Below are 115,343 nucleotides of genomic sequence, written 5' to 3' on the forward strand. Positions count from 1 at the left end.
GCGCGCCGCGGGTGCCGACCCCGACATGCGCTGCGTGGTCCTGGCCGCCGAGGGCCGGGGGTTCAACGCGGGGGTGGACATCAAGGAGATGCAGCGCGCCGAGGGGCACCAGGCGCTCATCGGCGCCAATCACGGCTGCCACGCGGCGTTCGCGGCCGTCTACGACTGCCCGGTTCCGGTCGTCGCCGCGGTGCACGGCTTCTGTCTCGGCGGCGGCATCGGCCTGGCGGGCAACGCGGACGCGATCGTGGCGGCCGAGGACGCGACGTTCGGGCTGCCGGAGCTGGACCGGGGAGCGCTGGGCGCGGCCACCCATCTGGCCCGTCTCGTCCCCCAGCATCTGATGCGCGCGCTGTACTACACCTCGCGCACCGCGACCGCCGAGGAGTTGCACCGGCACGGCTCGGTGTGGCGGGTGGTGCCGCGCGCCGGCTTACGGGACGCGGCCCTGGAACTGGCCCGGGAGATCGCCGCCAAGGACGGTGCGCTGCTGCGGCTCGCCAAGGCGGCCATCAACGGCATCGACCCGGTCGACGTCCACCGCAGCTACCGCTTCGAGCAGGGCTTCACCTTCGAGGCGAATCTCGCGGGACTCTCCGACAGCCACCGGGACGCGTTCGTCTCGGGCGGGTCCGGAAGCGCGGGCGGTGAGGGGCGGTGAGCGACAAGCGGATGAGCGCCGAGGAGGCGGTCGGCCGGATCGAGAGCGGCATGACCGTCGGCATCGGCGGCTGGGGCTCCCGGCGCAAGCCGATGGCGCTGGTGCGCGCGCTGCTGCGCTCGGACGTCCGGGACCTGACCGTGGTCTCGTACGGCGGGCCCGACGTCGGGTTGCTGGCCGCCGCCGGGAAGATCCGCAAGCTGGTCACGGCGTTCGCCACGCTCGATTCGATACCGCTGGAGCCGCACTTCCGGGCGGCGCGCGAGCGCGCGGACTTCGAGCTGGTGGAGCTGGACGAGGCGATGTTCCTGTGGGGGCTGACCGCGGCCGTGCACCGGCTTCCCTTCCTGCCGATACGGGCGGGCCTCGGGTCGGACGTGATGACGGTCAACCCCGGGTTGCGGACGGTGGTCTCGCCGTACGAGGACGGCGAGGAGCTGGTGGCGGTGCCCGCGCTGCGGCTGGACGTGGCGCTCGTCCACCTCAACCGGGCCGACGCGCAGGGCAACGGCCAGTATCTGGGCCCCGATCCGTACTTCGACGATCTGTTCTGCGAGGCGGCGGAGCAGGCGTATCTCTCCTGCGAACGCGTCGTCGCCGCCTCGGAGTTCCTGGCGGCGGCCGGTCCGCAGTCCCTGCTGGTGGGGCGCCATGCGGTGACCGGTGTGATCGAGACCCCGCATGGCGCGCACTTCACGTCCTGCGCCCCCGACTACGGACGGGACGAGGCGTTCCAGCGCGCGTACGCGAAGGCCGCCGCCGACCCGGCGGCCTGGCAGGCGTTCGCCCGGCGGTTCCTGACGGGGGACGAGGACACGTACCAGGCCGCGGTCGCGGCGTACGCGAAGGAGGGCGTGGGGCTATGACCGTCACCCGGGCCGAGTACTGCGTGCTGGCCTGCGCCGAGGCGTGGCGGGGCGACGGGGAGGTGCTGGCCGCCCCGATGGGCCTCGTACCGCGGCTCGGCGCCCGGCTGGCGCGGCTCACCTTCGCACCCGACCTGCTGCTCACCGACGGCGAGGCGCTACTGGTCGGCGCCGACGACGAGACCGTGGAGGGCTGGCTGCCGTACCGCCGCCACCTCGGGCTGGTCATGGGCGGCAAGCGCCACGTGATGATGGGCGCGAGCCAGCTCGACGCCCATGGCAACCAGAACATCTCCTGCGTCGGCGACTGGAAGCGGCCCCGGCGGCAGCTGCTGGGAGTGCGCGGAGCGCCCGTCAACACCCTCAACAATCCGACGAGCTACTGGGTGCCCCGGCACTCCCCGCGCGTCTTCGTCGAACGCGTCGACATGGTGTGCGGCGTCGGCTACGACCGGGCCGCCGCCGTCGGTCCCGCCGCCACCCGCTTCCACCGCATCCCCCGCGTGGTGACCGACCTGGCGGTGCTCGACTTCGACACACCGGACCGCACCATGCGGGTGCGCTCCCTGCACCCGGGGGTGTCCGCCGAGCGGGTGCGGGAGGCGACCGGCTTCCCGCTCGCCATCGCCGACGGCGTTCCCGCCACCCGGGAGCCGACCGCCGAGGAGCTGCGGCTGATCCGGGAGGTCATCGATCCGGCGGGGCTGCGCGAGTGGGAGGTACGGCCCTGATGGACGCGGCGCGGACGGACACGGCGCCGATGGACACCGCGCTGACCCGGCTCGTCGGCGTCCGGTATCCGATCGTCCAGACGGGCATGGGGTGGGTGGCGGGCCCCCGGCTGGTCTCGGCGGCCGCCGACGCCGGGGCGCTGGGCATCCTCGCCTCCGCCACGATGTCCCCGGAGCGGCTGCGGTCGGCCGTGCGGGAGGTCGCGTCCCGCACCGAGGCACCGTTCGGCGTCAATCTGCGGGCCGACGCGGGGGACGCCGCGGAACGGGTGGGGATCATCATCGAGGAGGGCGTACGGGTGGCGTCCTTCGCGCTGGCGCCGAAGCGGGAGCTGATCTCCCGGCTGAAGGACGCGGGCGTGGTGGTCATCCCGTCCGTGGGCGCCCGGCGGCACGCCGAGAAGGTGGCGGCCTGGGGCGCGGACGCGGTGGTGGTGCAGGGCGGCGAGGGCGGCGGGCACACCGGCGAGGTGGCCACCACGGTGCTGCTCCCCCAGGTCGTGGACGCGGTGGACATCCCGGTGGTGGCCGCGGGCGGCTTCCACGACGGGCGCGGCCTGGTGGCGGCCCTCGCGTACGGGGCGGCCGGGATCGCCATGGGCACCCGCTTCCTGCTGACCTCCGACAGCACCGTCCCGGCCGCGGTGAAGGCCCGCTACCTGGCGGCGGCGGCCTCGGACGTCACGGTCACCACCGCGGTGGACGGGCTCCCCCACCGGATGCTCCGCAGCGAGCTGGTCGCCTCCCTCGAGCACTCCGGGCGCACCGCCGCCCTGGTGCGCGCCGTGCGCCACGCCGCGGCCTTCCGGCGGCTGTCCGGGCTGAGCTGGACGCGCATGGTGCGCGACGGCCGGGCGATGCGGCGCGCCAAGGGGCTCTCCTGGAGCCAGGTGCTGCTGGCCGCCAACACCCCGATGCTGCTGAAGGCGTCGATGGTGGACGGGCGCACCGACGCCGGCGTGATGGCCTCCGGGCAGGTGGCGGGGGTGATCGACGATCTGCCGTCGTGCACGGAGCTGGTGCAGCGGATCATGGCCGAGGCCGCCGCGGCCCTGGACCGGATGCCCGGCGGCCGTACAGTGGGGTGAAAGCGGCCAGACCAGGACACACTGGAGGAGGTCATGGCCGACCCCAAGAGCTTTCTCACCACCCCACGCCGCCTTCCCGCCCGCCGCCCGGTGGAGGAGCGGGTGCGCGACTGGGACGAGGTGTACGTACCCGGCGGACTGCTGCCGATCATCACCGCGCAGGCCGATCGCTGCATGGACTGCGGGGTCCCGTTCTGCCATGACGGCTGTCCGCTGGGGAATCTCATCCCGGACTGGAACGATCTGGTGTCCCGTGACGACTGGCGGCGGGCGAGCGAGCGGCTGCACGCGACCAACAACTTTCCGGAGTTCACCGGCCGGCTGTGCCCGGCGCCCTGCGAGAGCGCGTGCGTACTGGCGATCAACCAGCCCGCGGTGACCATCAAGAACGTCGAGGTCGCCATCGCCGACCGGGCCTGGGAGAGCGGCTACGCGGTCCCGAAGCCCCCGGAGCGGCTGTCGGGGCGGACGGTGGCCGTGATCGGCTCGGGTCCCGCGGGGCTGGCCGCCGCCCAGCAGCTCACCCGCGCGGGGCACACGGTGGCGGTGTACGAGCGGGACGACCGGGTGGGCGGGCTGCTGCGGTACGGCATCCCCTCGTTCAAGATGGAGAAGCATCACCTGGACCGGCGGCTGTGGCAGATGCGCGCGGAGGGCACCAAGTTCCGTACCGGCGTCGGCGTGGGCACCGACGTGGACGCCGCCGAGCTGAGGGCGCGCTACGACGCGCTGGTGATAGCGGTGGGCGCGCGGGCCTGGCGCGAACTGCCGGTGCCGGGCCGGGAGCTGGCCGGAATCCACCAGGCGATGGAGTACCTGCCGCTGGCCAACCGGGTCCAGGAGGGCGACTACGACCGGCCGCCGATCACCGCCGAGGGCAAGCACGTGGTCATCGTCGGCGGCGGGGACACCGGCGCCGACTGCCTGGGCACGGTGCTGCGGCAGGGCGCCGCCTCGGTGACCCAGCTGGACATCCACCCCCGGCCCGGTGACGAGCGTACGGAGGGCGAGCCCTGGCCCACGTACCCCAAGATCTACCGGATGTCCGCCGCGCACGAGGAGGCGCGGGAACTGACGGCCTCCCCGGAGGCGGACGTGGACGCCCGGGTGTTCTCGGCCGCCACCGTCCGCTTCGAGGGGGACGCACCGGGCCCGGGGCGGCCGCACGGCAGGGTCCGGGCGCTGCGCCTCGTCGGGGCCGTTCCCGACGGGGCCGAGGCACCCGGGGACGGGCGCGGCGAGCGGGTGCTACGGGCCGATCTGGTGCTGCTCGCGCTCGGCTTCCGCGGCCCGGAGCGGGACGGCGGACTGTTCGGCCAACTCGGTCTGGAGCTGGACGCGCACGGCAACATCGCCCGCGACGCCGATTTCGGAACCGGCCGGGAGGGCGTCTTCGTGGCGGGCGACGCGGGACGCGGGCAGTCGCTGATCGTGTGGGCGATCGCCGAGGGCCGCTCGGCGGCGGCCGCCGTGGACCGCTTTCTGGCCGGTGACACCGCCCTCCCGGCCCCGGTCAGGCCGACGGACCGGCCCATGACGGCCTGAGCCGGAGCCCGGGCCGGGTTCGAGCGAGCGTCCGGCCGCCCGTGAGTACCGTGGGATCATGAACTCGCAATCACCGCTCCTCCCCCTCGCCGACGGTGTGCACCTGTGGACTCCCACGCCCGGCGCCGGATGGGGTCTCGCCAACTGTGGGCTGATCGTGTCCCCCGACGGTGCGGCCGCCTGGATCGACACCCCCTACGACCGGCGCATGGCCCAGGACTTCCTGGAGCGCAGCCGGTCGCTGCTGCCCGAGGGAGGCCGGATCGGGCGCGTGATCGTCACCCATGCGAACGGTGACCATCTGTGGGGCGCGGAGGTCGTGCGCGGCGCCGACGTCGTGGCCACCCGCGAGGCGCTCGGCCACATCGCGTACGAACCGGCCCCGCAGCAGCTGCACGCCATGGTGCGCGGCAGCGACCCGGCGACGCCGCTCGGGTGGTATCTCCAGAGCCACTTCGGACGGTTCGACTGGGCCGACACCGAGGTCGTCGAGCCCACGACGACCTTCACGGGCGAGCTGGACCTGCGGATCGGGCAGGTACCGGTGCAGCTGACGGCGCTGCCCGACGCGCACACCACGGGCGATCTCATCGCGTATCTGCCGCGGCAGAAGGTGGCGTTCACCGGCGATGTCATCTTCGCTTCCAGCCCGCGGGACCCCGGCGACCACGCGGTGCACTGGGCCGGCCCGCTGGACAACGTGATCGCCGCCTGTGAGCGGGTGCTGGACACCGGGGCGCAGACCATCGTCCCCGGCCATGGGCCGGTGCTGGACCGGGAGGGCGTCCGCGGCCACATCGGCTATCTGGAACACATCCGGGACCGGGCGCGGCAGTTGCACGCGGCCGGGGTCCCCGCCCTGGAGGCGGCACGCAAGATCATCGTCGAGAACGCCTTTCCGCTGCCGGGGTTGCCCGAGCGCATGGTGATCACTGTGGGCACCGAGTACCGGCATCTGAACGGCGAGGAGGACCGGCCGGACATCGTCGCCATGATCGCCGATGTCGCCCAGGTGGCCTGGGACCTGCGGCAGGGCTGACCGTCCGGCCGGTGACACTTCCCCGCGGCGTTGTCGTACCCGGCGGATAACGTCTTCGGTGTGGGCGGCGACAGGCCGCCCACGGCGAGGGGTTACGCTCCCGTGCGGGTCGGAGCGGAGGGAAGGCAGTGGCACAGGTAGCGGGGGAAAGCCGGCACGCGCCGGGCCGGGGGGTGATCGACCTGGCCGACCGCCGGGCGCTGCTGGCCTGCCGGCCCGACGATCCGGCGGTGGCCGAGGAGGGCCGCAGGCTCAAGGAGGCGGCGCTGCTGGACTTCGGGGTCAAGGACAGCGTGGTGTCCTCATGGCTGTACGCCAAGTGCCACCACCAGATCCCCACCACGGCGGTGGACACGGCGGCGGTGGTGGCCACGGGGGACGGCACCTGTCTGCTGCTCTACAACCCGGAGTTCTTCGTCGCGATCGGGCCGAGCGGGGTGCGCTTCGTCCTGTTCCACGAGGCGCGGCATCTGATCCACCGCCATCTGTACGTGGACGAGGAGCTGCGCGCCGACCCGGTCTTCGACCTGGCGGCCGAAGTCGCGATCAACCATGTGGCGCTGCTCCGGCTGGCGCAGGGCGGGCTGCCGGCCCGGGAGGTGCCGGACGGGGCGGGCGGCATCCGCCGGGAGCCGGTGGGCGTCGATCCGCACGAGGTGCACCGGCGGTATGTGGCCGATCTGCGCGAGCAGGGCTTCGAGCCGCTGTCGTACCGGGACTTCACCGAGACCGACCTGAGGATCTACGGGGAGCTGAAGCGGATGCGCACCCCTCCCGTGCCGCCGGTCCTGTGCGTCCACATGAGCCCCGGCGGGGGCGGCGAGGGGGATGGGGCCGAGCGTCGGCTGCCGATGGACGAGGAGGCGGTGGCCTCGGCCGTCGAGGAGACGCTTGCCGAGGTGATGCGCGGCGCGCTGCGCGGCGAAGGGCTCGCCCGGGACGAGCTGCTGGCCCTCGCGGACCGCACCACCGGCGGGGGCAAGCGGCTGGAGAAGATGTGGGGGCGGATGGGGCTGGGCGCGCTGCGCGGGGAAACGCAGCGGACCCGGCGGGTGGAGTGGTGGCGGCGCTGGCTGTCAGACGTCCTCGCCTCCAAGCTGCGCGAGGGCGAGCGGCTGATCTACCCGAAGAAGCAGGGGGCGGTGCTGCTGGCGCTCGGGCACGACCCGGTGCTGGCGCGGCGAGGCGCGGAGCGCACCAAGGTCGTGGTCATCGCGCTGGACACCTCGGGGTCGATGCCCCAGCCGGTGATCGACTGGATCACCTCGCTGGTGGGCCGCTCCGAGGGGGTCGAGAGCCACTGGCTGAGTTTCGACGGCGCGCTGATGCCGTTCGTCCCCGGCGAGCGGGTGCGCGGCGGCGGGGGCACCGATTTCCAGCAGGTCGTGGATTACGTGGAGGGGCGGCGGGCGGTGGACGGGCGGCGGTTCGAGGAGCGCGCCGACGCGGTGATCATGGTCACCGACGGCCACGCCCCCAGGGTGACCCCGGACCGGCCCGACCGGTGGATCTGGCTGATCACGGACGGCGGTGACGACTGGCCGGAGCGGCACGACCCGCCGATGGCCTGCCACCGGGTGGTCGCCGGCGACGGCTGAGCCGAGGGGCAGAGAACCGAGGAGCCGTCTCCGCCGAGGGGCGGGGTGCGGACACGCATGAAGAACACGGAACAACGGGGGATTCATCACCGTGAGCAGTGTGGACACGACGGCGCCGACCGCGCAGGACGCGGCCGCCCGCCCCGAGCCGCCACGACGGGCCGGGGCCCGGCTGGAGCAGTTCATCAGCGCCATGATCGCGATGCGGCAGACCGGCCAGGTCTTCGGCGAGCACGGAATCGGCAAGACGTCGACGTTTCTGTCCTACATCCCGCGGGCCCATCCGGGCACCCGGGTGGTCCTGGTCCCGGCGGCCAACCTCACCCCCGACGACCTGCTGGTGACCGCGCCGGTGCGGGACGACCGCACCGGGGAGCTGGTGCTCGCCCAGCTGATCATGCGTCAGCTGACCCCCGGTGTGCCCTTCGTGCTGCTCATCGACGACTCGCTGCAGGCCGGGGAGACCATCCAGTCCCAGCTGATGCAGATCGCCTGCAACTGGAAGCTGGGCGAACACGATCTGCGCGCGCTCGGCTGTGTCGGGGTCTTCCTCGCGGACAACGAATCGCTTGCCGAGACCAGCGCCCGGCGCGGCGACCTGGCCGTCCTGGACCGCATGGTCACCCTGCGGATCACGGCCTATGACACCGCCTGGCGGTCCACCCTGGCCGAGCGGTACGGGGACTGGGATCTGACCGGGGTGTTCCAGATCTGGGCCGGGCTCACCCCGTATCTGCGCTCGCTGCTCTCCCCACGCACCCTCCAGCACGTCCTGGACTGCGCCCGCGCCGGGTTTCCGCTGTCCTGGGGGCTGCCGCTGGTGGGCGGGGTGCGGCTGCGGCTGCGCGACCGCAAGGCCGACGGCACGCCCGGAGCGGACCGTACCGCCGAGCTTCTCGACGCCATCGCCAGGGCCCTGGGCGTCCCCAACCCCGCCACCATTCCCGACCCGGTACGGAGCATTCTGCGCACCGCGGTCCGGGAGAACTGGGCGGTGCTGCTCCAAGGGCCGCCCGGCTGCGGCAAGACGGAGATCACCAAGGCTGTCGTCCGCGAGGAGAGCGGAAGCGAGCCGGTGTACTTCTCGCTGCCGGTGACCAACGTGGAGGACCTGTGTGTGCCGATCCCCACGCCGGACGGCACCCTGGACACCCTGTTCAGCCGCACGCTGGTGGGGCCCGACCCCAAGGTGATCATCTGGGACGAGTACAACCGCCCCAAGGACAAGGCCACCTTCGCCAAGCTGATGGAGATCACCCAGGAGTGGTCGCTGGCCGGCCGGCCCGTCCCGGGGCTGCGCGCCCAGGTCGCGCTCCAGAACCCGCCGTACCACCTCGGCCGCAAGCTGCTGGTCAGCAGCAACAACGTGGCCCAGGCCAGCCGTTTCACGGTGAGCTACGAGGTGAGCCCGCAGGACATCCCGGCCAACGAGTGGCTGATCCGCACCTACGGCGAGGTGGCCGAGACGGTTCTGGAGTGGTGGAAGAACGACATCGACGACGAGGGCCGGGACTGGATCACCAAGCGCACCCTGGAGCGGCTGATCAAGCTGCACCAGGCCGGGCAGCCGCTGGAGACGGGGCTGATCTATCTGGGCGAGGGCGAGTACGCCCCGGTGCCGCTGTCCAAGCTGGAGGCGCGGCTCGCCGAGGCCGCCGAGCACCGGGTGATCGGTCTGCGGGAGATAGCGCGCGAGGCGGACCTCTGGGAGGCCCGGCTGGCGGCCGCGTCCGAAACATCGGCCGAGGGGACCAATGACACCGATCTGGTGCACCAGGTGCTCGCCAACGCCGAGGTGTCCCAGCTCGAGCGGAACACCGAGGTGGTCGCCCGGCTGCTGCGCCATATGCCGCCCAAGCTGCGCGCCGCCCACATGGTGGGCCAGTCGCCGGAGCGGCAGCGGTTCTGGATCGGCGCGCTGGCCCGGATGACGGAGCTGTCCGGCACCGGATGAGCCCGATGCCACCGCTTCACCTCCCGCTTCCGCAGCGGGACCGAACGACGAACGGAGCGCACCCCACGTGGTGACCCACGAACGCGACGCCCTGGTGTCCGCCGCCTTCCAGCTGGCCGGCCCCTCCCTCACCTCAGTGCTGATGCCCCGGCTCCGGCAGGAGACCCTGGCCCTGCTCGGGTCCGGGGAGCGACTCCCCGCACATCTGGTGGACGAGGTGTTCGCCTCCGGCGACCGGGAGCTGCTGGAGGCCCTGGCCGGGGCGCGGGCCGGCGCCGAACGGCAGGCCGAACTGCTCCGGCTCGCCGAGCTGGGCGACCCCGGTCTGGCCAAGGCGCTCTACACCGGGCCGCTGCCCGGTTCATGGCGGCAGCAGCTGCGGAGCGCGGTGCTCGGCGCGGCGGTGGCGCATTCCGCCGACCCCGGCTGGCGCGCCCCCGGCGGACTGGTGGAGTTCCTGCTGTCCGCCACGGCGTCGTCGGAGCTGCTCCCGGCGCTGGAAGCGCCCTTCCCCGAGGTGGTGCGGCATGTGATCGAGAAGATCGGCACAACGCTGGACACGCCGCAGCAGCTGAGGGCCTGCCGGGCGACGCTCACCCACGGCGGGGTGGCTGAACTGGCCGCCCTGGCCGAACTGCCCTTTGTGCACTCGGCGGTGGCGGAGGTGGTGCACCGGGCGGAGGCGGCACAGGACCCGGCCGCCATGCTGGAGACGGCCGAACGGCAGGCCGCCGAGGAGGCTTCCCGGGGCGAGGCGGCGGCCGGGGAGACCGAGGGGACCGCACCGGCCCCGACCGGCGATGAGCTGGTTCGTCGCCTCCGCGAGCTCAAACCCGGGTACGGGAGCTTCCCTCTGGGCGGCGTGGACTGGGAACTCCTGCTGGCCGAGCACAAGCGCGAGTCCTTCCCGTGGCTCTCGCTCACCCTACTGGCGTCCCGCGCGGACTGCCCGGACGAGCTGGTGCTGGCCGCGTACCGGAGGTCGGAGCGGCTCCCGGACACCTCCCCACTGCCCTTCCAGTTGCTCACCGAGACCGACTGGAAGGACGGCTACCACCACGACCGACTGGCCCAGCTGCTGCGGCGCGGACTCCGGGAAGGCGCGTACCCGCTGGACCGCGTCCTCGCCGAAGTGCGGCCCGCCTCCCGGGTCCTGGCGTCGCTGCCATACGGCAAGGAGCCGCTGGGCCCGGCGATGGCCACGCTTCTGGAGACGCTGGGCGACGACTTCGCGGCCTGGCGCGCGCTGTATTCGCTGCTCCCCCGGTTCACCGGGTCGAGTGCGGAGCTGTTCGCCGCCTCGGTCGAGCAGAAGGCCAAGCACCGCGGCAAGGGCTGGCCGAGGCCGCTGGAAGCCGAGTATCCGGTGAAGCGTCCGCCGGGGCTCCGCGAGACATTCCTCCGGCTGTTCCGCGAGGCCACCGAGGAGGTGCAGACCGCGCTGGCGCCGCATCTGGACCGGCGTTGCGTCCAGCATCTGCTGGTCTACCACCAGCCGTCGCCCGCCCTGCGCGACGTGTTCGTCAGCCTCCACGGCGCGGCGGTGCTGGCCTCCGCCGCCTCCGACTGGGAGCTGCCCGCGGAGAAGATCGAGGAGCTGCTGATCCATGACGACCCCGAGATCAACACCAAGCTGTACGTCTACACACCGCTCACCGACGAGCAGCGCCGGGGCATCCTCGCGGGCCGCCGGTTCGGCCCCGTACCGGGAACGGAGCCGCTGCCGATCACCGATGAGCTGATCGAGGAGATACGAATCAGCGGGCGGCGGCACTGGCTGCTGCCGGTCTGCGACTCGGGCGATCCGCGGCTGGCCCGCATCCTGCTCGGCAAGATCAAACTGCATACGCTCGCCGGACAGTTGCACCTGCTGGTCCGGGTGTGGGAGCGGCACGGCCCCGAGGAGGTGCGGGGGCTGCTGGAGGAGACCGACTTCCCCGAGCGCCGCGCCCGCAAGCACCCGCTGCCACCGGCCACCCATGAGATCGTCCGGGGCGCGCTGGAGTCGGCCGACGGTCTGGCCGTGATGCGCGCGGAGCTCGCCCGCGCCCGCGGGCCCGAGGGCCAAGTGGCCTTCCTGCGCCCCCAGTCCGGCGAAACCAGCGTCTCCGTCGAACCCGTGCTGGAGCGGCTGGCCGAGGAGACCGGGCCGGGGCTGCCCTGGGCGGAGCTGGCCCGGGAGCACGAGCGCGATCCGCTCCCCGACGGCCTGCTGATGGCGCTGGCCGAAAAGGGCAACTGCCCGGAGGAGTTGCGCGCCGCGGGCCATGTGGCGCAGCTGCGCCTTGAGCACGACGCGCATCCGCACAAGTCCACCGGGCCCCGGCCGAGCCCTCTGGACCTAATGCGCCACCATCCGCTGCCGCTTATGCCCCTCCGTCGGAACAGGTGGCTGGACAAGGCGGCCGCTCTCGGCATGCTGACCCCGCTGGACGTGCTGTACGAGGCGAAGCCCGCCGGGCTTGCGGCCGCCTATCTGGCGTACCGTCACCACGGCGCGCGGCAGGACGCGCCGGACCCGGCGGCGGATGAGGCGGCGCTCGCGGCGAGTCGCAAGGCCCTGGAGCTGGCCACCACCCATCTCGGCGAGGATCCGGAGGCGTGGGCGCTCGCCCTGCGGCTGCTGCCCGACTTCACCGGCACCCTGCCCGAGCTGCTGACCACGGCGGCCGCCATCGTCAGTTGAGCGCCGACGGCAGATCCTGCTCGGCCCAGATGATCTTTCCTTCGCTGGTGTAGCGGGTGCCCCAGCGCTGGACCATCTGGGCGACCAGGAACAGGCCCCGGCCGCCCTCGTCGGTGAGGGCGGCGCGGCGCAGATGCGGGGAGGTGCTGCTGCCGTCGGCGACCTCGCAGATCAGCGTGTGGTTGTGCAGCAGCCGCAGACGGATCGGGCCGTCGGCGTGCCGTATGGCGTTGCCGAGGAGTTCGCTGACCACCAGTTCGGTGGTGAAGACCGCCTCGTCCAGGTTCCAGTCGGCCAGCGTGCGGGCCACGGCGGCCCGCATTCCGGCGACCACGGCGGGGTCCGGGGGCAGGTCCCAGTGGGCGACGTGCCGCTCGTCCAGAGCGGTGGTACGGGCGACGAGCAGGACCACGTCGTCGCCGGGGCGCGGCGGCAGCAGGGCCCGCATCACGGCGTCGCAGGTGCGCCCCGGGTCGGGGTCGGCGGAGGCGAGGGCCTGGCGCAGCAGGTCGAGCCCGGTGTCGATGTCCCGTTCGCGGTCCTGGACGAGCCCGTTGGTGTAGAGGACCAGCCGGCTGCCCGCGGCCAGCGGGATCGCGGAGGCCTCGAAGAGCCGCCCGCCGAGGCCCAGCGGCGGCCCGGCGGGCAGGTCCGGGATGGTCACCGTGCCGCCCGGGTCGACCACGGCGGGTGGCGGGTGGCCGGCCCGCGCCAGGGTGCAGCGCTGCGCGACGGGGTCGTAGACGGCGTACAGACAGCTGGCCCCGACCGCGCCGATGCCGCCGTTTCTGGCGGTCTCCTCCTGGTCGAGCTGGGCCACCACGTCGTCCAGCTGGGCGAGCAGTTCATCGGGCGGCAGGTCGACCACGGAGAAGTTGTGGACCGCGGTGCGCAACCGGCCCATGGTGGCGGCGGCATGCAGTCCGTGGCCGACGACGTCACCCACGACGAGGGCGACCCTGGCGCCCGACAGCGGGATGATGTCGAACCAGTCGCCGCCCACTCCGGCGTGGGCGGGGAGATAGCGGTAGGCGGCTTCCACGGCCTGCTGTTCGGGCCGGCCGCGAGGCAGCAGGCTCTGCTGCAGGGCCAGCGCGGTGGCGTGTTCGCGTGCGTACCGCCGGGCGTTGTCGATGGCGACGGCCGCCTGGCCGACGAGTTCGTCGGCGAAGGACCGGTCCTCGTCGTCGAAGGGGGCGGCACCCTCCAGGCGCCGGAACTCGGCCTGCCCCAGCAGCACACCGCGGGCGCTGAGCGGGACGGCCAGCACGGTGTGGCCGGAGGGCGGGCGGAACCGCTCCTCCCGTACGGCGCTGACCGCGACGCGGCGCATCCGGGACCGCGCGTCGACCGGTTCCTCGCCGCGCAGCACGGACTCCAGCAGGTCGACGGTGGCGATGTCGGCGAAACGCGGGACCGCGACGTCGGCCAGTTCCTCGGCGGTGCGCGTCATGTCGAGAGAGGTGCCCACGCCGACGCTCGCGTCGTACAGGAGTTCCAGGCGCGCCCACGCCGCGTCGGCCTTGTCGGTCAGCGCCTGGAGTTCGGTGGTGTCGCGCAGGGTGGCGACGCTGCCCCAGAGCTGTCCGCGGCCGGAGGTGGGGCGCTGGTTGACGGCCAGCCGCCGGTCCCCGACCTGGATGACCTCGTCGGTGACGGTCCGGCCGGAGGCGAGCAGTGCGGCGGTCTCCGGGTCCAGCCCGGCCTCGGTGAGCTGCCCGCCGCGCACCTCCGGCGGCAGTCCGAGCAGCCGCCGGGCCTCGTCGTTGGCGAGCACCAGCCGGCCCTGGCCGTCGAGGATGAGCACGCCTTCCCGGACGGCGCGCAGCACGGCGTCGTGGTGTTCGTACATTCTGGTGATCTCGGCGGGGTCCAGCCGGTGGGTCTGGCGCCGCAGCCGCCGGCCGACCAGCGCCGCGCCGCCGGCGCCGAGGACGAGGGCCAGCGCCGTGGACCCGTAGAGCATCGGCAGCTGACGGCGCACCGAAGCGGCCACGTCGGGGAGGGCGACCCCGACGTTGACGATGCCGATGACCCGGCCCTCGGTACCGGTGACGGGGACCGCCGCGCGGATCGAGGGCGCGGAGAGGGCGACGGAGGGGACCTGGTCCGTGAAGGGCCGGCCGGCCGTCGCCGGGTAGAGGGGGAAGTCGGCGTGGGTGCCGATGAGCTTCGGGTCGGGGTCGGTGTAGCGGATGCCCCGGCGGCTGGTCACCACGATGTAGCCGACACCGGACTCGCGCCGGAGCCTGGTCGCATAGGGCTGGAGGATCGCGGAGGGATCGCGGCCCTCCAGCGCCCGCCGGACGCCGGGGGCGACCGCGAAGGTCTGGGCGATGGTGAGGGCGCGCCCCCGGGTCTGGGCCTCATGGCCGCCGCGGGCCTGAAGGACCAGCGTGGCCCCCGTGGCGAGCACCAGCAGCGTCACGATCAGCAGCATCAGGGCGCGCACCTGCCCGGCGACGCTGCGCAAGCCCAGGGCAGAACGCACCTTCACAGGGTTTTTATCTCATACATGGGCATACATCACATCTGGCGCCGCTGTGGAGTGGCCGGCGGCAACCGCGGCCATTGGAGGGACGTTGGGCCGCCACCCTCCGACCAAGGGGAACTGTGCACGTTATGCCGGGTATAACCGGCTACTCACCCCACTAAGGAGTTCCCATGCGTATCCGGACGGCCCTCTCCACGCTCGCCCTCACCGCCGCCGCCCTCGCCGTCGGCGCGGCCGGTGCCACCGCGGCTGACGGACCCGACATCAACGTCACCAACGCCAGCAACATGACCTTCCCCGGCGTGTGTGCCGGCAGCCAGTTCTCCTTCGTCAGCGTCCCCGTCAATCTCCTGGGCGGATCGGACTCCAGCTCCTGCCGGACGCCCTGATCCCCACCGTCACAGGTTGACCATGTGTCCCGCGAGGCCGTGCACGGCCTCCTTCACCGCTTCGCTCAGGGTGGGGTGGGCGTGGATGTTGCGGGCCAGCTCGTGGACCGTCAGGTCCCATTGCTGGGCCAGGGTGAGCTCCGGCAGCAGTTCGGTGACCTCGGGGCCGATGAGATGGCCGCCGAGCAGTTCGCCGTGGCGTCCGTCGCTGATGAGCTTGACGAAGCCGCCGGGGTCGCCCAGTCCGTGGGCCTTGCCGTTGGCGGTGAACGGGAAGGTGGCGACCTTGACGTCGAAGCCGCGTTCGCGGGCCTGGGCCTCGGTCCAGCCGAAGCTGGCGATCTGCGGCTGGCAGAAGGTCGCCCGCGGGATCATGACGTAGTCGAGTTCCATCGTTTCCGCGTCGGCGATGGTCTCCGCCGCGACGATGCCCATCGCCTCGGCGGCGTGGGCGAGCATCAGCTTGGCGGTCACGTCGCCGACCGCGAAGATGTGCGGCACGCTGGTGCGGCACCGGCCGTCGACGTCGATGGCGCCCCGGTCGGTCAGCCGGACCCCGGCGCGGTCCAGCCCGTACCCCCGCACCCGCGGCCGGAAGCCGATCGCCTGGAGCACCCGCCCGGCCTGCAGGGTCTGGCGCTGGCCGCCGGTGGTCACCATGACCTTGACGGCGGGGCCCGCGTCGTTGATCGCCTCGACCCGGGTGGAGGTGAGGATGTTGATGCCGAGCCTGCGGTAGCGGCGGGTCAGCTCGGCGGAGACGTCCTCGTCCTCCAGGGGGACGATCCGGTCCAGGAACTCCACGAGCGTCACCTGCACCCCGTAGCTGTGCAGGATGTACGCGAACTCGACGCCGATGGCACCCGCCCCCGCGATCAGGACGCTGCCGGGCAGGTCCGGCGCGAGGATCTGCTCCTCGTAGGTGACCACCCGCTCGCTGAGCGAGGTGCCGGGCAGCAGATTGGCGGTGGCCCCGGCCGCGATGACGCAGTGGTCGAACGAGACGGCCTCCACCCGGCCGTCGGCGAGCGTGACCCGCAGCGTGTGCGGGTCGGTGAAGGTGCCCCGCCCGTCGTACTGCGTGATCTGGTTCTTCTTCATCAGGTAGTGGATGCCTTTGACCCGGCCGTCCGCCACCTTCCGGCTGCGTTCGTACGCCGCCCGGTAGTCCAGGCTCAGTTCGCCGTTCACCCGGATGCCGAAGGTCCCCGCCTCATGGGTGAGCAAATGGGCCAGCTCGGCGTTGCGCAGCAGGGCCTTGGAGGGGATGCATCCCACGTTCAGGCAGACGCCGCCCCAGAACCGCTCCTCGACGACGGCCGTGCGCAAGCCCAACTGCGCGGCGCGGATCGCCGCCACATAGCCGCCCGACCCCGCCCCCAGGACCACGACGTCAAAATGTGCGCTCATGCGTCGCACCTTAGACATTAGAGTCGGGGTATGGCTTCAGACGAGGGGTCCGTTCGGGTCGACAGCTGGATCTGGTCCGTGCGGCTGACCAAGACGCGTTCGCTCGCCGCCTCGGCCTGCCGGGCCGGGCACGTCCGCGTCAACGGGGAACGCGTCAAGCCCGCCCAGGCGGTGCGGGTGGGTGACGAGGTGCGGCTGCGCCACGCGGGGCGGGACCGGGTCGTGGTGGTGTCGCGGATCGTGCGCAAGCGGGTCGGGGCGCCCGTGGCGGTCGAGTGCTACGTGGACAACAGCCCTCCTCCGCCACCGCGGGAGCAGACCGTGCCCATCGGGCTGCGCGACCGTGGCGCGGGCCGCCCGACCAAGCGTGACCGGCGCGAGATGGAGCGGCTGCGCGGGCTGTGACGCACCCGGGGCCCGGGCGGCCCCGGGCCCCGGTCACTCCACGCCGATCCGTACCGGGCCACCGTGCGCGTCGGCCCTGGCGAGCCAGTCGGCCGACAGATGCAGCGGTCGGCCCGGCGCCACGATGCGCCGGACGCGCTGCCGGTGCAGCGTACGGCCGTCCTGGCGGACCACGAGCACCGGCCGGGTGAGGAACGCGGCGGTGCGCAGGATGAAGCGGCGATGCGGCGGGGGCGGGCCGTTCGGGGCGATCCGGCCGGGCGCCACCCAGCGCAGGGGCGCGTCGGTCCGGACCGGCAGCGCAGCCTGCGGCCACGGCTCACCGGCCAGATGGCGCAGCACGGCACCGGCGGCGAACCGGCCGTCCAGCGCGGCGGTGGCGGCCGTCTCCACGGGGTGCAGCAGATTGCCCACGGCGAAGACCCCGGGCTCGCGGGTGCGGAACCCGGCGTCGGTCTCCGGCCCCCGGGTGCCGGGGGCGAGGGGGATGCCGGCGCCGCGGGCCAGTTCGTGGTCGGGGATCCAGTCGCCGGTGAACACCACGGTGTCGCAGTCGATGGTCGCGGTCCGGCCGTCCCGGTGCGCGATGCCCACGCCCGTCAGCCGGCCGTGGCCGGTCAGCCCGGTCACGGTGGTCTCGGTGAGCAGCGGAACGCTGTGGCGCAGCCGGGCGCCGAGGCGGCTCGCCGGGTGGGCCTGGTGGCGGGGCAGTCCGGTGACCATGGCGGCGACCTCGACCCCGGCGCGGCGGAGGGTGTCGACGGCGGTGTAGCCGACGCGTTCGGCGCCCACGACGACCGCCCGGCGGCCGATGCTCTGGCGGTGCACATGGACGGCTTGCTGCAGCTGCCCGGTGGTGTAGACGCCCGCGGGCCGGGTGCCGGGCACCAGCCGTGCGCTGCGCGGGCGTTCGCGGGCGCCGGTGGCGAGGACCACGGCCCGGGCGGTCACGCGCTCCAGCCCGGTCGGCGCGGTGAGGTCCACGGTGCGGGGTCCGGCCCATCCGGTGGCGGTGACGCCGGTGCGCAGGTCGGCCCCTGCGCTCAGCGCGGCGGCGATGTGGCGGCGGGCGTAGTCCGGGCCGCGGAGAATCCGGCGCAGATCGCGCAGTCCGAATCCGGTGTGGTGGCAGTGGCGGGGGATGCCGCCGGCGTGCTGCTCGCGGTCGATGACCTCGACGGTGTCCACTCCGGCCTCGGCCAGCCGGGTGGCGGCGGCGAGTCCGGCGGGGCCGGCGCCGATGACCAGGACGTCCACGGTGCGATGAGTACGGTCGGCGGTGGTCATCGGCGGGCCTCCGTGGGTCCGGCGGCGGGCGTGGCGCGGGCCTCGTCGAACTGGGCGCGTACGGCGGCTCCGCAGTAGAAGCCCTGGCAGCGGCCGGTCAGCGCCCGGGTGCGGCGCCGCAGTCCGTCGAGCGATCCCGGCGGCACGGTGGCCCGCAGGGCGTCGCGGATCTCGCCGCGGGTGACGCGCTCGCAGTGGCAGACGACGGTGCCGTAGGCGGGGTCGGCGGCGATCAGGTCGGCGCGCTGGTAGGGGCGCGGGAACGCCTCGCCGATGTTCGGCATCCGGGGTGGTTCGAGTTCCCTCGCGGGGCCCGGGTCGAGGCCGCAGCCGGTGAGCAGGTCCCGGACGTGTGCGGCGATGGCCATCGAGGCGGTCAGCCCGGTGGAGCGGATGCCGCCCACGGCCACGTAGCGCTGTTCGGGGTGGTCGCGGATCTGGAAGTCGGCGTGTTCGGTGGCGGCCCGCAGTCCCGCGTAGACCGCGGTGACCTCCTCGTCCATCAGCTCCGGCATGATGCGTGCCCCCTTGTCGCGGAGCAGGGAAAGACCGGCGGCCGAGGAGCCGGTGGCGTGCTTGTCGTCGAGGTCCTCGGCGGTGGGGCCGAGCATGACGTTGCCGTAGACGGTCGGCGCCACCAGCACGCCCTTGCCGCGCGCCGTGGGCACCGGCAGCAGGATGTGGCCGACCATGCCGCGGGCGTACTTTTCGAAGACGATGAGCTGGCCGCGCCGCGGGGTGACGCTGAACTCGGTGTGGCCGAGCCGCCGGTCGATCTCGTCCGCGTGCAGTCCGGCTGCGTTGACCAGATAGCGGGCGCGCAGCGGGCCGCGGCTGGTGGCGATTTCGTGGTGGTCGTGTGTACCGCTCGGGGCGATGGCTCCGGCGGTGCAGTTGAGATGGAGGTCGGCTCCGGCGCGCACCGCCTGCGTGGCGTAGGCGAGGGTGGTGGTCCAGGGGCAGATGATGCTCTCCCCGGGGACTTCGAGGGCGCCGAGGGCACCGGGCCCCAAGTGCGGTTCGCGCGCGTACACCTCGTCCGCGGTGAGGATGCGGGTGTCGTGGCAGTCGTTGCGTACGGCCTTCTCCGCGAGGGCGGGCAGCGCGGCGAACTGTTCGGAGTCCCAGGCGACGAGCAGGGCACCGAGCGGTTCCACCGGGATGCCCACCTCGGCGGCGTACTTGTTCAGGCGCCGGTAGCCCTCGCGCACCAGCCCGGCCTCCAGGGTGCCGGGGGTGGCGTCGAACCCGGTGTGCAGGATCGCGGTGTTGGCCTTGGAGGTGCCGTCGCCGACATCGTCGGACGCCTCCACGAGGGCGATGCGCAGGTGGTGCACGGCGAGTTCGCGGGCGATGGCGGTGCCGACCACCCCGGCGCCGATGATGGCCACGTCGTAGACCTGGCCGGGAAGGTCACCCGTGGTCGTTACGGTCATGCTGGGTTCCTTGGCTCCTGGTGCGGTTGCTCAGTGACTGGTCAGCAGCGCGGCCACGGCCGACCGGAAGCCGGCCCGGCGCTCGGCGGCCTCGTCCGCGCTGATCCGCGGTGTGTGGACGGCGGCCGGTTTCCACTCCGGGACGGCCTTGGCGACCGGCAGGCCGGGGTCGAGGCCCAGCCGGGCGACGGCGCCCACGCCGAGGGCGGTGACATCGGGCAGGGCGGACACTTCGACGGGCAGTTGCAGCAGGTCGGCCTGGGCCTGCATGAGCAGCGCGGAGCGGGTGAGGCCCCCGTCGGCCCGGAGGGTGGTGAGCGGTGCGCCCAGGTCGGCGGCGGCCGCGTCGGCGATCTCCGCCACCTGCGCGGCGATGCCCTCGCACAGGGCGCGCACCAGATGGCCGGGGGTGGTGTCGAGACCGAGGCCGGTCACCGAGCCCCGGAGGTCGCCGCGCCACCACGGGGCGGCGAGTCCGGCGAGCGCCGGTACGAAGGTCACTCCCCCGGTGTCCGGCACGGAGCCGCCCACCGGGTCGAGGTCCTGGGGTCCGCCGATCACGCCCAGGCCGGTGAGCCAGCGCACGGCGGAGGCGGCGGTGTACACCTGACCGTCGAGGCAGTAGCTGGTGTTCCCGCCGAGCCGCCAGGCCACGCAGCTCACCAGGCCGCTGGTGCCGCGGCGGGGGCGGGGTCCGGTCTGGGCGAGCAGGAACGCGCCGGTGCCGTAGGTGCATTTGGCGGCGCCGGGCTCGGTGACGCTCTGGGCCAGCAGGGCGGCCTGCTGGTCGACGAGGAGCCCGGTGAGCGGGATCTCGCCGCCGAAGGCGGTGGTGGTGCCCACCATGGTGTCCGCGTCGACGACCCGGGGCATCTGCTCGGCCGTCAGCCCGTAGAGGTCCAGCGCCTCCGGCGACCACACGACGCGGTCGAGGTCGAGCAGCCCGGTGCGCCCGGCGGTGGCCGCGTCGGTGACGCACGCGCCGGTGAGCTGGTGGATCAGCCAGACGTCACTGGTGGTGACGACGCCCTCGCGGGTCCGGTGGCGGCGCAGCCAGGCCATCTTGGGCGCCGCGAAGTACGGGTCGAGGGGCAGCCCGGTGAGTTCGCGCAGGGTGTCGGCGTGTTCCGCGAGGTCCGCGCACACCGTCTCCGCCCGCCGGTCCTGCCACACCAGGGCGTCGGTCAGCGGGGTGCCGGTCGCGGGGTCCCACACCAGCACCGTCTCGCCCTGATTGGCGAGGCCGACCGCCACGACCGGCTCGCCGGCCCGCGCGAGGGCCTGGCGTCCGGCGTCGACGACCGAGGCGAGGAGTTCGGCGGGATCGACCTCGACCAGCCCGCCAGCGAGGTGGCGCGTGTGCACGGCCACTTCCGCGGAGCCGAGCACACCGCGTTCCGGGCAGAGGACCAACGCCTTGGTGCCCGACGTGCCTTGGTCGACGGCGAGCACCGCTCCGGTCGCGGGGCCGGCCGGTGTGCGGTGGGGGCGCTCTGCAGGCAGCATGTCCGGTTCTTCGGTGGGAGGTCGCTCTGCGTGGGGGGCTTCGGTGGCGCGGTCTTCGGTGGCGGCAGGAGATCTTGGCTGAAAGGGTGGTGCAGCGATGACGCCGCGTCAAGGGCACATGTCCGGTGTCCGCTTGCTGGACACGGCCCGCGGTTCCGCGTCGGATACGGGCCCTGGTCCACTTGAGCCGTCACGGGATGGCTATAGGATCCCGGGCATCCACACGTCATGCCCTTGGAATCCGTCGCGCCCGGTACATCACGCTCCGTCCGAAAGTCATCCGATGCCCGTGGAGGTGTTCCGTCCCGTCTACCACCCGGCGGGTTACGACGGCGGACTGCGCATCGCGCTGCAGGACGTGCGTACGGGCCGTTGGATATCCATGCGCGACCTGCTGGCCGGCACACCGACCTGGACCCAGTGGACCCAACGCACCCAGGTGCCGGCGGCGGTGGCGGCCGGGTCCACGTGGTGGAGGCGTGGCGGGCCGAGGAGCCTCGATGCGTCGCGGCGCTGGTGATGCACACCCGGGTGATGGTGGAACGGACGATGCGTGCCCATCGCGAGGGCCACCAGCGCACCCGTGAGCTGTGGCGGGAGGCGTGGGAGTCCTGCCAGCTGGCCGCGCGCAATTCCCCGGCGGACCCGGTCCCGTGGGTGTGTCTGCTGGCGCTCGCCCAGCTCGACAAGGAGCAGCGGCTGCCGGAGCACCGGGCGGACCCGCCGGGGCCGTTGCTGTTCCCCGGCCCGTGGGGGCTGCTGGCGGAGGCCGACCGGCGCGATCCGTACAACCGCGAGGCGTACCACCGGATGCTGCAGTTCGTGTACGCGCGGCGGGCGGGCAGTTCGCTGGCCGAGGCGGTCAACTTCGTGCAGTGGGTGGTCTCGGGGGCGCCCGTGGGCTCCCCGCTGCATGTGCTGCCGCTGTACGTCCACGTCGAGAGGTACCGCGAGGAACGGGGCTACGAGAAGGCCCTGGACCTGCACTGGGCCACCGAGGACGCGGCGCGGGACGCCGACAAGGCGCTGCGCCTCTGGTCCGACCACGCGGAGCGGGAAACCAGCTCGCTGCTGGACCTCAACCATCTCGCGCACGCCCTGTGGGGCGCCCTGCAATTCACCGAAGCCGCCCGGGTCTTCGACGCGCTGGGGCCGTATTTCACCCCGCTCCCCTGGGCCTATCGCACGTCCGACGCGAATGACCGCGCACAGGCCGAGGAGATGTTCCTGCGCGCCCGGGTCCGCTGTCTCGCGGGCGCCCACGGAAACAGACCCGGCTCCGACGGCTGAGCCGTCCCTTCACCCTACACATTTCCCCCCTCCATTCCTCCACCTCTGCTGACCACCCCCGTTCCCTCCCGGAGGTACGTCCATGTCCACACCTTGGTCCCGTCCCGTTTCCCCACCGCAACGGGACGAAGAACAAAGACTGCGCGAGCTGGGATATCAGCCGGTGCTGGCCCGCCGCATGGGAAGCTTCGGCAATTTCGCCATCAGCTTCTCGGTCATCTCCATTCTGTCCGGCTGCATGACCCTGTACGGGTTCGGGCTGGATACCGGCGGCCCCTCGGTGATGCTGTGGGGCTGGGCCGGTGTCGGTCTGTTCGTGCTGTGCGTGGGCCTGGCGCTGGCGGAGGTCACCAGCGCGTATCCGACCTCGGGCGCCCTTTATTACATGGCCGACCGGCTCGGCGGCCGCGCCTGGGGCTGGTACACCGGCTGGCTCAATCTGCTGGGGCTGCTGGGCGCGATCGCCGGTATCGACTACGGCGCGGCCCAGTTCACCGGAGCGCTCCTCAATGCTCTATGTGACCGCCATCGGCCTGCTGCTCGCCCAGTACACATTTTCCGGTTACGACGCCTCGGCGCATCTCTCCGAGGAGACGTCCAACGCCTCGGTGTCCGCCGCCCGCGGCATCGTGCGCGCCATCTGGGTGTCCTGGGTGGCCGGGTTCGTGCTGCTGGCGGGGCTGACGTTCGCCATCCAGGACTACGCCGGCACGCAGAAGAGCGCCACCGGCGTGCCGCCCGCGCAGATCCTCATCGACGCACTCGGTACCAGTGGCGCCACGACCATGCTGCTCATCGTCATCGCCGCGCAGTTGTTCTGCGGGAACGCGGAGGTGGCGGCGGCCAGCCGGATGGTGTTCGCGTTCAGCCGGGACGGCGCGCTGCCGGGCTCCCGGCTGTGGCACCGGGTCAGCGCCCGCACCCAGACCCCGGTGCTCGCGGTGTGGCTGTCGGTCGGGGTGGCGTGCCTGCTGGCCCTGCCGTCCCTGTACTCGGAGACCGCGTACGGCGCGGTGACGGCCATCAACGTCATCGGCATCACCCCCGCCTATGCGATCCCCGTCTTCCTGCGGCTGCGCGCCGGGGACCGGTTCCAGAAGGGGCCGTGGCATCTGGGCCGCTGGAGCAAGCCGATCGGCTGGGTGGCGGTGGTGTGGGTCGCGCTGGTGACGGTGCTGTTCTGCCTGCCGCAGTCCAGCCCGGTGACGGTCGATTCGATGAACTACGCGTCGATCGCGCTGGCCGCGGTGCTGATCCTGGCCACCGTCTGGTGGTTCGTCGCCCGCCGTTCGTGCAACACGCCATCCGCCTATGGTTCCGCCCGCGAGGAGGCGGAGATCGCCGAGGGCATCGTCTGAGCCGATGCCCCGTGCGAGCCGGGGCACCATGTGAGCCGCGAGGCTGCGGGGCCGGGTGCGCAGAAACGTTTCAGCCTCCCCGGCCCCGCATGCGCGCGCTCACTCCCCGCGCAGCAGCGACGAGACCGGGGGCCGCTCGCGCTTCGCGCCGTACGCGAGGAAGTACGCCGGGGCCCGCTTGAGCCACGGCGCCCTGGTCAGCACCTCCGCCAGCCGCAGCGGCTTCCTGCCGTCGCCGAGTGGCGACCGCCCCGCGAGCAGCGGCGCGATGACCCGCGCGTGGGCGATCCGCTGGAGCGCCTGGGTGGCCGCGGCGGTGGGCCAGCGGCGGCGCTGGACGGCGCGCACGTCGTGCAGGCCCACGGTGCCCTCGCGCAGCGGTCCGGCCAGATGCCGGGCGGCGGCGACGGCGTCCTCGACGGCGAGGTTGATGCCGATGCCGAAGACGGGCGACATGGCGTGCGCCGCGTCGCCGATGCACAGCAGCCCGGGCAGGTGCCAGCGGTGCAACCGGTCCAGCCGTACGTCCAGCAGTTTCACCTCGTCCCAGGAGCGCAGCTCCGGCTCGCGGTCCGCGATCCACGGGGTGGCGTCCGCGAACGCGGCCAGAAACCGGTCCAGACCGCCGGCCCGCCGGGTGGCGTCGGCGCCCTTGGGGATCAGCACGGCGCACTGCCAGTAGTCGCCGCGGTCGATCATGGCGGTCAGGAAGCGGTCGCCGACGTTGCCCACCAGCCCCCTCGGGTCGTCCTCGTGCCGCGGCAGCCGGAACCACCAGGCGTCCATCGGGCAGGGGAATTCCCGCAGTCCCAGCTCCGGCAGCCGGCGGGCCAGCGAACCGCGGCCGTCGCAGGCCACGGTGAGGGTGGCCCGCAGCTCACCGCTGTCGCCCTCGGCGGTGCGGTAGCGCACCCCGGTGATCCGGCCGCGCTCCTGGAGGAACGAGGTGGCCTCGGTGTTCATCCGCAGTCGGAACGACGGCTCCTTCCCTGCCTCGTCCGCCAGCAGGTTCAGCAGATCCCACTGCGGCACCATCGCGACGTAGTTGTACGGGCCCGGCAGCGCGCTCAGATCGCCGACGGTGAACAGCTCGCCGTGCGCGCCGATCGGCAGCTGTACGGAGTGGACATGACGCTGCGGCAGCGCCGCGAACCGCTCGGCCAGGCCCAGTTCCTCCAGCAGTGCCAGGGTGCTGGGGTGCACGGTGTCGCCGCGGAAGTCGCGCAGGAAGTCCCCGTGTTTCTCCAGGACCGTGACGTCCACGCCCGCCCGGGCCAGCAGCAGCCCGAGAACCATCCCGGCGGGACCGCCGCCCACCACGCAACATGTGGTCCGCTCCATCGATGTGCTCCCTTCGGGGTGCTTCCGGGGCCGTGCCGTTCCGTATCGATTCCCTCCGGACGTCCGCTGCCGGGCGCGGCAGTCGGGTGAACGTCACGGCTCCCCGATCGCCGGATGGCGATCAGCTTGAGTCTTCCCGGACTTCCGTCCGTATCCCCCGCTGAATGGCGTGGGGCACAAGGAGGTCTGTATGGCAGCCGAAACCGATCCCGACCGGGCGGGCGGGCGTCACGTGATCGAGCCGACCGCGATCTTCCGTCCGGGGCCGGACTCCGGCGAGGACATGGACGGGCCGGTGGAGGAATGGATGGAGGATCTGCATCTGTTCCGGCCCCCGGGCGAAACGGACGAAGCGCTTCCTCCGGAGGCGCACCGGCTCGCCGAGGACGAAACCCAGGAGATGGACGCCGCCGGCGTCCCGGCGGCCGACTCCTGGGCCGCGGTGGACCCGCCGCCCGAGCCCGCGGCCCCGCCGCCCGCGGCGGTACGGCGCCATCCCCGCACCGCCGTGCTGATCGTCGCCGGGGTCGGCCTGGGCGTCGCCCTCGCCCTCGTCCTGCTCCTCCCCGGCGGTGCGGCCTTCAACGTCGCCTCACCGGGCGGCGGCCCCACCGCCTCGGACGCCGGCCGTCCGCCGACCGCGTCCGCCGCCCCCACCACGGCGGTCCCGGCCCCGCCGGGGAACCAGGCCGGTGTGCTGAGCCAGGGGGACAGCGGTCCACAGGTCTCCGAGCTCCAGACGCGTCTGCTGAAGATTCCCGACGTCTATCAGGGCGGACAGGTCAACGGCCAGTACGATCAGAGCCTCACCGAGGCCGTGGCCCGCTTCCAGCTCTGGTACGGGATCCGCGGCGACGAGGACGGGGTGTACGGCGACGCCACGCGGCGCGACCTGGAGTCACGTACCGGCACCACCACCTGACGGCGCGCCCGGCGGCCAGGTCCTAGCCGCTCGCGCCGAAGACCTGGGTCCAGTACGTGCCGGCGCGGCTGCCCGTGGCGTAGCCGACGCCCATGTGCGTGAAGTCGGACCCCAGGATGTTGGCGCGGTGGCCGGGGCTGTTCATCCAGCCGCGGACCACCTCCGCCGGGCCGCGCTGCCCGCACGCGATGTTCTCGCCGATGCCGCGGTGGGTGGCGCCGGCGGTGGCGGCCCGGTCCCAGGGCCGGCGGCCCTCCGGGCTGGTGTGGTCGTAGAAGTCACGGGCGACCATGTCGTCGCTGTGCGCCTGCGCGGCCGCCGTCAGCCGCGGGTCGGGGGCCAGCGGCGCCAGCCGGGCGGCGGCGCGCTCGGCGTTGGTGAGCGCGATCACCTCGGACGCGAGGCGCCGCAGCCCGTCCGGGGTGAAAGGCTGCGCCCACACCGCCGTCCAGAACATGTCTCCGGCACCGGATGCCCGGCCGATGCCCACATGGGTGACCGCCGGGTCCCGGAACGGGCCGCTGCGCTCCTCACCGGACAGGCAGTAGTCCACGAACGCGTCCGGGGTGCGCGGCCCGGAGACGAGGTGCTCGGTGAGGGTGAGCGGGGCGTAACCGCCGGCCGCGATCCGGTGGAAGAGCGACGTCCCGTCAGGGCTCTCCGGACCGAGCGCGCCGTGGGCGGCCATGGCCGCCGCATGGGCCTCGGCGGCCCGGGTGAGCCGAGGGTCGAGGGTCACGGGCGGTACGCCGTGCCGTGACCTGGCGGCGTTGACGATCCCGAGGACCCCGTCATCGCCGCCGGTGGGCGGGGGCGGGTGATCTGCCGTGCCGTCGTCCGCGACGTCGACGCCGAAGTCACGCGCGACCCCGGCAAGCCCGTCCGCGTACCCCTGGCCGATCGCCCTCACCTTCCACCGGGTGCCGCGCCGGTAGATCTCGGCGAGCAGCAGCACCGTCTCGGCCCCGGGGCGCGGCGGGGCGAACCGGGCCAGCGGAGCGCCGCCGCTGCCGGTGACGCTCATGACGGGTGCGGGCAGCCGACCGAGCGGCGTGCCGGGGTCGGCGGGACTGACGACGACGGTGACCCGGCTGGCGCCGGGGCGGAGCTGCGCGGGCCGCACGGTGACGGTGTCTCCGTCGACTCGGGTGCCGGGGGCGGCGGGCTGGTTGAAGAAGACGAAGTCGCCGTCTCCCGCGACCTTCCCGTCGTCGCCGGTGATCAGCGCGGACAGGTCGAAGGGGCCCGGGACGCGGATGGTCAGCGTGCCGTCCGGCAGCGGGTGGTTGCCGCCGGGCACCAACTCGGCCATGGGTCCCCTCCTCGCGCCGCGCCCACCAGGCCAACGGCCCGCCCCCGGCGGCGGTTCCCCAGGCTTCGGGTGCCTTTTCCCCGACCCGCCCCTCCCCGCAACCGGGGCGCCGCCCCGGACCCCGGTCCTCAATCGCCGGACGGGCTGGAATACGCGCATCCCGCCCTGCCCCCAGCTCCGGTGGACGCCGCGCCCCAATCCGGTGGCGTGACTGCCGGACGCCGACCGGACACGGCGAGCGCCGCGCGAACCGGCCCGCAGGGCCCCGCGCAGCCCACGATCGGGCCGAGCCTGTACGCGCACCGGGCCCGGCCCGCAGTGCCGGACGAGCCGAAACCACAGGCCCTCCGCCCCCGGCCCCGGTCGACCACGGAGATGCTGAACGCGCAGGCGTCCCACCCCCGGTCCCAAGAGCGCCGGGCAGGCCGAAACCACAGGTATCCCGCACCCGGCAGGCGCTGAACGGGCCGAAACCGCACGCGGCCCGTCCCCGGACAGGTCCGGGGGCGGAGTGCGGTGAGGTGTCCAGCCCGGCCTCCAGCCACCCGGCGACATCGGCCTCCAGCGCGTCGGCCTGGTGCCCGAGCCCGTTGCGCCGGGGCCAGGCGCGCTCCTCGTCCGAGACGCGCCGCCGGCCCTGCCTCCGTAGGTGGTCCAGCCGCCGCCTGGGCCCGGGGGCAGGGAGCGGAGCCCCACCACGCGACGGAGCCGCGTATCGACAGGTCCGGGAAGAGGCGAGGGAAAGAGCCTCACCCCATCAAGCCGGCGTGGCGATGTACTTGTATTCGAGGAACTCATCGATCCCGACGCGCCCGCCCTCACGGCCGAGGCCGGACTGTTTGACGCCGCCGAAGGGGGCGGCCGGGTTGGAGACCAGGCCGGTGTTGAGGCCGACCATGCCGACTTCGAGGCGTTCGCTCACCCGCAGCGAGCGGTTGAGGTCCTGGGTGAAGACATAGCCCACCAGGCCCCATTCGGTGCTGTTGGCGGTGGCGACGACCTCGTCCTCGTCCTCGAAGGTGAGGATGGCGGCGACCGGGCCGAAGATCTCGGTCTCCATCAGCCGGCTCGCGGGCGAGACCCCGGTGAGCACGGTCGGCGGGTAGAAGCAGCCGGGGCCCTCGGGGGTGCTGCCGCCGACCAGGACCTCGGCGCCGCGCGCTACGGCGTCGGCGACCAGTTCCTCGACCTTGGTACGGCCCGCCCGGTCGATCAGCGGGCCCACCTCGACGCCGGGGCGGCTGCCGGGGCCGACATCGAGGGCGCCCATGCGCCGGGCGAGGCGGTCGGCGAACTCGGCGGCGACGGAGGAGTGGACGAAGAAGCGGTTGGCGGCGGTGCACGCCTCGCCCATGTTGCGCATCTTGGCGGTCATGGCGCCCTCGACCGCGACGTCGAGATCGGCGTCGCCGAAGACGATGAAGGGCGCGTTGCCGCCGAGTTCCATGGAGGTGCGGACCACCGCGGGCGCGCACTGACCGAGCAGGACGCGGCCGACCTGGGTGGAGCCGGTGAAGGACAGCTTGCGGATGTGGCCGCCGGTCAGCAGCGGCTCCACGACCTCTCCGGCCCGGGAGGTGGTGATGACGTTGAGCACCCCGGCGGGCAGCCCGGCCTCCTCCAGGATGCCCGCGAGGGCGAGCGAGGACAGCGGCGTCTGCGGGGCGGGCTTGAGCACCATGGTGCAGCCGGCGGCGATCGCCGGGCCGATCTTGCGGGTGCCCATGGCCAGGGGGAAGTTCCACGGGGTGACGAGGAGACAGGGGCCGACGGGGCGGCGCATGAGCAGCATGCGGTTCTTGCCGTCGGGCATGGTGGCGTACCCGCCGTCGATGCGGACGGCCTCTTCGGAGAACCAGCGGAAGAACTCGGCGGCGTACGCGGCCTCGCCGCGCGCCTCGGCCAGCGGCTTGCCCATCTCGGCCGTCATCAGGGCGGCGAGGGAGTCGGCGCGCTCCATGATGAGTTCGTAGGCACGGCGCAGGATCTCACTGCGGGCACGGGGCGCGGTGGCGGCCCACTTCTCCTGGGCGTCCAGGGCGGCGTCGAGCGCGCGCTGCCCGTCGGCGGGCCCGGCGTCGGCGACTTCGCACAGCACCTCGCCGGTGGCCGGGTCGTCGACCGGCATGGTCGGGCCGCCGGCCGCGTCGGACCAGGTCCCGGCGATGTACAGCTTCTTGGGCACCGTCGCGAGGACATCGCCCGCTGCGGGGAACGAAGGGGTGGACAGGGCAGACATGGCGGCAATCTCCTTCGGTGGCCGCCGCCCGCGCGAGTAGCGGGCGGCGGCCGGGGTCCCGGGGGTGAGAGGGGCGAAGCGCGTCAGGCGGTGCCGGAGGTTCCGGCGCTCACGGCGGCGGACCAGGCGCGCAGCCCCTCGTCGATCGCCGCTTCGTCGACGACCAGCGCGGGGATCATCCGGACCACATGGTTCCAGGCGCCGCACAGGAGCAGCAACAGCCCCTCGTCCACGGCGGCGCGCTGCACGCGGCCCGCGGTGGCCGGGTCGGGTTCGCCGTCCTCGGTGACGAACTCGCTGGCCAGCATCAGGCCGAGGCCGCGGACGTCGCCGATGGCGGGGGTCTTCGCGGCGATGTCCTCGAGACCGGAGCGCAGCCGGGCGCCCATGGCGTCGGCGTTGGCGACGAGGTTCTCCTCCCGTACGACGTCGAGGGTGGCGGCTGCCGCGGCGCAGGCCACCGCGTTGGCGCCGTAGGTGCCGCCCTGGGAGCCGGGCCAGGCCTTGGCCATCAGTTCCTCGGAGGCGGCGATGCCGGACAGCGGGAAGCCGCTGGCCAGGCCCTTGGCGGTGATCAGGATGTCGGGGCGGATCCCGAAGTGGTCGTGGCCCCAGAACCGCCCGGTGCGGCCGACGCCGGTCTGCACCTCGTCCAGGATGAGCAGGAAGCCATGGCGGTCGGCCCGCTCGCGCAGCCCCTGGAGGAAGCCTTCGGTGGCGGGTACGTATCCGCCCTCGCCCAGGACCGGCTCGACGATGATCGCCGCGGTGTCGTCGGGCGGGGAGATGGTCTGCAGGACGTAGTCCAGTTCCTTCAGGGCGAACCGGGTCGCGGTCTCCTCGTCCCAGCCGTACCGGTAGGCGGTGGGGAACGGGGTCACCACGACGCCGCTCATCAGGGGCGAGAAGCCGGAGCGGAAGCGGGTCCCGGACGTGGTCATGGACGCCGCGGCGACGGTACGGCCGTGGAAGCCGCCGTGACACACCAGGACGTTCGGGCGGCCGGTGGCCTGGCGGGCGAGGCGCAGCGCGGACTCGACGGCCTCGCTGCCGGAGTTGTTGAAGAACAGGCTGTCGAGGCCCTCGGGCAGCACTTCGCCGAGCTTGGCGGTCAGCCGCTGGAGCGGCTTGTGCATGACGGTCGTGTACTGACCGTGGATGAGGGTGCCGACCTGCTCCTGGGCGGCGGCGACGACCCGCGGGTGGCAGTGCCCGGTGCTGGTGACGCCGATGCCCGCGGTGAAGTCCAGATAGCGCCGTCCGTCCTCGCCGTGGAGGTAGGCCCCCTCTCCGCGGACGGCGACCACCGGAGTGGCTTGGCGGAGCTGCGGCGACAGATTGGTCATGATCTCTCCCAACACCCACGGAACGGCGGTGGACCGGACGTCTTCGGGACTTCTTCGGGACTCCTTCGAGCGTGCGGCAGCGGACCGGGTAAAGACAATGATCATTGTGTCGCGGGCAGCTGATCGGGATGGACGTTATGTCAACCGGGACCGGGTGGACAGATTGTCAAGGAGACCCGTGATCGATGGTTGCGCCCGGTCGGCCGGCTTGCCAGAGTGGCCTGCATGAACGGCTCCGCCCCGCTCACCCTCGGCGACGCGCTGCGGCTGCCGGTGCTGGCCGCCGGGCGGCCGGAGGTGGTATCCGGCCATGATCAGCTGTCCCGTCCGGTCCGCTGGGTCCACATCACCGAGCTGCTCGACCCGGCGTCCTTCCTCAAGGGCGGGGAGCTGGTCCTCACCACCGGGATGCCGTTGCCGGAGGACCCGGCGCTGGTGCGCCGGTATGTGGAGGAGCTGGTGGACATCGGCGCCGCGGGCCTGGTCATCGAGCTGGTGCGGCGCTATCACGAGGCGCCGTCGGAGCTGGTGGAGGCCTGCCGGGCCCGGGATTTCCCGCTCGTCCTGCTGTCCCGGAACGTGAATTTCGTGGAGGTCACCCAGATCGTCCACTCGATGATCATCGGCAGCCAGATCGAGACCCTGCGCCGGGCGCAGGACGTCCATGACACCTTCACCGCGCTGACCCTGCGCGGCGCCGAGCCGGACGAGGTGGTGGGGATGGCCGCCGAGCTGAGCGGCCATCCGGTGGTGCTGGAGAACCTGGTCCACCGGGCCGTGATCTGCGGGCCGCCGGGCCAGGGCGTCGAGGGGGTGCTGACCGGCTGGGAGCGGCGGTCGCGCGCCACGCCCTCGCCCGACCGCACCGAGCTGCGCGGCCCGGAGGACTGGCTGGTGACGGCCGTGGAGTACCGGGGCGAGCGCTGGGGGCGGCTGGTCATGCTGCCGGACGCGGCGGGCGCCCCGGCGGTGGGTCCCGAGCATGCGATGGTCCTGGAGCGTACGGCCACCGCCCTGACCATCGCCCGGCTGACCCAGCACACCCGGTGGGAGCGGCGCGCACAGCGCACGCTGCTGCTGGATCTGGTCGAGCAGCGCTGCCGCTCGGCCGGGGAGGCGCGGGCCCGTGCCGAGGCCCTGGGGATGCGGGTCATGGGACGGCGGCTGATCGTCGTACTCGTCACCCTGGCCCGGGGACTGGGCGGCGGGGAGCCCGGGGAGCTGGAGGACCGGCTGACCGAGGAGATGGCCGCGGCCGGTGCCGCGGTGCTGATCGGCGCGGTGCCCGGCGATCATCTGGGGGTGCTGCTGGCGTTCCATCCGGCCACGCCGTGGCGTCCGCTGGCGGAGCGGCTGAGCCGTTCCGTACGGGAATCACATCCGGACGCGGTCGTGAGCGTGGGCTGCGAGGTGTCGGACCTGTCGCAGACCGCGCGCTCCTTCCAGCAGGCGGCGCGGGTCGCGGACGCCGCGGTCCCGGGGACTCCGGACAAGCCGTTCCATGAGCTGAGCGATATCGGGCTACGGCAGTTGCTGTACGCGCTGCGCGACGACATGCGGGTGCAGGAATACGTGGAACGGCAGCTCGGCCGGCTGGTGCAGCACGACGAGCGGCACGGCACCGATCTGGTGACGACCCTGCACGCCTATCTGGACGCGGCGGGCAACAAGACGGTGGCCGCCAAGCGCGCGAGCCTGTCACGGCAGGCGTTCTACCAGCGGCTGCACGCGATCCAGCGGGTGCTCGGCTGCGATCTGGAGTCGGGCGAACAGCGCACCCAACTGCATGTGGCGCTCACCGCGTTCAGCGTGCTGCGGCTCGCCCACGGCTCCGGCCCCTCGTGACGCGGCGGCGGGCCGCACGCCGCGCCGTCACGAGGGGCCGGCGCATCACTTCACGAAATCGTCGACGACCTTCGGCGGCCAGGAGCCCACGTTGAGAACGCCCACGGAATAGGCGCGGGAGACCAGGGCCGCCCGGTTGGGGACCCGGAGCTTACGGAGCAGACGCGTCACGTGGTATTCGACGCCCTGCCGGCTGAGATAAAGCCGGGAGGCCAGCGGAATGGTGGATTGTCCGGCCGCTATGCCCTCCAGAATACGTGCCTCGATTTCGCTGAGGATCTTCTTGTGGCTGGTCACCATGTCCAGCTCCTGGCCGCCCGCCACGGGCCGCAGCACCACCAGCAGCGAGGCCACGTGCGAGCTGCCCTCGCGTACGGCGACGGCGGTGAGCGCGCTGGTGAAGGCGGCGCCCCGGGCTCCGACGACGACCACCTGGGTGGCGAACCGGTGGCGGGTGCCGTCGGCCAGCCGGGAGAGCTGATGACACAGCGCCTGTTGCGCGCTGGGATGCACCAGTTCGATGAAGTCGCGGCCGCAGACGCTGAGGGAGGAGTCGTCGTCGAACTGCCGGAAGAACTCCTGGTTCGCCTGCTGGACCGTCAGGGACGGGTCGAGACAGACGACACACGACCCGGGCTGATCGAACTGGCGCAGAAGATCCGCGTACTCGATCTGGTCACATTCCAGCTCATGGGGGGTTGGCCGAGCCGAATCTGCTAGTGCGGAAACTGCCAAGGGACTGCCATCCCTTCCTGTTCATCAATGACCGGGAACGAATGAGCGGGAATGAATTCCACGGCTATTCAATTCCAATGCCATTACAGAAATAGCTTTACAGAATCGAGACTAGGGAGATCCCCACGTCTGAGTCAACGTCAGCAGGGGTGGTGTCGCCCAATCCTGTGGTACCGCACCCCCGAGGTTCGGTCCGCGCCACAGAGTTTCGGTGGTCGGTTCGGTGGGTTCGCCGACCTGGGAAACTTGCCCGGATCGACCCCCTCACGGCCCGCGTCCGGCCATTCCGCGGGAGCCCAGTCCGAAGCCGGTTGGACACTCGTTGAATTAGCGTCGTTAACGCACGATTTCCACATCCAGGCGGGGCAGGATCTCCATCAGCTGGCGACGGCCGGAGATGCCCAGCTTGCGGTAGGCGTGGGTGAGGTGCTTCTCGACCGCACGGGACGTGACGCCGAGCCGGCCGGCGATCTCCTGGTTGGTGAGGCCGTCGCCGGCCAGGGACACCACGGTGCGTTCGGTACGGGTCAGCGCGGCCTCGGGCCGCGGAGCGGGCGTACCACGGCCGCGCTCGGCCTGCTCGACCAGCCAGGGCGCACCGCAGGCCGCAGCGAGGACCCCGGCCTCTCGCAGCAGGGCCGCCGACTCGGCACCGCCGTCCAGCCGCCGGCCCAGCAGGGCGAGCGAGCGGGCGAGTTCGAGTTCATTGGCCGAGGCGCGCAGCACGTCGGCCGATTCGCGCAGCAGATTGGTGCCCCGCGCGCCGTCGTGCAGCCGGCCCTTGAGCCGCAGGGCGCGGCCCAGCGCGACGGGGGCGCCCCAGACCTCGGCCCGGGCGTGCTCCTCCTCGGCGAGCGCCAGCGCCGCGCGGGAGTCTCCGATGCGGTGCTGGAGGGCGACCGCCCAGGGCCGCCACCGGAAGATGACCGGGTTGTGCCAGCCCGCCGCCTCCAGCTGCCGGCCGCAGGCCATCACGGTGTCGAGCGCGCTGGTCCAGCGCCCGTACCGGGCGTCCTGCGACGCCTTGAGGAGCTGGAGCGAGGCGGTGAGCGCCAGGTTGGCGGACCGGCGCCGCCCGGCCTCGTCCAGCAGCCCTTCGACCAGTACGGGCTCGTCGAGCTCCAGGGCGACACCGGTGAGGGAGACGGTGGCCAGGATCCCGGCCTCCGGCCAGTGGGCGCCGGCCAGCCGCATCGCGCGCTCGGCGGGCTCCCGGGCCTGGGCCACCCGGCCGCGCGCCAGCAGCATCAGCGCCTGCTCGGCGTGGACGAGCGCGTCGACGGCCGTGACGTCCTGTCGCGGGGAGTGCAGCTCGGGAGCGGGCCAGGAGTTGATGCCGCGTACCGAGTCGGCGGCGGCCAGCGCGACCGCCACCAGTGGCAGCGGTGAATGGGCCCGGTCCGCGTTGGCCGGTTCCCGCTCCAGGACGCGGCCCGCCAGCCGGGCGACCTCGGCCGCAGGGCGCCGCGTCGTGAGCATCCCGGCGTTGAGCAGCACGGCCGCCAGCTCGCGCTCGGCGGTCGAGCCCAGCGGCGGCTCTTCGCCCAGAGCCGACAGCCGTTCCACGGCCGCGGCCAGCTCCGCCGGGTCCTCGTACCCGGCGTACCACAGCCGCGCCTCCAGCCGCAGGGCGACATCGCGTGCCGAGCCGTCCAGGGCGGCCGCGGGGCCCAGATCCTCGGCGACCTGGTGGAACAGGTCGAGGACCGCCGGCGGCGCCACGCCCACGACGGTCGGGGAGATCCGCAGGGCGGCGGCGGCCCGGTGCCGTGGTGTGGTCAGCAGGGGTATCGCCTGGGAGATGTGGCGTTCGCACGCGGCCGGGTCGAAGCCGCGCTCCGCGGTGGCCAGGTCGATCAGCAGCCGCCCGCGGCTCTCGCCGGACAGGGAGGCGTCGAGCAGCGCGCGCCGCAGATAGCGGGTGGCCATATCCGGCGCGCCCCGGCGCAGCGCGGCGTCGCCCGCGGCCCGCAGCACCTCGACGGACCAGGGGTGCCGTGAGGCGGTGACGGCCATCAGCTGGGCGGCGACCAGTTCGGCGGAGGAGCCGGTGTGGTAGAGGAGCGCCGCGGCGGTGTCATGCAGCCGCTCGCGCTCGGCGACGGTCATGGAGGACTCGACGGCGTCCTGCACCACGCGGTGGAGGAAGCGCGGCTCCTGATCGGCCGCCAGCAGGCCGAGTTGGCCGAGAGTGCGCAGCGCGGCGGCAAAGCCGATCGGGTCGAGGCCCGCCAGCCGGGCCATGAGGTCGGGGTCGCCCTGGTCGCCGAGGACGGCGATCGCCGCGGCCAGGTCCCGTACCGGCTGCGGCTGGGTGCGCATACCGCCGGCCAGCCACTCGCGCAGCTGGGCTGGGCGCTGCCGGCGGGCCGCCTCGATGTGCCCGGCGGTGGGGCGGTCGCCGCCTGTGGCGAGGGCCACCAGGATCGACCGCAGGAAGAGGGGGTTCCCGGCGGAGATCTCGTGGCAGACGCGGGCGAACTCCTCGTCGCCAGGCTCCCCGAACCGGTCGAGGATCATCTCCTTGACCGCCCCCAGGGACAGCGGCGCGGGGCGCAGCACCCGGTGTGCGGAGTCGGTGATCTCGCGCAGCGTCAGCTGCCGGGCCCCCGGGTCGCCGTCGCGCAGCGCGCAGACGAGTACGGCGCCCAGCCCGTGCAGCCGTCTCACCAGGTAGGCCAGCCAGCGCAGCGAGGGGGCGTCCACCCACTGGAGGTCGTCCACGAGGATCAGCAGCGGGTTGCCGGCGCCGACATCTGCCAGCAGGGACCGCAGTCCGTTCAGCACCGACTCGGTCTGGGCGACGGAGCCGCACTCGTCCAGGGGGAGGGCGTCGTCGGCGAGGACCCTGCGGGCGAAGTCGCCGTGTTCACGCAGCCAGGGTTCGCCACTCTCGGGCGGGGCGGCTGTCAGCAGGCTGTCGAAGAGCTGGCGGACCACGCCGAAGGCGAAGTCCTGCTCCATCGCGGCGGCGTTGGCGCGCAGGACGCGGACGCCCTCCCCTGCCAGCAGGGGCAGCTGTTGCAGCAGCGCGGTCCGGCCGATGCCGAGCGGACCGGTGAGCAGCAGCAGCGACGAGGTGCCCGCGGCGGCGGCGCTCAGCGCCTCCTGGACCTGTGCCGCCTCGGTGTCCCGCTCAAGCAACATCCGTGCCGTATCCCTCCGTCGCCCGCACCAGTGCGTGGAGTTCCGCGCGCCCCGCGATCCGCAGCTTCCGGTACGCGCCGCTGAGCCGCAGCTCCACGGTGCGGCGGGTCACCGACAGCAGCTCGGCGATCTCCCGGTTGCCGTGGCCGAGTCCGGCGAGGGTCGCGGTGCGCCGCTCGGGTTCGGTCAGTGTCCCCCAGGCGGGGTGCGGGCCGAGCCCGGGCGCGGCGGACTGTCCGAGCCGTTCGGCGAGCGAGCGCACCCGTGCGGCTATCCGGCTGACGGGCCGGTGGGTGGCGGTGAACGTGAACAGCTCGGCCACCAGAGGGGCGGCTGCCTGCCGGTCCCCCGCGTCCAGTTCGGTGGTGGCCAGTTCGATCAGCGTCGAGGCGTAGGCGAGCCGGGCGGCGGTGGGGCGCAGCGTGTGCACGGCCTCGCGGAGCCGGTCGGCACGGCCGTCGAGGGCCACTCGCCCGGCGCCCAGCTGGGCCTGGCCGAGGGCGCTGGCCGCGCCCCACCGCCGGGCCAGTGCGATCTCCTCCCGGCTCAGCCGCTGCGCCTCCTCGTGGTCGCCGAGCGCGTGGTACGCCCCGGCGGCCATCGAACGCCAGGGCAGGAGGGCGGGGTTGGCCCGGCCGTGGTGCAGAAACCGCCTGCCGCAGCCGCGGAACAGCTCCAGCGCCTCGGACGGGCTGCCGTCCCGGAAGGCCACCAGTCCTCTGGCGAACAGCAGATGGCCGAAGTTGGCGCCGCGCTGTGCCTCGGCCGGGGCGGGCGCGGCGGCCAGCTCCCTGGCCTGGCCGACGTAGCCGCTGTCCAGGGCGACGGTGATTCGCAGCGCCGTCAGATAGGAGAGGTGGTACGGATGCCAGTGGACGTGGGGCAGTGCGCGCCCGGCGGCGGCGACGTCCCGTTCGGCCGCGTCGAGCCGGCCACGCCGCAGGTTCAGTTCACCCCGGACGGCCAGCACCAGCCCGGCGGCGGCCCGGGCGTGGCGCCGCCGTAGGTCGACGTGCAGGGCGTCCAGCCGCGCCTCGGCCTCGTCCAGGTCGTCGGTCAGGAGCAGGATCCGCCCGGCCGTGAGCCGGGGCAGGATCAGCGCGTCGCTGCCGGGCTCGCCGGTGAAGGCGCGCCGGGCCAGCGCCCTGGCGGTGGGCAGGTCCTCGCCGTGCAGGGCGAGCTGCCGGGCGCGGGCGGCGGCCTGCGCCGGGTCGACGGGGCGGTCGGGCAGCGGGGGGATCTCGGGCAGCAGCAGGTCGGCGTCGTCGTCGCGGCCGGGCTCGGCGAGCCGGAACAGCCCGGCCAGGGCCTCCCGTTCGCCGTCGCGGACCGCGGGCAGCGCGCTCACCACTGCGGACCGCAGGCTCTCCACGGAGCCGCGCGCGAGACCCAGGTCGGCGGCGCGGGCCCGGGCCCCGGCGGGTGTGTCGCCGCCGGGCCGGATGATGTCCGCCAGCCGCCGGTCGCTCGCCTCGGGCGCGCCGAGCACCTCGATGGCGGCCAGCTCCAGGCCCAGCTGGGCGCGCCCCTCGGGGTCCAGCGGCTCCTCCAGGGCGCGGGACAGACAGGCGATGGCGTGAGCGGGACGGGCGGCCCGCAGCGCGGCGGTGCCGGTGCGGCGCAGCACATGGATCACCCAGGGTTCGCCGAGCGGGCGGGCGGCGAGCAGCAGCCGGGCGATGTCCTCGTCGGGTACGGCCGCCCGGTGGGCGAGTTCGGCGGCCCGGGCATGCAGTTCGGCCCGCTCGGCCGCGGTCATCTCCTCCAGGATCCAGGTCCGCACCTCCGGGCAGCACAGCCGCAGCCCGGCGCCGGAGGGCGCGGCGAGACCGCTGGCCTCCAGCGCCGCGACCAGTCCGGGTTCGCTCGCGGCGTGGGGTCCGGCGAGTGCGTACAGCAGGGGCAGGGAGAGGAGTTCGCCGCAGACGGCCAGGGCGCGGACGACGGCGACGGCCGTGTCGGACAGTCCGCTGAGGGCTCGGGCGGCGTATACGCCGCAGATGGCCTCGATGAGCGCGCGCAGCTCCGGGATCCGCCCGGCGACCGGTTCGAGTCCGCGGGCGGTGAACTGGCGCAGCGCCTCGTGCAGGACCATGGGGTTGCCCGCGCTGGTCTCGCACGCCGCCCAGGTGAACGCTTCCTCGCCGGGCCGTCCGCAGACCGCGGCGATCATGGTGGCGGCCTCCGGCAGGGTGAAAGCGGACAGTGCGAGCTGCCGGGTGGGGACCGCGCCGGGATAGGGGGAACCGTCGCACCACGCGGGGTGGCTGACGCCTCTGCCGCTCACCAGCAGCGCGACCGGCTTCCCCGGCAGCCGTCGTACGAGGGCGTCGAACCAGCGCCGTGAGGCCGGGTCCAGCCATTGCACCTCGTCGACGACGAGCAGCGTCGGCCGGTCGTGGGCGCCGCGCAGCAGTTCGGCCAGGCCGGGCAGCCCGCCGTCCCGGCCCGGTTCGGCGAGGGCCGCCAACGTGCGGTCGCTGAGCCCGTCCAGCGTCGTCAGCAACTGCTGCACCACGCCGTACCGCAGTTCGCTCTCGCCCGGGGTGGCCCGGGCGGTCAGGGTGCGCAGCCCGCGTTCCCCGGCGAGCCGGGCGGCCCAGGCCAGCAGTGGGCCCCGGCCGAAGCCGGGCCTGCCGGATACGGTGAGGACCGCCGGGCGGCCCGCCGCCAGATCGGTGATGAACGAGTCCAGCGCCGCCTGCTCTCGTTCCCGCCCCGGGAACGGAAGCCCGTTGAGCTGCATAGGCCGACTATATGTTGAACACATGTCCGGGGTGCGGAGAAGCGCCGGGCGCCGCGCTCAGCGACGGCCACGTGCCGCGGACACCCACGCCGGAGCCTGCGGGTGCGGGACGTTCGGGGAGTGCAGCACCGAGGCCAGCTCGGCCCGCTGACCCAGCCCCAGTTTCCGGTAGACGCTGGTGAGATGCGTCTCGACGGTGCGTACCGTGACGAAGAGCGACTGGGCGATCTCCCGGTTGCCCGCCCCCGCCGCGGCGAGAGTGGCGACCTTGCGCTCGGTGCCGGTGAGCAGGTCCACCGGGGAGGCGGTGATCTCGCGCATCCGGCCGCCCGCGGCGACCAGCCGCCGCCGGGCGCTCTTGGCGAGCGCCAGCGCACCGCAGCTCTGGGCGAGGTCGGCGGAGGTCCGCAGGTGCTCACGGGCGCCGCGGGAGTCCCCGGCGTCCAGCAGGGCGGCGCCGAGCATGAATTCGGCCCGGGCGTGCTCGGCGCGGGCGGGCGAGGCGGACAGGTACGCGACGGATTCGGTGAGCAGGCCGATGCCGGTCTCTCCGCGGGTGGTCATGCCGCGGGCGAGCGCGGCGAGTCCGAGGGCGCGCGGAGTCCCCCACCGGTGGGCGAGTTCGGTGCCGTGGTCGACGACGTCCCGGGCCTCGTCGGCGCGCTTCTCGGCGGCGTACACCCCGGCCGCCTCGGCCCACCAGGGGATGAAGCAGGGGTTGGCGAATCCGGTCTCCTCCAGGGAGGAGCCGCAGTCGAGCAGCAGCCGCAGCGCGGTCCGGCCGTCGCCGAGCGCCCAGCGGGCCCGGGCGCGGGCCATCAGGTACCAGTGGTACTCCATGACGAACCCGTCCAGGTTCGGCCGGGTGACCTGGCCCAGCAGCTCCTCGGCGCGCTCGGGCTCGCCGCGGTCGATCAGGACGGTCGCCAGGGCGATCTGGGGCATCGTCATATGGGGGCCCCACCGCTCGTGGCCGACGATCTCGACGGCCGTCTGGGCATCGGCCAGCGCGTCCGGAATCGCGCCGAGGCCGTGCAGCATCAGGGCCCGGGTGGAGAGGGTGAGGACATACGACCACACCGCGGCCTTCTCCTGGCCGTACCGCAGCGAGCGGTCCAGCGCCTCCATCGCGTCCTCGACCTCGTCGGCCAGGCTCAGGGTGAACGCGGAGAAGAGGAGCGACCAGTTGCCGAGCGCCACTCCCGAAGGGTGCAGGGCGCGGCGGGCCTGACGCACCGTCGTCTCCGCAGAGGTGCCCTCCATCGCGCTGAGCACGGTCATCATGGCCAGCAGCTGCCGTTGCGCGGGGGTGTCCCCGGCCGGTTCGGCCAGCCGCGCGAACCGCTCCCGGACGGTGGTGAGGGTCGGCTTCTCGTCGCATCCGCTGATCAGCAGCGCGGACCGGACGAGGGTGAGCAGTTCGCTGTCGCGGGGTTCGGGGTCGGGCCCCAGCTCGGCCTCCAGCGCGTCCAGCACGCCGCCGAGCGTCCGTACGGCGGCCGGTGACTGCTGCACCGTCAGGCAGGTCATCGCCAGCTGGACGGCGATGGGCGCCTTGGCCCGTACGTCGGTGGTGAGGTCGAGGGCGTCCTTCAGGAGCCGGATCGCCTCCGCCGGGTGGGTCTCGGCGAGCGCCCCGGCCAGCTGGACATGGGCGGACACGCTGCCGGGCTCCGCCTCCAGGACCCGGCGCAGATAGCGGGCGGCGGCCTCGGGCGCGCCGCGGGTCACGGCCTCGGCGGCCGTCTCCCGCAGCACCCAGCGCATCCACGGCTCAGGGGTGCCGGGCACCAGCAGCACCTGGCCCGCGACCTCTTCGGCGGGGCGGCCGATGTCGCTGAGCAGTTGGGCGGCCCGGGCGCGGAGGTCGCCCAGCGCGTCGGCCCCGGCGGTGTCGAGCACGGCCGAGCGCACCACGTCGTGGGCGAAGTCGGGGCGGTCGGGCGCCAGCACCTCGGCGCCGCGCAGCAGCGCCACGGCCTCCTCGACGCGGGCGGCGGGCACCGCGGCGAGGGCGCCGATGTGCTCCGGTCCCTCCTCGCCGAGCACGGCGATGGCGGTGGCGACGTCCCGGACCCAGCCGGGCTGCCGCTCGAACAGGGCGCGCACCGACTGGGCGACCACGTACTGTCCGACCTCGGCGATCTCGCGGATCCCGGTGTCGTCCGGCCGCGCGCCCTTGGCCCGCAGCTCGTGCAGCAGCCGGGTGACGGTGAGGGGGTTGCCTCCGCTGACGGCGGCGGCGCGCTCGGCGAAGGACGGGGCGACGGGGACCGGGAAGATCTGCCGGGCCATCTCGGCCACGTCGGCGTCGGTGAGCGGGCCGAGCCGGATCGCCGAGGTGCGGGGCTGGGCGACGATGTCGGCCAGCGCGGCGGGCGCGACGGGCTCCGCCTCGGTGCGCTGGGCGAGCACCACGAGCAGCGGCAGGTGATCGGCGCGCCGCAGCAGGAAGTCGATCCAGCGCAGCGAGCGCTCGTCGCACCAGTGGGCGTCGTCGAGGACGAGTGCGAGCGGGCCCTGTGCCATGAGGTTCACCGCGAGCCAGTAGAGCCCGTGGAGCACCGGGTAGACGGTCGCGGGCGAGGCCGGATCCTCCGCGCCCGGGCTGGGGGCGAGCGCGGGCAGGGCGCGGCGGGCGCTGCCCTGGAGCAGCGGGGAGTCGTGGGCGTCGTCGGCGGTCAGCCCGAGCGGGCCGAAGAGGGCGCGTACGCCGCCGTAGCCGGAGCCGGCCACGACCTGGCCGCACGTGGCGTGCAGGACGGTCATCTTCCGGCAGGTGTCGCCGTCGAGGAACGCGCGCAGCAGGCTGGTCTTGCCGATTCCGGCGGGCCCGGAGAGCACCACCAGACCGGACCGCCCGGCGCAGGCGGCCTCCGCGTGGCTGGCCAGCACGGTCAGCTCACCGGTGCGGCCCACCAGCATGCTGAGTAAACCGGAATCGTTGGTCCGGTCCAGCACTGTGGCCCCCCTTGCACCCCCGCTGGTGTGGAAACCGCGCAAAAAAGCTACTCGAAGCGATCATCAGATTACACGAACAGCATCACGGCGATCAACGTCGATCGCAGCGGCCCGCGGAGACGCGCAGAGGCCCGGAGGCGGAAGGCGTGGTGAGGGCGTTCACCGTTCCGTCCCCGGGCCATTTCGTATCACTGTGTGGGTACGAGGCGTGGAGTCGTCTATCGCATCTCCCTTCGTCGTACGTCATCCCGCCTGGTCGGGGCAGGCACGGGGCGCCGGGATGACACGCCCGTCGGGAAGCAGTTCACCCGTGTCCGCGAAGATCACCACTCCATTGCAGAGCAGGCTCCACCCCTGTTCGGGGCGGAAGGCCACCAGACGCGCCGAATCGTGATCGGGTGCGTCGGCGGGCGGACACGGGGGCTGATGGAGGCACATGGCGAACCTTCGATCTTCCGCCGATGCTCGGCGGAACTCTTGACGCAACCACCAGGATGGAACGACGGGCCGGACCGTGAGGAGGGGAGATCTCCCCGGATCGCTACCTGAACCGCCCTCCCGGCAACCCGGTCACCCCGAGCGATCGGCGCTCACCCCCGGTGGCGGCGGGAGCGGGCTGCGCGGGCCGCCCCTCGGGCATAGCCTGGACAGTAACCGTTCGGGCCGAGCGGGGGATCCCGCCCGCCCGAGGGGTGCGAGGCATCGATGGGTGCGGTGGCGACGGGCACCCCGACCGGACGGCAGACAGTCAGGCTGCCGGCCGAGGTGACGACTTTCGTGGGGCGTCGGCACGAGGCGGCCGAGGCCAGGCGCATGCTGTCCACGTCCCGGCTGGTCACCCTCACCGGAGTGGGCGGGGTCGGCAAGACGCGGCTGGCCCTGCGGGTCGCCGAGGACGCGTGCCGGGCGTTCGCCGACGGGGTCTGGCTGGTCGAACTGGCCGCCCTGGAGACCCCGGATCTGCTCGCCCAGAGCGTGGCCGAGGCCCTGGAGGTCCGGGACCAGTCCGCCCGGCCGCCGCTGGACGTCCTCGTCGACCATCTGCGCGAGAAGCAGACGCTGATCGTCCTGGACAACTGCGAGCATCTGATCCACGGCTGCGCGCTGCTCGCCGACCGGCTGCTGCGGGCGGCCCCCCGGCTGCGCATCCTGGCCACCAGCCGGCAGGCACTGGGCACCGCCGGCGAGCAGACCCTGGCCGTTCCGGCGCTGGCGCTGCCCGACACCACCGGACCGCGGCTGTCCACCGCGGCGCTGGCCCAGTGCGACGGGGTGCGGCTGTTTGTCGAGCGGGCCGGGGCGATCCTGCCGGGCTTCGCCGTCACCGAGACCAACCGGGACGCCGTGGAGCGGGTGTGCCGGCGGCTGGACGGCATTCCGCTCGGGATCGAGCTGGCGGCCGTACGGCTGCGCGCCCTGTCCGTCCAGCAGCTGCTGGACCGCCTCGACGACCGCTTCCGACTGCTGACCACCGGCTCCCGGTCGGTGCTCCCCCGCCACCAGACGCTGCGGGCGCTGATCGACTGGAGCCACGACCTGTGCACCGAGCGGGAGCGGCTGCTGTGGGCCCGGGTCTCGGTCTTCGCCGGAACCCTGGACCTGGAGGCGGCCGAGGCGGTCTGCTCGGGCGACGGCATCGCCCGCGAGGACGTCCTGGACCTGGTGACCGAGCTGGTGGACAAGTCGGTGCTGCTCCGGGAGGAGCACGGCACCACGGTGCGCTACCGGATGCTGGACACGCTGCGCCAGTACGGCCGGGAACGGCTCGCCGCCGCCGGGGAGGAGCCCGACCGGGTGCGGCGGCACCGCGACTACTACCGGCAGCTGGCGGCCGACGCGCGCGCCGCACTGTTCGGCCCGGCCCAGGTGCAGTGGTTCACCCGGCTCCAGCTGGAGCACAGCAATCTGCGCAGCGCCCTGGAGTCCGCCTTCGCCGAGCCGGAGGAGACCACCTGCGGGCTGGGGACCGCGGCCGACCTCCTCTACCACTGGATCACCAGCTACTACCTGGGCGAGGGCCGGCGCTGGCTGGACCAGGGGCTCGCCGTCTGTCCGGAGCCGACCGAGGTGCGGGCCCGGGCCCTGTGGACCAACAGCTGGCTGGCCATCATCCAGTCCGACACCAAGGCGGCCGCGGCCATGCTGGCGGAGAGCCGGGCAATCGGCGAACGGCTCGGCCTGGCCCCGGTCCTGGCGTACACGGCGCTCTACTCCGGCATGGTCGCCATGTACCGGGGCGATGCCCCGTCCGCGATCGCGCTCTACGAGGAGGCGGTGAGCCGCCACCGGGCCACCGGCGATCCGGTCGGGCTCGCGCTGGCCCTCATCCGGCTCTCCCTGGCCCACTCCTTCATCGGCGACTCACCCCGCGCCGTCGCGCTGGGCGAGGAGTCGCTGGAGGTATGCGACGCCTACGGCGAGGGCTGGCACCGGGCGTACACGATGATGGCGCTCGGCGTCGAGGTCTGGCGGCAGGGCGACACCGCCCGCGCCACCGCCCTGGAGAAGGACAGCCTGACCTTCAATCGCTCGCTCGACGACCCGCTCGGCGTGGGGGTCAACCTGGAGGTGCTGGCCTGGATCGCCGCCACCGACCGGGACCACCGGCGGTCGGCCCGGCTGCTGGGCATCGTACGGACCGTCTGGCAGTCGATCGGCGCCTCGCTGTCCGGCTACGGGCACCTGGTCCGCTACCACGACGAGTGCGAGGCGGACGTGGCCCGGGCGCTGGGCAGACCGGCCTACAACGCGGCCGTCAGGCAGGGCGCCCGGCTCCCTTACGACCAGGCGCTGGTGTACGCCCTTAAGGACGAACTGCCCGCCGGGGAGGCGGCGGTGCCCGAACGGCCGTCGCCGCTGACGCCCCGGGAGAGCGAGATCGCCCAGTTGGTCGCGCAGGGGCTCAGCAACAAGGAGATCGCCGCGGCGCTGGTGATAGCACAGCGCACGGCCGAGGGCCATATTGAGCACATTCTGAGCAAACTTGGTTTCACCTCGCGTGCTCAGGTAGCTGTGTGGGTAGTGCACCAGGACCGGGCCGCCCTCACCGACGGCGAGCGTCCGCCGGACGATCCCGTCTGACGCTCCGACCGCCACCGCCGCTCCGGAAGAAGGGGCGACAGGATGTGCGAGGGGCGGAATTTTATTCGATCAGGACACACCTGTCCCTCGGTTTCGCGTACACCCCACGAAAATCCTCAGGTCCCCCACGTTTTTGGGATCATGCGTCAGGCTCGAGGGACGAGCCGCAAAGGTCGTGATTGCACGACCCACGCGACCGAGGAGGTCCCGCCGTGACTGTTGCCGCAGTCGGCAATTCCGGTGATGCCATGGAACTCTTCCGTGGCACCGCCCACAGCCCGTCTTTCTTCGCGCTCAACCGCGCCGGGATCACGGGTGGCGGACAGGAGCTTGTGGACTTCTGCATCCCCTGCAATCCGTACTTCCCCACCCCCGCCATGTTCGCCGTGATGGCGGTCAGGCTGCGGGAGATCCTCACGTACTACCCGAGTTCCGCGGACACCATCACCGCCGAACTGGCCAATGTGCTGGGCCTGCAGCCGCAGACCATGGCGATGGGCAACGGTTCGACCGAGCTGATCACCTGGATCGACCATCTGCTGGTGAAGGAAAGCCTCGCGGTGCCGATTCCCACCTTCGGCCGGTGGACGGACCAGCCGATGGAGACCGGCAAGCGGGTCGACATGTTCCAGCTCCCGGAGATGAGCGGATTCGCGCTCGACCCGCAGGCCTTCGTCCAATTCGTCCGGTCCCGGGGCTCGCGGGTCGCCGTCATCTGCAATCCCAACAACCCCGACGGCGGGTTACTGTCCCGCCAGGCCGTCATCGGCCTCATGGACGCGCTGTCCGATCTCGATCTGGTGGTGATCGACGAGTCGTTCCTGGAGTTCGCCGACGCCGAGGCGTATCCGAGCGTCGTGGACGAGGCGATCCTGCGGCCCAACGTCATCGTCCTGCGCAGCCTCGGCAAGAGCTTCGGACTGCACGGCGTCCGCTTCGGCTATCTCGTCGCCAATCCGGCGCTCGCCCTGCAGATCCGCTCCCGGCTGCCGAAGTGGAACCTGAACTCCTTCGCCGAGGTCATCGTCTTCATGCTCAAGCGGTACCGGCAGGAGTACGTGCAGAGCCTGCGCATGCTCAGCCGCGACCGGCAGGAGATGACCACCCAGCTGGCCGGGCTGCCCGGGATGACGGTCTTCCCCTCCCAGGGCAACTTCGTCTTCGTCAAGCTGCCGGGTGGTACGGACGGCTCCTGGGTACGGGACCAACTCCTCACCCAGCACGGGGTCCTGGTGCGCGAATGCGGCAACAAGCTGGGCAGCAGCAGCCAGTTCATGCGGTTGGTGGTGCGCTCCCAGCCGGATGTGCAGCGGCTGCTGACCGGGCTGAGCAACGTGCTTTACGGGACGTCCTTCTACGCCCCCCAGATCGGCTACGAGCAGCAGCGCGGCTGGGATCTTCAGGCGCCGCTCTACTCCGGCCCGGCCCAGCAGCTGGACTACCAGTACCAGCAGATGCCACAGCTGTCCGCGGCCCCCGCCGCCCCCGAACCCCAGCCGCCGACCCAGCAGACTCCGCAGCAGATGCAGCAGATCCTGCAAATGCAGCAGATGCAGCAGACACCGCCGCAGCAGCAGCTCTACTCGGCGAACGTCCTGCCCGCGCCGCAGGGCGTGTCCTCGGACGGGTACGGGCAGTCCGACCCGTTCGGGCAGTCCGACCCGTTCGGGCAGGCGGCGTCGTCCGGGCAGTCGCCGTCCCAGCCACCCGCCGAGCTGGCCCCGGCGTACGTCGCCACTCCCCCGGTCCAGACGCCCCTGTACCAGGCACCGGCGCAAGCGCAGATTCCCCAGCAGCCGATGATGCCCGGGCAGCCGATGCAGCAGATGCAGCAGCCCCCTCAGATGGTTCAGCAGCAGATGCAGCAGATGCAGCAGGCGGCGATGCAGCAGCCCCAGATGGGGCAGATGCAGCAGGCCCCCGCGCCGCAGCCCCAGGCGGCGCAGGCCCAGGCCGCGTACATGCAGATGGCCCAGGCAGCCCCCCAGGCACAGAACCCGCAGATGCAGAACACGCAGATGCAGAGCCCGCAGATGCAGATGGCGCAGGCCGAGACCGGCCAGATCCCGGTCGTTCAGCCGCAGGCCCCGGCACAGGGCGCCACCGGCGCATACGCCCAGGTGCCCTCGCCCGCCGAGCAGACGGCGCTCGACCAGATCCCGCTCTACCGGCCCGAGCCGAATTCCGTGCCGGAGCCGGCCCCGGCGGAGCAGACCCAGGTCATCGACTACGACCCCGCCGAGCTGAGGGCCTCCGCCCCGTCCCGGCCCACCCGGCCCGCCGATGCCGACAAGGACCCGGACGGCTCCGGGCCGGCGCTGATGCGCTACCCGCGGCCGGCCGCGTATCTGCAGACGGACGACACCGCGTCATGATCCGGAACACCGGTCCCCGCGCGGCCAGGCCGGGGAGACCCCGGCCACCGCGCAGACGGCGATGTGCAGCAGCAGTGGGTGGGTGTAGGGCACGCCGTCGTCCGGTGAGTGCACCACCCGCGGCCCCTCGGCCGCCCGGCCGGTCAGCGGTCCGGGCGGCACGGCGCCGACCGCGTAGACGGCCGCCGAGGGCCAGTTGACGCCGATGTCCGACTGAGACGGCACGATCCACCACCAGCGGCCGCCGGCGGCCAGGACGCAGCCCACCCGGGGCAGCCGTTCCATGACCGCGGGCCCGTGCCGCTCGGCCACGCCCACCGCGTCGTACTCCCGTCCCCATGACGACGGCCTCAGTAACGGGATCATGAAGCAACTGTCCCGAGCGCAGCGCACACATGGCAACCAACACTCTGAATTGTGCAGAGTTGACAGTGCAGTGTGTCCGGGCCGCACTGGACATGGCAGACTGCGGGCATCAGCCACGGGGGCAGGGGAGGTAGCAAGGTGAGCGAACCGCGGTCGGCCCCGACCGTGGGCCAGGTCGTCCTCGGCAAACGCCTGCAGGAGCTGCGCGAGAAGGCGGGGTTCAAGCGCGAACAGGCCGCGCAGGTGTTACGAGTCGCCCCGGCCACCGTCCGCCGCATGGAGACCGCCGAGGTCGCCCTCAAGGTGCCCTATGTGCGGATGCTGCTGGACTCCTACGGAGTCATCGGCGCGGAGCTGGAAGCGTTCATCGCGCTCACCGAGGAGGCCAACCGACCCGGCTGGTGGCAACGGTTCCACGACATCCTGCCGGACTGGTTCAGCGTGCACGTCAGCCTGGAGGGCGCGGCCGAGATGATCCGGGCGTACGAGCCGCACTTCGTTCCCGGTCTGCTCCAGACCGAGGACTACGCGCGCGCCGTCATGCAGACCGGCGCCATCGGCAGGGCCGGGCCCAAGGAGGCCGAACGGCATGTGGCGCTGCGCATGGAGCGCCAGTCCCTGCTGAGCCGCCCGGAGGCGCCACGGCTGTGGGTCGTGATGGACGAGACCGTGCTGCGCAGATCCGTCGGCGAGCCCGCGGTGATGCGCAGACAGGTGGACCGGCTGCTGGAGAGCACCGAGATGCCGCAGGTGACGCTGCAGATCTCGGAGTTCGCCTCGGGCCACCATCCGGGCACCTACGGGCCCTTCGTCCTCTTCCGCTTCGCTGTTCCCGAACTGCCGGACATGGTCTACGTCGAGTACCTCACCGGCGCCGTCTACCTCGATGAACGCATCGAGGTGGCCTCGCATCTGGAGGCGATGGACCGCATGGCGGCCCAGGCGGCAACCGCACGACGCACAAAGGAAATCCTCCGCGATTTCCGCAAGGAGCTCTGATCTGCATGGATCGCATCTACAACGGCATGCGCGCCACCGACCTCGGCACCGAAGGCTGGCGCAAGCCGTGGAGCGGTGGCAACGGCGGCAACTGCGTCGAGGTCATGAAGCTGGACGACGGCCGGGTCGCGATCCGTCAGTCCAAGGATCCGGATGGTCCGGCGCTCATCTACACCCGCAGCGAGATCACCGCGTTCATCCAGGGCGCCAAGGAGGGCAAGGCCGACTTTCTGGTGTCCTGAGCCCCGGTCGTGCCGAACCGCCCCGCCGCCCGCCGCCGTGAGTGACCGTCACGGTGGCGGGCGGCGGGTTTTCACGGCCTGTTCCACGAGCTTACGAGGGGCCGGAGGCCAGGGCGGACAGCAGCCCGACGGCGAGTGCGGTGCGCGCCGGAACGGCGTCCAGCAGGGTGTGTTCATGGCGGGCATGGGCGCCGGAGCCCAGGGCGCCGAGGCCGTCGAGGACCGGCCGGCCGAGCGCGGAGACGAAGTTGCCGTCGCTCGCCCCGCCGACCGCGGTCTCCTCCAGCTGCCAGCCCAGTTCGGCCGCGATGGCGTGGGCCTGCTTGAACAGCTGCCGCGAGGGCTCGTTCGGAACCATCGGGGGCCGGTTCCATTCCCCGCTGACGGCCAGTCGCACCCGCGGGTCGGAGGGGGCGAGGGCGTCGAACGCGGCGTCGATGCGCGCCATCTCGGCCGGTTCGGTGATCCGGATGTCGATGCCGCAGCGCGCCTGGGCGGCGACCACGTTGCGGCCGGTGCCGCCGCTGATCAGCCCCACGTTCACGGTGGTGCCGCGCTCCGGGGCGCCGAGGGCGGTGAGGTACGGGATGACCTCGGCCAGGGCGTGGATCGCGCTGGCTCCGGCCAGCGGGTCGAGCCCGGCGTGCGACTCGACGCCGTGCGCGGTCACGTCGAACAGTCCGACGCCCTTGCGCGAGGTCTTGAGCGCCCCGTTCTGCGCCGCCTCGAACACGAGGGTGGCCAGGACGCCCTCGCTCAGCCGCTCGATGTGCGGCCGGGAGGCCGGACTGCCGATCTCCTCGTCCCCGTTGAGCAGCAGCCGGACGGTCGGATGCGGCAGCTTCAGCTCGCGCAGCAGCCGCAGCGCCCATACGGCCTGCACCAGGCCGGTCTTCATGTCGAAGACGCCCGGTCCGCTCGCCTTGCCGTCGGTCACCTCGAAGGGCCACTCGGCGAGGGTGCCGGCCGGCCAGACCGTGTCGTAGTGGCACAGCAGCAGCGCGGTGCCGGGCGCGGTGCCGCGGTAGGTGACGGCCAGGACATCGCCGTGCGGGCCGCAGTCCTGGCGCTCCGTCTCCTCCGGCTCGCCGAGCCGTGCCACCAGCCAGCTGTGGATCGCGGCGAGCCCGGCGTTCAGCAGGTGCTTGTCGTCGCTCGGCGTCTCCAGTTCCACCAGCGTCCGCAGGTCTTCGGTCATCTCGGGCAGTGCCCGCTCCGTCGCGGCGGCGATGTCGGAGAGCGTCATCAAGGGTCCTTCCGGGAGGGGGGTCGGTGGCTCAGCGGACGGGTGCGCCGGGGCCGAGCGGAATGCCCAGTGCCCACCAGGCGTAGAACAGCAGAGTCCAGGACACCAGCATGGCCACGGACAGCGGCAGGGTCAGCGAGGCGAGGGTGCCGATTCCCGCGGAGCGCCGGTAGCGCTGGAGGAAGCCGAGCGCCATCACGAAGTAGGCGCTCATCGGGGTGATGGCGTTGGTGCAGGAGTCGGCGATGCGGTAGATCGCCTGGGTGGCCTCCGGCGGGACGTCCAGCAGCATCAGCATGGGGACGAACACCGGGGAGACCAGCGCCCACATGGCCGATCCGCTGGTCATCGCCAGGTTGATGACCGTGCACACCAGCACGATGCCCAGGAACGCGACCGGCCCGGTCACCCCGAGGTCCTTGAGGAGGTCCGCGCCGCGGATGGCGAGCACCTCGCCCACGCCCGTCCACTTGAAGTAGGCGAGGAACTGGGAGATGGCGAAGAACAGCACCAGGATCGGCGCCATCTCCCGCATGCCCTGCGCCATGAAGTCGGGGAGGTCGCGGCTGCCGCGTACGGTGCCCGCGGCACGCCCGTACACCGTGCCCAGGAGCGCGAAGAGCACTCCGAGCACGACGGCGATGCCGGAGAGCACGGGCGACTCGACGATGCTGCCGCCCTCGCCGCGCAGCGGCGACCCGGCGGGGATCATGGCCACCACGATCGCCGCGAGGAAGAGCAGGAAGGCCAGCCCGCTGCGGCGCAGTCCGCGCCGCTCCTCGGGGCGCAGCTCGAGCGCGACCGGGTCGGCGTCGTCCCCCATGGTGGTCGTGTCGGACGGCAGCGCCGCCACCTGCCGGGCCAGCACCTTCTCGGCGACGAGGGTGATGACGGCGGCCAGGACCACGGAGGAGGCGATGGAGAAGAAGTAGTTGGACAGCGGGGTGACGGTGTATCCGGGGTCGACGGTGTGCGCGGCCGCCGTGGTCAGCCCGGAGAGCACGGCGTCCATGGGTGTGATCAGCGGGCTCGCGTCGTATCCGGCGGACACGCCCACGAAGGCCACCACGATGCCGAGGACGGGGCTGCGTCCGACCGCGCGGAAGGCCAGGCCGCCGAGGGGGACGAGCACCACGTATGCGGCGTCGGAGGCGATGTGGGAGACCATCGCGGTGAAGGCCAGTGCGAACGTCATCCAGCGCGCCGGGACCCGGGAGACACCGGCCCGCAGCATCGCCGTGAGCATCCCCGACTTGTCGGCGACGGCGACCCCGAGCATCACCACGAGGATGGTGCCGAGCGGCGGGAAGGTGGCGTAGTTGGTGATCGCGTCCGTGATCATCGAGCGGATGCCCTCGACCGAGATCAGGCTGCGGACGACCACGGTCTTGCCGTCGGCCGGGTTGTCCGCGGACACGTCCGCGGCGGCCAGCCCCCAGCTCACCGCCGCGAGCAGTGCGCTGAGGATGGCGAACAGCCAGAAGGGATGGGGCAGTTTGTTGCCCGCCCGTTCGATGGCGCCCAGCACCCGGAGCAGACCGGACAGCGCCCCGGAGCCCTCCCCGGGCGCCCCGGGCGGCGTCCCCGGTGGTGTGTTGTCGGGCGTGGTCGTGGTGTCGTTCGAGCTCACCGGCCGCACTTCCTTCGTCGGATGACGCAAGCGTGGTCGTCCATTAGAGAAGGCACTGATGGAATGAGGCAAGTAAAAGCCTTGTAACGCCAGGATGTTTCACCGATAGAACACCAATCGCACGATAGATTCGGTCCATGCCGGAGACCTCCCCGCTGGACGATGCCGACCTCGACTTGGTGGCCGCCCTCCAGGTGGCCCCGCGCGCACCGCTCAGCGCGCTCGCCGATGTGCTCGGCAGCTCGGCCAGCACGGTCGGCCGCCGGCTGACCCGACTCGCGGACGAGCGGCTGCTGCGGGTCATCGGGCAGGTGGAGTGGCCGATGCTGGCCGAGGGCAACCCCATGCACATCTGGGTGGCCACCGTTCCCGGGCAGGCGCGGCAGGTGGCCGGCCGACTCGCCGAACTGCCCGAGATCCCGTTCGTGGCGACGACCACGGGACGCACCGATGTCTACTGCTCGCTGCACGCCACGCGCCGCGCCGGGGCACGGGAGCTGCTGATGAACCGGATCCCGTCCGTCCCCGGCATCCGGTCGGCCCACACCGAGCTGGTGCTGCGGGCCTCTGCCAAGTCGGACGCGTGGCGGCTGCGGAGGCTCCGCGACGACCAGCTGTGGGCGCTGCGGGAGGTGGCCGAACCACTGAACGAACCCGCCGAACCCGCCACCGTCGCCGACTTCGGCGCCGAGGAGCTGGGCGCGGTCGAACTGCTGCGCCACGACGGGCGGGCCAGCGCCGCCGAAGTGGCCCGCGCGCTCGGCATCAGCCGCTCCACCGCCTACCGGCTCACCCAGTCGCTGCTGCGGCGCGGTCTCGTACGACCCCGAGTGGAAATCGAGCCCGCACTGCTGGGGTACGCGCTGGAGGTGGTGGTCGAACTGCACGCGGCACCCGGAGCCATCCAGCAGGTGGCCGACGCCCTCGCCCGGCACCCCTCCGCACGCTACGTCTCGATCGTCGCGGGCACCTCGTCGGTGATCCACCACGGGGTGTTCCGGGACGAGGAGGGGCTGGCCGCCTTCCTCACACACGACTTGGCCGCCTTCCCCGGCATCACCGCGTGCGAGGTGTCGGTGATGCTCGACGTGCTGCGCCGCTACTGGATCGGCCGCGAGGACGGACGACTCGGCATCACGGGCTGACGCCCCGGGGACGGGGCAGGGGCCGGGGGCCGAGGGGTCCGACCGGCGTCCGAGGGCACGGCCCGGAGCGGCGTGCGCCCCCGGTCGTTCGTCCAGCGGCGCGGCGCACCGCCGGGTACGCCAGAAGGCCGACGGCGCGCGGCCGGTGACGACCGGCACGCGCCGTAGGCGCGCTGCACATCCTGGGGTACGGACGCCGTCGCGAGGATTCCTCGATGCGGCGGGCGATGCCGTACGGAAATGACGGCACCGGTGTCGCGGAGGCTCCCGGCGATCCGGGGTCAGGAGGCGATTATTCGGAACCGCTCCTGCGAGCGATCTCCCGTGATGAAGTCGATGTGAGGCAATGATATGCGCGTCGGCACGCCTCCGGCTATACAGGAAGCGCGTGATTCTCCGCCAGTTCCCGGCCGCTGTGGGGCAGCCGCCTTTTCGGAGAACTGGCGCGGTACGCGGGCGGCCCTGGAGGCGATGGACGGCGGGCGATTGGGCGGACGGTACGTCACGTCCAAGCTGTTGACCTCCGAGTTGTGCCGGTACAGGACCATCCTCTTGGCACCGGGCCAAAGCGGGGTGAGCGGCGCGGGGTGTTGGCCGGGGTTCTTCGGTCGCCGCGAACCGTATCCCGCGCCGAGGGGCAGCGGTGGCGCCGGGCCGGACCGGGCCGCGGGGGCATGTCGGGACCGGCACCGAGGCCGACGTCCACAGGCCCCTCCCCTGCGGCCGTTCCCCGCGGCCGGCGGCGGCCGGGCCGGGGCTCGGCCGCCGCCGCCGTTCTCCGGCCCGTATTGCCGTCCCCCTCTCCACCGGCCCTTCCCCTATTCCCCTTCTCCCGCCCGCCTCTCCGGCTTCCGGGCTTCCTTCCCGGCTTCGCGCCTTCCCAGCGTCCCCGCTTTCGCCGGGTCCGGCGGGGCCGAGCCGGCACGTCCTGTTCCCCGCCCGGTCCCCGCACTGCCAAGGGACCGATCTTGGCCGGGCGGCGGGAGCAATAGCGCTCCGACAAGATCCGCCCAACGCGGCCCGGACCGGACCGAACGGCCGCTCCCCGGCGCGGAATTCGGCCGCTCCCGCCAAGGTGATCGGCCGCTGGTCCAACAAGAAACCAATCCGCCGGAAAAGCGACTCCCACCGGGGCCGGCGGAAGAATGATTTTCCGTCGCCGCGGTCCGCACACGACGCGCGACGGAAGGTGATCTCGGGCTCGGCGCCCCGGCCGTCCCGTCAGCCCCGGGCCTGTCCGTGCGCCCCCCGGCCCTCCACGCGCCTTCCCTCGCACAGCTGACGGAGCGTCACCCGATCAGGGGGCGGGTTCCGGGAGCGCGCGGCACCCCGTGACCACCCCTGCGCCTTGTGACCGGCCGCCCCGGGCTGCGGTACTCGTACAGCCCGCCGGGCCTTCCGGGGGCGACGTCGAGAGCCGTTGTGGAGAGGAACCAGCCTCATGGCCGTACGAGGAAGTCACCGCCGCCCCGCATCGCCCAGCCGGGTCTCCCCGCTGTGCGCGGTCCTGACCGCGGGCAGCGTCGGCATCGTCCTGCCGTTCCTCAACACCGGCGCCGCCCAGGCGGCCCCGGTCGACACCTGGGACAAGGTCGCCGCCTGCGAGAGCGGCGGCAACTGGCGCATCAACACCGGCAACGGCTACTACGGCGGGCTGCAGTTCTCGCAGCACACCTGGGCCGCGTACGGCGGCACCCGGTACGCCCCGCGGGCCGACCTCGCCACCAAGGGCCAGCAGATCTCCGTGGCCGAGGCGGTGCTCCGCGCCCAGGGCCCGGGCGCCTGGCCGGTCTGCTCGGGCCGCGGCCGGCTGTCCCGGTCCGGTCCGCCCGCCGCCGAGGCGGCGAACCGCGGCGCCGCACGCGGCGCCGAGCCGCCCGCCAAGCACCACCCGAAGCGCACCGTCAAGCCATCCGGTAAACACAGCCCCCGGCGAGCGGCCGGGTCCGGGTCGGGATCTGGTTCGTACGCGGTGCGCAGCGGCGACACGCTGTCCCGCATCGCGACCCGCAGCTCGGTCAGCGGCGGCTGGAAGGCGCTGTACCACGCCAACCGCGGGACCATCGGCGGCAACCCGCATCTGATCCACCCGGGACAGCGGCTCACCCTGCCCTCGGGCAAGGTCCACCGGACCGCCGCCAAGCGCACGGCCGCCACTCCCCGCCACACCGCCCGGAAGGCCACGGCGCAGCGGTCCGCCGCGCACCGGCTCGCGGCGCCGGTCAACGGCCCGATCACCGCGGCGTACGGGGTGCGGGGCCCGCGCTGGGCGAGCGGCCATCACACCGGCGTGGACTACGCCGTGCCCATCGGCACGTCGGTGCACGCGGTGGCCCCGGGCACCGTGGTGGCCGCGGGGTGGGCCGGTGCGTTCGGCTACCAGGTGGTCCTCCGGCACGCCGATGGGCTGTACACGCAGTACGCGCAACTGTCGGCGCTGACGGTACGCACCGGCCAGAGCGTCGGCACGGGGCTCCGGATCGGCCGGTCGGGGAACACCGGCAACGCCACCGGCCCGCATCTGCACTTCGAGGTGCGCACCACCCCGCGCTACGGGTCGGACGTCGACCCGGACGCCCATCTCCGCCCGTACGGCATCGGCGCCTGACGTCCGCCGACGGCCCCCGGCACGCGCGCGGCTCCGGCTGAGCGCCGCTGAAGACCATTTCCGGGGGTGGGGGAAAGGGAGGCCGCCCGAGGCACGGCTCGGGCGGCCTCCCGCCGTCCGCTGCCGGCGGTCAGTACCAGATGGCGATCGGCCGCCCCGTGTCGGATTTCTCCGGCGGAGCGGGCAGGCTCACGGCAGTGCCGAGCGCGATGCGGTGGGCGCTCCAGGCCGCCGCCGCGGCGTCGAGGACGTCGTCGGACGGCACCCGCCCCGCCGGGCCGAGGTCGTCGGGCAGCACGATGCCCCGGCCTTCGAGCAGACGGCGGCGCACGGCCTGGCCGTTCCAGCCCTTCTTGCTCCAGGCGACCGGCGCGCCGCCCCGCATGGCAGCGAAGGAGACCTCGGGATGGACCTCGTGGAGCCGGTGATCTCCACTGTCCCGGCAGGCGTTGGCCTCGCGCAGCTTCGCCGCCAGCCCCCACGACTGACGGCTGAGCCCCGCCCCGGTCAGCTGTCGGCAGCAGGCGTTCGCCGCGTCGTAGCCGGGCTGCTCCCAGACCTCCCGCGGTGGCACCGGGAAGACCCGCGACCGATGCGGCCCCAGCCGTTCGGCGGCCAGCCCCTCGGCGCGGCGCCGCCCGGACTCCAGCAGCCCCAGCGGCATGTCGACCGCGACCACGGCCGCGTCCCCCACCCGGGCCAGCAGATCGCTCAGCCCGCCGGCCGTCTCGGCACCGGCGAACGCGCCGCCGCGCAGAGTCACCGCGACCCAGCCGGAGCGGCAGGCGTCCACCCCGACGACGGCCGGTGCGGCGCCTTCGGCCACGGGCGGAACGGGCACACCTTCGCGAGCGGAGCCCATCAGCCCGTCACCGCCGACCGGTAGGGGCGGAAGAACGTGCGCAGCTCCTCCGCGTACAGCTCGGGCTCCTCGAACGGCGCGAAGTGCCTGCCGCGCGCGGGCTCGGTCACGCGCACCACGTTCGCCGTGCGGTCGAGCCATGCCCGCGGCGGACGGACGATGTCGCCGCGGAAGAGCGAGAACCCGGACGGCACCTCGACGCGGCGGGTGAGCTGCGCGGGCGGGATCGCGGCGTTCGCGCTGTACATGCGCATCGACGAGCCGATCGTCCCGGTGAGCCAGTGCAGGGTGACGTTCGTGAGGATCTCGTCCTTGGTGAAGCTCCGCTCGATGTCGCCGCCGCAGTCGCTCCACGCCCGGAGCTTCTCGACGATCCACGCGGCCGGCCCGGCCGGTGAGTCGGTGAGCCCGAAGGCGGCGGTCTGCGGCTTGGTGCGGTGCATGACGCCGTAGCCGCCCTCGGACGCGCCCCAGGCCGCGACGGAATCGAACCAGGCGCGCTCCTCGCGCGTGAGGTCCGCCGGGTCGCCGGTGAAGACGGGCAGGCCCCCGTCCATGCGGTGGACGGCCACGACGCGGTCGGGGTGGTCGAGCGCGAGGTAGCGGCTCACGTGGCTGCCGATGTCCCCGCCCGCCGCGCCGAACCGCTCGTAGCCGAGGACACCCATCAGTTCGGCCCAGAGACCGGCGACGGCGATGGAGTCGAGCGGCGCGCCGACGGGGCGGTCGGAGTACCCGTAGCCGGGCATGTCGGGCACGACCACGTCGAACGCGTCGGCGGGGTCGGCTCCATGGGCGCCGGGGTCGGTGAGGAGCGGTATGACCTTCGCGTAGCGCCAGAACGAGTCCGGCCAGCCGTGGCCGAGGACCAGCGGCAGGGCAGGCCCGGCCGACGCGGCGGCCGCCCGCGCGTGCACGAAGGGGGCACCTCCCAGCGGTAGCCGGGGGAGGATCCCGAGGCCGCCGAGCCGGACGCGGAAGCGGGGAAGCCGGGCGAGGGCCGCCTCCTGCGTCGGCCAGTCGAATCCTTCGGCCCAGTAGGCGACGAGTTCGCCGAGGTGGGCGAGGTCGGTCCCGAGGGTCCATCCGGCGTCCTCGGGCGCGTCCGGCCAGCGCGTCGCGCGCAACCGCGCCCGGAGGTCCGCGAGCGCCTCGGGGTCGGTCTGCTGGACGAACGGCTCGGGCCGTGACGGCACATCGGACATGACGCTCACCGTACACGCGGCGCGTCGCTGTCTTCGCCCCGCTGAAATTCGGTGGCCGGACACCGCCGTCCCCGTACAGGCTTGCTGGTCATGGAACACCCGTCCCACCAGATCCGCGCACAGCACACCCCTACCACGGTCACCGTCTACCAGGCGTACGCCCCGCACATCGGCCTGCCCGCGGCCCGCGACGGCCGGTTCCCCGCAGCCTGGAAGAGGGACCGGATGACCTGGATCAAACCGTCGTTCCTGTGGATGATGTACCGCTGCGGCTGGGGTCTGAAGGAGGGCCAGGAAACGGTCCTGGCCGTCGAGATCACCCACGAGGGCTTCGCCTGGGCGCTGCGCAACGCCTGCCTGTCCCATTACGTACGCGGCCTCCACCCCGACCAGGCGGCCTGGAAGCGCCAACTGCACCGGTCCCCCACCCGGGTCCAGTGGGACCCGGAACGCGACCTCCACCTGCGGCCGCTCCCGTACCGCTCCCTCCAGCTCGGCCTGGCGGGCGAGGCGGCCCGCCGGTACGCGGACGAGTGGACGGTGTCCATCACCGATGTCACCCCGCTCGCCCGCGAGGTCCACGCCCTCGTCCGGGCGGGCGACCTCGACGCGGCGGCCGAGCGGCTCCCCGAGGAACGCCCCTACCCGGCGGCCGATGGCCTCCTCTCCCACCTTCACGGCGCGTAGCCGACGCATCCGGCGGCAGCCGGGGGGTGAAAGCCGTCGCTACGGGACCCATGCGCCCGTATCCGGCCATGCGCGTGGCCCGAGCGACGGGAAGGACAGGCGATGGGCGTGCGTACCTGGGTCCAGGAATGGCCCGTCTACCGGCAGCTGAGGAACCGACCCGCTCGGCCGCGGAGCCGCCCCCATCTCGGACGACACCCACACCGACCGCACGCTGAAGCACCCGCGCTGTGTCTACCAAATCCTCAAACGCCACTTCGCCCGCTATACGCCCGAACTGGTCGAGGAGACCTGCGGCATTCCGCGCGAGACCTTCCTTGAGGTGTGCCGGGCCCTGGTGGAGAACTCCGGGCGGGACCGCACCTCGGAGTTCGTGTACGCGGTGGGCTGGACCCAGCACACCGTGGGCGCCCAGTACATCCGCACCGCCTGCATCCTCCAGCTGCTCCTGGGCAACATCGGCCGCCCCGGCGGCGGCATCCAGGCGCTGCGCCGCCGCACGCGCACCAGGACGAGGACCTGGACACCTTCACGGAGGCGGTGAAGGCGGACAAGGGCTTCTGGGGCAACATGCGCGCGTACGTCGTCAGCCTGCTCAAGTCGTACTTCGGCGACGCGGCGCGCGCGGACAACGACTACTGCTTCGGCCATCTGCCCCGGCTGACCGGCTCCCACAGCACCTACGACACCGTGCTGGCGCAGCTCGACGCGGTGTGCAAGGGCTACTTCCTGATGGGTGAGAACCCCGCCGTGGGGTCGGCCAACTCCACGATGCGGCGGCTGGGAATGGCCAACCTCGACTGGCTGGTGGTCCGCGACTTCTCCCTCATCGAGTCCGCCACCTGGTGGAAGGACGGCCCGGAGATCGAGACCGGGGAGCTGCGCAGCGAGGACATCGCCACCGAGGTGTTCTTCTTCCCCGCCGCCGCCCACACCGAGAAGGCGGGCTCCTTCACCAACACCAACCGGACACTGCAGTGGCACTTCCCCGCCAAGGAGCCGGACGGCGACGCGCGCAGCGATCTGTGGCTCATGTACCACCTGGGCCGGCGGATCCGGGAGCGGCTGGCGGGGTCCACCGATCCCATGGACCGGGCCATTCTCGACCTGACCTGGGACTACCCCACCGAAGGGCCGCTGGCCGAGCCCGTCGCCGAGGCCGTGCTCGCCGAGATCAACGGCCGTGCCGCGGACGGCACCCCGCTCAGCGCGTACACCCAGCTCAAGGACGACGGATCCACCTCCTGCGGCTGCTGGATCTACTGCGGTGTGTACGCCGACGGCGTCAACCAGGCCGCGCGCCGCAAGCCGCACACCGAACAGGACTGGATCGCCGCCGAATGGGCCTGGTCCTGGCCCGCCAACCGCCGCATCCTCTACAACCGCGCCTCGGCCGACCCCTCCGGCGCGCCATGGAGCGAGCGCAAGGCGCTGGTGTGGTGGGACGAGGGCGAGGGGCGCTGGACCGGCCATGACATCCCGGACTTCATTCCCGACCGGGCGCCGTCGTACCGGCCACCCGAGGACGCGAAGGGTCCGGACGCGCTCAGCGGGGTGGACCCGTTCATCATGCAGGCCGACGGCAAGGGCTGGCTGTACGCACCGGCCGGGCTGGTGGACGGGCCGCTGCCGGTGCACTACGAACCGCAGGATTCGCCCGTGCGCAATCCGCTCCACCCCGAGCAGCAACGCAGCCCGGTCCGGCAGGTGTCCTCCCGGGAGCACAACCGCTTCCATCCCAGCGGCGGTGCCCCCGGCAGCGAGATCTTCCCGTACATCATCACCACGTACCGGCTCACCGAACACTTCACGGCGGGCGGGATGACCCGCTGGACCCCGTACCTCGCCGAGTTGCAGCCGGAGATGTTCTGCGAGGTCTCCCCCGAACTGGCCGCCGAGCTGGGCCTGGAACATTCCGGCTGGGCGACGCTGGTGAGCGCGCGCGGGGTGATCGAGGCCAGAGTGCTGGTCACCGAGCGAATGTCCCCGCTCAGGGTCGGGGGCCGCACGGTGCACCAGATCGGGCTGCCGTACCACTGGGGTCCCAACGGTTACGCGCGCGGCGACGCGGCCAACGAGCTGTCCGCCATCGCGCTCGACCCGAACGTACAGATCCAGGAGGTGAAGGCGCTGACCGCCGACATCCGCCCGGGCCGCCGCCCCCGTGGCCCGGAACTGACCGCCCTGCTGAACACCTATCGGCGGCACGCCGGTATCACGGAGCAGACGGGGATGGATGTGCGGGGATGACGGACGGGCAGGAGCCGAAGGGCTCGCTCATCGGCCGCAATCTGTTGGCCGGAGCCGAAGCGGATCCCGCCGGGGACTCCGGTCACGAGGGGCATCCGCCCCGGATGGGCTTCTTCACCGACACCTCCGTGTGCATCGGCTGCAAGGCGTGCGAGGTGGCGTGCAAGGAGTGGAACGCCATCCCGGAGGACGGTCTTGAGTTCACCGGCATGAGTTACGACAACTCCCAGGGCCTGGACGGATCCACCTGGCGCCATGTGGCCTTCATCGAGCAGAACAAGGACGTGTGCCCCACCGGCTCGCTCTTCCGCACCGAGTTCGGCACCGTGGTGGTCCAGGAGGACATCTGCAACGGCTGCGGCTACTGCGTCCCCACGTGTCCGTTCGGGGTCATCGACCAGCGTCCCGAGGACGGCCGGGTGTTCAAGTGCACCCTGTGTTACGACCGGCTCGGCGCGGGCCAGGAACCGGCCTGCGCCAAGGCGTGCCCCACCGAGTCCATCCAGTTCGGTCCGCTGGACGAGCTGCGGGAGCGCGCCGCCGCCCGGCTGTACGGCCACGATCCCGAGGACGGGGCGGGCGGCGACGGCGCGTTCTTCCTGCTGCTGGACGAGCCGGAGGTGTACGGGCTGCCGCCGGACCCGGTCGTCACCACCCGCGATCTGCCCGCGATGTGGCGGCACGCCGGGGCCGCGGGGCTGACGCTCCTCGGCGGGATGGCCGCGGTGTTCGCGGTGCACGGCCGGAACGGAGGGAAGCGCTGATGGGCGACCGTGAGGGGCGCAAGGGGCGCAAGGGCCGCAAGGGGCGGCGCGGCGAGCAGCTGATGGTCCCGGAGGCCGAGTTCACCTCGTACTACGGCAAGCCGATCCTCAACCCGCCCACCTGGCAGGCCCGGGACATCGCCGGGTACTTCTTCCTCGGCGGCCTCGCGGGCGCCGGGTCGGTGCTCGCGGCGGGCGCCGGGCTGACCGGCCGTCCGGGCATGGCCCGGGCGCTGAAGGTCTCGTCGCTGGTGTCCGTCTCGGGTTCCGCCGCCGCCCTGGTCCACGACCTCGGTCGGCCCGGGCGCTTCGCCCACATGCTGCGGGTGTTCAAGCCGACGTCGCCGATGAGCGTCGGTTCCTGGCTGCTCGCCGCGTACCGGCCGGGCGGCCACGGCGGTGGCCGCCACGCTGGGCCCGGCGGTCGCGTCGTACACGGCGGTGCTGGCCGCCGATACCGCGGTCCCCGGCTGGCACGACGGCTATCGCGAACTGCCGTATGTCTTCGTGGGTTCGGCCGCGGCGGCGGCCGGTGGCATGGCGCTGATCGCCTCGCCGGTCGCGGAGAACGGCCCGGCGCGCGGTGCCGCGCTGTTCGGTACGGCGCTGGAGGCCGCGGCCGTGCGGGCGATGGAGCGGCGGCTCGGGATCGTCGCCGAGACGTACCGCGAGGGGACGGCGGGGCGGCTCATGCGCGCCGCGAAGGGGCTCGGTGCGGCGGGCGCGCTGGGCGGGGCGCTGCTCGGCCGCCGCAACCGCACCGCTGCGGTCCTCAGTGGCACGGCCCTGCTGGCGGCCTCGGCGTGCACCCGCTTCGGTGTGTTCCACGCCGGAATGCGCTCGGCCGAGGACCCGAAGTACACCGTGGTCCCGCAGCGCGAGCGGGTGGCGGCGCGGGAGCGGCGGGAGGCACCGCTGAACTGAGGCACTTGTCCGTGGCGTTGACGCGCCCTGCCCTCCCCCTTATCTTTCGTTCGAAGTTCTGAGCGACGTACGGGATTTCGAACGACACGATTCGGAACGGGAGACGCATGCCCCGCACACGCTGGAGACTCGGCCTCACCATCGGCGCTCTGCTCGCCGGTACCGTCACCGCCGTCCCCACGGCCGCCACCGGCGCTCCCGCGCACCAAGCGGCCAACACCACCGACTACACGCTGTCCGTCGACCGGACCGCCAAGGGCCCGGCGATCGACGACTCGATGTACGGGGTGTTCTACGAGGACATCAACCGCGCGGCCGACGGCGGTCTGTACGCCGAGCTGGTCCAGAACCGGTCCTTCGAGTACGACCCCGCCGACCACTCCTCGTTCACCCCCATGACCGCGTGGGCCGAGACCGCGACCGGCGGCGCCACCGGCGGGGCCAAGGTCGTGGACGACGACGGCCGGCTCAACGAGCGCAACCGGCGTTATCTGCGGCTGACACTCGACGGCACCGGCGGATCGGCGGGCCGGTACGGGGTGACCAACTCCGGTTACACCACCGGGATGGCCATCAAGGCGGGCGAGCGTTACGACTTCTCGGTGTGGGCGCGCACCGACCAGGCGTCCGGAACTCCGCTGACCATCGGCCTCGGCGACGGCTCCGGCAGCGACACCCTCGCGCGACCGCTCCGCGCCACCGTGCGCGGCGACCGCTGGGCCAAGTACACCGGCACCCTCACCGCCACCACCTCCAGCAGCGCCGGGCGGCTCACGGTCGCCGCGGGCGGCGGCGGCACGCTGCGGCTCGATATGGTCTCGCTCTTCCCCCGCGACACCTACAAGCACCGCCCGAACGGCCTGCGCAAGGATCTCGCGGAGAAGATCGCCGCGCTGAAGCCGGGCTTCCTGCGCTTCCCGGGCGGCTGCCTGGTGAACACCGGCAGCCACGAGGCGTACGAGGCGCCCGACTGGCCGCGCAAGCGCTCCTACCAGTGGAAGGACACCGTAGGACCGGTCGAGCAGCGGGCGGTCAACGCCAACGTCTGGGGCTACAACCAGTCCTACGGCATCGGCTACTACGAGTACTTCCAGTTCGCCGAGGACATCGGCGCGATGGCGCTGCCGGTGGTGCCCGCGCTGGTCACCGGCTGCGGCCAGAACAAGGCCACCGACGACCCGGCACTGCTGAAGCGCCACATCCAGGACACCCTGGACCTCATCGAGTTCGCCAACGGGCCGGTGACCTCGACCTGGGGCAAGCTGCGGGCGAAGATGGGCCATCCGAAGCCGTTCGGCCTGACCCATCTGGAGGTCGGGAACGAGGAGAACCTGCCGGACGAGTTCTTCGCGCGGTTCACCGAGTTCCGCAAGGCCATCGAGGCCAAGTACCCCGACATCACGGTGATCAGCAACGCCGGTCCCGACGACAGCGGGCAGACCTTCGACCGCGCCTGGGCGCTGAACCGGGCGGCGGGCGTCGACATGGTCGACGAGCACTACTACAACAGCCCGCAGTGGTTCCTGGAGAACAACCGGCGCTACGACAGCTACGACCGCTCGGGCCCGAAGGTGTTCCTCGGTGAGTACGCCTCGCAGGACAACAAGTGGTACAACGCGCTCACCGAAGCGGCGTACATGACGGGCCTGGAGCGCAACGCCGACGTGGTCAAGCTGGCCTCGTACGCCCCGCTGCTGGCGAACGAGAACGCGGTGCAGTGGCGGCCCGACATGATCTGGTTCGACAACTCCGCCTCCTGGGGCTCGACCAGCTACGAGACGCAGAAGCTGTTCATGAACAACGTCGGGGACGAGGTGGTGCCGAGCAAGGCGTCCGCCACCCCCGCCCCCAGCGAGCCGATCAGCGGCGCCGTCGGCCTGTCGACGTGGGCCACGAGCGCGGCGTACGACGACGTCAAGGTGACCGCCGCGGACGGTTCGACCCTGCTGAGCGACGACTTCTCGGGCGATGACCGGAAGTGGACCAGGGCCACCGGCACCGGCTCGTGGAAGGTCCAGGACGGTGCGTACGTCCAGTCCGACGACACCGCCGAGAACACCATGGTCACGGCGGGCGACAAGGCGTGGCGCGACTACGACCTGCGGGTGAAGGCGACGAAGAAGTCCGGCAAGGAGGGCTTCCTCATCGCGTTCGGGGTCAAGGACACCGGCAACTACTACTGGTGGAACCTCGGCGGCTGGGGCAACACCCGCTCCGCAGTGGAGAAGGCGGTGGGCGGCGCCAAGCAGACGATGACCGAGGACGCCACGAAGATCGAGACGGGGCGGACCTACGACGCCCGCGTCGAGGTGCGCGGCCGTCAGGTGACGCTGTACCTGGACGGCAAGAAGTGGGGCGGCTTCACCGACGACAAGGTGGCCGAGCCGTTCCGCCAGGTGGTCACGCGGGACAAGGCCACCGGTGAACTGATCGTCAAGGTCGTCAACGCCCAGAGCACGGCCGCCCGCACCCGCATCGACCTGGGCGAGGGCAAGGTGGCGCGGACGGCGCGGCTGACCACGCTCCAGGGCGCGCCGGAGGCGGTCAACACCGCCACCGAGCAGCCGGTCAAGCCGGTCCGGTCCAAGCTGGACGAGGTGGCGAACACCTTCACGTACACCTTCCCGGCGGACTCGGTTACCTTCATGCGGATCAAGACCAAGGGCTGAGACGCGCAGGTCGCGGGGCGGGTCCACACCGGGCCCGCTCCGTTTGCCGTGTCAGTCCTCGCGGGCGGTGGCACGCCGGGGGCTCTCCCGGCGCGGCTTGAGCGGGGCGTCCTGGTCGCTGAACAGCTCCGGGTGCTTGGCGCGGATCTTCTCCACGTCGCTGAAGACCAGCCGCAGATGCGAGCGCAGCGCCTCGTCGGCCCGGTCCAGATCGCCCTCCTCCAGCAGGTCGACCACCTCGCGGTGCTGGCCGATCAGCAGGGACATCTGCTGGGTCAGCGGCAGCGAGAGCCGCCGGGCCCGGTCCAGCTGGGCCTTGGCCTGACCGACCACCGGCCATGCCGAGCCGTGTCCGCTCACCGTCATCAGCCGCTGGTGGAACTGCTCGTCCAGCTCGAAGAAGCCCGCCATGTCGGACTGCGCGTCGGCCTCCTCCTGCGCGGTGAGCAGCACCCGCAGCTCCGCCACGTCGCGCGCGGTGGCCCTGCCGACGGCGTCGCGCAGCGCCGCACACTCCAGCGCCTCCCGGATGAACTGGGCGGAGGCCACATCGCGCTCGCGGATGCGCGAGATGAACGTGCCCATCTGCGGATAGATATCCACCAGCCCCTCGTCGGCGAGGAGGATCAGGCTCTCCCGGACGGGGGTGCGGCTGACGCCCAGCTCGGCCGCCAGGTCGTTCTCCGATACGGCCGAGCCGGGGGCCAGCTCCAGGCCGACGATGCGCGAGCGCAGCACCTCATGGACGAGCTGCCGGGTGTTGCGCCCCCGGGAGCGTGCCGCGTGCAGTCCCTCCGCCGATGCCATCGGACCCCTTCCGAACCCTTGACGCGTCTCGCTGACGTACTTGTATGGTAGCCGACCAATGGCCCGGGCTCCACCCCGGAGCCGGCGCAGTGAGGAGCCCACACACATGGCCACGATCACGGAGGCGACGGTCATCGTCACCTCTCCCGGTCGCAACTTCGTGACCCTGAAGGTGACCACGTCCGAGGGCGTGACCGGTCTCGGCGACGCGACGCTGAACGGACGCGAGCTGGCGGTCGCCTCCTATCTGGAGGACCATCTCGTCCCGCTGCTGATCGGCCGCGACCCCGCCCGCATCGAGGACATGTGGCAGTACCTCTACAAGGGGGCGTACTGGCGCCGCGGCCCGGTGACCATGACCGCGATCGCGGCGGTCGACACCGCGCTGTGGGACATCAAGGGCAAGGTCGCCGGGATGCCGGTGTACGACCTGCTGGGCGGCAAGGCCCGCGAGGGCGCCATGGTCTACGGCCACGCCAGCGGCGGCGACATCCCCGAGCTGCTCGACGACGTCGCGAACTTCCAGGAGATGGGCTACCGCGCGATCCGCGCCCAGGCCGCCGTCCCCGGTTCGCCCGGGACCTACGGCATCCGCCACGGCACGGTCGCCACCGTCTACGAGCCCGCCACCGGCGCCCTCCCCGAGGAGCAGCCGTGGTCGACCGAGGCGTATCTGGACTTCGCACCGCGCTATCTGGAGGCGGTCCGCGAGCGGTTCGGCTTCGACTTCCACCTGCTGCACGATGTGCACCACCGGCTCAGCCCCACCGAGGCTGGGCGGCTCGGCCGCAGCGTGGAGGATCTGCGGCTGTTCTGGATGGAGGACCCCACCCCCGCCGAACTCCAGGACTCCTTCCGCCAGATCCGCCAGTCCACCACCACCCCGATCGCGGTCGGCGAGGTCTTCAACTCCATCTGGGACTGCCAGCAGCTCATCACCGAGCGGCTCATCGACTACATCCGCGCCTCGGTCGTGCACGCCGGCGGCATCACCCATCTGCGGCGGATCTTCCACCTCGCCGAGCTCTACCAGGTGCGCACCGGTTCGCACGGCGCCACCGATCTGTCACCGGTGAGCATGTCCGCCGCCGTCCATCTGGACGTCACCGTCCCCAACTTCGGCATCCAGGAGTACATGGCGCACGACCCGCTCACCCATGAGGTGTTCCGCCCGACGTACGAGCTGCGCGACGGCGCGCTGCGCCCCTCCGAGGCGCCCGGTCTCGGCATCGAGCTGGACGAGGAGGCGGCCGCCCACTTCCCGTACGACCCGAAGTACCTGCCGGTGAGCCGCCGTACCGACGGGTCGGTGCACGACTGGTGAGCACCGCACAGCGGCTGTCCCTGGCCACCCTGCCCGCCGTACCGGCAGCGCTCCGCCCGCCGGTCGATCCGCGGGCGCTGCGCCCGCGGATCGTGCACCTGGGGATCGGCGCCTTCCACCGCGCCCACCAGGCCCTCGCCACGCAGACCGCCGAGGCGGCGCACGGCGGCGGATGGGGCATCGCCGGGGTCACCCAGCGCAGCCGGGCGGTGGTGGACGCGCTGCGCCCGCAGGACGGGCTGTACTCGTTCACCGAGCGGCGGCCCGATGGCCCGGTCACCGGCGTGGTCGGCGCGGTCACCGAGGTGCTGCACGCCGCCGACGACAGCGCCCGGCTGAGCGAGCTGCTGGCCTCGGCGGACGTCACCGTGGTGACGCTCACCGTGACCGAGAAGGGCTACCGGCGCGACCCGGCCGACGGCGGTCTGGCGCTGGAGGACCCCCTCGTACGCGCCGACCTCGCGGGCGCCCCCGCCCCCGCCACCGTCGTCGGCCGACTCGCCGCCGGGCTGCGCGCCCGGCTGCGGGCGGGCGGCGCGCCGCTGTCGGTGGTGTCCTGCGACAACATGGCGGCCAACGGCGCGGTCCTGCGGCGTCTGGTACGGGACTTCGTGGCGGCGAGCGCATGGGACGAGCGTGATCGCCTCCTCGACTGGATGACCGGCTCGGTGGCCTTCCCCGCCACCGTCGTCGACCGCATCGTGCCCGCCACCACCGACGCCGACCGCGAGACCGCGGCCCGGGCGCTCGGCGTGGCGGACGAGGGCGCGGTGACCGGCGAACCGTTCACCCAGTGGGTGCTCCAGGACATCTTCGCCACCGACCGCCCGCGCTGGGAGGAGGCGGGTGCCCGGTTCGTCGCCGACGTGGCCCCGTACCAGTCCGCCAAGCTCCGGCTGCTCAACGGCGCCCACTCGCTCATCGCCTACCGCGGCCTCGCCGAGGGCTGCGAGACCGTGGCCGACGTTCTCGCCACGCCCTGGGGCGAGACGGCCGTGCGCGCGTACTGCGCGGAGGCGGCACAGAGCCTGCCCCCGGCCGAGGGCCTGGACCTGCCCGCATACATCGACAGCCTCGTCGTCCGGTTCGCCAACCCCGCCATGCACCACCGGATCCGGCAGATCGCCATGGACGGATCGCTGAAGATCCCCGAACGGTGGCTGGCCCCGCTGCGCGAGCTGCGCGCCGCCGGACGGGACACCCCGGAACTGGTGTCGGCCCTCGCCGCCTGGGCCCGCGTCACCCGCGACCATCCCTTGGACGACCCCCAGGCCGAAGCGCTGCGCCGAGCCTGGGGCCGGCCCGCGCGCGACGCCCTGCGCCGCCTGCTGAGCCTGCTGGGCGCCGACGGCCTCGCCGACGACACCTCCCTGATCACCTCCGTGGCAGCGGAGCTGCGCTCCGGCGCCCGGCCGCGCTGACCTCGCGCCCCCCTTCGGCACCCCCAGCACCACCCCCTCAGCACCACCCCTTCAAAGGAGAGCCGCCCTTGAAGACCCCCAGAGTCGCGACCGCCACGGACCAGCCACCCCAGGACAGGGCCACCTCCGCGCCACCGCGCCCGCGCGGCCTGCGCCACAACACCCGCTGGCTGATGGCCTTCCTCTGCTTCCTCGGCATGACCGTCAACTACATCGACCGCGCCACCATCTCCATCTCCCTGCCCTACATGACCGATGATCTGCACATCGGCCCCGAGTGGCAGGGCGTCATCCTCAGCATGTTCTTCGTGACCTACGCGCTGGGCCAGCTGCCCGCCGGGGCGCTGATCGACCGGTACGGCGAGAAGAAGATGTTCGCGCTCGGCGGGCTGCTCTGGTCGGTGGTCACCATCGCCACCGGATTCGTCCGGGGCATCGGCAGCCTGCTGGTCGCGCGGCTGGCGCTTGGCGCGGGCGAGGCCCCGGCGTACCCCTCGTGCGCCAAGTCCGTCTCCCGCTGGTTCCCGGTCCGCGAACGGGCGCTGGCCAACAGCGTCTGGGACAACGGCGCCCGGGCCGGCACCGCGGTCGCCGCCCCCGTGGTGACCGCGCTGATCGCCTGGCAGGGCTGGCGGATGGCGTTCTGGGTCACCGGCGCGGTCGCCCTGCTGTGGGTCGCGCTGTGGCTCAAGACCTACCGCGAGCCCTCGGCGACCGACGGGATCAGCGCCGAGGAGCGCGCCTACGTCGCGGCGGGCGGCGCCCGGCTGGAGGAGACCCCCGCCGAGAAGACGGCCGGGGAGACGGCGCCGGACGAGCCCGCGGTGCGCTGGCGCGACCTGTTCCGGTACCGCACGGTCTGGGGCATGATGATCGGCTTCTTCTGCCTCAACTACGTGATCTACTTCTTCATCACCTGGTTCCCCAGCTACCTCGTCGACGCCCGCGGCTTCGACCTGCTGAAGCTCGGCTTCTACGGCGCCTTGCCCGGCCTCGTCGCCATCGGCGGCAGCCTGCTCGGCGGCTGGACCAGCGACACCCTGCTCCGCCGCGGCTGGTCGGTCACCCGGGCCCGCAAGACCTGCCTGGTGTGCGGGATGCTCTTCTCCTCCGTCATCGCCTTCGCCGTGCTCGTCCCGAGCGCCATGTGGGCCCTCACTCTGCTGTCCGTGAGCTACGCGAGCCTCGCCTTCTCCGCCGCCTCGGTGGCCAGTCTGCCCGCCGACGTGGCGCCCACCCCGCGCCATGTGGCCTCGCTCGGCGGCATCCAGAACTTCGCGTCCAACCTGGCCGGTGTGCTCGGCTCGACCACCACCGGACTGCTGCTGGGCTTCTTCCACCACTCGTTCGTCGCACCGCTGATGCTGTCCGGCGCGCTGTGCGTGGTCGGCGCCCTCACCTATGGCCTGGTCATCAAGCGTGTCGAGCCTCTGCGGGTGTCCGCCGCCTGAGACCCTCTCACTTCCGCACGTACCAGGAGAGCCACCCCGATGAAGGACGCCACCGCCGCCGTCCTGCACGGCCCCGAGGATGTGCGCATCGAGCGGCGCCCGATACCCGAGCCGGCACCGGGAGAGGTCCTGGTGGAGATCGGCGCCCCAATGTGATCCGCTCCCCCCACCGCGCTCGGCCACGAGGCGGCCGGAACGGTCGTGGCGGGCGACGGCTCCCCTCCCGTCGGCACCCGGGTCGCGATCGAGGGTCCCCGCTGGAACGGGCGGCCGACGCGCTGCACACGGCGCTCACCGACGACCAGCAGCTGAAGGTCGTCATCGAGCCCTGAGCGAGGCCGTCGCAGAGGCCGTGACGGAGGCCGTCACAGGGCACGTCACAATGGGTCCATGTCCCGACGTACCCGCCGCACCACCCCCGTGACCTGCCCCTGCGGCCTGCCCGCGCCGTACGCCGACTGCTGCGGCCGCCTCCACCGGGGGGAGGCCCAGGCGGCCACGGCCGAGCAGCTGATGCGGTCCCGGTACAGCGCGTTCGCGGTGCGGGACGAGGCGTATCTGCTCCGCAGCTGGCACTCGACGACACGGCCGCCCCGGCTCGAACTCGACCCGGGGCCGCGGTGGGTGCGGCTGGAGATCCTCGGGTCGACGGACGGCAGCGCGTTCCACTCGACGGGCACGGTGGAGTTCCGCGCGCAGTACGTCGAGGGCGGGCGCACGGGCGAGCAGCACGAGAACAGCCGCTTCACGCGAGAAGGGGGCGCGTGGGTGTACGTGGACGGTGTGTCCATGCCCTGACGCGCCCCCGTCGGGCCTATTGACGGCAGCCGAACGGCGTTTGTTCTCCATGATGTCGTCCACGCCTTCTGGCGCGCCGTCACCTCCATGGCGATGCTGGGGCGCTGTGCGTGCAAAACCACGCGCGTCCCATGGCCCCATGGAGTTGCCATGTCTCCTGTCGCGTTCATCAGACCCGTGGCGGCGCTGGCCGCCGCCTGTGCACTCGTGCTGGGTGCGGGCGGCCAGTCCGCCGCCGACAGCACCCCCGCGCCCGAACCCCTCCCCCGCGCTTCCTCCGAGATGCTGCGGCCGATCGCCCCACCGGCCGCCGTCAACCCCCCGCCCGGCGCACGGTCCATCGCCGACGGCGACGGTATCCGGACCGCCCGCTCGGAGCGGCCGGTGGCCCCGGGGGTGAAGCTGACCTCGTACGACCGGCTGGAGTCGGACAAGTGGCTGCGGGCCGACGCGCTCATCGTGGACCTCGCCGGCTCCACGAAGGTCGACTATCTGCACCCGGACAAGGTCGCCCGGCGCGAGCCCGTCTCCCGGCTCGCCCAGGAGCACGACGCCGGGCCGGGGCGCCGCACCGTCGCCGCGATCAACGGTGACTTCTTCGACATCAACCAGACCGGCGCCCCCGAGGGCACCGGCATCGGCGACGGCCGGCTCGTCAATTCCGCCGCGGCCGGCTCCGGCAGGGCGGTCGGCATCGGTCCGGCCGCCGCGGGCCGCATCCTCCAGCTGTACTTCGACGGCACGCTGACCCTCCCGGACGGCCCGCGGCCGCTCGCGGCGATCAACGCCGCCAACGTCCCGGCCGACGGCATCGGCGCGTACAACGCCCAGTGGGGCGAGGCGGACCGGGCGCAGACCGTGGACGGGGCGCGGCGCACCGCCGAGGTCACGGTCGTGGACGGCAAGGTCACCACGGCGGCCGGAGCACCCGGCAAGGGGGCGGTCCCGGAGGGCGCCACCGTGCTGGTCGGCCGTGACGCCGGGGCGGACGCCCTTACCCGGCTGGCGGTCGGTGACGCGGTGTCGTGGGAGTACCGGCCCCGTACCGACAGCGGCGACACCCCGCGCACGGCGGTCGGCGGCCGTGAACTCCTCGTCGTGGACGGCGAACCGGTCGGCCACGAGGGCGAGGGCAACAACACCGCGGCGCCGCGCACCGCCGTCGGCTTCTCCCGGGACGGCCGGACCATGCAGATCCTCACCGTGGACGGGCGGCAGGCGGACAGCGGCGGGGTCACCCTCACCGAACTGGGCCGGATGATGAAGGACGCGGGCTCCTACAGCGCGCTCAACCTCGACGGCGGCGGCTCGTCCACGCTTGTCGCCCGCGAACCCGGCAGCGACACGGGCCAGGTGGAGAACAGCCCGTCCGACGGCAGCGAGCGCCCCGTGCCCAACGGGCTCGCCTTCACCGCCCCCGACGGCAGCGGTCGGCTCCGGGGCTTCTGGGTGGAGACGGCGACCGACGCGGCCGACGCGCCCACCGTCGACGCGGTCCGGGGCGGCCACCCGGAGCGGGTGTTCCCGGGGCTGACCCGCCGTCTCACCGCCGCGGGTTACGACGAGACGTACGGTCCGGCCGAGGGCGCGCCGCACTGGCAGGCGGCCGACCCCCGGGTCGGACGGGTCGGCGCCGACGGCACGTTCACCGCGCGCCGCGGCGGCGACACGACGGTCCTCGCGCGGCGCGGCGCCGCCCGCGGCTCGATCGGGCTGAGCGTGCTGGACGAGCTGGACCGGATCCGGCCCACCACCCGGCTGCTCGGGCTCGCCGACGCCGGGGCCACCGGCAGCTTCGGGGTCGTCGGCCTGGACGCGCACGGCACCAGCGCGCCCATCGAGCCGTCGGACATCCGGCTGAGTTTCGACCACGCGCTGTTCGACGTCGCCCCGGATCCGGCGACGGGGAACTTCACCGTCAAGGCCCGTGGCGACCGGGCCGCGGGCCAGATCAAGGTCGCGGTCGGCGGCACCGTCACCGCACTCGCCGTCACCGTCGGCCTCACCGAGCGGCCGGAGGCATCCTTCGACGACGCCGGGCAGTGGACGTTCAGCCAGGCCCGCGCGTCCGGTGCGGCGAAGGCCACGCCCGAGGGCCACAGCGGCACCGGGCTGGAGCTGACGTACGACTTCAGCCGGTCCACCGCCACCCGGGCCGCCTATGTCACCCCGCCGGAGCCGATCGCGGTGGACGGCCAGCCGCAGTCGTTCGGTCTGTGGATCAAGGGCGACGGCAAGGGAGCCTGGCCGACCCTCCACCTCAAGGACGCGGGGGGCTCGGACCAGTTGCTGCGCGGCCCGTACATCACCTGGACCGGATGGCGACATGTCGACTTCATGGTTCCGGCCGGGGTCGCGTATCCGCTGAAGGTGAGCCGCTTCTACCTCGCGGAGACGGCCGCCGGCCGACAGTACACGGGCGGTGTCACCCTGGACGACCTCACCGCGCAGGTGCCACCCGATGTCGATCTGCCGAAGGAGGACGTACGCCGCGATCCGCTCATCTCCACGGCCGAGCGCACCGGGGGCCGTACCTGGCGGTTCGCGGTGATGTCGGACGCCCAGTTCGTGGCCCGCGTACCCGAAAGCCCGCTCGTGGCCCAGGCCCGCCGCACCCTGCGGGAGATCAAGGCGGCGAAGCCCGACTTCCTGGTCATCAACGGCGACCTGGTCGACGAGGGGTCCCCCGCCGACCTCGCCTTCGCCCGCCGCGTGCTCACCGAGGAGCTGGGCGATGACCTGCCCTGGTATTACGTGCCGGGCAATCACGAGGTGATGGGCGGCTCGATCGGCGACTTCACGGCCGCATTCGGGCCCGCGCACCGCACGTTCGACCACCGGGGCACCCGGTTCATCACGCTCGACACCTCGAGTCTGAGGCTCAGGGGCGGCGGCTTCGACCAGATCAAGGAGTTGCGCGAGCAGCTGGACGCGGCCGCCGACGACCCGGCCATCGGCTCGGTCATGGTGATCGAACACGTCCCGCCGCGCGACCCCACCCCGCAGCAGGGAAGCCAGCTGAGCGACCGCAAGGAGGCCGCGCTGCTGGAGAACTGGCTGGCCGGCTTCCGCCGTACGACGGGCAAGGGCGCGGCGTTCATCGGTAGTCACGTGGGCACCTTCCACGCCTCGCGAGTGGACGGCGTCCCGTATCTGATCAACGGCAACGCGGGCAAGAACCCCGCCACCCCGCCCGGCCAGGGCGGCTTCACCGGCTGGTCGATGGTGGGCGTCGACCATGTCTCGCCCCGGCAGCGGGCGGCGGCGCGCCACGCGCCGTGGACCGGCGGGCCGGACTGGGTGTCGGTGCAGACCCGGGCCCATGTGGACGGGCTGACGGTCACCGCCCCGGACGAGCTGCGCACGGGACAGGACGCGGATGTCACGGCGGCGGTGATCCAGGGCGAGGGGGTCGGAGCCCGCACGGTGCCGGTCGGCTGGCCGCTCAGCGCGGACTGGACCGGTTCGCCCAACGTCTTCGTCGGCGACGTGGCCCGCGCCCGTCACCCGTCCCGCTATGTCGCCGCGTTCGACCCGGCGACCGGGAAGGTCACCGCGCTGCGCCCGGGCACGGCGACCCTCGCGGTGGCCGTGAACGGCGCGACGGCGCAGGCGCGCTTCGCCATCACGGCGGCGGCCCGGGCCGGGGCGCCCGCCGCGTGAGCGGGTCGGTGGGGGCGGAGGCCCCGCCCCCACCGGCATCAGGTGTCCCAGACCCGGCGGACCTGCTCGAAGCGGGTCGGCAGCGGAGGACGGCGCGCGGCGTAGCGGGCGTTCGTACGGTGGACGAAGCGGCGCCACGAGAGCACCAGCCCCTGCCGGGTGATGGGCAGCCCGGCGGCGACGGTCACCCCGTTGTCGTGGGTGTGGTGCACCGTGAGCAGCAGCGCGTCCGGGATGGAGCCCTCCAGTTCGGCGCACAGCTCCTTGCGCACCAGCAGCCAGCGGCGCAGGACCAGGATGGTGCCGGCGTCCAGACCGTGCCGACGTGGGACCCGGTGCTTGCCGTGCTCGATGGTCACCCATCCCGCGTCCAGGTCGAGTGACGACATGGTGCAGCGCAGCAGACCGCCGTAGCGGGCGCCGCTGGCCCGGGCCAGCCCCACGATCACCGCGAGCCGTACCGTCTCCGGCTTCGTGCCGCTCTCCAGGGCCTGCACCGACAGCAGCCGCCAGATCCACTCCGCCTCGGCGGCCGACACCACCGGCCGCGGATACCGGTCCTCGGCAGCGTGCGCCGTCACGCCCTCACCTTCCTCCGACAGTCAGATGGTCCGCTTGGCACATTATTTATGCCGATGGGCAGGTCACAACCCCAGGTCGCTCAGGCCCGGGTGGTCGTCCGGGCGGCGGCCGAGCGGCCAGTGGAACTTGCGGTCCGCCTCCGTGATGGGCAGGTCGTTGATGGACGCGTGGCGCTGCGTCATCAGACCGTCGGGGCCGAACTGCCAGTTCTCATTGCCGAAGGAGCGGAACCAGTTCCCGGACGCGTCATGGCATTCGTAGACGAAACGCACCGCGATGCGATTCCCCTCGTAGGCCCACAGCTCCTTGATGAGCCGGTATTCCAGCTCCTTCGCCCACTTCCGGGTCAGAAAGCCGACGATTTCCGGACGACCGTGAGGGAATTCGGTGCGGTTGCGCCAGCGCGAGTCGACGGAGTAGGCGAGGGCCACCTTTTCGGGGTCGCGGGAATTCCAGGCATCCTCCGCCTGACGGACCTTCTGGAGTGCGGTCTCACGGGTGAACGGCGGAAGCGGCGGGCGCTCGGTCACTTTCTCTCCCTGATCCATGGATGACGGTTCACACGGTACGGTCGACACGTGCGTCTTGTGCTGATGTCGGACACCCATCTCCCGCGACGGGCCAAGGAGCTGCCGCGGGAGCTGCTGGATCATGTGGCGCGCGCCGAGGTGGTCATCCACGCGGGCGACTGGGTCGACACCGCCACCCTCGATCTGCTGGAGGCGCGCTCGCACCGGCTGATCGGCGTGTACGGCAACAACGACGGGCCCGAGCTGCGGTCGCGCCTGCCGGAGGTGGCGCACGCGGAGCTGGGCGGGCTGCGCTTCGGGGTGGTGCACGAGACGGGCGCGGCGCAGGGGCGTGAGCGGCGCTGCGCGCAGCGGTTCCCGGAGCTGGATGTGCTGGTGTTCGGCCACAGCCACATCCCGTGGGACTCCACCTCGGCCGACGGCCGGCTGCGGCTGCTCAATCCGGGCTCCCCCACCGACCGGCGTCGGCAGCCGTACTGTACGTTCATGACGGCCTCGGTCGAGGCCGGGCGGCTGTGCGCCGTGGAACTGCACCGGTTGCCGCCCCGCCGCTGACGTTTCCCCGGGCGTGCCCCGTCCGCCCGTTCCCCTCACCTCGCGTTGAGTTCTCTCTTCCCTCATCAGCCCCTGTCCTGTCCCCCTCCGTGGTGCTGATGAGGAGTGACTGATGACGGTACGGAGCGCCGCTTCCGTACGGCGCGCGGCGCTGGCCGCCGTGTCGCTGGCCATGTTCTGCGTCCAGCTGGACGCCTTCGCGCTCAATGCGGCCCTGCCCCGGATCGGCCGCGATCTCGGGGCCGGTGGCGGGCTGCCATGGGTGGTCAGCGGCTATCTGCTGGCGGCGGCCTCGCTGATGCCGGCCGCCGGACGGCTGGGCGATGTGCTGGGGCGGCGCACGCTGCTGACGGCGGGCCTGGCGGTGTTCGGCGGCGCGTCGCTGGTGTGTGCGATGGCCCCCTCGCTGCCGGTGCTGGTGGGCGCCCGGGTCGTCCAGGGAGCGGGCGGCGCGCTGGCCATGCCGGTGGGACTGGCCCTGCTGACGCGCCTCTATCCGCCCGAGGGGCGCGGGCGGGCCCTGGGGTGGGCGATGGGCGTCGGTGGCGTGGCGACGGCGTGCGGGCCGTTCGCGGGCGGGGTGCTGACCGAGGCCGTGTCGTGGCGGGCGGTGTTCTGGCTCAATGTGCCGGTCGCCGCGCTCGCGGCGGGGTGCGCGGCACGGGCGGCGGAATCCCGGGACGGAAGCGCGCCGGGGAAGGGCCCGGTGAACGGGAAGGGACTGGTCGCGGCGACCGCGGCGGTGGCCACGCTCGCGCTGTGCACCGACCGCGGGCCGGTGTGGGGCTGGGCGTCGGGGCGTACGGCCACCGCCCTGACCCTGCTCGTCGCCCTGTCCGTGGTCTTCGTACGGTGCGAACGGGCGGCGCCGAACCCCCTGGTGAGCCCGGCCCTGCTGCGCAACCGGCGCTTCGTGGCGCTCACCGCCGCCGGTGCGGTGGCCAATGCCGCGACCGTGGTCTTCCTCTTCGTGGTGCCGATGTCGCTGCAGGGGCCCTGGCGGCTGTCGGCGGCGGGCGCCGGGGCGGCCTTCCTCGCCCCCGCAGCGGCCATGTCGGTGGCCGGACCGCTCGCCGGGCGGATCGCTCCGGCGAGGACGGCCGGGGCGATGGCGGGGTGTCTGGGTCTGGGCGGGGCGGGGCTGTGCGCCGCTCCGGCGGCGACATCGCTGACGGGCTACGTCCTGGTGGCCACGGGCTGCGGGGCGGCGCTCGGGGTGGCGGGCGCCCTGACCCTCATCGCCACCCAGGCGGCCGCGGGCCCCGAGCGGGCGGGCGAGGCGTCCGGCGTGACCAAGACGGTCATCACGACCGCGGGCGGCCTCGGCGTGGCCCTGAGCGCGCCCGCCACCGGGACGTCCCTGACCATGGCCGGTGTGTGCTGCCTGGCCACCGCCCTGCCGCTCGCCGCCGGGGCTCGGCGTGGCCTGCCCCCCTCCGCTGAGCGCACGGATTGAACCCATGACCCGATTGCGACAAAGTGGACGTAAGGCACATAACCCTTATCCGGCTCGGTGACCGCACACCGAACCCCGACTCGACGAGGGCGCCATGTCGACTTACGGCGATGATTACGGCGGTCAGGGCACTCCCCCGATGGGTACGCCCGCCCATGCCGCCCCCAGGAGCGCGTCGGGCGTGCTGCTCGCCCATGACATCGGCCTGCTGGTGGTGCGGCTCGGGGTCGGGCTCCTCATCGCCGGACACGGGGCGCAGCATCTGTTCGGCTGGTGGGGCGGGCCGGGAATTCACCGGACCGGGCTGGATTTCGCCCGCGTGGGGTACCCCGCCCCTCGGGCGATGGCCGTCGTCGCGGGGCTCGTCGAGACCCTGGGCGGACTGGGGCTGGCCGTGGGGCTGATCACTCCGCTCGCCGGGGCCGCCGTGGCGGGCTGCATGGCCAACGCCGTCGCCGCCACCTGGCACCTCGGCCTGTTCGGCGGCTTCGAGCTTCCGCTGCTCATCGGCGTCGTCGCGGCGGGGCTCGCGCTGAGCGGCGCGGGACGGATCTCCATCGACGCGCTCATTCCGGGGCTGCGGTCGCAGCGGATCGGATACGGTGTGGCGGCGCTCGTCCTCGCGGCGATCCTGGCGACGATCACGATCCTGCTGCGCTCCTGACCCGGCTGCCGCGCTCCTGACGCGGCGCCCCGATTCGTCCGGCTCACGGTGAACGGGGCGCGGCGGTTCTCCGTATGGCTCTGTATGCGCCCTGGCATGCGGGGCGCGGACCGAAGAACCCTACGGAGGACCAGCTCATGAGTGAACGGTTCACTCCTCCCATCCAAGCCCTCCCGGACGGGGATGCCGAAGTCCGTCTGGTGCTCCATCTGCCGTGGGACGTGGTCTCCGCGCTGGGGCAGGAGGCCGGGCGGCTGGCCGCCCAGATGCACCGGCCGGTGAGCCTGGACGAGGCGGTCAGCCACCGGCTGCGCACCCAGGCCGTGAGCGCCGCCCACGCCAAGCCGCCCCAGCTGGAGCGCAACCAGCTCGCGCCCACGCCGTCCCCCTCGGCGCAGCCCACGACCCGCTCCCCCGGCGAACAGGCCCGGCAGGCGATCGACAAGATCAACGGTTCCGCCCCCTCCGCCAACGGCAGCCGCAACGGGACCACGCACGGCGGCGGCGCCCATCAGGGCGGCTCCCACAGCGGCGGCACCCCCGAGACCACCGGCCCGCCGCCCGGCGCCACCGCCGCGGACACGCCGCCCGACGACCGCGGCATCCTGGAACGCCCCGCCCGGGCCACCGGCCCGGTCAACGGGACCGCCCATGGCCCGGGGTCACTGAACGGCACGGCCACCGACAGGCAGAGATGAGCACCACGGCGTAGTGGCCGTACGCGTGAGGGTGCCGTCCGGCGCGGACGGCACCCTCACGCGTACGGCAGCCGCCGGGCGGGGTCAGCGGTGGAGAACCATCAGATCCGGCTGTTCCAGGAACCGGGCGATGTCGCGCAGGACGAGCGAACCCAGCTCGCCGTCGACGAGGCGGTGGTCGAACGACATGGTGAGGGTCGTGGTGTCGCGCAGCCGTACGCGGCCCTCGTGTTCCCACGGCGTTCGCCGCACCTGGCCGAAGCAGAGGATCGCCGCCTCGCCGGGGTTGAGGATCGGCGTTCCGCCGTCGATGCCGAACACACCGATGTTGGTGATCGTGAAGGTCCCGTTCCTCATCCGCTCGGGTGGCGTCCTGCCCGCGCGGGCCTGATCGACGAGGTCGGTGAGCGCCAGGGCGATCTCCCGCAGGGAGAGCCGCTGGGCCGCGGCGATGTTGGGGACGATGAGCCCTCGCGGTGTCGCCGCGGCGATGCCGAGGTTGACGTCGGAATACTGGACGATCTCACCGGCCGCGGCGTCCCACTTCGCGTTGATCCCGGGATGCCGTGCGATGGCGGTCAGCGCTGCCTTGATGACGAGACACAGCGGTGTCAGGCGCACATCCGCGAACGCCTTGTCGGCGCGCGCCCTCTCCAGCAGTTCGAGGGACCGCGTCACGTCGACGGTGACCCACTCCGTGACGTGCGGAGCGGTGAAGGCGCTCTCGACCATGGCCTGCGCGGTGTGCTTGCGCACTCCGCGGATCGGCGTGCGCACCACGCCGTCACAGGCGGGGTCCGGGGCGTTCGGCGTCGTTGCCCGCCGCTCGGCGAGGCGGTGCACGTCCTCGCGGGTGATGCGTCCCGACGGGCCCGTGGCGGACACCAGGCGCAGATCGACTCCGAGGTCGCGGGCGAGCTTGCGCACCGGCGGGGTGGCGAGGGCTTTCGCGGCGGACGGTGTGACGGCCGGTGGCTCGGGCTTCGGCTTCCGCGGGCGTCGTGCCGGCCGCGCGTGCGCGGGGCCGTAGCCGACGAGGACGGGTTCGCGGGCGGGGGCGGACGACTGCTCGTCCCCGGCGCCGTCCTGAACGGGCGGCTCCGCGGGCCCGGTGGTGTCGTCTTCGGGCCCCGTCCGCGGGGCGCTGTCGTCCTCGACCTCGAACGCGATGACCGGCGTGCCGACGGCCACCGCCTCGCCCGCGGCATGGAGGATTTCGGTGACGGTCCCGGCGTACGGGCTGGGCAGTTCCACCACTGCCTTCGCCGTCTCGATCGCCGCGATGATGTCGTTGACGGCGACCGGGTCGCCGGGCCCCACTCGCCATTCGAGGATCTCGGCCTCGGTGAGCCCCTCGCCGACGTCGGGGAGCGGGAAGTGCTTGGCTACGAGCATCGTGTCCTCCGGGAGAGGTGTGCCGGACGGTTCACGCGGCACACACCCGGTCGACGGCGTCGAGAACGCGATCGAGGTCCGGCCGACCGGGATCCGGATGGTGACGGGGAGCCGCAGCAGCCCGCGGGAGCGTGCCCGCATCTTCGCCAGCTGGCTGACGATCTGGTCGAAGGCCGGGTAGACGAAACCGTCGAACTGGATCTCGCACACCGGCCGGTACCCCCGCAGGGCCAGGCCGATGGCCGTCCCGACGATCCCCGATTCGGCCAGCGGGGTGTCCACGACACGGTCGCCGAACTCGGCGGCCAGGCCGTCGGTCACCCGGAACACCCCGCCCAGGGAGGCGATGTCCTCGCCGAGTAGCACCACCCGCTCGTCGTCGCGCATCGCCTGTCGCAGACCCTCGTTCAGCGCGCGTCCGAGCGTGAGCGCGGTCGTACCCGTGGCGGCCGTGGCGGCCTCGTCCTGGGTGTCTTTCGCGTCGTTCCCGGCCGAGGTGGCCGCGGCGGTGATGGTCACAGGAAGGACTCCAGATACGTCTCGAAGGCTTCTCGTTCGCGCCGCAGGGCCTCGGGCTCCTCGCACAAGGTGGTGCGGAAGGTGTCGCTCAGGGACGGCTCCGGGAGGGCACGGCACTCCCGGCGCGTCCGTGTGGCCAGCTCCTCGGCGTCGGACGCGACCGTGGCGAAGTAGTCCTCGTCGGCCCAGCCGCGCGCCGTGAGCAGCACGCGCACCCGCTCCACGGGGTCGTGGGCCTCCCACCGGGCCGACTCGGCGTCGTCGCGGTAGCGCCTGGGGTCGTCCGATGTGCTGTGCCCGGACATGCGGTAGGTGTGCGCCTCGATGAACCCGGGTGCGCCACCGGCCCGGACCCGCTCGACCATGCGCCGGGTGGCGGCGTAGACGGCCAGTGCGTCGTTGCCGTCAACGGAGACCGCGTCGAGTCCGAATCCCTTCGCACGTTCCCTCAGCGGGCTCGCGTACTGCTTGCCGGCGGGTGTCGAGATCGCCCATCCGTTGTTCTGGCAGAAGAACACGACGGGTGCCGATGTCACCGCCGCCCAGTTGAGCGCCTCGTTTGCGTCCCCCTGGCTGGAGGCGCCGTCACCGAAGTAGGCGAACACCACGCTGTCGGCGGCGTCGTACCGGACGCCCATCGCATAACCGACGGCGTGCAGTGACTGCGTGGCCAGCACCAGGCTGTAGATGTGGAAGTGGTAGCGCTCGGGGTCCCACGAGCCATGGCTCGCGCCACGCCACTGCGACAGCAATTCCGTCGGTGAGATGCCACGGCACAGGGCCGCCACGTGTTCGCGGTAGGACGGGAAGACCCGGTCGTCCGCCCGGAGGGCGCGGATCGACCCGGCCTGGGCCGCTTCCTGCCCGAGGGACACAGGTCGCCGGTCACCTCGAGCATGCCCGCGGCCGCCTCTTCGTCCAGCGTTCCGGCCGGGTCGACCAGCCGTAGGGCGTCGGTGGCGGAGGCCGCGCCGGAGCGTGTGCTCATCCATGCCTCCAGACGACCTTGACGACATCGAGTGACCGGTTCAGGAACTTGATGAGCTGACGCACCCTGATCTCGTCCGTCGTGTCCACCTCGACGGTGATCCTCCGCAGCCCGTCGACGGGCGCGGCGACATCCATGGTGAGCACGTCGAACTGGCGGTGGGCCAAGATCAAGGCGACCCGGGCGACCGCCAGGGGCGTGGCGACGACATCGATCCGCAGCACGGCACCACGAGGGCGTGTGCGGGACTTCAGGGCTTCTGAGGGGGCAACGCGTGTCGCTGATGGTGTGGCGGCTGGCATGCGGACACGTTTTCAAGGGCCCGATCCGTGCACAACAAACGTGTGCACAGCGGTGCGCAGTACGCTCTTCCCGGGAAGTCCATCGCGTCGAGAGTGAGTGTTGAGGGAAGCCCTGCTTACACTTGCGGCATGTCGGCACCCGCACACCTCGACTCGGTCGATCTGCACATCCTGGAATTGCTGCGAGCCGACGGGCGGCGGACCGTTCGTGACATCGCGCGGCTGGTGCAGCTTTCCCCGGCGCCGGTCCGTCGGCGCATCGCACGCCTGGAGGAGTCGGGCGTCATCACCGGCTACACCATCACGACGGATCAGGCCAAGCTCGGCCAGGGCCTTCAGGCGGTCACCGAGCTGCGTTTCACGGGGGACACGGATATCCACGACATCCTGGAGTTCGCGTCGACGCTGCCGGAGGTCGACGAGGTGCTGACGCTCACCGGCGATGTGGACGCACTCGTCCGGTTGCATGTCGACAGCGTCGACGACCTGCAGAAAGTGGTCAATCGACTGCGTCGCAAGGGCGTCGGTGTGCTCCAGACGAAGACGCTGATCGTCATCGACTCCTGGCAGCGTGGAACGCCCGTCCCCTGACGTGGCCAGGGGACGGTGTCAGGGGTGGCAGGGGACGCTCAGGCCCCTTCGTCGTCCATGAGCGCCAGCAGCGGCTCCCGCTCGTCCTCGGGGACGTAACCGACGTAGTAGTCATAGAGCTTGCGCCGCGAGATGCGTGCCGCCGCCGGGCCGTCCCCCAGCTGGATCGCCTCCAGCACCTCCTGGTGGTGCTGGAGCGACTCCCGCATGAGCGCGGCGCTGTTGTGGGCGTGGGTGACCTTGTCCGAGATCAGCGAGAGGACAGCCCCCCGGACCACCTGGTTGCAGACCTCGATGAGGGAGTTGCGGCTTGCCACCGCCACCGCCTCATGGAACGCGATGTCCGCCTTGCTGAACTCCTCGTACCCGGTCTCGATCGCGTCCGACATGACGGCGATCGTCCGCTCCATGGCGGACAGCTCCTCCTCGGAGCGCAGCCGGGCCGCCAGCATGCTGGCCGAGCCGTCGAGGATCATGCGGAACGAGATCAGCTCGGCCATCGACACGTTGTCGAACTGGACGAGCCGGGTCATCTCCTTGGTCAGGCCGGCCGGCGAGAACGGCAGGATCTCCGGGCCGTTCGGGTCACCCGGGCGCGAGCGCACCAGGCCGTTGCTCTCCAGCACGCGCAGGGCCTCCCGCACGGTGGGCCGGCTCGCCCCGAACTGCGTCACCAACTCCCGCTCACTCGGAAGCCGTTGACCCGGCTTCAGGTCACCCCGCACGATCGCCTGCTCGATCTGCTCGACGATGCGCTGGTAGAGCCGTACCGGCGAGACCTGCCGGAACTGTGCTCCCTCGCTCAAGGCTTCTCCCCTTCGGGCGTGGTCGATGTCGTGTTCTCCCCCGTGGGCGCCCCGTGGGCGTGATCCGGCCAGTGCGGGACCGCCTCGGCAGGCCGGTTTCGTTCGTACCATGCCGCCGCCCTCAGAACGCCGAGATCATCGAAACGGCGGCCCGCGATCTGCACCCCGATGGGACGGCGGTCCGCCGTAAAACCACAGTTGACGGTCGCGGCGGGCTGGCCCGACATGTTGTACGGCGCGGTGAAGCCGATGTGGGCCATGGTCTTGGCGTCCTCCGAGAACGGCATCGGCCGCTCGGCGGAAAACGCGGCCACCGGAGCCACCGGCGAGAGCACCAGATCGTAGGGGAGCGTCGCCGCCACGGTCTGGGCCTGGATGCGCATGATCTGCTGGTAGCACTGGAGGACCCGGGTACCCGCCACGTCCGCGCCTCCCTGACACCATCGGATGATGTGGGGGTGGACGCGCAGCCGCGCCTCGGGGGTCAGGGCGCGGAAGTCGTTCCAGGACCGCACCCGCCAGAACAGGTCCAAATCGTCCAGCAGTTCCTGGGTCAGATACGGCTCGACCGGCTCCACGACGGCTCCCGCCGCCTCGAAGACCTCGGCGGCGCGGTTCACCGCGGCGAGGATCTCGGCGTCGCACGACTCGCCGCACCCGGCGTTCAGGTGCACGCCCACCCGCAGCCCGCGGACCTCGCCGTCCAACGCCGACCAGTCGATGTCTTGCGGCGGCAGGCTCGACCAGTCCCGGGGATCCGGCCGGCTCAGGACACTCATGAACAGGGCCGCGTCCGCCACGGTGCGGGTGAGGGGGCCGGCGGCGCGCCCCAGGTACGGGGTGTCCAGCGGGATCCGCCCGTAGCTCGGCTTGAGCGTGGCCAGGCCCAGCCAGGTGCCCGGCAGCCGGATCGATCCCCCGATGTCGGTGCCGACGTGGAGCGGGCCGTATCCGCCCGCGGCCGCGGCCCCCGCGCCGGAGCTGGAACCGCCCGTGGTCCAGTCCGGGTTCCAGGGGCTGCGCGAAATGCCGTGCCGGCTGGAGACGCCCGAGGAGAGCATGCCCCAGTCCGGCATCACGGTCGACCCGAGGACCACCCCGCCGGATTCGAGGACCCGCGCGGTGATGGGCGCGTCCGCGTCGGGGACGACCGGCTCGGTGCCCGCGTTGCCCGAGGGCATGGGGACGCCCCGGCGGGCGACGTTCTCCTTCAGGGTCACGGGCACGCCGTCGATGGGCCCGAGCGGTTCCCCCGCGGCCCAGCGGGCCTCGCTGGCCTGGGCCGCCTTGCGGGACTCGTCCGGATCTCGCACCCAGAACGCGTTGAGCACACCCTCCCGCGCCTCGATCACCGACTGGACGGCGTCGTGGACCTGGACCGGCGACAGCGTGCGGTCGGCGAATCCGGCGACCATCTCGACGGCCGGTATGGCGGCCAGGTCCTGTTCGGTGAGCACGCGCACTCTCCTTCTCCCCCAGCTACCGCTGGGCGGTGTCCCGGGCGATCCCGGGGGGGGGTCGAACCCTTGACAGGAACAGCTTCAGTCGACACGGTACCTGGCAAGCGAGCTTACTGGTCAGGCCAGTGATAGCGGAAGGGTGGCGTCCATGACGGACACCAAAGTCGTGCGGCTCTCGGTCATTCCGGGCGACGGAATCGGCCCGGAGGTCGTCGCGGCCACCGTGCCCGCGCTCCGGGCCGCGCTGGAGGCCGAGGGCCACCGGCTCGACGTGACCTCGCATCAGTGGGGAGGCGAACGCTTCCTCCGGGAGGGCGCGGCGATGCCGGCCGACGCGGCCGACCTCGTCAAGCAGACGGACGCCGTGTTGTTCGGAGCCGTCGGACGCCCCGATGTGCCGGAGCACGAACTGGTCCGGGGCCTGATCATCGGCCTGCGGCAGCAGCTCGACCTCGCCGTGAACCTCCGCCCGGTGCGCGCGTTCCCCGGCGTTCCCACCAAGGTGCGCGACACCGATGGCGTGGACCTGGTGATCGTGCGCGAGAACACCGAGGGCGAGTACGTCGGCGCCGGCGGGGTGGCGCACGCCGGGAGCGGACACGATCTCGGCATCGAGGTCGCCGTGCACTCCCGTCGCGTGATCGAGCGGGCGGCGCACCAGGCCTTCGCCCTGGCCGGCCGCCGGTCGGGGCGCCTGTGCCTGGTGACCAAGTCCAACGCGATGCGTTACGGCTATCCACTGTGGGACCGCGTGGTGCGCGAGATCGGTGAGCAGTACCCGCAGGTCCAGCTGGAAACGGTGCTGGTCGACGCGATGGCCGCCCGCATGATCCAGGCGCCGCGCTCCCTCGACGTGCTGCTCGCGAGCAACCTGTTCGGCGACATCCTGTCCGATCTCGCCGCGGTGCTCGCCGGCGGTATGGGCATGGCACCCAGCGCCAATGTCCTTCCGGGCGCCGACGTGCCGGGCATCTACGAACCCGTCCATGGTTCCGCGCCCGACATCGCCGGGAAGGGCGTGGCCAATCCGGTGGCCTGCATGCTCTCCGGCGCGATGCTGCTCGACGACCTCGGACACACCGGCGCGGCCCGTCGCGTCCGCGACGCGGTGGCGGACACCTTGCGAGACACCAGGCACCACACGGCCGACCTCGGCGGCCACGCCTCCACGACGGACGTCGCATCGGCCGTTCTGCACACAATGGAAAGCCAGGGTTGAAACATATGAAAAGAAACAAGCAGCTGCCGCGGTACACCGGGACGGTCGCAGCCACGCTCGCATGCACGCTGCTGGCAGCCTGCTCGGCCGGGTCCACATCGGACGGCAGCGGTGGCGGCTCCGACAAGGCCAACGACAGCCTGAAGATCGGCCTCACCGCCGAACCGGCCAACCTGGACTTCACCAAGACCGCCGGTGCCGCCGTTCCGCAGGCGCTGCTCTACAACGTCTACGAGAACCTGGTGAAGCTGGACCAGTCCGGGAAGATACAGCCCCAGCTGGCCAAGTCGTGGAACCTGTCCAAGGACCACAAGACGTACACGTTCCAGCTGGTGAAGGGCGCCAAGTTCAGCAACGGCAAACCGTTCACGGCCGAGGACGCCAAGTTCTCCATCGAACGGATCGCGTCCGACTGGACGGTAGAGCTGAAGTCCCAGATGAGCGTCGTCGACACGGTGCAGGCGGTGTCGCCCACCGAACTCAAGGTCACCCTGAAGCGGCCGAGCAACGACTGGCTGTACCGGATGACCACCCGCCTCGGCGCGATGTTCAGCCGGACCGGCGTGAGCAACCTGGCCACCGAGCCGGTGGGCACCGGCCCGTACGAGGTGAAGAAGTGGAACCGCGGCGACTCGATCACGCTGGCCCGCCGGAAGGGCTACTGGGGGCGTGAACCGCACTTCGCGTCGGTCACCCTCAAGTACTTCAAGGACCCGACGGCCATGAACAACGCGATGCTCACGGGCAACATCAACGTGATCGGCCAGATGCCGTCCCCGGACGCCTTGAACCGGTTCGAGAACAACCCGAAGTACAAGGTCACCGAGGGCTCGACCAACGGCGAGGTGGTCCTCTCCATGAACAACGGCTCGGGCCCGATGAAGAATCCGAAGGCCCGCCAGGCGGTCCGCTACGCCATCGACCACAAGGCCCTGATGGACACCTGCTGGGCCGGGCGCGGCAAGCTCATCGGCAGCATGGTGCCTCCGACCGACCCGTGGTACCAGGACCTCACGAACCAGTATCCGTACGACCGCAGCAAGGCCAAGAAGCTCCTCAAGGAGTCCGGCGAAGCGGGGCGTACGCTGCGGCTGCGGATTCCGACGCTGCCGTATGCCACCGCGTGCGGCACCGTGGTGAAGAGCCAGCTCGAGCAGGCCGGGTTCAAGGTCAAGCTCGACCAGCTGGAGTTCCCCGCCGCCTGGCTGTCCACCGTGTTCAAGAACGCCGACTACGACATGTCCATCATCGGCCATGTGGAGCCCCGCGACATGCAGGCGGTGTTCGGCGACAAGAAGTCCTACCTCCGCTACGACAGCCCCGAATTCCGCGCGTTGCTGAACAAGGCGGACGAGGGGAACCAGAAGGATCAGATCACCTACATGCGGCAAGCCGCCCGGCTTCTGTCCAAGGACGCCGCCGCCGACTGGCTGTTCCTGCTGCCGAACCTGATGGTGGCGGACAAGGACATCACCGGCCTGCCCAAGAACTCCGTCTCCGAGTCACTGGACCTCACCGGTCTGGGCCGGTCCTGAAAGGCGACCTCATCCGATGATCGTCCGTCTAGTGCAGCGGATCGCGATCCTCCTGGCCGGCCTCGTCGTGAGCTCCATGCTGGTGTTCGCGTTCATGGCGGTGCTGCCAGGGGATCCGGCTCGCGTCGCCCTCGGCACCAGCGCGTCGGACTCGGCGGTGGCGCAACTGCGCGAGCAGTTCGGGCTCGACCGGCCGCTCGTGGTCCAGTACCTCCACTGGGTACAGGGCCTGGTGACCTTCGACCCGGGGAACTCCTACGTCTCCCACGCGCAGATCGGCCCGCAGATCGCCGACCGCCTCCAGGTCACCCTGTGGCTCGTCGGCACCGGGATGGTGCTCGCCTGCATCCTGGCGATCCCCATGGGCATCCTCATGGCGGTGCGGCACCGCAGGCCGTCCGGGCTCATTCTCTCGGCCCTGTCCCAGGTCGGCGTGGCCGTCCCGGCCTTCCTCGCGGGCATCCTCCTGATCACCGTGTTCGCGGTGGGGCTCGGGTGGCTGCCGGCGAACGGCTGGACACCTCCGGCGGAGGATCCGGCCCTGTTCCTCAAGCAGCTGGTGCTGCCCGCGCTGTCCCTCGGCATGGTGCAGGCGGCCATGCTCACCCGCTATGTCCGCAGCGCCGTGCTCGACGTCCTCCGGGAGGACTATCTGCGCACCGCTCGCGCCAAGGGACTCCGTCCGACGCAGGCGCTGCTGCGGCACGGCCTGCGGAACGCGGCGGTGCCCGTGGTCACCGTCCTGGGATTGCACCTCGCCACGCTGCTGGTGGGCGCCGTCGTCATTGAACGGGTCTTCGTCATCCCCGGGCTGGGGAGCCTGCTGCTGGACAGCGTCTCCAACCGGGACCTCATCGTGGTGCAGGACGTGGTCATGATCATCGCAATGGCGGTGCTGCTTGTGAACTTCCTGGTGGACCTCGTCTATCTGATGATCGACCCGAGGCTCAGGGTGGGTGCGTCATGAGTGCTCCGGTTACGGAATCCGCCGTCGCGTCCGAGGGGCCCGACGGCCGGCGGCGGCGCCCGGTGACGGGCAGCCTCCTGGTGGGCGGTCTCATCGTCGCGCTCGTGCTCGGCATGGCGCTGCTGTCCTTCGTGTGGACCCCGCACGACCCGACCCTGGTGAACTCCTCGGCGCGGCTGCAGGAGCCGTCGCTGGAGTACTGGTTCGGCACGGACAAATTCGGTCGCGACGTGTTCAGCCAGATCCTGATGGGCTCGCGCACCACCCTGTTCGTCGGCTTCGTGGCGGTGGGGGTCGCCGCCGTGGTGGGAGTGCCCCTCGGCATCGTCGCCGGGATGGGTCCCCGCTGGTTCGGCGAGCTGCTGATGCGCGGCAACGACATGCTCCTCGCCTTCCCGGCGCTCCTGCTGGCCATCATGTTCGCCGCCGTGTACGGCGCCAGCACGCTGGTCGCGATGGTCGCCATCGGCATCGCGTCCATCCCCAATTTCGCCCGCCTGATCCGCGGCGGCACCTTGCAGGTCATGAAGACCGAGTACGTCATCGCCGCGCGCGCGGCGGGCCGCGGGCCGTTCGCGATCGGCCTGCGGCATGTCCTGCCCAACGTCAGCAGTCTCGTCATCGTGCAGGCGTCGGTCGGTTTCGCCATCGCCGTACTCGCCGAAGCCGCCCTGTCCTTCCTGGGCTTCGGCACCCCGCCCCCCACCCCGTCCTGGGGCCGGATGCTCCAGGAGAGCCAGGAGCTGCTGTCGTCCGATCCCCGGCTGGCCGTCTTCCCGGGCGTCGCGATCGCGGTGGCGGTGCTCGGATTCAACCTCCTCGGTGACGGCCTGCGCGACCGTTTCGATCCCAAGCTGGAGGACCACCGATGACCCCGGTACCCGACACGGCACCGGCCTCCGGGCAGGGCTCCCCCGACGGCCCCGATGACGTCCTGGCCGTGCGCGAGCTCGACGTCACGGTGGGCGGCCGCAAGCTCGTCGAGGACGTCGACTTCACCATCCGGGCCGGGGAGCGGGTCGGCCTGATCGGTGAGTCGGGGTCGGGCAAGTCGCTGACCGCGCTGAGCGTCATGGGCCTGCTCCCCGAAGGGCTCCGGGCCACGGGGTCGGTGCGGCTCGCCGGCGTCGACCACAACCTGGTGGGTGCCGACGAGGCGCGGATGTCCCGGGTGCGGGGCAAGGAGATCGCCATGGTCTTCCAGGAGCCCATGACCGCCCTCAACCCCACCATGAAGGTCGGGCGGCAGATCGCCGAGGTGCTGCTGATCCACCGGACCCGGCCCGACCGGGCGTCCGCCCGGGCCGCCGCCGTGGAACTGCTGGCCCAGGTCGGGCTTCCCGATCCCAAGGCCGCCGCGGACGCCTATCCGCACCAGTTCTCCGGAGGTCAGCGGCAGCGGGTGGTGCTGGCCATCGCCCTCGCGAACGACCCCGCGCTGCTGGTCTGTGACGAACCCACCACCGCGCTCGACGTCACGGTGCAGGCGCGGGTGCTCGACCTGATCGTGCGGGGCGTCCAGGACCGCAGGTCGGCCATGCTCTTCATCACCCACGATCTGGCCGTGGTGGCCACCGCCTGCGAGCGGGTCATGGTCATGTACGGCGGGCGGGTGGTCGAGTCCGGCCCGGTCCGGGAGGTGTTCACGCGCCCCCGGCACCGCTACACCCAGGGCCTGATCGGCGCGTCGGACCTGACCGCGGTCGACGACCGCGGCCGGCTGGTCACGATCGGCGGGTCGGTCCCGCCGGCCGGGCAGTTCCCCGCCGGATGCGTCTTCAGAAACAGATGCGCCCAGGCGACCGAGGTGTGCGCCACCAGGCCGGAATGGGTGCCGACCGGGCCGGACTCCGGCTACGCCTGCTTCCACCCGGTATCGAAAAGCGGCGCACCCGGAACCGCCGTACCCATGAACCAGGAGGCCGGCCATGGCTGAGCAGCCGACCAGCGCCCCCCTCGCACCCGGCCAGGTGCCCGCCGTCAGCGTCCGTGACGTCACGCGCGACTACCGGCGGCCGCGCACCTCGCTGCTCCGCTCCAGCCCGCCGGTGCACGCCCTGCGCGGCGTCAGCTTCGACGTCCCGCAAGGGCAGCGGTTCGGCATCGTGGGCGAGTCGGGGTGCGGCAAGTCGACCCTGCTGCGGATTCTGGCCGGCCTCGACCGCCCCACCAGCGGCAGCGTCGCGATCGACGGCCGGGACATCACCGGGCTCCGGGAGCGACAGCTGAAGTTCGTCCGCGAGCGGCTCCAGCTCGTGTTCCAGGACCCGATGAGCGCGCTGGACCCGCGCATGCGCGTGGGCGAGATCGTGGCCGAGCCGCTCGTCGCGCAGGGACACGCGAACCGCCGGGAGCGGGTGGCCGAGCTGCTGGAGGCCGTCGGCCTGCGCGCCGACGCGGCGAACCGGTATCCGCACCAGTTCTCCGGCGGCCAGCGGCAGCGCATCTCCATCGCCCGCGCTCTCGCCCCCCGACCGAAGATCATCGTGGCCGATGAGCCGGTGAGCGCCCTGGACGTGTCCGTACGGGCCCAGGTGCTCAACCTCATCGCCGACCTCGTCGACGAGCTGTCCCTGACGCTGGTCTTCGTCTCCCACGACCTGTCCGTGGTCCGCCACGTGTGCGATCGGGTCGCGGTCATGCACGACGGACAGATCGTGGAGACCGGGTCCACGGAGCAGGTGTACGAGGACCCGCAGCATTCCTATACACGCAGGCTGATCGCCGCCGTTCCGACTCTGAGCAAAGCACTGTCCGGAGTGTCGGCGGCCGACCTCAACCGGGAGTACCAACCGTGACGACCGATGCCGAACCCGCCGACGGCGAAAACCCCGTGGCGGGGGCGTTTCCCGAGGGTCTTCCCATCGGCGACCACTGGGTCGAGGCACCCGCCACCGAAGACGTCCGCTTCCCCTACGACGGGACACTCGTCGCCCGGGCCCCCGTGGGGGACGCCGCCCTCGCACGCCAGGCGCTGGACGCGGCGGTGGCGGTCCGCGGGCAGGTCGGCGGACTCCCCTCGCACACCCGCAGGGCCGCGCTGCTCGCGACCCACGAGGCGGTCACCTCACGACGCGCGGACTTCGAGCGGCTCCTGGTCCTGGAGACCGGAAAGCCACTGGCCGACTGCCGGGTCGAGGTGGACCGCACCCTGCTGACCCTGCTGACGGCGGCCGAGGAAGTGGCCCGGCTGCACGGGGAGACGGTGCCGCTGGACCTGCTGCCGTCGGGTGAGGGGCTGCTCGGCTTCTGGACCCGCAAGCCGATCGGCGTCGTGGTGGGCATCGCGGGCTTCAACTACCCGCTGCTCCTCGCCACGCACAAGATCGCGCCCTCGCTGGCCGCCGGCTGCCCGATCATCGTCAAGCCCGCCCCGCAGACCCCGCTGGCCACCCTGTGGCTGGTGCACCTCCTCCGCGAGGCGCTGCGCTCCGGCGGCGCGCCACAGGCCGCGGTGCAGCTGGTGACCGGGGGCCCCGAGGTGGGCGTCACGCTGACCACCGACCGCCGGATCGGGGCGGTGTCCTTCACCGGTTCCGCCGCCGTGGGCCACCAGATCGCCCGGGACGCGGCACCCACCAAGGTACTGCTCGAACTCGGCTCCAACGCCGCCCTGGTGGTGGCGGCCGACGCCGACCTCGACGCCGCCGCCGACGCGGTCGTGCGCGGCGGCTACTACGCGTCGGGCCAGGCGTGCATCAGCGTGCAGCGGGTCATCGTGGTGGACGCCGTGCGGGAGGAGTTCGTGGCCCGCCTGACGGAGCGCGTGGCCCAGGTGGCCGTGGGCGATCCCCGCGATCCGGCGACGCGCGTCTCGGCGCTCATCGACAAGCGGTCGACCGAGCGGGTGCGTGCGTGGCTGGCCGAGGCGGTGGAGGCGGGAGCGACGCTCGCGGCCGGGGGCCGGGTCACCGGCGGGGTGATCGAGCCCACCGTGCTGCTCGACGTAAACCGCCCCGTGTCCGTCTGGGACGAGGAAGTCTTCGGCCCCGTGGTCGCGGTGCGGTCCGTCCCCGATCTGGAGACGGCCTTCGACCTGGTCAACGACTCGCGCTACGGACTGCACGCGAGTGTCTACACCAGCGCCCTGGACACGGCGTTCACCGCTCTCGACCGCCTGGAGGTGGGCGGAGTGGTCGTCAATGAGGTTCCCGGCTTCCGTTCCGACGTCATGCCGTACGGCGGCGTGAAGGACTCCGGGGCCGGGCGGGAGGGCCCGAGGTTCGCCATCGAAGAGCTGACCGTGACCCGTATGGCAGTGATCCGTCCGACGACAAAGAAGCCGTGAGGACCACATGCAAGCACAGGACCGTACCGATGCGGTGGACGCGTACTCCCGCCTGTTCCGGCTCGACGGCCGCAAGGCCGTCGTGGTGGGCGCGGGCAGTGGAATCGGCCGCGAGAGCGCCCTGGCCCTCGCCGCACACGGCGCCACGGTCGTGTGCGCCGACCGGGACCTGACGGCGGCCGAGGAGTCGGCGTCGATGGGGCCGGGCCTCAGCCCGTACGCCCTCGACGTGCTCGACGGCGAGGCGGTGGCGCGGGCCGCCGAGGAGCTGGGCCACGTCGACGTGCTCGTCTTCACCGCCGCGACCAACGTGCGCAAACCCCTGCTCGACTACACGGCGGAGGAATTCGAGCGGGTCGTGGCGCTCAATCTGCGCGCGTCGTTCGACCTGGTGCGGGCGTTCGGCCGTGGCATGGCCGAACGCGGCGGGGGAAGCATCATAGGCTTCAGCTCGATCCGCGCGGTGGCCGTCGAGCCGGGACAGGGGGTGTACGCGGCCACGAAGGCCGGCCTCGTCCAGATGATGCGGACCGCGGCGGCCGAGCTGGGCCCGTCCGGCGTGCGGCTGAACACCGTCGCCCCGGGCATCGTGGACACACCGCTGACCGCGCAGATCAGGGCCGTGCCGGAGTGGTCGGAGGCCTACGCGACCAAGAGTGCCCTGGGCCGCTGGTCCCGGCCGGACGAGCTGGCCGGTGCCGTCGTCTACCTCGCGTCGGAGGCGTCGTCCTTCGTCACGGGGAGCCAGCTCTTCGTGGACGGAGGCTGGACGGCGATCGACGGGCGCTATACGCCGCCCAGCTGACCGGACGTCGGACACACGCTCAAGGCCCCTCTTCCGCGGAAGAGGGGCCTTGAGCCGTCAGGGGCAGGATCAGTCGATGCGCTCGAAGGGTTCCGCGCCCTCTTCGTCCGGCGCGACCGTGAAGACGACCTTCTCGAACCCTCCGGTGAACGCGAATTCGCCGTCATAGCCGGCCGAGGAGGGCGACAGGGTGTCCCGTCCGACGTCGAGGCCCTGCCACCCCAGGAAGTGCGGAAGAACCCGCGGAATGTCCTCGGTGCCGACCGGCCTCCCCGACACGTAGAGGTGTCCCACGCCCCGCATGTCGCCGGTCTTGACGAACTCGAAGGCCAGCTCCGCCGGGCCGGTCGGGAGTTCTTCCGTCGAGGTCACCGTGTACCGGGTGCCGAGGAAGTTGTACTCGTAGACCAGCCGGTTGTCCTTGACGTACAGGACGTATCCGCTGCTGATGTTGCCCAGGGACACCAGGACACCCTCGTCCGACGCGGCGGCCCGGTCGACGTACGCGGTGATGCGGTGCGCGCGGTTCATCACGGGTGGTACGGCGGCGATGGGCAGATGGGCCATGCCGGGGTAGTAGGTGAAGGTGGTGCGCATACGCGGGGAGCCGGGACGCGGAATCTTCGCCCGGTAGGCGAACCCGTTGTCGTCCAGCGGCAGCACATCGTACTTTCCCGCTTCCACCCAGAAGCGGGCGATCATCTTCTGGAGTTGCTCGGGCTCCGCCTGCGCCAGGTCCTTGCACTCCGAGAAGTCGGTGTCGTGGTGGTACAGCTCCCACTGGTCGTCGTCGAACGACGATCCGCGCTGGTGGAAGGAGACGGCCTTCCAGCCGTCGTGCCAGATCGCGCGGTGCCCGAACATCTCGAAGTACTGGGCCTCCTTGCGCGTCGGCGCGGTCGGCGAGCCGAAGGTGTAGGCCATGCTGACACCGTGGATCGGCATCTGCGGGACGCCGTTGTAGACCTCGGGAGCCTGCACACCGATCAGGTCGAAGAGGGTCGGCATGATGTCGTTGACATGGTGGAACTGCTGCCTGACCTCACCGGTGCGCGGCAGCCCCCTGGGCCACTGCACGATGAGCGGGCAGCGGACACCGCCTTCGTGGGTGTTCTGCTTGTAGCGCTTGAACGGTGTGTTTCCCGCCTGCGCCCAGCCCCACGGGTAGTTGGCGTGCGCGCGTGAGGTGCCGATGTCGTCGATCCGCGCGACCATCTCCTCGAGATCCTCGGCGATGCCGTTCTGGAACGCGGTGGGGTTGAGCGACCCCTTCTGCCCGCCTTCCTGGCTGGCCCCGTTGTCCGAGAGCAGGACGGTGATGGTGTTCTCCATCTGTCCTATCTGCTCCAGGAACTCCATGAGCCGGCCGATCTGGTGGTCGGTGTGGTCGAGCATGGCCGCGTATGCCTCCTGGAGGCGTACGGACAGCTTCCTCTCGTCGTCCGACAGCTCGTCGAAGGGCACGACCCCGGGGTTGCGCGGCGCCAGTCCGGTGCCCGGCGGCAGGATGCCGCGTTCGATCTGGCGGGCGTGCCGGGTGGCGCGCTCGGCGTCCCAGCCGTGGTCGAACCGGCCCCGGTACTTGTCCAGGTATTCCTGGGGAGCCTGGTGCGGGGCGTGGGCCGCGCCGAATGCCAGGTACAGGAAGAAGGGCTTCTCCGGAGTGACCGACGTCTGGTCGCGGACGAATTCGATCGACCGGTCGACCAGGTCCTCGCTGAGGTGATAGCCCTCTTCCGGGGTCTTCGGCGGGTCCACGGCGTGGTTGTCGTGGAACAGCTCCGGATAGAAGCTGTCCGTCTCGGCTTCCAGGAATCCGTAGTAGCGCTCGAACCCGCGCGACAGCGGCCACTGGGTGTACGGGCCGGACGGGGTGGTCTGCTCCATCGGCGCCAGGTGCCACTTGCCCACGGCCATGGTGTTGAAGCCGCTGTCGCGCAGCACCTCGGGCAGGGTCGCGGCGGCCGTGGTGATCCGTCCGCGGCCGCTGGGGAAGCCGGTGTCGAAGTTGGACAGCATGCGCATGCCGACGGAGTGATGGTTCCGGCCGGTCAGCAGGGAGGCACGGGTCGGCGAACACAGCGTGGTGGTGTGGAAGTTCGCGTAGCGAAGGCCGCCGGTGGCGAGGGCGTCCATGGCCGGGGTGCCGATGTCCGAACCGAAGCAGCCGAGGTCGGAGAAGCCGACGTCGTCGAGCACGATGACCACGACATTGGGCGTGTCCTCGGCAGGCGTCTGCTGCTCGGGCCACCAGGGAGTCGACTCCTCGTAGGTGGTGCCGATCTTGCCTTGAAAAGTACCGCTCGCGGACGACGGAGAGGCGTGGGTCATCCAGGACGCTCCTTTTTGCGTGGAGGCCGGCAGACCGCTGGAGGCTCCGAGCAGCGCTCCAGTTAACTGGTCTTACCAGTAATCCGTGTAAGTTTCACCCGCTCCTTCAGCCGTGTCAACCAATTGCCGTCACCGGGTCGGGGGCACGTCCGCCGCGCAGCGGAACCCCATGTGGCCGGTGCTGCTGTCCGGTGTGTTGGAGGTGCGCGCGGCGACGCGGTAGCGGTTGCAGTACGACGCGTGGCACAGATAGGAGCCGCCGCGGATCACCTTCGCCTCCCCGGCGGGAGGCCCGGCCGGGTCCTGGCGGGTCTCCGGGCGGTCGGCCGCGTGCCACGTGGTGCTCCACCAGTCGGAGCACCACTCCCACACATTGCCCGATGTGTTGTACAGGCCGAAGTTGTTGGCCCGGTAGGTCTTGACCGGCGCGGTCCCCAGATACCCGTCCTCACTCGTGTTGACCTGCGGGAACTCCCCCTGCCAGATGTTGCACCGGTGCTGCCCCCGGGGCAGCAGCTCATCCCCCCAGGGGAAGCGGGAGCGTTCCAGACCGCCACGCGCCGCCCTCTCCCACTCCGCCTCCGTGGGCAGGCGCTTGCCCACCCATTCCGCGTAAGCGGACGCGTCGCGCCAGGAGACATGGACGACGGGATGGTTCGACAGCTCGGTCCACGACGACCCCGGCCCGTAGGGGGCCTGCCAGCTCGCCCCGTCCACCGCGAGCCACCAGGGCGCCTGCGCCACCGTGCCGTCACGCACCATGCGCCGGGCATCGGGGTGGACGAGTGCGTAGAACACGTAGGACCAGCCGTGGCGCTCCGCATCGGTACGGTAGCCGCTGGCGCGCACGAACGCCGCGAACTGGCGGTTGGTGACGGCGGTGGCGTCGATGAGGAACGGCGAAAGCCGCACCTCCCGGACCGGGCCCTCACCGTCCTCGGGAAACGCGTCGGCGTCGTCGCCTCCCATCGGATACGTCCCTCCGGGGATGCGCACCATGGCACGCAGCGCTTGTGCCCGGTCCCGCTCCGGGGCCCGGAGCGGCGGCGCGGTGGACGGCCCGGGATTCTCCTGGTCGCCCCCTGAGCTGGGAGCGCAACATGCGCCTGACATGGTTCCTCCGACCGCGGGTGCTGTTCCGTGGGCTCGAGCGTACGACCCGCCACGACCGGGGATGCCGGGAGCCGGAGCCGTTCACCGTGCCCAGGTGGGTGTCCAGGTCCCGGCGTCGGAGTGGCCGGACCGCCCGGAGTCGAGGTGCTGGCGGAGGGCGGCGAGGGCCGGGTGGGCGTTGCCGTGGTGCCACAGCAGGGAGTGCCGGTAGACCGGGGTCGGGTCGCGCAGGGGAATGCGGCGCAGGTCGGCGGCCGGGGCGAGCCGTCGGCCGATCACGTCGACGCGCAGCGCGCGGCGGCCGGGACACACGGAGGCGACGGCCCGCGCCTCGGCCTGGAGAAGTTCGCGGGCGTGGGGCAGAAACGCCTGTCCGTCGATGGTGAGCTTCGCTCCCCGCGCGGTGCGGGTGAACAGCCGCACCCCGAGGCCCTTCTCCAGCGTGGCGATGCGCTTGGAAACCGCCTGCTGGGTGACCGCCAGGTCGGCGGCGGCGTCCTGGAACCGCCCCGCCTCCGCGGTGGTCACGAAGGTGCGCACGGCATCGAGATCCACGCCGGACAGGCATATCCACACAACCGCTGGTTGTGCTGTACGGCTGCTCGGTTGTTTGATCCGGGCCGCCTGCTCTCGCTTTGATACCGACGGTCAGCGTGCGGTTGTTCAGGTCGGCGGCGAGAGGTGCGTGGGACATGGCGGGTGGACGGGGGCTGGGGCGTCGGTTCGGGTGGTTGTGGGCGGCGTATGCGGTCAGCTCGTACGGCACATGGTTCGGATTCGGCGCCTTTCCCCTGATCGCGGTCCTCGTGCTGCACTCCGGGCCGGCCGAGGTGGCGGCGCTGGCCGCCACGGGACGGGCCGTGGGGGCCGTGGTCGCGGTGCCGCTCGGTCCGTGGGTGGAGTTCCGCCGTAAGCGGCCGGTCATGGTGGCGATGGACCTGACGCGATGCGCGGCGATGATCAGCGTCCCCGTCGCGTTCGCGCTCGGCCGGCTCACCTTCGCACAACTCCTCGTCGTCTCCATCGCCGTCGCCGCGGCCAACATCGCCTTCAACGCGGCTGGCGGCGCATATCTGAAGGCGCTCCTGCCGCCGGGAGACCTGCTCGTCGCCAACAGCCGCCTGGAGTCCACGACATGGACCGCGACGGTGGTCGGACCACCGCTCGGCGGGGCCGCGATCGGGATGTTCGGCCCGGTGACGACCGTGGTGGCCGATGCGGTCAGCTACCTGCTCTCGGCGCTCGGCATCCGCGCCATCAGCGGGACGGAACCCCATCCCGCGCGCACCGGCGCACCGCGGCTGCGCGCGGGCGATCTGCTCGAAGGGTGGCGCCACATCCTCACCCATTCCGCGCTGCGCCCGCTGTTCTTCAACGCGCTCGTGGTCAACGGCCTGATCATGGCCTCCGAACCGCTGCTCGCCGTACTTCTGGTGGGCCGCCTGGGATTCGCACCCTGGCAGTACGGTCTCGCGTTCGCGGCCCCTTGCGTCGGCGGTCTCATCGGCTCACGCATGGCGCGCCCGCTCGCCGCGCGGTTCGGGCAGCACCGGGTGCTCCTCATCGCCGGGACGCTGCGCGCGTGCTGGCCCGTCGGGCTGGCGTTCGTCCAGCCCGGTGTCCCCGGGATCGTCCTGGTCATCGCCGTCCAATTCGGCCTGGTGACCTGCTGCGGCCTGTTCAACCCCCTGCTGGCCACCTCCCGGCTCGACCACACCGACTCCGGCCGGGTCGCCCGCACCCTGACCGCGTGGTCGGTCAGCAGCAGCGCCGCCATCGCGGCCGTGACCGCCCTGTGGGGTCTGCTGGCCACCGCCACCGGCCCCCGTACCGCCATCGCCGCCGCCGGAGTCCTCCTCCTGGCCACTCCGCTGCTGCTCCCACGCCGCGAGAACGCGCCCCCGGACAAGCTCACCGGTGCCGCGGAGGCCGCCTGCGAGCCGGCCCCCTAGACACGGCAGGGCCGGGCCGACGGGATCGCCGCCACGGGCAGCGAGGACGACCTCCATCTGGGCTACTTCCTGTGTGCCGACGGCCGGAGCCCGACCGATGCTGGTCCCATGACCGACTCCCCGGACATCGCCCTCGTACGTCGCTTCTACGCGTCCGGCACGGCTCCGGAGGTCACCGCCGAGATCCTGGCGCCGGACATCGTCTGGGACATCACTCCCGGCTTCCCCAACGGGGGGACCCACCACGGCTCCGACAGCGTGGCCCGTGACTTCTTCGGCCCGCTCAGGCCGAACTTCGAGGCTTTCGGACCGGTACCCGAGCAGTTCTACACGGACGGCGACCACCACGTGTTCGTGCTCGGGCACTACCACGCCGAGACCAAGCGCGGGATCACGGCGGACGTGCGGTTCATCCACCTGTGGACCGTACGTGACGGCAAGCTCGCCCGCCTGGTGCAGGCCGCCGACAGCCACGTTCTGCGGCAGGCGCTGAACGGCTGAGACCGCCGCGGCCGAACGCCGCTTTCGCGATCGCGCCGAGCACGAGTTCGACGACGATGGTGGCAAGCCACAGCGTCGGCGTCATGCGGTCGATACGGAACGCGGCCCGCCGCCCACGACACCGTTGCCGCCGAAGCACCGGCGGGAGCGCAGCTGATGGCGATGGTGCTGATCCGGAACAGCCCGAGCAGGCCGGCCTGCGGCGGCCTGCTGTGCGCGTCGGCCAGGGGCACCGAGTCGACACCTGAGGGGACGGGACATGTCCTGGGCCGACGCCCTTGTGTCCAGAAGCCGCTGTCGCCATGGGTACCCAGCGGTGACGCGTCTTCTCACGGCGAGACCGGCGTTCACTCGACAGAATGATTGACGCATCAGTCACCACGGTCTACCTTCTGATCGATTTACCGAACCCCGTTCGAAATACCGACACTGTCTGGTTCCTGACTGCATAGCTCATGTCCCCGCACCCCCCGAGCCGCAGCCGCTCGCCCGGCTCATGCACCACCCTTGGAGACCAAGATGAGTGCAATGCCCTGCCCCGGCCCCCAGCCGTCCCGGCGCCGCTTCCTCGGCATGGCCGCCGCCACTCCCCTGGCGGCATCCGGCGCACTGGCCCTCGGCGCCGGTACAGCCCACGCCGCCGACTCCGCTTATGCGATGTGCTACTTCACCGAGTCGACCAGCCTCGGCGCGGGCACCGACTACGGCCTCCACCTCGCCGTCAGCACGGACTCCCTCAACTGGACACCGCTGAACCAGAACAACCCCGTGGTCACCCCCACTGCGGGCGCCCTCGGCCTGCGCGACCCCTTCCTCATGCGCAAACGGGACGGCACATTCGTCGTCCTTGCCACCGATCTCAAGGGGACCGACTGGAGTTACAACAGCCAGTACATCCATGTCTGGGACTCCACGGACTTACGCGCCTTCACCGGCTACCGGCGGCTGAAGCTGCACGACATGACCACCCACAGCTGGGCCCCCGAGGCGTTCTGGGACGCGGGCAGAGGGCAGTACGCGGTCATCTACTCCTCGGTCAACTCCAGCGGCCACAACGTGATCATGGTCAACTACACCAGCGACTTCGTCACCGCCTCCGCCCCGCAGGTCTTCTTCGACCCCGGCTACGACGTGATCGACGGAGACTTGGCCGTCGGAGTCAACGGCTACAACTACTTGTTCTTCAAGAAGAACCAGACACTGGTGGCGGCACGCTCCACCTCCCTGAACCCGGGCAGCTTCACGGAGTTCAGCGCCGGTGTCGCACACGGCGGCACCGAGGCCCCGACCGTCTACAAGTCCCTGACCTCGAACACCTGGTACCTGTGGGGCGACACCTACACCCCCAACGGTGTCTTCTACGCCTGGCAGAGCGCCAACCTCGCTTCCGGCACCTGGACCGCGCTCGACCAGAAGACCTACACCCAGCCTGTCAACTCCAAGCACTGCGGCATCACGACGATCAGCACGACCGAGTACAACAACCTGATGGCCACATGGGGCGCCCCGGCCTGGAACCGGCTGAAGTCGTACAACTATCCGGCCCGTTACGTCCGCCACTCCGACTACGTCGGCCGCATCGACACATACCCCTTCGACCCGTACACCGACTCGCTGTGGAAGCTGGTGCCGGGCCTCGCCGACAGCTCGGGGGTCTCGTTCCAGTCGGTCAGCCACCCCACGCGCTATCTGCGCCACTACGACTACCAGCTCAGACTGGACGTCAACGACGGGACATCGACGTACGCCGCGGACGCCACCTTCTACCGCACGGCCGGTCTGGCCGACTCGACCTGGGCTTCCTTCCGCTCGTACAACAACCCCACCCGCTACCTCCGCCACTCCGACTACGTCCTGCGCATCGACCCCATCTCCACGGCGGCGGAGCGGCAGGACGCGACCTTCCGTGTCGGCTACTGAGCGCCGGAGCCCCTGAGGACCGCACCGCATCGCCACGCGCCGGCTCCACCCACGCGCCGGTGATCCTCCATGGGGATGATCCACATGGTGCGGCCCCAACCGATGTGCGACTCCCCCATTGCCTCGTGCAATTGCTCCCCACCAGTATCTTCCGCACCTCGCCCTGCGATGGGTCGGGCTGCTCGAATGAACTGGAGATCCGTATGACCACGAACCGCTTCAAGACATCGGAAGCGGAGGTGAGCGGCGGTGAGACCTGGCTTGCCCGCCTGGCGCTGCGGTTCACCCGCTTCTCCGAGAAGTGGCTGCCCGACGCTCTCGGCTTCGTCCTGATCGGCACCTTCGTGGTCCTTGCCCTGGGACTCGTCTCAGGGGAAAGTCTGCTCGGCACGCCGAGCGACCCGGAAGCGACCAGCGGCTTCGGCCTCGTGGACGCATGGGGCAAAGGATTCTGGTCGCTCATAGAGTTCACCCTGCAGATGGCGATCATCGTCATCGCCGGCTACGCGGTCGCGGTCTCGCCGCCGGTCGCCCGCCTCATCGCCCGGCTCGCCGCCCTGCCCCGGACTCCGCGCGGCGCCATCACGTTCACCGCCACCATCGCCATGGCCACCTCCTACGTGAACTGGGCCTTCAGCCTCGTCTTCACCGCCATCCTCGCCAAGGAGATCGCCCGCCGACTGCCCGGAGTCGACTACCGCGCCATCGGAGCCATGGCCTTCCTCGGGCTCGGCACCGTGTGGGCCCAGGGCCTGTCGGGCTCGGCCGCGCTGCAGGTGGCCAGCGCGGCCTCCAGCCCCGCCGCCGTGCAGAAGATCATCGCCGAGGAGCGTGGCAGCGGGGTCATTCCCCTGACCGACACCATCTTCCTCTGGCAGGGCATCGTGGCCACGGCGGTCGTCTTCGCGGTCGCGGTCACCATGGCGTGGTTCCTGGCCCCGTCCCCGGAACGTGCGATGACCGCGGAGCGCCTCGGCATCGATCTCGGTCCCGCGCTCCGCACGAAGAGCCCGAACGACCGGCGCAGCCGCCCCGGCGAATGGGTCGAGTTCAGCCCGACCCTCACGATCGCGCTCTTCGTTCTGGGCGTGTGGTATCTCGCCCGCCACTTCGCCCAGGCCGAGGGCAATCCGCTCAACGCCCTCGATCTGAACACCGTCAACCTGATCCTCATCCTGCTGGCCCTCATCCTGCACTGGCGGCCCGTACACCTCGCCCGGGCCTTCAGAGAGGGAGCACCGGCCGCCTCGGGCGTGTTGCTGCAATTCCCCTTGTACGGCGGCATCTTCGGAATGATCGCCTTCACCGGACTGCACCAGACCATCGCGGACTGGCTTGTGTCGGTGTCGAACGAGTACTTCTACCCGGCCCTCATCGGTATCTACAGCTGTGTGCTCGGAGTGTTCGTACCCAGCGGTGGTGGCAAGTGGGTGGTGGAGGCGCCCTACGTCCTCGGGGCGGCCAACGAACTCCACGTGAACCAGGGCTGGATGGTCGTGGTGTACGACCTCGGCGAGGCCAGCGCCAATCTGCTCCAGCCGTTCTGGATGCTTCCCACCCTCGCGATCCTCGGCCTGAAGGCGCGCGACATCATGGGCTACACCTTCGCCATGTTCCTCGCGTTGTTTCCCACGGTGCTCGTCCTCGTGACGTTGCTCGCTCAGACCCTGACCTTTCCCTGACGGATCGAAGCACCCTCTCATCACTGACGGCCGCGGCCCTCCATTCGCGGCCGTCATCTTCGCGGTCGAGCCGGGCGGTCGTCGAGCAGACGAATCGACAGCGCCCCGCGGCACCATCCGACCGGGCCCGGGGCCACGGCCCGCCAGACCACGGACATCCGGCAGTGCCTTGTTGGCCCGCATGATGGCCTGGCACGCGCGGCACACGTCCTGGCGAAGATCGTGGTTCAGCACTGCGGACAGGCGGCGTTCGCGCAGGAGTCGCGTGTTGTCGTGGTCAAGATCGTGTGCGATGAAGACGGCGCATGACCTTCCCAGGGCGTCGAACGCGTCCAGGGTGGCGAGGCGCATCGCGCTGCGGAATCCCATGTCGCGCTCCTCCTCACCGCGGAAGGATCCCCCGCTGATCGTGGTGAGCACGGTCCCGGCCCGGTCACCGAGCCACTGTTCGAGGAGGTAGGCGGCGGTGGCGCCGGCCGCGCGGTTGTCGATGCCGATGTACGCCAGGCGCGCGCTGTGGGGCAGGTCGGTGAGCTGCCTGCCCTCGAAGGCCGCGAACCGGATCAGATCGCCGGAGCGGGACGCCTCGCCGGTGGCCTCGTGCGCGGGCGTACGGCGCCAAGCCGCCGGCCTCCCGCTCCGCCTCGGCGAGGGCGGCCTCGACATCCCCGGTTCCGGCGAGGGCCACGGTGCCCGCCGTCGAGCCGTCGAACCGTCGAACGGGGACGTGACCTCTCGAGTCCAGCCGGTTTCCCCGGCCGCCTGCCACCGGCTGCCGCCATGGCTGCCGCCTAAAAGGGGCAACGGCCAGGCCGTTTACGTGCTCGCAACTGCTAGGTCCACGGAAAGGGTTGGTGAAGCCGCAATCCCCCGACCGGGTGATGTCACCCCGTTCGAACGGGCGGGACCCGGCGAACCCACAGCGGCAAGCGAACCGCCACCTTTCAGAACCTTTGTTCCTCGGTTAGCCGTAACGATGCCCCATCTGGCTCCGTTCTTAGAGCACCAGTGCCCCTCGTGCACCCACTTGGAGGACGCCATGAGTCCCGGACTCGACCTCGTGCATCAGCCTCTTGGATTCGAACGGCGGCGGCCTCTCGCGGCCCTGCTCAGCCTCGACGTGCAGAAGATTGACGCCACTGGCCGCCGCTCGGCACAACGGGATACGAGGTGGGCGGCATGAGCGACCGTCACGATGCACCGCCCTCCGGTGAAGTTGGCGTTCCGGCGCCGCGGTCCGCCCCGCTCCCCCAACCGCCCGCGACGACGCCGGCCGGACCACAGGACGGACCGGGCGCCCCTCCTGAAGCCCAGCCGACCACCGCTGCGGAGGCGGAGGCTCCCGAGTCGCAGATGCGGTACGTGGACGTGACCGGAAGCCGTGAAGCGGCCGGCCGCTCGATCCGGATGAGCGACATGGCCAGGCGTTTACCCCAGTTGGTGCGCCGGTCACTGGCACTGGCCTGGCGGGTCGACCGAGCGGCGACCCTCGGCCTCCTGCTGTGCCAGGCAGTCGCCGGCGTGATGCAGGCTTTGGGCCTTGTCGCCATCAGCGGCACCCTGACCGCGCTGCTGGCCAGCGGAGACGTCTACCACCGGCTCCTGGAGGCGTGGCCGTCCGTGGCCCTGCTGGCCGGGGCGTCCGGCGTGCGGGCGCTCCTGGGCATCACCGTCGGCTGGCTGTCTTCCCGGCTGGGTCCGCTGATGTCGCGGGAGGCCGAGCAGATGCTGCTCACGGCCTGTGCCGAGGTGGAGCTGTGTGCCTACGACGAGCCTGACTTCAATCGCGACCGCGAGGCCGCCGACCGTGGAGCGCAGGTCACCGGGGACCTGATCGACGAGGGGCAGGACCTGATCGCCTCGACGGCGTCCTTCCTCGCCGGGGCCGTCGTGCTGACCGGAGTGCATTGGGTTCTCCTGCCGCTCCTGGTGGCGGCGAGCCTGCCGCAGGCCCTGGCACAGGTCAGCGCCGCACGAGTGCGCTACCTGGCGAACCTTCGCAGCAACGGCGACCTCCGGATGCTGTCGGTGCTGCGCTGGAACATCTACACCAAGGACGCCGCCGACCAGATCCGTGCCGGGACCATGGCCCCCTTCCTCTCCGGCCGGTACCGGCAGACGGTCGCCCGGATCAACCGCGAGGACAGGGCCGCGGCCGACAAAGGGGCGCGCATGTCCCTGGTCGGTGCGCTGTGCGGAGGTGCGGGTTCGGCGATCGTGTGGGGGGCGGTGGTGTGGCTGCTGGCCACCAGCCGCATCAATGTCGGGCACGCGGGAACGGCCATCTTCGCCCTGCAGACCGTGGGCCAGTCGGTCCGCGGATTGGTGGGCGTCGGGGCGCGCGCCGTGCGCACGGGGCTGTACATGGACGACTGGAGCGGTTTCCTCGACAAGGCCGGAGGGTTCCGCATGCGCCGAGGTGCGTGCCGGCCCCAGCCGCCGGAGAAGATCGAGATCAAGTCGGTCTCCCACCGCTACGCCGGGAAGGACCAGAACGCGCTGTCCGAGGTTTCGCTCACCCTGCGCCGCGGCGAGGTCACCGCGCTGGTGGGCTACAACGGCTCCGGGAAGTCGACGCTGTCGAAGCTCGTCAGCGGCCTGTACCTGCCCACCCACGGGCAGGTGCTGTGGGACGGCACCCCCACCGGCGACGCCGATCCGCAGGCGCTGTGGCAGCAGGTGGCCTTGGTGCCGCAGAACTACGCCCACTGGCCACTGACGGTGCGCGAGAACATCACCCTCGGACAGCCCTCACCCCGGGGCGACGCGGCGGTGCGTGAGGCATGCGCGGCTGCCGACGCCGACGAAGTCGTCGACAAGCTCGGCGCCGGTCTGGACACCCTCCTGGCCCGGGAATGGCTCAACGGGGAGGAGCTGAGCGGTGGCCAGTGGCAACGCATCGCTCTGGGGCGGGCGTTCTTCCGCGAGGCGGGGTTGCTGGTCCTCGACGAGCCGACAGCGAACCTCGATCCCCGGGCCGAGTACCGGATCTTCCACCGGCTGCGGGACCTGGCACGAGACCGGGTGGTGCTGCTGGTGACCCACCGCATCACCAACGTCGCCGTGGCCGACCGGATCGTGGTCCTCGACGACGGCCGGATCGTGCAGGAAGGCACCTACGCACAGCTCCTCCGGCAACCGGGCCTGTTCCAGCAGTTGCTGTCCTACCAGGTCACCTCCGAGCCGGACGGCGAACAACGCGGGACACACGCATGAGCCGCCCCGATACCGCTTCAGGAAGCCCAGCCCGGACCGCCCCGCCCACCGCCACCTACTCCTTCGAACGACCCACACCCCCGAACACCCGAGGTGATGACGTGCCGCCCACCCGCTCCCACATCCGTGCGGCCACCGAGGCGTACCTCACCCGGCATCCGCGTGAGCGAGAGGGCCTGGCAGGGCTGCTGGCCGTCCTCGACGGCCCCGCCGACCCGTCCAGCCGTGCCACTCTGCCCGGCCACGTCACTTGTAGCGCGGTCGTCATCGACCGGGATCGACGCGTGCTGCACCTCGGCCACAAGGTATCGGGGCAACTCCTCGCGTCAGGCGGCCACATCGAAGGATCTGATCGGAGCCTCCTGGCCGCGGCCCTGCGGGAAGTGTCCGGGGAAACCGGAATCCACAGCGGACACCTGTGCCTGACCCCGCAGTTCCTCGGCGCGCCGATCGACATCGACGTCCACCACATCGACGCCGATCCGGCCAAAGGCGAGCCTGCCCACGAGCACTACGACTTCCGCTTCGCCTTCTACCTGACAACCGAGCAGCGACGGCCGCTTGCGCGCCAGGACCAGGGGGTCCGCGACGCCCAGTGGCTTCCGTTCTCCGACGTCAGATCGCCGAGGCTGCGCGCCAAACTCCTGGAGGCCGAAGTTCACGGCCTCGACGGGCGGCCCGAGCCCGTCAACGCGTCCGTTCTGATCCACGACGGTCAGGGCCGCTACCTGCTCCACTTGCGCGACAACGTGCCGGGCATCTTGGAGCCGGGGGTATTCGCCCTCCTTGGTGGAGGCCGCGAGATGGGCGACCGATGCCTGGAGGCGACCTTGCGGCGGGAGCTCGCCGAGGAGGCCCCCGGCCTGAAGCCCACGAACCTCACGCCGTACGCCGTGGAGGAGGCGACGAGCGTCGACGGCCTCGCGGTGCCCATTCAGGTCTACGCGGGCCTCTGGAGCGGCGACCCCGACACGGTGGACCTGCAAGAGGGCGTGCTGCTGCGATGGGTCACTCCAAACGTACTGGACCGTTTGTGCCTGAGCCCGGGAACCGGCGACCTGATCCGCCGGCACGCGGCCCAGTACTCGGCGGCCGACAGCGCGCCGGACGGCGTGCGTCCGCTGCGCCACGAGGCACCGGAGGGGACCGAACTGCACATCGTCGGTGTCCACCTGTACCTCCAGGACGAGCGCGGGCGGATCCTCCTTGGTCTGCGCCACCCCGACTCGGCGTACGCGGGGAACACGTGGCACTTCCTGGCCGGGCACTGCGAGCGGGAAGCCGCGATCAGCTGTCTGGTGCGGGAGGCCGAGGAGGAGGCCGGGCTGATCATCGAGCCCGGCGCGATCGAGCTGGTGCACGTGGTTCACCTCGTCGACTCGCCGGGCGCGCGGCCGCGGATCGGGCTCGTCTTCCGGGCCCACTCCTGGTCGGGTACCCCGGAGCTGCTGGAGCCCGACCGATGCGTGGAGTGGCGGTGGTGGAGACCGCAGGATCTCCCGGCCGAGGTCGTGCCGTACGCCCGCCAGGCGATCGACGGGATCCTCGCCGGGCGCCGGTACTCGGAAATGGGCTGGGGTCGGCGATGAGCACCATGAACACGGGCCCCGCACCGGCCGGCGGGGCGACGGAGCGACCGGTCCACGACACGGCGGTGGATCCGGCTGCCGCGCGGGCGGCGATGGTCGCTCGCCTGGAGGCGACGGGTGCGCTGGGGCCGGGTCCTGTCCGCGACGCCCTGCTGGTGCTGCCCCGCGAGGTGCTGCTGCCGCAGGCATACGTACGGCGCAGCGCCCCTGGCGAGACGCCGTGGTGGGACCTGTTGGACTGGGCGGCGCCACAGGACCGCCCCGAGCTGTTGGAGTCGCTGTACGGCGGGGACAGTGTGCTCGTCCAACACGACGGGGAGCCGCTCCTCGGCCGGGTGCGCGGGTCACGGTCGGGGGCGTCGATCACGTCGATGTCCACCGTGATGAGCGTGACCGCCACGCTCCTGGAGGAGCTGGATCTTCGACCCGGTCAGCGAGTGCTGGACGTCGGCACCGGTGCGGGGGTGACCGCCGCGGTGGCCTGCCAGGTCTGCGGCGACCAGGGGGTGGTCACCCTCGACCGTGACCACCACCTCACCGACGCGGCCGCGGTACGGCTGGCCGGCCTCGGCTTCCGGCCGCAGGTGGTGTGCGGGCCGGGAGAACAGGGCTGCCCAGGCCCGGCGTTCGACCGGATCTTCGTGTCGTACACGGCCGAGTGCGTGCCGGCAGCCCTCGTGAAGCAGCTCGCCCCCGGCGGCAAGCTGCTCGCCCACGTGACGACCGCGTCCCCGTCGTGGCCCGCTCTCGCCGTCGTCGAACGCACCGCAGACGGGCGGCTCCAAGCGGAGCTGTGGGCCGTGGAGTTCGCCCACCGGGCCGGGCACGGCATGGAGCGGATTTTCCTCACCGAGGAGTTCCGGCAGCGCATCGCCACAGCGCCGGGTACGCGGACGCACCGGAGCACGCTGGCCCCGCCTGCGGACACCGATCGGGGCCTGTGGCTGGCGGCCGACCATCTCCTCGGTGGTGGCCTGGTACGGGACTTCGGCGCCGAGCATCTGGTGATCGGGGCGCCCAGCTGCGGATCGTGGCTGCGCGTGGAGCCGGTGGCCCACCGAGACTGGACGGTCATCACCCACGGACCGCGCGACATCTGGCAGGAGATCCAGGCTCTCGCCGGGCGGTGGCGGGCAGCAGGCTCTCCCGACCGTTACCACCTTTCCCTTGATCCGGACGGTGGGCAGCGGGCCGCATCGCAACGCGGCCGCCTGTCCTGGGAGCTTCCCGTCCCCCGCCCGACCGATGAGGGAGCCGCCTCGTGACCTATCCCGACCTACCCCTTCCAAGCCCCGCGCCGGAGCAGGCGACTTCGCTCGCGGCCTCGGCCACCGACGCGGTCGGGCCGCCGGCTACCGTCGGGCGGACGCCGGTCCGCGCAGCCACCACGGTGGAGAAAGGGCGTCCGACTCCGCAAGCGGTGTTCGGCGCGTGTGCGGTCGTCACCGATGCCACCAGGCGCGTGCTGCTCGGGCGTTCCACCCGGGGCATGTGGGAGCTGCCCGGCGGTCGGATCGAGACCGGTGAGTCGGCCCAGGCAGCGGCCGTACGGGAACTGGCCGAGGAGACCGGTCTGAAAGCCGCCCTCGACGACGCGCACCTGCTGACGATCCTCCACGACGACCGCGCCGACGTCCGCCGCATCTCTGCCGTGGTCCGCGTCACCGCCTGGACCGGCGACTTGGCCCTGCCCGAGCCGCACCGCTTCACCCGGTGGGAGTGGCACGACCCGCACACCCTGGCCGGTCTGGGACCGATCTTCGCCCCATCTGCGCAAGCGCTGGAGGCGGTGTGGCCAGGCGTGCTGCCTGGCCTGCCGCCGGTGCACTCCTACCCGCACGCCATGCCCCCTTCAGCGGTGGACGGCGAGCCGCCCGAGGCAGTCCGGCTGCGCAACCAGCCGGCCGACTCCGTCCCCGCGACGGACCGTTCGGCAGCAGACGCGGCACCGGCCCTCGACTCGACGGATCCGACACCTTCGGTGCGGACAGGACGCTGCGAGTGCGGTCACATCACCTACGAGGTGGCCGGCATCCCGGACGATCCGCACCTGTGCTCGTGCCGTCACGAGAAACGCCTGTCCGGCGGGCCCGCTGTGCTGTGGGTCGGTTTCCCGAAGACCACGCTGACCTGGACCGGACCAGGCGGCGAGCCCACCTGGTACGCGGCCTGGCCCACGCTGCGCCGCGGCTTCTGCCCCCGCTGCGGAAGCCACCTGATCTCCAGCGCCGACGGCTCGGACATGGCCATGGTGACCGGCTTCAGCCTCGACGACCGCAGCGGCACTGATCCTGTCGGGCACTCCTTCCGCGAGGAAGCCGTGCCGTGGATGACCATCGCCCTCGCCCCCGATCCGCAGGCCCAGCGGCACACCCGTCGCCCACCTTGTTGATACACCACAAACCGGCGCCCTTCCCGGGCCGGGAAAAAGTGACACACTCCGGCCGGTTTCTTCGGACACACATCCCTGCGTCGAGCACATCGTGTAACTATGACCGGGCGATACCCGGCTGACCGAGAGGGAGGATCCCCATCCCCTCACCGTTGCCGCCTCGCATAAGTTTTCGATGCGCGTGACAGGAGTGGAACACCGTATGCCCAGCCCTTCCGCCAACCAGCCCACCGCCCAGATCGGCGTCACCGGGCTCGCCGTCATGGGCAGCAACCTCGCCCGCAACTTCGCCCGGCACGGGCACACGGTCGCCGTCCACAACCGCTCGTCCGCCAAGACCAAGGCGCTGATCGAGGAGCACGGCCACGAGGGGAGCTTCGTCGCCACCGAGACCGCCGCGGAGTTCGTGGCCGCGCTGCAGCGGCCGCGGCGGCTGGTCATCATGGTCAAGGCCGGCGCGCCCACCGACGCCGTCATCGAGGAGTTCGCACCCCTCCTCGAAGAGGGCGACGTGATCATCGACGGGGGCAACGCCCACTTCGACGACACCCGGCGCCGGGAGAAGTCCCTGCGCGAGCGCGGGCTGCACTTCGTGGGCACCGGCATCTCCGGCGGTGAGGAGGGCGCGCTCAACGGGCCGAGCATCATGCCCGGCGGTTCGGTGGAATCCTACAAGTCGCTCGGCCCGCTGCTGGAAAGCATCTCCGCCAAGGTGGACGGCACCCCGTGCTGCACCCACATCGGTCCGGACGGCGCCGGACACTTCGTGAAGATGGTGCACAACGGCATCGAGTACGCGGACATGCAGCTCATCGCGGAGTCGTACGACCTGCTGCGGCGCGCGCTGGGGCTCACGCCGGGCGAGATCGCGGAGGTGTTCCGCACCTGGAACGGCGGCCGGCTGGAGTCGTACCTGATCGAGATCACCGCCGAGGTGCTGGCGCACACCGACGCCGCGACCGGCAAGCCGTTCGTGGACGTGGTGCAGGACCAGGCCGAGCAGAAGGGCACCGGCCGCTGGACCGTCCAGACCGCGCTGGACCTGGGCGTGCCGGTGAGCGGCATCGCCGAGGCGGTGTTCGCCCGCTCGCTGTCGGGCCACGCCGATGTGCGGGACGCTTCGCAGGGGCTGCCCGGGCCCGCCGCCAAGCAGCTCACGGGTGAGGCGGCGGAGCGGTTCGCCGATGAGGTCGAGCAGGCGCTGTACGCGTCGAAGATCGTGGCGTACGCGCAGGGCATCCACCAGATCGAGGCGGGCAGCCAGGAGTACGGCTGGGACATCGACGCGGGTGCGGTGGCCCGGATCTGGCGCGGCGGCTGCATCATCCGGGCCCGCTTCCTGAACCGGATCACCGAGGCGTACGGCAAGGAGAACAAGCCGGTCACGCTGCTGGCCGACGACTACTTCGCGCAGGCGCTGGGCGAAGCACAGGACGCATGGCGGCGGGTGGTGTCCACCTCCGTCGAGCTGGGCGTGCCCGCGCCCGGCTTCTCGGCGGCGCTGGCGTACTACGACGCGCTGCGCTCGGAGCGGCTGCCCGCCGCGCTGGTGCAGGGGCAGCGGGACTTCTTCGGCGCGCACACCTACCGGCGCACCGACCGCGACGGCTCGTTCCACACCCTCTGGGGCCAGGACCGCAGCGAGCGCGAGGCCTGAGGCCGGGGCCCGGGTGCGCGCCTGCCCGCAGGCGCGCACCCGGGGGCCGTCAGGGCGTGTAGCGCCGGAAGCCGGGTACCGCGACGGCCAGGCCGAGCATCAGCACGGCGACCAGCAGCCCGCCCGCGGTGACCGCCGTGCGGGGTCCGAGGAGGGAGCCCGCCGTGCCGTGCAGCAGATCGGCGATGCGCGGGCCGCCCGCCACCACGACGGTGAACACGCCCTGCATCCGGCCGCGCATGTCGTCGGTGGCCGCGGACTGGAGGATCGCACCGCGGAAGACCATGGACACCATGTCGGCCACGCCCGCGGCGGCGAGGAACACGGCCGCCCACCACAAGCTGGAGCTGAGGCCGACGCCGCTGATGGCCACGCCCCAGGCCACCACGGCGACGATGACCATGAGGCCGTGGCGGCGGGCCCGGGAGAAGGTGCCCGAGAGCAGGCCGCCGGCCACCGCCCCGAGCGGGATCGCGGCGAAGAGCAGGCCGAGCGCGAAGCCCTCGCCCCAGGGCGCGTAGGTGTGCGAGGCGAGTTGGGGGAAGAGCGCCCGGGGCATGCCGAAGACCATGGCGATGATGTCCGCGAGGAAGGACAGCAACAGCACCCGGTGGGCGGTGATGTAGCGGAAGCCGTCGGCCACGTCGCGCCATCCGGCCCGTGGCCCGCCTCCCCCGCTTTCCTTGAGGGGCGGCAGCGCGGGAAGCCGCCAGACGGCCCACAGGGTGACGCAGAGCGCGACGGCGTCGGCCAGGTAGAGGGCGGGCAGGCCGACGACGGGGATCAGCGCGCCCGCCATCAGCGGGCCGACGATCATGCCGGTCTGGGCGACGGTGGACTGCAGGGCGCCCGCGGCGGGCAGCTCGTGGGCGGGGACGAGCCGGGCGATGGAGGCGTTGCGGGCCGGGGAGTTCATGCCGAAGAACCCCTGCTGGGCTGCGAGCAGCACGATCAGCAGCGGCACGGAGTCGAGACCGGCGAAGGACTGCGCCCAGAACAGCAGCGAGGTGACGGCGATCCCCGCGTTGGTGACCAGCATCAGGGTGCGCCGGTCCATCCGGTCGGCCACCACACCGCCCCACAGCGCGAACACCACGAGCGGCAGGAGTCCCGCGAAGCTCGCGTAACCGACCCAGGCCGAGGATCCGGTGATGTCGTAGATCTGCTTGGGTACGGCGACGGCGGTCAGCTGACTGCCGACGGCGGTGACCGTGGTGGACGTCCACAACCGGCGGAAGGGGCGGTGGCGCAGCGGCCTGGTGTCCATGACCCAGCGGCGCCAGCCGGTCTTCGGCGGGGCGGCCGTACGGTCGGCCGGCTCGGTGGCCGTGTCGTCGGCCCGCTCGGTGGCCGGGTCGTCGGCCCGCTCGGTGGCCGGGTCGTCCTGGCGTGGTTCTCCGGCCTCGTCGTCGGTATTGCGCGCGGTTTCCACGGCTGTTGGGGTCTCCTCCCGTTCCCACGGCGGTCGGGACCATGATGGCGGTCCGCGGGCGGACAGGTGTTCCCGTCTCAGCCCTCGGCCGCCGGGCGCACCGCCTGGGGCCGGTGGATGCGGCCGGTCAGCGAGGTCAGCCGGGCGCCGCTGCCGTCCCAGCGGTCGGCGATGATCTCGGCGGCGATGCTGACCGCGGTCTCCTCGGGGGTACGGGCGCCGAGGTCCAGGCCGATCGGGGAGGCGAGCCGGGCCAGCCGGTCCTCGCCGATCCCGGTGTCGCGCAGTCGGCGCAGCCGGTCCTCGTGGGTGCGGCGGGATCCCATGGCTCCGACGTACGCCAGCGGCAGGCGCAGCGCCTCCTCCAGCAGCGGCACATCGAACTTGGGGTCGTGGGTGAGGACGCAGACCACGGTCCGCTCGTCCACCCGGCCCGCCTCGGCCTCGGTGCGCAGATAGCGGTGCGGCCAGTCGGCCACCACCTCGTGGGCCTCGGGGAAGCGGCGCTTCGTGGCGAAGACGGGCCGCGCGTCGCAGACGGTGACGTGGTAGCCGAGGTACGTGCCGATGCGAGCCATGGCCGCCGCGAAGTCCACGGCGCCGAAGACGAGCATTCGGGGCGGTGTGGCGTGCACCGAGACGAACAGGGTCAGCTCCTCGTCGGTGCGGACGCCGTCGTAGCCGTAGCTGAGGGTGCCGGTGCGCCCGCCCGCCAGCAGTCCGCGCGCGTCCTCGGCGACCGCCGCGTCCAGCCGTTCCGAGCCCAGGGAGCCGGTGGCGATGTCCGGACGGACGATCAGCCGCCGGCCGAGCCGCCCGGCCGGGTCGGGGCCGTCGACCGCCACGCAGATGACCTCGGCCACCGGCTCACCCTCGCGCACCGCCGCGGCCACGTCGTCGTATTCGGGGAAGGCGGCGCGGTCGACGCGCTCCACGAAGACGTCGATGACTCCCCCGCAGGTCAGGCCGACCGCGAAGGCGTCGTCATCGCTGACCCCGTACCGTTCGAGGACCGGTGTGCCGCTTGTCGTGACCTCCTGGGCCAGTTCGTAGACCGCGCCCTCGACACACCCCCCGGAGACGCTGCCGACAGCCGAGCCGTCCGGCCCGACCAGCATGCTCGTGCCCGGTGGCAGCGGTGAGGAGTGCCAGGTGGCGACCACCGTGGCCCGGGCGAAGGGCTCGCCGGCGCGCCACCATCGGTGCATCTCCGCTTCGACGTCTCGCATGGAAATCCCTTCCCCTCGCCACGAATGTAAGAGGTTGATACATTCAATGTATGAGCCTCTCACATCGCTCTCCCAGTAGCGACATCACCTTGCGGATCAATGGCACGACCCACGG

General features: G+C 72.0%; 82 protein-coding genes and 5 pseudogenes (2 of these 87 running past the window's edge). 54 read left to right on the top strand and 33 right to left on the bottom strand.

Annotated features, from left to right (window positions below):
- From ACH4SI_RS23425 to ACH4SI_RS23465, 9 genes are all read left to right on the top strand, one after another.
- A protein-coding gene (locus tag ACH4SI_RS23425) for an enoyl-CoA hydratase family protein (RefSeq protein ID WP_398298568.1) crosses the window boundary here: on the top strand, window positions 1-661 show its 3' portion. 110 nt of this gene lie to the left of the window's left edge; only the last 661 of its 771 coding nucleotides appear in the window; its start codon lies off the left edge, out of view; the stop codon is at window positions 659-661.
- Window positions 658-1,527 carry a CoA transferase subunit A gene (locus ACH4SI_RS23430; RefSeq protein WP_398298570.1) on the top strand — a complete coding sequence of 290 codons (870 nt, stop codon included), beginning with the start codon at window positions 658-660 and terminating at the stop codon, window positions 1,525-1,527. Before ACH4SI_RS23425 ends, ACH4SI_RS23430 begins: the two co-directional genes overlap by 4 nt.
- Window positions 1,524-2,258 (top strand): CoA-transferase subunit beta, encoded by a 735-nt coding sequence (locus ACH4SI_RS23435; RefSeq protein ID WP_398298572.1) that lies wholly within the window; start codon window positions 1,524-1,526, stop codon window positions 2,256-2,258. Before ACH4SI_RS23430 ends, ACH4SI_RS23435 begins: the two co-directional genes overlap by 4 nt.
- Before the next feature lie 29 nt (window positions 2,259-2,287).
- On the top strand, window positions 2,288-3,346 hold the full coding sequence (locus ACH4SI_RS23440) for an NAD(P)H-dependent flavin oxidoreductase (protein ID WP_398298805.1): 1,059 nt from the start codon (window positions 2,288-2,290) through the stop codon (window positions 3,344-3,346).
- A 33-nt stretch (window positions 3,347-3,379) separates the two neighbouring features.
- Window positions 3,380-4,891, top strand: coding sequence for a glutamate synthase subunit beta (locus ACH4SI_RS23445; RefSeq protein ID WP_398298574.1), 1,512 nt, complete (start codon window positions 3,380-3,382; stop codon window positions 4,889-4,891).
- A 58-nt stretch (window positions 4,892-4,949) separates the two neighbouring features.
- Window positions 4,950-5,930: an MBL fold metallo-hydrolase gene (locus tag ACH4SI_RS23450; protein ID WP_398298576.1), complete on the top strand. Its 981-nt coding sequence runs from the start codon at window positions 4,950-4,952 to the stop codon at window positions 5,928-5,930.
- A gap of 173 nt (window positions 5,931-6,103) precedes the next feature.
- Window positions 6,104-7,528 carry a hypothetical protein gene (locus tag ACH4SI_RS23455; RefSeq protein ID WP_398298807.1) on the top strand — a complete coding sequence of 475 codons (1,425 nt, stop codon included), beginning with the start codon at window positions 6,104-6,106 and terminating at the stop codon, window positions 7,526-7,528.
- Window positions 7,529-7,619: 91 nt separating this feature from the next.
- Window positions 7,620-9,482: an ATP-binding protein gene (locus ACH4SI_RS23460; RefSeq protein ID WP_398298578.1), complete on the top strand. Its 1,863-nt coding sequence runs from the start codon at window positions 7,620-7,622 to the stop codon at window positions 9,480-9,482.
- Between the two features lie 67 nt (window positions 9,483-9,549).
- Window positions 9,550-12,168 carry a hypothetical protein gene (locus ACH4SI_RS23465; protein ID WP_398298580.1) on the top strand — a complete coding sequence of 873 codons (2,619 nt, stop codon included), beginning with the start codon at window positions 9,550-9,552 and terminating at the stop codon, window positions 12,166-12,168.
- On the opposite strand, the gene ACH4SI_RS23470 is transcribed toward ACH4SI_RS23465, so the two are convergent.
- Entirely contained in the window at window positions 12,161-14,659 is a 2,499-nt protein-coding gene (locus tag ACH4SI_RS23470) for a SpoIIE family protein phosphatase (protein ID WP_398298582.1), read from the bottom strand. The two genes, ACH4SI_RS23465 and ACH4SI_RS23470, sit on opposite strands and share 8 nt — an antisense overlap.
- Window positions 14,660-14,832: 173 nt before the next feature.
- On the opposite strand from ACH4SI_RS23470, the gene ACH4SI_RS23475 reads away from it, so the two are divergent.
- Entirely contained in the window at window positions 14,833-15,051 is a 219-nt protein-coding gene (locus ACH4SI_RS23475; protein ID WP_398298584.1) for a hypothetical protein, read from the top strand.
- Window positions 15,052-15,060: 9 nt separating this feature from the next.
- On the opposite strand, the gene lpdA is transcribed toward ACH4SI_RS23475, so the two are convergent.
- Window positions 15,061-16,461 (bottom strand): dihydrolipoyl dehydrogenase, encoded by a 1,401-nt coding sequence (gene lpdA, locus ACH4SI_RS23480; RefSeq protein WP_398298586.1) that lies wholly within the window; start codon window positions 16,459-16,461, stop codon window positions 15,061-15,063.
- A 30-nt stretch (window positions 16,462-16,491) separates the two neighbouring features.
- Between lpdA and ACH4SI_RS23485 the strand changes: the two genes are divergently transcribed.
- Window positions 16,492-16,866 carry an RNA-binding S4 domain-containing protein gene (locus tag ACH4SI_RS23485; protein ID WP_398298589.1) on the top strand — a complete coding sequence of 125 codons (375 nt, stop codon included), beginning with the start codon at window positions 16,492-16,494 and terminating at the stop codon, window positions 16,864-16,866.
- Between the two features lie 33 nt (window positions 16,867-16,899).
- On the opposite strand, the gene ACH4SI_RS23490 is transcribed toward ACH4SI_RS23485, so the two are convergent.
- The 3 genes from ACH4SI_RS23490 to ACH4SI_RS23500 are packed head-to-tail and all read right to left on the bottom strand — an operon-like array spanning window position 16,900 to window position 21,095.
- Window positions 16,900-18,153 carry an NAD(P)/FAD-dependent oxidoreductase gene (locus ACH4SI_RS23490; protein ID WP_398298591.1) on the bottom strand — a complete coding sequence of 418 codons (1,254 nt, stop codon included), beginning with the start codon at window positions 18,151-18,153 and terminating at the stop codon, window positions 16,900-16,902.
- Window positions 18,150-19,589: an NAD(P)/FAD-dependent oxidoreductase gene (locus ACH4SI_RS23495; protein WP_398298593.1), complete on the bottom strand. Its 1,440-nt coding sequence runs from the start codon at window positions 19,587-19,589 to the stop codon at window positions 18,150-18,152. Before ACH4SI_RS23495 ends, ACH4SI_RS23490 begins: the two co-directional genes overlap by 4 nt.
- A gap of 30 nt (window positions 19,590-19,619) precedes the next feature.
- Window positions 19,620-21,095: an FGGY family carbohydrate kinase gene (locus tag ACH4SI_RS23500; protein WP_398298595.1), complete on the bottom strand. Its 1,476-nt coding sequence runs from the start codon at window positions 21,093-21,095 to the stop codon at window positions 19,620-19,622.
- A gap of 283 nt (window positions 21,096-21,378) precedes the next feature.
- Here ACH4SI_RS23500 and ACH4SI_RS23505 point away from each other — a divergent pair.
- Window positions 21,379-22,385: pseudogene (locus ACH4SI_RS23505) on the top strand (hypothetical protein).
- Window positions 22,386-22,467: 82 nt separating this feature from the next.
- A pseudogene (locus ACH4SI_RS23510) lies at window positions 22,468-23,743 on the top strand (amino acid permease).
- Between the two features lie 99 nt (window positions 23,744-23,842).
- Here ACH4SI_RS23510 and ACH4SI_RS23515 read toward each other — a convergent pair.
- Window positions 23,843-25,084, bottom strand: coding sequence for an FAD-dependent oxidoreductase (locus ACH4SI_RS23515; RefSeq protein WP_398298597.1), 1,242 nt, complete (start codon window positions 25,082-25,084; stop codon window positions 23,843-23,845).
- 190 nt (window positions 25,085-25,274) lie between these two features.
- On the opposite strand from ACH4SI_RS23515, the gene ACH4SI_RS23520 reads away from it, so the two are divergent.
- Entirely contained in the window at window positions 25,275-26,006 is a 732-nt protein-coding gene (locus ACH4SI_RS23520; protein ID WP_398298600.1) for a peptidoglycan-binding protein, read from the top strand.
- Between the two features lie 22 nt (window positions 26,007-26,028).
- Here ACH4SI_RS23520 and ACH4SI_RS23525 read toward each other — a convergent pair whose 3' ends face one another.
- The 3 genes from ACH4SI_RS23525 to ACH4SI_RS23535 all read right to left on the bottom strand — a co-directional run bounded on the left by ACH4SI_RS23525 (window position 26,029) and on the right by ACH4SI_RS23535 (window position 30,903).
- Window positions 26,029-27,318 (bottom strand): CAP domain-containing protein, encoded by a 1,290-nt coding sequence (locus ACH4SI_RS23525; protein ID WP_398298602.1) that lies wholly within the window; start codon window positions 27,316-27,318, stop codon window positions 26,029-26,031.
- A gap of 757 nt (window positions 27,319-28,075) precedes the next feature.
- Window positions 28,076-29,557 carry an NAD-dependent succinate-semialdehyde dehydrogenase gene (locus ACH4SI_RS23530; protein ID WP_398298604.1) on the bottom strand — a complete coding sequence of 494 codons (1,482 nt, stop codon included), beginning with the start codon at window positions 29,555-29,557 and terminating at the stop codon, window positions 28,076-28,078.
- An 83-nt stretch (window positions 29,558-29,640) separates the two neighbouring features.
- On the bottom strand, window positions 29,641-30,903 hold the full coding sequence (locus ACH4SI_RS23535) for an aspartate aminotransferase family protein (RefSeq protein ID WP_398298606.1): 1,263 nt from the start codon (window positions 30,901-30,903) through the stop codon (window positions 29,641-29,643).
- Window positions 30,904-31,128: 225 nt separating this feature from the next.
- Between ACH4SI_RS23535 and ACH4SI_RS23540 the strand changes: the two genes are divergently transcribed.
- Window positions 31,129-32,748 carry a PucR family transcriptional regulator gene (locus ACH4SI_RS23540; RefSeq protein WP_398298608.1) on the top strand — a complete coding sequence of 540 codons (1,620 nt, stop codon included), beginning with the start codon at window positions 31,129-31,131 and terminating at the stop codon, window positions 32,746-32,748.
- 45 nt (window positions 32,749-32,793) lie between these two features.
- Here ACH4SI_RS23540 and ACH4SI_RS23545 read toward each other — a convergent pair whose 3' ends face one another.
- From ACH4SI_RS23545 to ACH4SI_RS23565, 5 genes are all read right to left on the bottom strand, one after another.
- Window positions 32,794-33,402, bottom strand: coding sequence for a LuxR C-terminal-related transcriptional regulator (locus ACH4SI_RS23545; protein ID WP_398298809.1), 609 nt, complete (start codon window positions 33,400-33,402; stop codon window positions 32,794-32,796).
- 417 nt (window positions 33,403-33,819) lie between these two features.
- Window positions 33,820-36,630, bottom strand: coding sequence for an AAA family ATPase (locus tag ACH4SI_RS23550; RefSeq protein ID WP_398298610.1), 2,811 nt, complete (start codon window positions 36,628-36,630; stop codon window positions 33,820-33,822).
- A complete protein-coding gene (locus ACH4SI_RS23555) occupies window positions 36,620-39,376 on the bottom strand; it encodes an AAA family ATPase (RefSeq protein ID WP_398298612.1) in 2,757 nt (918 codons plus the stop codon). Before ACH4SI_RS23555 ends, ACH4SI_RS23550 begins: the two co-directional genes overlap by 11 nt.
- A gap of 57 nt (window positions 39,377-39,433) precedes the next feature.
- The gene (locus ACH4SI_RS23560) at window positions 39,434-42,337 is read right to left on the bottom strand and encodes an AAA family ATPase (RefSeq protein WP_398298614.1); all 2,904 of its coding nucleotides are present in this window, start codon (window positions 42,335-42,337) and stop codon (window positions 39,434-39,436) included.
- A 243-nt stretch (window positions 42,338-42,580) separates the two neighbouring features.
- A complete protein-coding gene (locus tag ACH4SI_RS23565) occupies window positions 42,581-42,775 on the bottom strand; it encodes a DUF5999 family protein (protein WP_398298616.1) in 195 nt (64 codons plus the stop codon).
- 327 nt (window positions 42,776-43,102) lie between these two features.
- Between ACH4SI_RS23565 and ACH4SI_RS23570 the strand changes: the two genes are divergently transcribed.
- Window positions 43,103-45,418 (top strand): ATP-binding protein, encoded by a 2,316-nt coding sequence (locus ACH4SI_RS23570; protein ID WP_398298618.1) that lies wholly within the window; start codon window positions 43,103-43,105, stop codon window positions 45,416-45,418.
- A 248-nt stretch (window positions 45,419-45,666) separates the two neighbouring features.
- Window positions 45,667-47,793 (top strand): aminotransferase class I/II-fold pyridoxal phosphate-dependent enzyme, encoded by a 2,127-nt coding sequence (locus ACH4SI_RS23575; protein WP_398298811.1) that lies wholly within the window; start codon window positions 45,667-45,669, stop codon window positions 47,791-47,793.
- Here the strand turns inward: ACH4SI_RS23575 and ACH4SI_RS23580 are convergent.
- Window positions 47,788-48,159 carry a hypothetical protein gene (locus tag ACH4SI_RS23580; protein ID WP_398298620.1) on the bottom strand — a complete coding sequence of 124 codons (372 nt, stop codon included), beginning with the start codon at window positions 48,157-48,159 and terminating at the stop codon, window positions 47,788-47,790. The two genes, ACH4SI_RS23575 and ACH4SI_RS23580, sit on opposite strands and share 6 nt — an antisense overlap.
- Before the next feature lie 138 nt (window positions 48,160-48,297).
- Here ACH4SI_RS23580 and ACH4SI_RS23585 point away from each other — a divergent pair, with 138 nt between their 5' ends.
- Together ACH4SI_RS23585 and ACH4SI_RS23590 are read left to right on the top strand one after the other, a co-directional pair.
- Window positions 48,298-49,158, top strand: a complete 861-nt coding sequence (locus tag ACH4SI_RS23585; protein ID WP_398298622.1) for a helix-turn-helix domain-containing protein — start codon at window positions 48,298-48,300, stop codon at window positions 49,156-49,158.
- A 5-nt stretch (window positions 49,159-49,163) separates the two neighbouring features.
- Window positions 49,164-49,400 (top strand): DUF397 domain-containing protein, encoded by a 237-nt coding sequence (locus tag ACH4SI_RS23590; protein ID WP_009720660.1) that lies wholly within the window; start codon window positions 49,164-49,166, stop codon window positions 49,398-49,400.
- A gap of 91 nt (window positions 49,401-49,491) precedes the next feature.
- Here ACH4SI_RS23590 and ACH4SI_RS23595 read toward each other — a convergent pair whose 3' ends face one another.
- A complete protein-coding gene (locus ACH4SI_RS23595; protein ID WP_398298625.1) occupies window positions 49,492-50,646 on the bottom strand; it encodes a M20 family metallopeptidase in 1,155 nt (384 codons plus the stop codon).
- A 31-nt stretch (window positions 50,647-50,677) separates the two neighbouring features.
- The gene (locus tag ACH4SI_RS23600; RefSeq protein ID WP_398298627.1) at window positions 50,678-52,276 is read right to left on the bottom strand and encodes an AbgT family transporter; all 1,599 of its coding nucleotides are present in this window, start codon (window positions 52,274-52,276) and stop codon (window positions 50,678-50,680) included.
- 137 nt (window positions 52,277-52,413) lie between these two features.
- Here ACH4SI_RS23600 and ACH4SI_RS23605 point away from each other — a divergent pair, with 137 nt between their 5' ends.
- Both ACH4SI_RS23605 and ACH4SI_RS23610 read left to right on the top strand, forming a co-directional pair.
- Window positions 52,414-53,421: an Lrp/AsnC family transcriptional regulator gene (locus tag ACH4SI_RS23605; RefSeq protein ID WP_398298629.1), complete on the top strand. Its 1,008-nt coding sequence runs from the start codon at window positions 52,414-52,416 to the stop codon at window positions 53,419-53,421.
- Window positions 53,422-54,862: 1,441 nt separating this feature from the next.
- On the top strand, window positions 54,863-56,029 hold the full coding sequence (locus tag ACH4SI_RS23610) for a transglycosylase family protein (RefSeq protein ID WP_398298631.1): 1,167 nt from the start codon (window positions 54,863-54,865) through the stop codon (window positions 56,027-56,029).
- Between the two features lie 130 nt (window positions 56,030-56,159).
- On the opposite strand, the gene ACH4SI_RS23615 is transcribed toward ACH4SI_RS23610, so the two are convergent.
- On the bottom strand, window positions 56,160-56,855 hold the full coding sequence (locus ACH4SI_RS23615) for a DUF429 domain-containing protein (RefSeq protein ID WP_398298633.1): 696 nt from the start codon (window positions 56,853-56,855) through the stop codon (window positions 56,160-56,162).
- A 35-nt stretch (window positions 56,856-56,890) separates the two neighbouring features.
- Entirely contained in the window at window positions 56,891-58,096 is a 1,206-nt protein-coding gene (locus ACH4SI_RS23620; RefSeq protein ID WP_398298635.1) for an epoxide hydrolase family protein, read from the bottom strand.
- Window positions 58,097-58,186: 90 nt separating this feature from the next.
- Between ACH4SI_RS23620 and ACH4SI_RS23625 the strand changes: the two genes are divergently transcribed.
- The 5 genes and pseudogenes from ACH4SI_RS23625 to ACH4SI_RS23645 all read left to right on the top strand — a co-directional run bounded on the left by ACH4SI_RS23625 (window position 58,187) and on the right by ACH4SI_RS23645 (window position 65,390).
- Window positions 58,187-58,783 (top strand): DUF4291 domain-containing protein, encoded by a 597-nt coding sequence (locus ACH4SI_RS23625; RefSeq protein WP_398298637.1) that lies wholly within the window; start codon window positions 58,187-58,189, stop codon window positions 58,781-58,783.
- Window positions 58,784-58,949: 166 nt separating this feature from the next.
- Window positions 58,950-61,033: pseudogene (locus ACH4SI_RS23630) on the top strand (molybdopterin dinucleotide binding domain-containing protein); the annotation flags it as partial.
- Window positions 61,030-61,797 carry a 4Fe-4S dicluster domain-containing protein gene (locus tag ACH4SI_RS23635; protein WP_398298639.1) on the top strand — a complete coding sequence of 256 codons (768 nt, stop codon included), beginning with the start codon at window positions 61,030-61,032 and terminating at the stop codon, window positions 61,795-61,797. The pseudogene ACH4SI_RS23630 and the gene ACH4SI_RS23635, both read left to right, overlap by 4 nt.
- Window positions 61,797-62,721: pseudogene (nrfD, locus tag ACH4SI_RS23640) on the top strand (NrfD/PsrC family molybdoenzyme membrane anchor subunit). The gene ACH4SI_RS23635 and the pseudogene nrfD overlap by 1 nt, the downstream one beginning before the upstream one ends.
- A 107-nt stretch (window positions 62,722-62,828) precedes the next feature.
- On the top strand, window positions 62,829-65,390 hold the full coding sequence (locus ACH4SI_RS23645; RefSeq protein WP_398298641.1) for an alpha-L-arabinofuranosidase C-terminal domain-containing protein: 2,562 nt from the start codon (window positions 62,829-62,831) through the stop codon (window positions 65,388-65,390).
- A gap of 51 nt (window positions 65,391-65,441) precedes the next feature.
- Here the strand turns inward: ACH4SI_RS23645 and ACH4SI_RS23650 are convergent, their stop codons facing one another.
- Window positions 65,442-66,197 (bottom strand): GntR family transcriptional regulator, encoded by a 756-nt coding sequence (locus tag ACH4SI_RS23650; RefSeq protein WP_398298643.1) that lies wholly within the window; start codon window positions 66,195-66,197, stop codon window positions 65,442-65,444.
- A gap of 106 nt (window positions 66,198-66,303) precedes the next feature.
- Between ACH4SI_RS23650 and manD the strand changes: the two genes are divergently transcribed.
- The 5 genes from manD to ACH4SI_RS23675 all read left to right on the top strand — a co-directional run bounded on the left by manD (window position 66,304) and on the right by ACH4SI_RS23675 (window position 74,854).
- Window positions 66,304-67,521 carry a D-mannonate dehydratase ManD gene (gene manD / locus ACH4SI_RS23655; protein WP_398298645.1) on the top strand — a complete coding sequence of 406 codons (1,218 nt, stop codon included), beginning with the start codon at window positions 66,304-66,306 and terminating at the stop codon, window positions 67,519-67,521.
- Entirely contained in the window at window positions 67,518-68,942 is a 1,425-nt protein-coding gene (locus ACH4SI_RS23660) for a mannitol dehydrogenase family protein (protein ID WP_398298647.1), read from the top strand. Before manD ends, ACH4SI_RS23660 begins: the two co-directional genes overlap by 4 nt.
- Before the next feature lie 68 nt (window positions 68,943-69,010).
- The gene (locus tag ACH4SI_RS23665; RefSeq protein WP_398298650.1) at window positions 69,011-70,393 is read left to right on the top strand and encodes an MFS transporter; all 1,383 of its coding nucleotides are present in this window, start codon (window positions 69,011-69,013) and stop codon (window positions 70,391-70,393) included.
- A gap of 390 nt (window positions 70,394-70,783) precedes the next feature.
- On the top strand, window positions 70,784-71,191 hold the full coding sequence (locus ACH4SI_RS23670) for a YchJ family protein (RefSeq protein ID WP_398298652.1): 408 nt from the start codon (window positions 70,784-70,786) through the stop codon (window positions 71,189-71,191).
- A 150-nt stretch (window positions 71,192-71,341) separates the two neighbouring features.
- Entirely contained in the window at window positions 71,342-74,854 is a 3,513-nt protein-coding gene (locus ACH4SI_RS23675) for a phosphodiester glycosidase family protein (RefSeq protein WP_398298654.1), read from the top strand.
- A gap of 38 nt (window positions 74,855-74,892) precedes the next feature.
- Here ACH4SI_RS23675 and ACH4SI_RS23680 read toward each other — a convergent pair whose 3' ends face one another.
- Entirely contained in the window at window positions 74,893-75,435 is a 543-nt protein-coding gene (locus tag ACH4SI_RS23680) for a tyrosine-type recombinase/integrase (protein ID WP_398298656.1), read from the bottom strand.
- Window positions 75,436-75,498: 63 nt separating this feature from the next.
- Entirely contained in the window at window positions 75,499-75,984 is a 486-nt protein-coding gene (locus tag ACH4SI_RS23685) for a DUF1348 family protein (RefSeq protein ID WP_398298658.1), read from the bottom strand.
- A 30-nt stretch (window positions 75,985-76,014) separates the two neighbouring features.
- Between ACH4SI_RS23685 and ACH4SI_RS23690 the strand changes: the two genes are divergently transcribed.
- The 4 genes from ACH4SI_RS23690 to ACH4SI_RS23705 all read left to right on the top strand — a co-directional run bounded on the left by ACH4SI_RS23690 (window position 76,015) and on the right by ACH4SI_RS23705 (window position 79,339).
- Entirely contained in the window at window positions 76,015-76,521 is a 507-nt protein-coding gene (locus ACH4SI_RS23690) for a metallophosphoesterase family protein (RefSeq protein WP_398298660.1), read from the top strand.
- 112 nt (window positions 76,522-76,633) lie between these two features.
- Window positions 76,634-77,977, top strand: a complete 1,344-nt coding sequence (locus tag ACH4SI_RS23695; RefSeq protein WP_398298662.1) for an MFS transporter — start codon at window positions 76,634-76,636, stop codon at window positions 77,975-77,977.
- Window positions 77,978-78,071: 94 nt separating this feature from the next.
- On the top strand, window positions 78,072-78,641 hold the full coding sequence (locus tag ACH4SI_RS23700) for a DoxX family protein (RefSeq protein WP_398298664.1): 570 nt from the start codon (window positions 78,072-78,074) through the stop codon (window positions 78,639-78,641).
- 137 nt (window positions 78,642-78,778) lie between these two features.
- Window positions 78,779-79,339: a hypothetical protein gene (locus ACH4SI_RS23705; protein WP_398298666.1), complete on the top strand. Its 561-nt coding sequence runs from the start codon at window positions 78,779-78,781 to the stop codon at window positions 79,337-79,339.
- Between the two features lie 84 nt (window positions 79,340-79,423).
- Here the strand turns inward: ACH4SI_RS23705 and ACH4SI_RS23710 are convergent, their stop codons facing one another.
- From ACH4SI_RS23710 to ACH4SI_RS23720, 3 genes are all read right to left on the bottom strand, one after another.
- Entirely contained in the window at window positions 79,424-81,253 is a 1,830-nt protein-coding gene (locus tag ACH4SI_RS23710; RefSeq protein ID WP_398298668.1) for a 2-oxo acid dehydrogenase subunit E2, read from the bottom strand.
- Window positions 81,250-82,128, bottom strand: a complete 879-nt coding sequence (locus ACH4SI_RS23715) for a thiamine pyrophosphate-dependent enzyme (protein ID WP_398298669.1) — start codon at window positions 82,126-82,128, stop codon at window positions 81,250-81,252. Before ACH4SI_RS23715 ends, ACH4SI_RS23710 begins: the two co-directional genes overlap by 4 nt.
- Before the next feature lie 109 nt (window positions 82,129-82,237).
- A complete protein-coding gene (locus ACH4SI_RS23720; protein ID WP_398298671.1) occupies window positions 82,238-82,465 on the bottom strand; it encodes an ACT domain-containing protein in 228 nt (75 codons plus the stop codon).
- A 207-nt stretch (window positions 82,466-82,672) separates the two neighbouring features.
- On the opposite strand from ACH4SI_RS23720, the gene ACH4SI_RS23725 reads away from it, so the two are divergent.
- Window positions 82,673-83,134 carry an Lrp/AsnC family transcriptional regulator gene (locus ACH4SI_RS23725; RefSeq protein WP_398298673.1) on the top strand — a complete coding sequence of 154 codons (462 nt, stop codon included), beginning with the start codon at window positions 82,673-82,675 and terminating at the stop codon, window positions 83,132-83,134.
- 38 nt (window positions 83,135-83,172) lie between these two features.
- Here the strand turns inward: ACH4SI_RS23725 and ACH4SI_RS23730 are convergent, their stop codons facing one another.
- Entirely contained in the window at window positions 83,173-83,940 is a 768-nt protein-coding gene (locus ACH4SI_RS23730; protein WP_398298675.1) for a FadR/GntR family transcriptional regulator, read from the bottom strand.
- Window positions 83,937-85,397, bottom strand: a complete 1,461-nt coding sequence (locus ACH4SI_RS23735) for an amidase (RefSeq protein WP_398298677.1) — start codon at window positions 85,395-85,397, stop codon at window positions 83,937-83,939. The genes ACH4SI_RS23730 and ACH4SI_RS23735 overlap by 4 nt, the downstream gene beginning before the upstream one ends.
- 151 nt (window positions 85,398-85,548) lie before the next feature.
- Here ACH4SI_RS23735 and ACH4SI_RS23740 point away from each other — a divergent pair, with 151 nt between their 5' ends.
- Genes ACH4SI_RS23740 through ACH4SI_RS23775 form a run of 8 tightly spaced genes read left to right on the top strand, consistent with a single transcriptional unit; the run spans window position 85,549 to window position 94,214 of the window.
- The gene (locus ACH4SI_RS23740; protein WP_398298679.1) at window positions 85,549-86,619 is read left to right on the top strand and encodes an isocitrate/isopropylmalate dehydrogenase family protein; all 1,071 of its coding nucleotides are present in this window, start codon (window positions 85,549-85,551) and stop codon (window positions 86,617-86,619) included.
- A 5-nt stretch (window positions 86,620-86,624) separates the two neighbouring features.
- Window positions 86,625-88,154 carry an ABC transporter substrate-binding protein gene (locus ACH4SI_RS23745; RefSeq protein ID WP_398298681.1) on the top strand — a complete coding sequence of 510 codons (1,530 nt, stop codon included), beginning with the start codon at window positions 86,625-86,627 and terminating at the stop codon, window positions 88,152-88,154.
- 16 nt (window positions 88,155-88,170) lie between these two features.
- On the top strand, window positions 88,171-89,121 hold the full coding sequence (locus ACH4SI_RS23750; RefSeq protein ID WP_398298683.1) for an ABC transporter permease: 951 nt from the start codon (window positions 88,171-88,173) through the stop codon (window positions 89,119-89,121).
- Complete coding sequence (locus ACH4SI_RS23755; RefSeq protein WP_398298685.1) at window positions 89,118-89,993, top strand: ABC transporter permease; 876 nt, start codon at window positions 89,118-89,120, stop codon at window positions 89,991-89,993. Before ACH4SI_RS23750 ends, ACH4SI_RS23755 begins: the two co-directional genes overlap by 4 nt.
- Window positions 89,990-91,057, top strand: coding sequence for an ABC transporter ATP-binding protein (locus ACH4SI_RS23760; RefSeq protein WP_398298687.1), 1,068 nt, complete (start codon window positions 89,990-89,992; stop codon window positions 91,055-91,057). Before ACH4SI_RS23755 ends, ACH4SI_RS23760 begins: the two co-directional genes overlap by 4 nt.
- The gene (locus ACH4SI_RS23765) at window positions 91,050-91,919 is read left to right on the top strand and encodes an ATP-binding cassette domain-containing protein (protein ID WP_398298689.1); all 870 of its coding nucleotides are present in this window, start codon (window positions 91,050-91,052) and stop codon (window positions 91,917-91,919) included. Before ACH4SI_RS23760 ends, ACH4SI_RS23765 begins: the two co-directional genes overlap by 8 nt.
- Window positions 91,916-93,409, top strand: coding sequence for an aldehyde dehydrogenase family protein (locus ACH4SI_RS23770; protein WP_398298691.1), 1,494 nt, complete (start codon window positions 91,916-91,918; stop codon window positions 93,407-93,409). The genes ACH4SI_RS23765 and ACH4SI_RS23770 overlap by 4 nt, the downstream gene beginning before the upstream one ends.
- 7 nt (window positions 93,410-93,416) lie before the next feature.
- Entirely contained in the window at window positions 93,417-94,214 is a 798-nt protein-coding gene (locus ACH4SI_RS23775; RefSeq protein ID WP_398298693.1) for an SDR family NAD(P)-dependent oxidoreductase, read from the top strand.
- A gap of 69 nt (window positions 94,215-94,283) precedes the next feature.
- Here the strand turns inward: ACH4SI_RS23775 and ACH4SI_RS23780 are convergent, their stop codons facing one another.
- The 3 genes from ACH4SI_RS23780 to ACH4SI_RS23790 form a co-directional block, all read right to left on the bottom strand.
- Window positions 94,284-96,545 (bottom strand): arylsulfatase, encoded by a 2,262-nt coding sequence (locus tag ACH4SI_RS23780; RefSeq protein ID WP_398298695.1) that lies wholly within the window; start codon window positions 96,543-96,545, stop codon window positions 94,284-94,286.
- Between the two features lie 129 nt (window positions 96,546-96,674).
- Window positions 96,675-97,658, bottom strand: coding sequence for a formylglycine-generating enzyme family protein (locus ACH4SI_RS23785; protein ID WP_398298697.1), 984 nt, complete (start codon window positions 97,656-97,658; stop codon window positions 96,675-96,677).
- Between the two features lie 81 nt (window positions 97,659-97,739).
- On the bottom strand, window positions 97,740-98,213 hold the full coding sequence (locus ACH4SI_RS23790; protein WP_398298699.1) for a LysR family transcriptional regulator: 474 nt from the start codon (window positions 98,211-98,213) through the stop codon (window positions 97,740-97,742).
- Window positions 98,214-98,350: 137 nt separating this feature from the next.
- On the opposite strand from ACH4SI_RS23790, the gene ACH4SI_RS23795 reads away from it, so the two are divergent.
- From ACH4SI_RS23795 to ACH4SI_RS23810, 4 genes are all read left to right on the top strand, one after another.
- Window positions 98,351-99,610 carry an MFS transporter gene (locus tag ACH4SI_RS23795; protein ID WP_398298701.1) on the top strand — a complete coding sequence of 420 codons (1,260 nt, stop codon included), beginning with the start codon at window positions 98,351-98,353 and terminating at the stop codon, window positions 99,608-99,610.
- Window positions 99,611-99,718: 108 nt separating this feature from the next.
- Entirely contained in the window at window positions 99,719-100,111 is a 393-nt protein-coding gene (locus ACH4SI_RS23800; protein WP_398298703.1) for a nuclear transport factor 2 family protein, read from the top strand.
- Window positions 100,112-100,639: 528 nt separating this feature from the next.
- Window positions 100,640-102,031: a glycoside hydrolase family 43 protein gene (locus ACH4SI_RS23805; protein WP_398298813.1), complete on the top strand. Its 1,392-nt coding sequence runs from the start codon at window positions 100,640-100,642 to the stop codon at window positions 102,029-102,031.
- A gap of 203 nt (window positions 102,032-102,234) precedes the next feature.
- Window positions 102,235-103,713 (top strand): short-chain fatty acid transporter, encoded by a 1,479-nt coding sequence (locus tag ACH4SI_RS23810; protein WP_398298705.1) that lies wholly within the window; start codon window positions 102,235-102,237, stop codon window positions 103,711-103,713.
- Window positions 103,714-103,872: 159 nt separating this feature from the next.
- Here ACH4SI_RS23810 and ACH4SI_RS23815 read toward each other — a convergent pair.
- Window positions 103,873-104,247: pseudogene (locus tag ACH4SI_RS23815) on the bottom strand (LacI family transcriptional regulator); the annotation flags it as partial.
- Between the two features lie 819 nt (window positions 104,248-105,066).
- On the opposite strand from ACH4SI_RS23815, the gene ACH4SI_RS23820 reads away from it, so the two are divergent.
- The 5 genes from ACH4SI_RS23820 (at window position 105,067) to gndA (ending at window position 112,567) form a co-directional block, all read left to right on the top strand.
- Window positions 105,067-106,929, top strand: coding sequence for an ABC transporter ATP-binding protein (locus ACH4SI_RS23820; RefSeq protein WP_398298816.1), 1,863 nt, complete (start codon window positions 105,067-105,069; stop codon window positions 106,927-106,929).
- A gap of 101 nt (window positions 106,930-107,030) precedes the next feature.
- Window positions 107,031-108,518 carry an NUDIX domain-containing protein gene (locus ACH4SI_RS23825; protein ID WP_398298707.1) on the top strand — a complete coding sequence of 496 codons (1,488 nt, stop codon included), beginning with the start codon at window positions 107,031-107,033 and terminating at the stop codon, window positions 108,516-108,518.
- Window positions 108,515-109,783, top strand: coding sequence for a protein-L-isoaspartate O-methyltransferase (locus ACH4SI_RS23830; protein ID WP_398298709.1), 1,269 nt, complete (start codon window positions 108,515-108,517; stop codon window positions 109,781-109,783). Before ACH4SI_RS23825 ends, ACH4SI_RS23830 begins: the two co-directional genes overlap by 4 nt.
- Window positions 109,780-110,910: an NUDIX domain-containing protein gene (locus tag ACH4SI_RS23835; RefSeq protein ID WP_398298711.1), complete on the top strand. Its 1,131-nt coding sequence runs from the start codon at window positions 109,780-109,782 to the stop codon at window positions 110,908-110,910. The genes ACH4SI_RS23830 and ACH4SI_RS23835 overlap by 4 nt, the downstream gene beginning before the upstream one ends.
- Before the next feature lie 202 nt (window positions 110,911-111,112).
- Complete coding sequence (gene gndA / locus ACH4SI_RS23840) at window positions 111,113-112,567, top strand: NADP-dependent phosphogluconate dehydrogenase (RefSeq protein WP_398298713.1); 1,455 nt, start codon at window positions 111,113-111,115, stop codon at window positions 112,565-112,567.
- Between the two features lie 49 nt (window positions 112,568-112,616).
- Here gndA and ACH4SI_RS23845 read toward each other — a convergent pair whose 3' ends face one another.
- On the bottom strand, window positions 112,617-113,999 hold the full coding sequence (locus ACH4SI_RS23845) for an MFS transporter (protein ID WP_398298715.1): 1,383 nt from the start codon (window positions 113,997-113,999) through the stop codon (window positions 112,617-112,619).
- A 77-nt stretch (window positions 114,000-114,076) separates the two neighbouring features.
- Window positions 114,077-115,228 (bottom strand): XdhC family protein, encoded by a 1,152-nt coding sequence (locus tag ACH4SI_RS23850; protein WP_398298717.1) that lies wholly within the window; start codon window positions 115,226-115,228, stop codon window positions 114,077-114,079.
- A gap of 50 nt (window positions 115,229-115,278) precedes the next feature.
- Here ACH4SI_RS23850 and ACH4SI_RS23855 point away from each other — a divergent pair, with 50 nt between their 5' ends.
- A protein-coding gene (locus tag ACH4SI_RS23855; RefSeq protein ID WP_398298719.1) for a (2Fe-2S)-binding protein crosses the window boundary here: on the top strand, window positions 115,279-115,343 show its 5' end (the start). It continues 532 nt past the right edge of the window; the window shows 65 of its 597 coding nt (coding positions 1-65); the start codon lies at window positions 115,279-115,281; the stop codon falls past the right edge of the window.

It is taken from the genome of Streptomyces sp. NPDC021212 (genome assembly GCF_044332925.1).
GTDB lineage: Bacteria > Actinomycetota > Actinomycetes > Streptomycetales > Streptomycetaceae > Streptomyces.

What these genes read in the sequence shown, in the direction of transcription:
- ACH4SI_RS23435 (WP_398298572.1), top strand. Translation starts at nt 1,524, where the DNA reads ATGACCGTCACCCGGGCCGAGTACTGCGTGCTGGCCTGCGCCGAGGCG.
- ACH4SI_RS23440 (WP_398298805.1), top strand. Translation starts at nt 2,288, where the DNA reads ATGGACACCGCGCTGACCCGGCTCGTCGGCGTCCGGTATCCGATCGTC.
- ACH4SI_RS23445 (WP_398298574.1), top strand. Translation starts at nt 3,380, where the DNA reads ATGGCCGACCCCAAGAGCTTTCTCACCACCCCACGCCGCCTTCCCGCC.
- ACH4SI_RS23450 (WP_398298576.1), top strand. Translation starts at nt 4,950, where the DNA reads ATGAACTCGCAATCACCGCTCCTCCCCCTCGCCGACGGTGTGCACCTG.
- ACH4SI_RS23475 (WP_398298584.1), top strand. Translation starts at nt 14,833, where the DNA reads ATGCGTATCCGGACGGCCCTCTCCACGCTCGCCCTCACCGCCGCCGCC.
- lpdA (WP_398298586.1), bottom strand. Translation starts at nt 16,461, where the DNA reads ATGAGCGCACATTTTGACGTCGTGGTCCTGGGGGCGGGGTCGGGCGGC.
- ACH4SI_RS23485 (WP_398298589.1), top strand. Translation starts at nt 16,492, where the DNA reads ATGGCTTCAGACGAGGGGTCCGTTCGGGTCGACAGCTGGATCTGGTCC.
- ACH4SI_RS23490 (WP_398298591.1), bottom strand. Translation starts at nt 18,153, where the DNA reads ATGACCACCGCCGACCGTACTCATCGCACCGTGGACGTCCTGGTCATC.
- ACH4SI_RS23495 (WP_398298593.1), bottom strand. Translation starts at nt 19,589, where the DNA reads ATGACCGTAACGACCACGGGTGACCTTCCCGGCCAGGTCTACGACGTG.
- ACH4SI_RS23500 (WP_398298595.1), bottom strand. Translation starts at nt 21,095, where the DNA reads ATGCTGCCTGCAGAGCGCCCCCACCGCACACCGGCCGGCCCCGCGACC.
- ACH4SI_RS23515 (WP_398298597.1), bottom strand. Translation starts at nt 25,084, where the DNA reads ATGGAGCGGACCACATGTTGCGTGGTGGGCGGCGGTCCCGCCGGGATG.
- ACH4SI_RS23520 (WP_398298600.1), top strand. Translation starts at nt 25,275, where the DNA reads ATGGCAGCCGAAACCGATCCCGACCGGGCGGGCGGGCGTCACGTGATC.
- ACH4SI_RS23525 (WP_398298602.1), bottom strand. Translation starts at nt 27,318, where the DNA reads ATGGCCGAGTTGGTGCCCGGCGGCAACCACCCGCTGCCGGACGGCACG.
- ACH4SI_RS23530 (WP_398298604.1), bottom strand. Translation starts at nt 29,557, where the DNA reads ATGTCTGCCCTGTCCACCCCTTCGTTCCCCGCAGCGGGCGATGTCCTC.
- ACH4SI_RS23535 (WP_398298606.1), bottom strand. Translation starts at nt 30,903, where the DNA reads ATGACCAATCTGTCGCCGCAGCTCCGCCAAGCCACTCCGGTGGTCGCC.
- ACH4SI_RS23540 (WP_398298608.1), top strand. Translation starts at nt 31,129, where the DNA reads ATGAACGGCTCCGCCCCGCTCACCCTCGGCGACGCGCTGCGGCTGCCG.
- ACH4SI_RS23550 (WP_398298610.1), bottom strand. Translation starts at nt 36,630, where the DNA reads ATGTTGCTTGAGCGGGACACCGAGGCGGCACAGGTCCAGGAGGCGCTG.
- ACH4SI_RS23555 (WP_398298612.1), bottom strand. Translation starts at nt 39,376, where the DNA reads ATGCAGCTCAACGGGCTTCCGTTCCCGGGGCGGGAACGAGAGCAGGCG.
- ACH4SI_RS23565 (WP_398298616.1), bottom strand. Translation starts at nt 42,775, where the DNA reads ATGTGCCTCCATCAGCCCCCGTGTCCGCCCGCCGACGCACCCGATCAC.
- ACH4SI_RS23575 (WP_398298811.1), top strand. Translation starts at nt 45,667, where the DNA reads ATGGAACTCTTCCGTGGCACCGCCCACAGCCCGTCTTTCTTCGCGCTC.
- ACH4SI_RS23580 (WP_398298620.1), bottom strand. Translation starts at nt 48,159, where the DNA reads ATGATCCCGTTACTGAGGCCGTCGTCATGGGGACGGGAGTACGACGCG.
- ACH4SI_RS23590 (WP_009720660.1), top strand. Translation starts at nt 49,164, where the DNA reads ATGGATCGCATCTACAACGGCATGCGCGCCACCGACCTCGGCACCGAA.
- ACH4SI_RS23595 (WP_398298625.1), bottom strand. Translation starts at nt 50,646, where the DNA reads ATGACGCTCTCCGACATCGCCGCCGCGACGGAGCGGGCACTGCCCGAG.
- ACH4SI_RS23605 (WP_398298629.1), top strand. Translation starts at nt 52,414, where the DNA reads ATGCCGGAGACCTCCCCGCTGGACGATGCCGACCTCGACTTGGTGGCC.
- ACH4SI_RS23610 (WP_398298631.1), top strand. Translation starts at nt 54,863, where the DNA reads ATGGCCGTACGAGGAAGTCACCGCCGCCCCGCATCGCCCAGCCGGGTC.
- ACH4SI_RS23620 (WP_398298635.1), bottom strand. Translation starts at nt 58,096, where the DNA reads ATGTCCGATGTGCCGTCACGGCCCGAGCCGTTCGTCCAGCAGACCGAC.
- ACH4SI_RS23625 (WP_398298637.1), top strand. Translation starts at nt 58,187, where the DNA reads ATGGAACACCCGTCCCACCAGATCCGCGCACAGCACACCCCTACCACG.
- ACH4SI_RS23635 (WP_398298639.1), top strand. Translation starts at nt 61,030, where the DNA reads ATGACGGACGGGCAGGAGCCGAAGGGCTCGCTCATCGGCCGCAATCTG.
- ACH4SI_RS23645 (WP_398298641.1), top strand. Translation starts at nt 62,829, where the DNA reads ATGCCCCGCACACGCTGGAGACTCGGCCTCACCATCGGCGCTCTGCTC.
- ACH4SI_RS23650 (WP_398298643.1), bottom strand. Translation starts at nt 66,197, where the DNA reads ATGGCATCGGCGGAGGGACTGCACGCGGCACGCTCCCGGGGGCGCAAC.
- manD (WP_398298645.1), top strand. Translation starts at nt 66,304, where the DNA reads ATGGCCACGATCACGGAGGCGACGGTCATCGTCACCTCTCCCGGTCGC.
- ACH4SI_RS23670 (WP_398298652.1), top strand. Translation starts at nt 70,784, where the DNA reads ATGTCCCGACGTACCCGCCGCACCACCCCCGTGACCTGCCCCTGCGGC.
- ACH4SI_RS23675 (WP_398298654.1), top strand. Translation starts at nt 71,342, where the DNA reads ATGTCTCCTGTCGCGTTCATCAGACCCGTGGCGGCGCTGGCCGCCGCC.
- ACH4SI_RS23685 (WP_398298658.1), bottom strand. Translation starts at nt 75,984, where the DNA reads ATGGATCAGGGAGAGAAAGTGACCGAGCGCCCGCCGCTTCCGCCGTTC.
- ACH4SI_RS23695 (WP_398298662.1), top strand. Translation starts at nt 76,634, where the DNA reads ATGACGGTACGGAGCGCCGCTTCCGTACGGCGCGCGGCGCTGGCCGCC.
- ACH4SI_RS23700 (WP_398298664.1), top strand. Translation starts at nt 78,072, where the DNA reads ATGTCGACTTACGGCGATGATTACGGCGGTCAGGGCACTCCCCCGATG.
- ACH4SI_RS23705 (WP_398298666.1), top strand. Translation starts at nt 78,779, where the DNA reads ATGAGTGAACGGTTCACTCCTCCCATCCAAGCCCTCCCGGACGGGGAT.
- ACH4SI_RS23725 (WP_398298673.1), top strand. Translation starts at nt 82,673, where the DNA reads ATGTCGGCACCCGCACACCTCGACTCGGTCGATCTGCACATCCTGGAA.
- ACH4SI_RS23740 (WP_398298679.1), top strand. Translation starts at nt 85,549, where the DNA reads ATGACGGACACCAAAGTCGTGCGGCTCTCGGTCATTCCGGGCGACGGA.
- ACH4SI_RS23745 (WP_398298681.1), top strand. Translation starts at nt 86,625, where the DNA reads ATGAAAAGAAACAAGCAGCTGCCGCGGTACACCGGGACGGTCGCAGCC.
- ACH4SI_RS23750 (WP_398298683.1), top strand. Translation starts at nt 88,171, where the DNA reads ATGATCGTCCGTCTAGTGCAGCGGATCGCGATCCTCCTGGCCGGCCTC.
- ACH4SI_RS23755 (WP_398298685.1), top strand. Translation starts at nt 89,118, where the DNA reads ATGAGTGCTCCGGTTACGGAATCCGCCGTCGCGTCCGAGGGGCCCGAC.
- ACH4SI_RS23760 (WP_398298687.1), top strand. Translation starts at nt 89,990, where the DNA reads ATGACCCCGGTACCCGACACGGCACCGGCCTCCGGGCAGGGCTCCCCC.
- ACH4SI_RS23765 (WP_398298689.1), top strand. Translation starts at nt 91,050, where the DNA reads ATGGCTGAGCAGCCGACCAGCGCCCCCCTCGCACCCGGCCAGGTGCCC.
- ACH4SI_RS23775 (WP_398298693.1), top strand. Translation starts at nt 93,417, where the DNA reads ATGCAAGCACAGGACCGTACCGATGCGGTGGACGCGTACTCCCGCCTG.
- ACH4SI_RS23780 (WP_398298695.1), bottom strand. Translation starts at nt 96,545, where the DNA reads ATGACCCACGCCTCTCCGTCGTCCGCGAGCGGTACTTTTCAAGGCAAG.
- ACH4SI_RS23785 (WP_398298697.1), bottom strand. Translation starts at nt 97,658, where the DNA reads ATGTCAGGCGCATGTTGCGCTCCCAGCTCAGGGGGCGACCAGGAGAAT.
- ACH4SI_RS23795 (WP_398298701.1), top strand. Translation starts at nt 98,351, where the DNA reads ATGGCGGGTGGACGGGGGCTGGGGCGTCGGTTCGGGTGGTTGTGGGCG.
- ACH4SI_RS23800 (WP_398298703.1), top strand. Translation starts at nt 99,719, where the DNA reads ATGACCGACTCCCCGGACATCGCCCTCGTACGTCGCTTCTACGCGTCC.
- ACH4SI_RS23805 (WP_398298813.1), top strand. Translation starts at nt 100,640, where the DNA reads ATGCCCTGCCCCGGCCCCCAGCCGTCCCGGCGCCGCTTCCTCGGCATG.
- ACH4SI_RS23810 (WP_398298705.1), top strand. Translation starts at nt 102,235, where the DNA reads ATGACCACGAACCGCTTCAAGACATCGGAAGCGGAGGTGAGCGGCGGT.
- ACH4SI_RS23820 (WP_398298816.1), top strand. Translation starts at nt 105,067, where the DNA reads ATGCGGTACGTGGACGTGACCGGAAGCCGTGAAGCGGCCGGCCGCTCG.
- ACH4SI_RS23830 (WP_398298709.1), top strand. Translation starts at nt 108,515, where the DNA reads ATGAGCACCATGAACACGGGCCCCGCACCGGCCGGCGGGGCGACGGAG.
- gndA (WP_398298713.1), top strand. Translation starts at nt 111,113, where the DNA reads ATGCCCAGCCCTTCCGCCAACCAGCCCACCGCCCAGATCGGCGTCACC.
- ACH4SI_RS23850 (WP_398298717.1), bottom strand. Translation starts at nt 115,228, where the DNA reads ATGCGAGACGTCGAAGCGGAGATGCACCGATGGTGGCGCGCCGGCGAG.